The following is a 115,343-nucleotide window of genomic DNA, read 5'->3' as shown; positions in this document are numbered from 1 at the left end:
AGTGAATCCGCAGGCCTTCCTTGTAAGGAAGATCAAGGGCGATTGGCGCACCGTGCCCGTCGAGGACGCGACCACGGGCGATTCGGTCCAGCCATTGCTCGCGACCGATGGCACTGAAGTGCTCGCACAGGCATTCAAGTACGGTCTGCCACGGGCCAGGCGGCAAGTAGAGCGTACTGGCCTGGCTGTGCGCGGCAGAAAAAGATGAAGTGGACATACGGAAGTTCTGACCCTCAATGCAGGGCGGCATTATCCAACAGAGGCCGGACCGAACCTAGCAGAGAATCCTCAGGCCGGAATCGACTGCGTGCGCGCCGCCGCTTCGGTGAACTCCTTGAGCCAGCGCAACACATCGACTGCCTCCCAGCGACCCGGATCGTAAAGTGCGTACAACAAGCCCTGATAGCCCACGACGTCCAACTGTCGGTGATAACCCGCGCGCTGGAACAGTGCTTCGATTTCAGCGAAACAGGTATTGAAATGCAGCTTGTTGAACGGCGTTTTTCCTTCCGTGACCAGGCCATCCAGACGCAACTCGAGGACGGCCTCACGCACTACGTCCACCGACATCCGGTTCACGCTGTTCTTCAACTGTTCGACATTGACCAAGATTCATCCCTCTGACTTCCGGGATCGCCTGCCTGAATCCGCAATAAAGCGAACACGACAGGTGATCGGCATAACTGTATGCACATACAGTAACCGAATAACCTCAATTTCGCCAATGACCGAAACAGGAACAGCGACGGATGGGAATCGCGAAAAATGTCGAGGTCAGCGCAGGAACGCCACGACCTGCTCGGCACCGAATGGCCAGCCCAGTTCAGCGCCGGTATCGACTCGCCGTAACACCGGAATACGCAGGCTGTAGGCTTCGAACCATGATTCATCGTCAGCGATATCCACCAGTTCGACCAGCAGACCGCGCTCGACAAATTCCATCAGCATGGCTTCGGCCACTTCGCAGAGATGGCACCCCAGGGTGCCGAAAAGCTGACATTCAGGAGGCATGAGCACAGAACCCGGTAAAGTGAGCGTTTATTCTAGGCCCGCGATCAGAAGCAGTCGAGCCAATGGCTCGGGCGCCTGAGCAACGGCGCATTTCAAAAGTTTTCGGCAACTCACTGACTCAAATCATTCAAGCACAATGTCACTTGCGCGATGCTCGCGGCTTTTTTGCCTCTACGCTTGAGTAGTCCGCGCCCCTGACCGGAGTTTTTTGTGTTCGCTAACCTGTTGATCATCCTCGCCTCCTCTCTGGTGGTGATTGCACTGTTCCAGCGCCTGCGCCTGCCACCGGTGCTGGGCTATCTGTGCGTGGGGTTGATGATCGGGCCGACCGCGTTCAACTGGGTCAATGAAAGCGAGGAGTTGCCCGACCTCGCCGAGCTGGGCGTGGTGTTCCTGCTGTTCTCCCTCGGGCTGGAGTTTTCACTGTCGAAAATGCTCGCGTTGCGCCACGTGGTGTTCCGGCTGGGCGGCCTGCAAGTACTGGTCACCGCGATACTGCTTGGGGGGGTGCTGATGTTGCTCGGCATGTCGATAACCCCTGCACTGCTGCTCGGCGCCGGTCTGTCGCTGTCGTCCACCGCCATTGTCAGCAAGGAACTGGGCAGTCTCGGCGAGATTTTCAGCAGCCACGGCCAGAACGCCATTGCGGTGTTGCTGTTCCAGGACGTCGTGGCGGTGTTGCTGCTGACCCTGGTGCCGGTGTTCGCCGGGAACAGCGATCAGGCCTGGTACTGGGCGTTACCTGTGACGCTCGGCAAGACCGTTGTGCTCTTCGTCGGCCTGCTGATGGCCAGTCGCTGGTTGCTGCCGCGGCTGTTCCATGAAGTGGCGGCCGCCCGCTCCGCCGAACTGTTTGTGCTACTGGCGCTGGTCATTGTGTTGCTGACCGCCTGGCTCACTCACCTGCTCGGTCTCTCCCCTGCCCTGGGGGCTTTTCTCGCCGGCATGCTGCTGGGGGAAAGTCATTACCGCCATCAAATCGAGGCCGATATCCGTCCGTTCCGCGACATTCTGCTCGGGGTGTTTTTCGTCAGCATCGGCATGTTGATCGACCTGCAGTTGTTCGCCAGCCACAGCCTGCTGATCCTCGCTCTGACCCTCGGTTTGCTGCTGATCAAAGGTTGCGTGGTCGCGCTGCTGGTCAAATGGCGCGGCAGCGATGTCGAAACCGCCTGGCGCAGTGGCCTGGCTTTGGCCCAGGGTGGCGAGTTCTGTTTTGCGCTGATGGCCCTGATGCAACAAAACAAAATGATGCCCGCCGACCTCGGCGGGCTGCTGCTGGCCGCGACCTTCTGCTCGATGCTGCTGACACCACTGTTGCTGCGTTCGGCGCCCCGCATCGCAACGCGTCTGCACCGCAAGCCCAACGAAGAAGCCAAACTCGACGAAATAAGCGCGCTTAACGCCGGATTGCACAGCCATGTGGTGATCTGTGGCTATGGTCGCGTCGGTCAGTCGATCGGGCGAGCGCTGCGCAATGCGCTGCAGCCCTATATTGCGCTGGACACCGATCCGGTGCGTGTCCAGGAAGCCGCCGTGGGTGAAACCTGTGTGCACTATGGCGACTCACGACGCGGTGAACTGCTGCAGGCGGTAGGACTGGCGCGCGCCAGGCTGCTGGTGATTGCCGTGGACCAGACCGATATCGCGTTACTGATTCTCCAGGAGGCGCGCCGATTAAACTCGACCGTTCCAATCCTGGTACGCACTCGGGACGACAGCCAACTGGCCGAGTTGAAAGCAGCCGGCGCCAGCGAAGTCGTGCCCGAATTACTGGAGTCGAGCCTGATGCTCGCCTCCCACGCGTTGATCATGCTGGGGATACCCGCGCATCAGGTCCAAGAGCGGGCAGACCAGATACGGCATGACCGCTATCGCCTGCTGCACGGTTTTTATCCCGGTGCCGACGATGAAGAAACCTGACTCAGTCCTGGCTCACGGCGCCGATCTTGTGCACCGACAGGTCCGCGCCGTAATACTCTTCTTCCTGACTCAGGCGCAGGCCATGGAACGCCTTGATCACGCCATACACGGTGAAGCCGCCGGCCAGCGCCACGGCCACCCCGAGGGAGGTTCCGATCAACTGACTGATCAGGCTCACCCCACCCAGACCACCCAAGGAGCTCTGACCGAAAATACCGCAGGCGATCCCGCCCCAGACACCGCACAGACCGTGCAACGGCCAGACACCCAATACGTCATCGATGTGCCATTTGCCTTGCGCAGCAGTAAAGCACCAGACAAACAGCGCCCCGGCGATGGCACCGGTCACCAGCGCGCCGACCGGGTGCATCAGATCGGAACCGGCGCAGATCGCCACCAGCCCGGCCAGTGGGCCGTTATGCAGAAAGCCCGGGTCATTGCGCCCGACGATCAGCGCCGCCACGGTGCCGCCCACCATGGCCATCAGCGAGTTCACCGCGACCAACCCGCTGACGCCCTGCAAGGTTTGCGCGCTCATCACGTTAAAACCGAACCAGCCCACGATGAGAATCCACGATCCCAGGGCCAGGAAGGGGATGCTCGACGGTGCGAACGCCACCAGGCGTCCCTCGCGATAGCGACCTTGCCTCGGCCCGAGCAACAACACCGCCGCCAGCGCCAGCCAGCCGCCCATGGCATGGACCACCACCGAGCCGGCGAAATCATGGAAGCTGGCACCAAAGCGTGCGAGCAACCAGGCCTGCAAGCCAAAGTTGCCGTTCCAGATCATGCCTTCGAAAAAGGGATAGACGAACGCCACGATCAACGCTGTCGCACACAACTGCGGAACGAACCGGGCGCGCTCGGCGATGCCGCCGGAAATGATTGCCGGTATGGCTGCGGCGAACGTCAGCAGAAAGAAAAATTTCACCAGGCCATAGCCATGATCGGCATTGATCACCGCCGCCGGTTGCATGAAGGTGACCCCGTAGGAAATCCAGTAGCCTATAAAGAAGTAGGCAAGGGTCGAAATGGCGAAGTCGCTGAGGATCTTCGACAAGGCGTTGACCTGGTTCTTCTGTCGAACCGTGCCGACTTCGAGAAAGGCAAAACCGGCGTGCATGGCCAAGACCATGACTGCACCGATCAGAATGAACAACGTGTTGGAGCTATGGACCAGACTGTCCACAGCGCTTTGCAGATTTTCCATGGAGTTGGCAGACCTGAAGGCTAAAAAAGCACCAAAGCAGTTCGCGCAGACAATTCATGCACCAAGTTGCAACTTCGCTGGATCAGTCCATTGATCCCGATGAGTCACTTTGGCGCACAAGGTTGGAACCTTTGCGCGAGGTTTCATTATTTGAGATAAGGTTTTGCTCGATTCTTGCCCAGCAACAGCGCAAACACGCGGGCTGACGCACCACGACATAGCAAAAGTTGTACCAGTCATTTGTACTGAACCTTCGCGCAAGGCTCATACTCGAACGCAACAGAAGCCACTTACGGAGATCACCAATGGCCAGCATCAAGGCAAAGACTGCTCAAGAAATCCTGATGAACGACTTTCAGACCCTGGTCAGCGACACCGAGCGGTTGCTGGAACACACCGCCACATTGGCCGGCGATCAGGCGGATGAATTGCGCGAGCAGATCCACGACAGCCTGCTGCGTGCACGCGAAACCTTGAAACTGACTGAAGACTCCCTGCGCGAACGCGGCAAGGCCGCCGTCACCGCCACTGAAGACTATGTTCAGGCCAACCCATGGCAATCGGTCGGGATCGCGGCCGGCGTGGGTTTCCTGATCGGTCTGCTGGCAACACGGCGCTGATTATGGCGATCGGTGAATCCGGCTCGTCCGCGACGGGCCCAAGCTCCTCATCGCGGCGCCTGGGTGCCGCTTTCCTTGGACTGCTGCACAGCCATGTCGAACTGTTCGGCATCGAATTGCAGGAACAAAAAGCCCGCACCGTCAGCCTGTTGCTGTTCGCAGGCCTGGCGCTGGTGTTTGCCTTGCTGTTGCTGGTGGGGTTGTCGACGCTGGTATTGATCCTGTTTTGGGACACCTATCGCCTGCCCGCCATCATCGGGCTCTGCGTGTTCTATACCCTCGCGGCCATCTTCTGCGCGATGCGCTTGAGAGCAGCGGTTTTCGATGAGTCCTCGCCTTTCAATGGCACCCTGGAAGAACTGGCCAACGATCGGGAGCGCCTGCTGCCATGAGCCTGCCTGAACTGCCTCACAACAGCTCGCGCACGGAAATGCGCAAGGCGCTGATCCGTTTGCGCATGGAGATGCATCGCCAGGAAATCCGTCACGAATCCGCGCAGCTGCTGCAACCCTTGCAACGTGTGCGCGGGATGACGCAAAACCTGCAAGACGGCTTCGGCATCAAGCACGCCCCGCTCTGGGGCGTAGCGGCCGTGACCCTGCTGGGCTTTTTGACCGGCAAGGGTGCCAAGAGCGGTGGCGTCAGCAGCCTGACTCGACTGGTTCGGCTAGGCACCACGCTGGGGCCGCTGATCAAGCTGATCCTGCAAGGCAACTCGCCCAAACACTGAAGCCAATAGCTGGCTGCATTCTTGCAGCATCACCGGGATGAACCTCTTTATCGAGGGGTTCAAACCTGCGCGCCTACCCGGCATCAGGTTTAATCCAAAAACAAGACCTTACTAAGGAGGCCTCGTGATCGACGGGCAACCGCTCGCCTGCTTTCAGCCGTTCATCGATACCGCCACCGGCCGTATCGCCGGCGTCGAAGCACTGGGCCGACTGCGTCAGGCCGACGGTCAATTGGCCTCGGTGGGGCCACTGTTCGCCGACCCGAGAACACCCGCCATCGCCCTGCGTCGCCTGGACCGCCAGATCCGCGATAACGCCCTGAGCCGTTTGCATGAAGCGCCCCCGGAGTGGTTTCTCAGCCTGAACATGTCACCGCGCTGGATCAGTCGCTTGCGTGCGGACCAGGCACTGCCGAGCCTCAAGCAATTGAGCCGGCACGGCGTCGACCCGCAGCGAATCGTGTTCGAGATCACCGAACTGGGCGGCGACATCCAGCGTCTGGCCGACGTGGTAGCGCGATACCGACAAGCCGGTGCGCGAATCGCCATCGATGATTTCGGTGCCGGTTACTCACAGCTTGATCGCGTGCTGGCCCTGCAACCGGACATTCTCAAGCTCGACATGCGACTGTTCCAGGCCGCGGCGTTGGGCGGTCCCAGCAGCGACGTGGTCAAGGCCCTGGCGCAAATGGCGGAAAAAACCGGCTGCTGGATCATTGCCGAAGGGGTGGAAACCGAGGCTCAACTGAATTTTGCCCTGGAGTGCGGATCGCGCTATGTGCAGGGTTTTCTGTTCGCCCGCGCGCAAGCAGACTTCTTCGCCACCGACGCCTTCGTCGAGCGCTTCGCCCAGCTGCGTCAGCGCTATGTACAGCAAAAACTGGCTGAGCGCGGTCGCCTGATGATCATGCGCCAGCAACTTTGCGAGCTGATGGCGATTCTGCAAGCCTGGGCCCAGGCCAGTGCGCCGCTCAGCGCATTGCCACAATTGGACGCCTTTCCCTGGCTCTTGCGTTTCTATCAATGCGACCGCCACGGCACCCAACTGACACCCAACCTCGAATGGCGCAACAGCGGCTGGGAAGCCGACGATCGCTACCTGGGCCATAACTGGTCATGGCGTCCGTACTTTTATCATCTGCTGGCGGAGGGTTGGGATGAGCGCCGACTGACGCTTTCCAACACTTACCGCGACGCCACCAGCAACCAGTACTGCCTCACCGCCGGGCAATTTTTCGCCAACGGCGAGCGACTGCTGCTCATCGACATCGACGCTGCGGGGCTGTAGTTCCGCTTGCAGGTCCTGACGCGAACCGGGAAGCTTAAGGCATCAGTCACCTGACGGAGAGAATCAGCCTTGGATTGGCAAACCCTGCTTACCCGCGAACGCCTCGGAAAGCCGCTGCACAGCCCGGAAGAACTCGGCCGCAGCCCTTTCCACAAAGACCACGACCGCATCATTTTCTCGGGAGCGTTTCGCCGTCTCGGACGCAAGACCCAGGTCCATCCGGTCACCAGCAACGATCACATCCACACGCGCCTGACCCACTCGCTGGAAGTCAGTTGCGTCGGCCGCTCGCTGGGCATGCGTGTCGGCGAAACCATCCGCAGCGCCCTGCCCGACTGGTGCGAACCCAGCGACCTGGGCATGGTGGTGCAATCCGCTTGCCTGGCCCACGACATCGGCAACCCGCCCTTCGGCCACTCCGGCGAAGACGCGATCCGTCACTGGTTCCAACAGGCTGCCGGCCGCGGCTGGCTGGATGCAATGAGCGAAGCCGAACGCAATGACTTCCTCAACTTCGAAGGCAACGCCCAAGGTTTTCGGGTGCTCACGCAGCTTGAGTACCATCAGTTCGATGGCGGTACCCGGCTGACTTACGCCACGCTGGGCACTTACCTGAAATACCCATGGACGGCCATGCACGCCGATTCGCTGGGTTACAAGAAGCACAAATTCGGCTGCTATCAGAGTGAACTGCCGCTGCTGGAGCAGATCGCTCATAAACTTGGCCTTCCGCAACTCGAAGAGCAGCGCTGGGCCCGCCATCCGCTGGTTTATCTGATGGAGGCCGCCGATGACATCTGCTACGCACTGATCGATCTGGAAGACGGTCTGGAAATGGAGTTGCTGGAGTACGCTGAAGTCGAGTCCCTGTTGCTGGACCTGGTCGGCGACGATCTGCCGGAAACCTATCGCCTGCTCGGCCCGCGTGATTCGCGGCGACGCAAACTGGCGATCCTGCGCGGCAAAGCCATCGAACACCTGACCAACGCCGCCGCCCGCGCTTTTGTCGAGCAACAGGATGCATTGCTGGCCGGTACACTGCCTGGTGATCTGGTGGAGCACATGCACGGTCCAGCCAAGCGTTGCGTACTGAATGCCAAGGACATGGCGCGCAAGAAAATCTTTCAGGACAAGCGCAAGACCCTGCACGAAATCGGTGCCTATACCACGCTGGAAATCCTGCTCAACGCCTTCTGCGGCGCAGCCCTGGAACAGCACAACGGGCGGGCGCCTTCGTTCAAGAGCCGTCGCATCCTCGATTTGCTGGGTAACAACGCGCCAGACCCTCACGGGCCATTGCACACGTCGTTCCTGCGCATGATTGACTTCATCGCCGGCATGACCGACAGCTATGCCAGCGAAATGGCCCTGGAGATGACCGGACGTTCGAGCCAATGACGAGAGCAGGTTGATCAGCCATTACGCCGCCTGAAATGGCTGATCAGCCTCCCAATGTCCGAGTGCACTCAACGTCCGCTGAATTGCCCTACACCTCACGTCGAGCAAGCTGATCGATTACTCGGAATACTCGCGAAATAATCACGCGCCCCAGAGACGAAGCGTGAGTAACTCCATGTTCAAAGACGACCTGCGCATCCTGCTGGTGGAAGATCATCCCTTTCAACTCAGGGCAACTCAGTACCTGCTTGAAAGTTACGGCTTCACTCAACTGACCACCACCGACAGTGCCAAAGGCGCGTTGCAGCAAATGTTCAGGTCTGTGCAACCGTTCGATATTCTATTGTGCGATCAATGTTTGCCCGACCTTCCCGGACTTGATCTTGTCCAGTTCGCCAGTCAGCGAGGAATGATCAGGTGGGCCATACTGCTAAGCAGCCTGAGTTGTACAGAACTTGATGAACTTGAGAAAACAGCCAACAAACGCGGACTGCCCTTACTTGGCTATTTGATCAAACCATTGAAACAATCCGAATTCAGAAATCTATTGACCTTGGCCTCATTATAAAAACAGCACAACAGCAATAACTGTTTATCGACACACAACTTGAAAACAACAAACAAAAACTTCCAACAGGCTGACTGATCACACGCAACTTCCAGCCATCTTCATTAAAAACCTAGTTGATTCGTAGCCCCTTTCCTATTCGCTTGTAGGATTATTCCTATATTGCTGCTTGAGGTCCGTCAGTTCATGCGTCCCCTCAACTATCTGAGCTAAGGTGCGCGCTTTATTAGAGCTCGTATGGGATTTGATTATGAACTCCGTTTTTATTGTCGACGATCACCCCGTCATCCGTCTCGCCGTCCGAATGTTGCTGGAGCACGAAGGCTACAAAGTCGTCGGCGAAACCGACAATGGGGTCGATGCCATGCAGATGGTTCGCGAATGCATGCCCGATCTGGTCATTCTCGACATCAGCATTCCGAAACTGGATGGCCTCGAAGTTCTCGCCCGCTTCAACGCGATGAGCACCCCCCTGAAAACACTGGTATTAACTGCACAGTGCCCGACACTTTTCGGTATTCGCTGCATGCAGTCCGGTGCTTCAGGTTATGTATGCAAACAGGAAGACCTGAGTGAACTGGTGAGTGCAATCAAAGCCGTATTGTCCGGCTACAACTACTTCCCGAGCCAGGCCCTGAACCCTGTTCGCGGCGATGAGGTGCGCTGCGCAGAACTGGAACTGTTCAAGTCAGTCAACGACCGAGAGCTGATGGTATTGCAACTTTTTGCCCAGGGCCGCACCAACAAGGAAATTGCCAAAGGTATGTTTCTCAGCAACAAGACTGTGAGCACCTACAAAAAAAGACTCATGCAAAAACTTAGAGCCAAATCCCTGGTTGAACTCATCGAGATGGCAAAACGTAACGCATTAGTGTGAGACACAGGATGCCCAGTCGCATAAAGGATTATCTGCTACTCATGGCCGCCGTATGCCTGACCTCTTCGGTGCTTGCCGCACAGCCTGCCAGCGAGCACTACGACCTGCTCAGTCGCTCAACGGCCGGACACCTGGACGTCCAGCTGGATCAAGCACAACGACAATGGATCACTGGTAAACGGCAACTGATTCTCGGCACGTCAGCGCCGGACTACCCACCTTTCGATCTGACCGTCAGCGGCCAGGATTACGAAGGTTTCACCGCCGATTATGCGGGCCTTCTCGGCAAGGCCATCGGTTTACCGATCAAGGTGCAACGCTTCGCGTCCCGGGGGGCTGCGATCAAGGCGCTCGAAAAAGGTGAGGTCGACCTGCTCGGCACCGCCAATGGCTTCGAGGCTCATAACGCCGATATTGTGCTTTCAACCCCCTACGCCGTGGACCAGCCGGTTCTGGTGACACGGGAAGGAGAAACCCGCTCCCTGACCGACGGCCTCGCCGGTCTGCAGTTGAGCATGGTGTATCACTATTTGCCGCTGGAGGAAGTCCGGGCCCTGTACCCCAAAGCCATCATCACGTCTTATCCGTCCTACCAGAATGCAATCAATGCCGTGGCTTTCGACCAGGCTGACGTCTTCCTCGGCGACACCATCTCGACCCACTACATGATCAACAAGGGTTACCTGAACAATATCCGCATGGCCAACTTCGGCAAACACGAGGCCCACGGATTCAGTTTTGCCGTGCACAAAGACAACCCGGAACTGCTCACAATCATCAACGCGATGCTCATGGCCATCCCCGCCAGCGAGCGGGAAAACATTGCCGAACGCTGGAGTGCCGGCAGCGACATTTTGCTCACCGACCAGAAACTGCAGCTCACCCACCTCGAAGAACGCTGGCTCGCGCAACATCCGGTGGTGCGCGTGGTGGTCAATGAAGCCTATGCGCCGCTGACGTTTTTCGACAGCGATGGCAACTTTCGCGGCGTTACCGCAGACCTGCTCGAACTGATCAGATTGCGCACCGGTCTGCGCTTCGACATCCGACGCAGCCGAAGCGATGACGAGATGATCAAACAGATCAAAGACCATCAGGCCGACGTGATCGCTGCCCTGCTCCCCAGCGATGAACGTGAAACGATCCTGAACTTCACCCGTCCCTATCTGCAAAACTCCTTTGTGTTGCTGACGCGCAAAGCCGCCGACAGCCCGACCAACCTTGAGCAACTGCAGGGCAAGCGCCTGACCATCGCCCAAGGCAACCCACTGGTGGATTACCTGCGCCGCGAGTTCCCGCGGATCAAGCTCATTGAGACGCCAGACACGTTCAGCGCAGTCGAGTTGCTCGCCGAAGGCAAAGCCGAAGGTGCAGTGAACTCACTGGTGATCGCCAACTACTTCATGTCATCGCGGCTCTTCGAGCACACACTTCAGATCAGTACCACCATTGGTACCCGGCAGGCCGCGTTCGCCCTGGCGACCGGGCAAGACGCCAAAGAACTCAACGCCATTCTCAACAAGGCGCTGCTGAGCATCGCGCCGGAAGAACTTGGCATCATCAACAGCCGCTGGCGTGGCTATTCGGCGTCGTCGCAAAGTACCTGGCGCAACTACCAGCGATTGTTCTATCAGATCGTTATCGGTGCCGGCGTACTGCTGCTGATTTCCGCTGTGTGGAACGCTTACATGCGTCGTCAGATCAAACAACGTCAGGCGGCTGAGCGCGCGTTGAACGATCAATTGCTTGAACGGCGACAGCTGTTCGACGAACTGCGTTGTGCGAAAGATCGCGCCGATGAAGCCAACCGGGCTAAAAGCGCGTTCCTGGCGACCATGAGCCATGAGATCCGCACCCCGATGAATGCCGTCATCGGCATGCTCGAACTGACGTTGAAGCGGATCGATCGCAACCACCCGGACCGTCCGGCCATCGACGTGGCGTACAACTCGGCGAAGGATCTGCTGGCACTGATCGGGGACATCCTCGACATCGCCCGCATCGAATCCGGGCGCCTGAGCCTGAGCCCGGAACGCGTCAATCCGCTTGAAATCATCGGCTCGGTGGCAAGGATCTTCGATGGGCTGGCCCGCCAGAAAAACCTCGATCTGCGGCTGGAGTTCAACCCGGCCAACCCGCCAGTCGGTGTCCTGCTGGACCCGATGCGCTTCAAGCAGGTGCTGTCGAATCTGGTCAGCAACGCCATTAAATTCACCGAACAAGGCGAGGTCAGAATCACCGTTGAGTTGCTCCCGGGCACCGAGCCCGGGCACATCCGGATGCTGTTGCTGGTTGAGGACAGCGGCATCGGTATCAGCGAACAGGATCAGCAACGGCTGTTCGAACCTTTCGCCCAGGCCAATGACCACGGGCAGGCCGGCAGAGGCGGCGCCGGGTTGGGTCTGGTGATCAGCCGAAGCCTGTGCGAAATGATGGGCGGCAGCCTGCATTTGAGCAGCCAGCCGGGGGTAGGCACGCAGGTTCAGGTTTCGCTGCACCTGGCCACAGTGCCCGTCGAACAGGTACCGAAAGCTGCCGAAGTGCCCATCCACACGACGATGCCCTTGAACGTTCTGGTGGTCGACGATCACCCGGCCAATCGCTTGCTGATGTGTCAGCAACTGGAGTTTCTGGGGCACCGATTCAGCGTCGCAGAAGATGGCGAAGCAGGACTGGAAGCGTGGAATAACGGGCTGTTCGATCTGGTGATTGTCGATTGCAACATGCCGGTCATGAACGGATACGAGCTGACCCGCGCCCTTCGCCGCCATGAACAGCATTCGAAACGACCGCCCTGCACCGTGCTCGGCTTCACCGCCAACGCACAGCCCGAAGAACTACTGCGCTGCAAACAGGCAGGGATGGACGACTGCCTGTTCAAGCCGCTGACGCTGACCGCGTTGAGCGAATGGGTGGCCGGCATCAAACCACCCGTTCGCGATCCCGCCTTCAGCCTGCAAGGGCTGCACCTGTTGACCGGTGGCAATCCCGTGATGGACAGGCGATTGTTGACCGAGCTGCAGAGCAGTAACCGCCAGGACCTGCAAGCGCTGCGGGCATTGTCCCGGTCAAAAGACCCGCAGGCTTTTCTCGACGTCGCCCACAAAATCAAGGGCGCCGCGCGCATTGTCCAGGCCACCCGCTTGATGGCCAGCTGCGAGGCGCTAGAGCAGGTCTGCCATGGTGTCTTCCATCACGACGAAGTGGCGCAATGCTGCAAAGCCATGGAGCGCGCCATGCTTGAACTGGAGCAGGCATTGCAGCAACAAATTGGACAAAACGACAAAAGCAGAATGACGGAGCCTTAACTATGCTTGGTCGCTGAGCAGTGTGTTAAACATCATGGAGAGACCCCGCAATGACCAGCCCACTGCGCCCGGATCAACGACGGTTTCCCCTGCATGTCCATATCAGCGTGATGTTCACCTTCCTGTTGCTGCTGACTGGCGTGGTGCTGGGCATTTTCAACTATCGGCAAACCACGCAAATCATTCTGTCCAGCAGCGAGAAGCTTTTCGAGCGCATCGAGCAAGATGTCCGCCTGGACCTGCACGCCACCTATCAGCCCATTCGCCATCTGTTGAGCCTGTTGGTGTTCAACCCCGCGGCGCTGGCGCCTGACCTGGAGCAGCGCCTGGCATTGCTCAAACCCTTCAGCCAGTCGCTCAAGGACAATCCTGACCTGGCCTCGCTTTATCTGGGTTACGACAACGGTGATTTCTTCATGGTTCGCCCCCTGCGAACCGCCGCCCTGAAAGCGCTGCTCAAGGCCCCGGACAAGGCTGCTTATCAAGTCTGGAGCATCGAGCAAAACCGCGGCCCGGTGCATTCCCAGTCATTGTTTTTCGATCAGGACCTGAACCTCCTCAGCCGTCACGACAACCCCGACGACACCTACGATCCGCGCACCCGCGCCTGGTTTTCCAGCGCTCGCGGCGACAGCGATCAGATCACCACCGAGCCCTACCTCTTTTTCTCCACCCGCAATGTCGGCACCACCCTCGCCCGCCGCAGCGGCGAGCACGCCATCATGGGCGCCGACCTGACCCTGGCGGAACTGTCCGCGACGCTGGCCAAGCACGTTGTAACCCCCAATACCGAAATCGTGCTGTTCGATGCCCAGGGCAATACCATCGCATACCCCGACAGCAGCAAACTGATCGTCGACGATCAGACCGCACGCTTGAGCAAGGCCGCCGACCTGAGTCCCGGCCTCGGCGCATTGCTGAACAACCCGCCAACAGGCAATCGGCTGAAGGCCGCCGGTCGTCAGTGGATCGTTGCCCGCAGCAGCATGCAGGAAGGTGGTCCGCAGGGGCTGCAACTGGCGCTGCTGGTGCCGGAAGTCGAATTGCTCGCCGATGCCTATCGTATGCGTTGGCAGGGCGCGCTGATTACGCTGGCCACGTTGCTTTTGTGCCTGCCCTTGGGCTGGTTGACCTCCAGAATCCTGGTCAAACCCCTGCATGCACTGGTGCAGGAAGCCGATGCGATTCGCAGTTTCAATTTCAAATTTCCGGCCTCCCGTCGCTCTCCGGTACTCGAAGTTGACCAACTGAGCGTGTCGATGGCGCGCATGAAAGACACCCTGGCGAGTTTTTTCCAGATCACCGACAGCCTGAGCGCCGAGACCCGGTTTGCCCCCTTGCTGGAAAGGGTGTTGTTCGAAACCGTGAAAATCGGACAGGCCCAGGCGGGCCTGATCTATCTGCGGGAAAATGACGGCGATCGCATGACACCTCATGGCCTGGTCATCAACGACATTTCACAGGCATTGCCCGCGTTCGACATTCGCGGTCACGAACTCCAGGACCCACAGAGCCCTGCCTGGCTACAGCAGCTGTCGCACGCCAACAACGTGGTCACCAGTCTCGGTTTCGAGCAAGTGGGGGATTTGCAGAAAGTATTGCTGGCGATGGAATGCCCGCGAGTGCATCTGATCGGTATCCGCCTGCACAATCGCTATAACGAAACCGTGGGCCTGCTGGTCCTGTTGCTGGCGGACAGCGGCGATCAAAGTGACCTGGAGAAGCTTCGTCCGGACCGTATCGCATTCCTTCAGGCTGTGTCCGGCGCCGCTGCGGTGAGTATTGAGAGTCAGCGCCTGCAAGCCAAACAGAAGCAACTGCTGGACGCGTTCATTCAACTGCTGGCCGGAGCCATTGACGCGAAAAGCCCCTACACCGGCGGCCATTGCCAGCGAGTGCCGGCGCTGACGTTGATGCTCGCCCAGGCTGCCGCGGCGAGTCAGGACCCGGCCTTCAGCAGTTATCAACCGACCGAGGACGAGTGGGAGGCGCTGCACATCGCCGCCTGGCTACATGACTGCGGCAAGGTCACCACGCCGGAGTACGTGGTCGATAAAGCCACCAAGCTAGAAACCCTGAACGACCGCATCCACGAAATCCGCACCCGCTTCGAAGTGCTCAAGCGCGACGCCTGGATCAGCTACTGGCAAGCCATTGCCCTGGGCGGTGACGAGCAGCACCTGGCAGAGCTGCGCGATGCCACTCTGGCGGCGCTGGACGATGATTTCGCGTTTGTTGCCCGCTGCAATCTGGGCGGCGAGGCGATGGCCGAGTCCGATTTGCAACGCTTGCGCAGCCTGGCCCAGCGCACCTGGACCCGAACCCTTGATGACCGGCTGGGCGTTTCCTGGGAAGAGAACCGGCGTCAGACGAGAACATCGGCGCCGACCCTGCCGGTCAGCGAGCCGCTGCTGGCGGACAAACCGGAGCACCTGTTCGAACGCGCCGAAGGCGAGCTGATGCCGGAAGACAATCCCTGGGGGTTCAAGCTCGATGTGCCCCGCTACAAGTACAACCGAGGCGAGCTCTACAACCTGAGCATTACCCGAGGCACATTAACGCGCGAGGAGCGTTACATCATCAATCACCACATGGTGCAGACGATCCTGATGCTCAGCCATCTGCCCTTCCCCGGCCACCTCAACAACGTCGCGGAAATCGCCGGCGGCCACCACGAAAAAATGGACGGCACCGGTTATCCAAAACAGTTGAAGCGCGAGGAAATGAGCCTGCCGGCGCGGATGATGGCGATTGCCGATATTTTCGAAGCGCTGACCGCCGCCGATCGTCCCTACAAGAAAGCCAAGCCGTTGAGCGAAGCACTGGGCATCATGGCCACCATGTGCCGTGACGCCCACATCGACCCGGAGCTGTTCAGGCTGTTCATCAACGCCGAAATCTACCGGCAATACGCCGAGCGATTTCTCGATCCGCAACAGATCGATGCCGTAGACCCGCCAGGCCTGCTGGCCAAGGCAGGCTTGAAGGGGTGATCAGCAGTCGGTCAGGCGCAGGAAGATGGCCGCCAGTTTTTCAATCCCGGCCTGATCCTGTTCGGTGAAGCGCGCCAGTTTCGGGCTGTCGAGGTCCAGCACGCCGATCAGGCGGCCGTCCTTGACCAGCGGCACGACCAGCTCGCTGTTCGATGCGCTGTCGCAGGCGATGTGCCCGGGAAACGCGTGCACGTCTTCGACCAACTGAGTCTGCAACGTCGCCGCCGCCGTCCCGCACACGCCACGACCGAACGGGATGCGCACGCAGGCGATCTGCCCCTGGAACGGACCCAGCACCAGCTCTTCATTGCGATTGAGGTAGAAACCAGCCCAGTTCAAGTCGTCGAGCTGGTTGTACAGGAACGCGGAAAACTGTGCGGCATTGGCGATGAAATCACGCTCGTCCGCCAGCAAGGATTCCAGTTGCGCGTGCAGCATGCCGTAGCCTTCGAGGCCTTGGCCGCTTTGTTGTAAATCGATCATGCCTTGTGCTCCAACAGCTTGAGCCCGACCCAATAGCGGGCAAATTGATAGGCGCAACGTCCGTTGCGGTTGCCTCGGCCGGTGGCCCAGCGCACCGCGAGGATGTCCAGTTCTTCGTCACGCTGCCACTTCAGGCCGGACTTGTCGGCCAGTTGACCGATCCAGTGCTCGACCACATTAAGGAAGTGTTCCTGCGTAAACGGATAGAACGACAGCCACAAGCCGAAACGGTCCGACAGCGCGATTTTGTCTTCCACGGCCTCGCTGGGGTGCAATTCGCCGTCGACCCTTTTCCAGTTTTCGTTATCGCTTTCCTTTTCCGGCACCAGGTGGCGACGGTTGGAAGTGGCGTACAGCAAAACGTTGTCCGGCGCCTGTTCGAGAGAGCCGTCGAGCACGCTCTTGAGCACGCGATAGTCGCCCTCGCCCGCCTCGAACGACAGGTCATCGCAGAACAGCACGAAACGCTGAGGCAGTTTGGCGATTTGCTCCACCACACGTGGCAAGTCGGCCAGGTGATCGCGTTCAATCTCGATGAGTCGCAGACCGGTCTTTGCGTGTTCGGACAGCAACGCGCGCACCAGCGACGATTTGCCGGTGCCACGCGAGCCCCAGAGCAACGCGTGGTTGGCCGGCATGCCGTCGAGGAATTGTTGAGTGTTTCGCCCCAGTTGCTCTACTTGACGGTCAACACCGATCAGGTCGGACAACCGCGTATCGAGGCTGACCTGCAGCGGCAACAGAAAACCGCTGCGCCCTTCCCGCTGCCAGCGTGCGGCCAGGCAATGCGTCCAGTCGATGGCTTGCCGAGGTGCGGGCAAGAGCGGTTCGATACGGGCCAGAACGGCATCGGCGCGTTCAAGAAAAGCATTCAATCGGGAATCCACGTCTTCTCCTCGGGCACGTTCACAGTAATGATGGCGCTACAGCGACGAAACACAGCATTCAGTGACCTGTTCATCCCGTGCACAAGGGCTCGCGAGAACATCGGTATCCATGCATGATCGACTATGCTTGAGCAGCGAAGGGAAACGGAAGTGGTTCGACACCCCATGGATATCAAGTTCACCAACCGGCTGTCCTACAAACAAGCCCGGCTTACCGTGCTGGTCGGTTTCATTCTGGGCACGCTGCTCAGCCTGCTGCAAATAGGCATCGATTATGCCAGTGAAGACGCCTCCATCAACCGTGAAATACTGTCTTTGCTGGAAATCAGCCATAACCCCGCTTCGCGCATTGCCTACAACATCGACGCCGAACTCGCCCAGGAACTGACCCTGGGCCTGCTGCGTTCACCGGCGATCATCGCTGCGCAACTGACCGACAACAACGGCTCGGTGCTGGCCAGTGTCAAGCGCCCACCATCGCAGAGCGGCTATCGGGTGATCAGCGACTTCCTGTTCGGTGCAGACCGAGCGTTCGAAGACCGGTTGTATCTGGATCACCTGCCCAACGAATCCCTCGGCACCTTGCGCCTCGACGTCGACACCTACTCTTTCGGCAACCGCTTCCTGCGTCGGGCCGAAGTGACCCTGCTCAATGGCTTTGCCCGCAGCCTGATCCTGACCGGCATCTTGCTGGCGCTGTTCTACGTGATGCTCACCAAACCTCTGGTGCGGGTTATCCGCGAACTCAGCAGCCGCGATCCGCGCGGCGTCGAACCGTCCTGGCTGGAGTACCCGAGCGGGCATAAGAACGATGAGATCGGCGTGCTGGTCAAGGTTGCCAACCAGCAATTCGAGAACATTGCCACTGAAATCCAGCAGCGGCGCAACGCTGAAAACCGTCTGACCGATTACCTCGGGCAACTGGAAAACATCGTGTCGGCGCGCACCGCCGAACTCAAGGCGATCAACAGCCGGCTCAGCCAGTCCAACCAGGAACTGGAAGTTGCGCGCAGCACCGCCCTGGACATGGCCGAGGCACGCTCGGTATTTCTCGCCAACATGAGCCACGAGATCCGAACGCCCCTCAATGGCTTGCTGGGGATGATCGCGCTTTCCCTCGACGGCCCGCTCAATCCCGAGCAACAGCAACAACTGTCTATTGCCCATGACTCGGGCAAAGTGCTGGTGGAGTTGCTCAACGATATTCTCGACCTGTCGAAATTCGACGCCGGTCAGCTTGAACTCGAACACATTCCGTTCGACCTCGGTTCGCTGATCGAGGACACCGCCAACCTGCTGTCGCAGAACGCGGCGCCAAGCGTCGAACTGACGTGCCTGATCGAACCGTCATTCCCGGCGCTGGTGCTCGGTGACCCGACCCGGGTCCGGCAGATCGTCAGCAACCTGTTGTCCAACGCCCTCAAATTTACCCGTTTCGGTCGGGTCGATGTCCGCCTGTCGACGTACGAAGACGGCGTCAGAATCGAAGTCTGCGACACCGGCATCGGTATCGCACAGGACGCTCAGGTCAAGATTTTCCAGCCATTCACCCAGGCCGGCGCCGGCATTACCCGACAGTTTGGCGGCACCGGGCTGGGGCTGGCGCTGACTTACAACCTCTGCGAAGCCATGCAGGGGCGCCTCACCATCAGCTCGGAAGCGGGTTTCGGCAGCCAGTTCTGCGCCGACCTGCCGCTGCCGAGCCACACCCGCGCCTTCGCCCCGGCCACGCTGCGCGGCAAGGTGATCGCGATCACCACCGCCAGCAGCGGCCTGGCGGAACTGTTGAAGAGTCTGTTGCCGGGTTGGGGGCTCGACTATCAGCAGCGTTCGATCGATGACGCGATGATCGGTCTGAAGCCCGACGTGGTCATCACCGATTGCCCGGAATGCCTGTTTCGCCTGCGCCCCACCTGTTCCGCACCAATTCTGCTGGTGACCGCTTACGGCAGTTTCATGCCCAGCGAACAGGCCAGCGCCCTGGCACCGTTACAACAACAGGCCCGGCCTCTGGCGCGCAATGCCCTGTACCAGACACTGCGGCGAGTGTTGCAGCCGGAAACCAACACCATCAACGATGCGCGACTGGAGGCGCTCACTCCCCAGCGACGCGGACGGGTGCTGCTGGTGGAGGACAATCCGGTCAATCAATTGGTGGCCAAGGGCATGCTCGGAAAACTCGGCTGCGAGGTGATTGTCGCCGCCCACGGCGGCGAGGCCCTGGATCAGCTGGAGCAAAGCGAATTCGATCTGGTGCTGATGGACTGCAACATGCCGGTGATGGACGGCTACGAAGCCAGTCGGCAAATCCGTCGCAGCGGTCGCTGGCCGCAATTGCCCATCGTCGCCCTGACCGCCAACGCCATGTCCGAGGAACGCGAGCGCTGCCGTGCGGCGGGCATGAGCGATTACCTGGCCAAACCTTTCCGCCGGGAAGAACTGGCCGCCCTGCTGGACCAGTGGATGCCCGCTACGACAGTGCTTTGATTTGTCCCAACAAGTGATCAAGACCTTCGCGTAGATCATTCAAGCGATCCAGATCGACACCACTGTCACACAACAGCCGGGCTTTGAGCGGCCCGACCTGATCGCGCAACGCCTTGCCCGTGGGCGACAGGCTCAGGTGCACTTCACGCTCATCCCGCGCTGAACGCTGACGCTGCACCAGTTGCAGTTGTTCAAGTCGCTTGAGCAGCGGCGTCAACGTGCCGGAATCCAGCGCCAGACGCTCGCCCAACGCCTTGACCGTCGGCTGCTCCGGCGCCGCCTCCTGCCATTCCCACAAAACCAGCATCGCCAGGTATTGCGGGTATGTCAGGCCGAGCTGATCGAGCATCGGCTTGTAAGCGCGGATCACCGCCCGGGAAGCAGCGTACAGCTTGAAGCAGAGCTGGCTGTCGAGCTTCAGGGAATCGACGGACAAGGTATTCATTTGAGCAGGGCTTCGATCTCGCGGCTGAGGTCTTGCGGCTTGGTCGCGGGAGCGAAGCGCTTGACCAGTTGGCCGTCCTTGCCGATCAGGAATTTGGTGAAGTTCCACTTGATGCCCTGAGAACCCAGAACACCCGGTGCGCGTTTTTTCAGTTGCACGAACAGCGGGTGGGCGTCGGCACCGTTAACGTCGATCTTTTTGAACAACGGAAAGCTGACACCGAAGTTCAGTTCACAGAACTCGGAAATCGCACCTTCATTGCCCGGCTCCTGCTTGCCGAACTGGTTGCACGGGAAACCGAGCACCACCAGCCCTTGATCCTTGTAGGTCTGCCACAGTTCTTCCAACCCTTTGTATTGCGGCGTGAAGCCACATTTGCTCGCGGTGTTGACCACCAGCACCGCTTTGCCGGCGTAATCCGCCAGGGTCTTTTTCTCACCCTTGATAGTGGTGCAAGGGATGCTCAGCAGGTTGTCGCTCATGATTCGGACTCTCGAATGAAAGAAGATGAGGTAAACATAGCGAGCAATTGAATTGTGTGCAATTTAATTAATCGATCTTCCGCCACACCACACAAACTGTAGGAGCCGACTTGCTGGCGATGGTGTGTCAGCCCACATCAACGTAGCTGACACACCATCGCCAGCAAGCCGGCTCCTACAGGAATTGAGATAGAACCTGATTAATCGCGCGGAACGAGATCCAGGCACACCGAATTGATGCAATACCGCAGGCCAGTCGGCGGTGGACCATCCGGGAACACATGCCCCAGGTGTGCATCGCATTTGGCGCAGACCACTTCGGTACGGATCATGCCGTGACTGACATCACGGATTTCAGTCATGGCGCTGTCGCCGATCGGCGCATAGAAACTTGGCCAGCCGCAGCCGGAGTCAAATTTGGTTTTTGAGTCGAACAGCGGCTCATTGCAGCAGATGCAGTGGTAAACACCGTCGGTTTTGGTGCCGTTGTACTTGCCGGAAAACGGCCGTTCGGTGCCCTTGAGGCGGCAAACGTTGTACTGCTCCGGATCGAGCATGGCCCGCCATTCTTCCAGGGTTTTTTCCAACTTTTCCATCATCACACCTCAGCAGCTGAAAAAGCCCGATCTGTACCTTTTCCACGGATCGGGCGGCACGTATGATTGCGCCTCGTCAAACGCCAGTCTGGCAGCCAGACCACGCGCATTCAAACGGATTTATGGGTGCTGCCTCTCAAGGCGCCAGGCCTGTGTGAATACGCAGGATTCCCAGTACGGTAGTTCATACACCGCCTGGATCGTTCATTTTCGGGAACACATCGCCATGCAGGTCAGCAAATCGAACAAGCTCGCCAACGTCTGCTACGACATTCGCGGCCCAGTGCTCAAGCACGCCAAACGCCTGGAAGAGGAAGGCCATCGCATCCTCAAGCTGAACATCGGCAACCCGGCGCCTTTTGGTTTCGAAGCGCCGGATGAAATCCTCCAGGACGTGATCCGCAACCTGCCGACCGCTCAGGGCTACAGCGATTCCAAAGGCCTGTTCAGCGCGCGTAAAGCCGTCATGCAGTACTACCAGCAGAAGCAGGTAGAAGGCGTCGGCATTGAAGACATTTACCTGGGCAACGGCGTTTCCGAGCTGATCGTGATGTCGATGCAAGCGTTGCTCAACAACGGCGACGAAGTGTTGGTGCCGGCTCCGGACTACCCGCTGTGGACCGCTGCCGTGAGCCTGTCGGGCGGCAACCCGGTGCATTACCTGTGCGACGAGCAAGCCAACTGGTGGCCCGACCTGGCCGACATCAAGGCCAAGATCACCCCGAACACCAAAGCGCTGGTGATCATCAACCCGAACAACCCGACCGGCGCGGTGTATTCGAAGGAAGTCCTGCTGGGCATGCTGGAACTGGCCCGCCAGCACAACCTGGTGGTGTTTTCCGACGAGATCTACGACAAGATCCTGTACGACGATGCCGTGCACATCTGCACCGCGTCCCTGGCCCCGGACCTGCTGTGCCTGACCTTCAACGGTCTGTCCAAGTCCTACCGCGTGGCCGGTTTCCGTTCCGGCTGGATTGCTATCTCCGGTCCGAAACACCACGCGCAAAGCTACATCGAAGGCATCGACATGCTGGCGAACATGCGCCTGTGTGCCAACGTGCCGAGCCAGCACGCGATCCAGACCGCCCTCGGGGGTTATCAGAGCATCAACGATCTGGTCCTGCCGCAAGGTCGCCTGCTGGAACAACGCAACCGTACCTGGGAATTGCTTAACGACATTCCCGGTGTGAGCTGCGTCAAGCCGATGGGCGCACTGTATGCGTTCCCGCGCATCGACCCGAAAGTCTGCCCGATCCACAACGACGAAAAATTCGTGCTCGACCTGCTGCTGTCGGAAAAGCTGCTGGTGGTTCAAGGCACCGCTTTCAACTGGCCATGGCCGGACCACTTCCGCGTCGTGACCCTGCCGCGCGTCGACGACCTGGACATGGCCATCGGACGAATCGGCAACTTCCTCAAATCCTATCGCCAGTAATCGGTCTGGCCGCGTGCGACTTTTCCACGAAAGTCGCACGAGGATTAATTCAGCAACATATCTTTAAGCCTCGCCGAGCATCCCCACTGCAATCGCTGCCCGGTTGCGAGCTTCGTGACCGTGTCCAACAATCACGGGGCCCGCAACGCGAATCGGCTGACAAACACTTCCCCTGCCCACGTCGGAAATGCCCTGCAAGCGGCTAGACTGTTGCTGTAGGACACAGTTTGAAATAGTCACCCGGTTGAATAGCCCGTTGCAGCACCTTATATACCCCGCAGTACGCTACATCTTTAGCAAAAGGAGATTTCTACAACCATGATGCGCATCCTGCTGTTTTTGGCCACTAACCTGGCGGTCGTGCTGATTGCCAGCATCACCCTGAGCCTTTTCGGCTTCAACGGGTTCATGGCGGCCAATGGGGTTGATCTCAACCTCAATCAGCTGCTGATTTTCTGTGCGGTCTTTGGTTTTGCCGGTTCCCTGTTCTCGCTGTTCATCTCCAAGTGGATGGCGAAGATGAGCACCAGCACCCAAATCATCACCCAGCCGCGCACACGTCACGAGCAATGGCTGCTGCAAACGGTCGAGCAACTGTCTCGCGAAGCCGGGATCAAGATGCCGGAAGTCGGGATTTTCCCGGCCTACGAGGCGAACGCGTTCGCCACTGGCTGGAACAAGAACGATGCACTGGTCGCGGTCAGCCAGGGCTTGCTCGAGCGATTCTCGCCGGATGAAGTGAAAGCCGTTCTGGCCCACGAAATCGGTCACGTGGCCAATGGTGACATGGTCACACTGGCGCTGATCCAGGGCGTGGTGAACACCTTCGTCATGTTCTTCGCGCGGATCATCGGCAACTTTGTCGACAAGGTGATCTTCAAGAACGAAGAAGGCCAGGGCATCGCCTACTACATCGCGACCATCTTCGCCGAACTGGTGCTGGGCATTCTGGCCAGCTCCATCGTCATGTGGTTCTCGCGCAAACGCGAGTTCCGTGCCGACGAAGCCGGTGCGCGCCTGGCGGGCACCAACGCGATGATTGGCGCACTGCAACGCCTGCGTGCGGAACAAGGGCTGCCGGTGCACATGCCGGACACCCTGAACGCTTTCGGCATCAACGGTGGCATCAAACAGGGGTTCGCCCGCATGTTCATGAGCCACCCGCCGCTGGAAGAGCGCATCGACGCATTGCGTCGTCGGGGCTGACAGGCTCGGCACTAAAAGAAAAGGCCCGCAGTGATGCGGGCCTTTTTTTGTCTGCTTGATTAATGCGGTGTTCATCAGGACCTCTTCGCGGGCAAGCCTCGCTCCTACAGGAGATTGCGGTCAACTGTGGGAGTGAGCCTGCTCGCGATGAGGCCAGCACAATCAACACAACTTACCGGCTGGAAACCCGATAAACCCGCTCCTCAAGCCGTGTCACGCCGCTCTCGATGAACTTCGGGCTTTCATCAAGTACGTCCTGATCCTCAAGAATCTTCAACGACCACACAGCCCCGAACAACCGCTGCACTTCATCATCAAGCACGGCAAACGGCGGTCCGTCCTTTTGCGTCTGGTCGTAATCCAGCGTGATCAAAAGCCCCAACGCATCCTTTGGCAGAATCCGGTTCAAATGAGCCGCGTATTGCTCACGCATGGCCGGCGGCAGAGCGATCAGTGCCGCCCGGTCGTACAGGCCCGCGCAATCGGCAACATCGCCGGCAGTCAACTCGAAGAAATCACCACACCACAACTCGATCGAGCCTGCGCGATAGACCTTGAAGGGCCCCTGCTCAGTGACGTTCGGGTCAAAGTGATGTTCGCTGAAGAAATCTTCGACAGCCTTTTCCGACAGCTCAATTCCCAGGACTTCATGACCCTGGTGCGCCAGCCACAACAAATCCAGACTTTTCCCACACAACGGCACCAGTACGCGCGCCCCCTCCTCCAGCCCCAATTGCGGCCAGAAACGTTGCAGATAAGGGTTCACCTGCGGCAGATGGAAGCCGATCTGATTCGACTGCCACCGCTTGTGCCAAAACTCCGGCTGCATAAATATCTCCGAAAATTCGATCAAAACACCCTAAAACTTATATTAGATTTAGATCAATGATCTGACTGAAGATGGGCCCATCTTACTCTCAGGAGCTCCTTCATGTTCCCCAGCCTTTACATCTCTCATGGCTCACCCATGCTGGCACTGGAACCCGGTGCCAGTGGGCCGGCCCTCGCGCGCCTGGCTGCCGAATTGCCGAAACCCCGGGCCATCGTGATTGTTTCCGCGCATTGGGAAAGTAATGAATTGCTGGTCAGCGGCAATCCACAGCCTGAAACCTGGCATGACTTCGGCGGCTTTCCCAAGGCGTTGTTCGAGGTGCAATACCCGGCACCCGGCGATCCACAACTGGCCGCTGAGGTTGTCGAGTTGCTGAAGCGCAGTGACCTGCCAGCTCGCATCGACAGCAAACGGCCCTTCGACCATGGCGTCTGGGTGCCGTTGTCGTTGATGTATCCGCAGGCGGATATCCCGGTGGTGCAAGTCTCGCTGCCCACACGCGGCGGTCCTGCGCTGCAAACCCGCGTCGGCCATGCCCTGAGCAGCTTGCGCGAACACGGCGTGCTGTTGATCGGTTCGGGCAGCATCACCCACAACCTGCGCGAACTGGACTGGCACGCTGGCCCGGAAAGTGTCGAACCGTGGGCGAAGGTGTTTCGCGACTGGATGATCGAGAAACTTGAGGCCAACGACGAAGCCGCGTTACACGACTATCGCCAGCAAGCACCTAACGCCGTGCGCAACCACCCGAGCGATGAACATTTGTTGCCGTTGTACTTTGCCCGCAGTGCCGGCGGGGCATTCAGCGTCAGCCACCAGGGTTTCACCATGGGCGCGCTGGGCATGGACATTTACCGCTTCGGGTAATGAAAAACCGAGGCCTGCGGCGGCCAGGCTCAGACCACATCAACACCGACATGGATCGCATCGTGCCGCCAGAACTCCAGGTCACAATCGATCAACCGTTCGTGTTGGTCGTAATTGACCCGAGCGATGCGCAATCCCGGGCTGCCGACCGACACCCGTAACGCCGCCGCCGCATCCACCGACAACGCCGTCGGCACGATCTCGAAGCGCACCCGCCCGTAATGCAAATCGTAATGCCGCGCGTACAGCTCGGTGATCGACTGATTCAGGTCAAACTCCAGAATCCCCGGGAAATACTGCGGATTGAGGTAGTGCTCCACGTACAACACCAGCCGTTCATCAATTCGCCGTGCTCGGCAGATCTGAATCACGCTCGACAACGCCGGCAACTGCAACCAGGCACAGACCGCTGCCGACGCAGGCTGCAAGCGTGCCGAAATCACCTCGGTAGACGGCACCCGCCCTTGAGCGCTGACCATCGCGTGAAAGTGGCTGCGCTGCATCAGGTTGTAAGCCAGGCGCGGTGGCGACACGAACCAGCCCCGGCGCTCTTCGCGATAAATCTGCCCTTGGGCCTCCAGCTGCAACAACGCTTCGCGCACGGTAATGCGTGTCGTGCCGAACAACTCACTGAGCTTGCGCTCCGCCGGTAGCTTGCTGCCAGGCGCCAACAGGCCGTGGTCGAGCTGTTCCTGAAGAACCTGCCCGATGGCTGTCACCGCTTTGGTTGTCTCGATGCGCATCAACGTTACCTATCTGGACTAGACCAGCACTGTTTCGGAGCAGAACCGTCATTTGAAACGACTCCGTCAACTTTCAGCAAGCCTAGGCACTGCACATGACTGACAGATGACAAAGACGCTGAACGGTGCAGTCAAACGTGTGCAATTTAACGGCCAAGTCCTTTCATATCAGTTCTTTAGCCATGGTCTACGCTTACTCGCAAGCCTGAGCGTTGATCTGAAGAAAATGCAGACGGACCGCTGGTCGACATCAAAATGTCATCAGGGGCGCCTAGATTGGCTCAGGTATTGCTGACCTAGACCAACACAACCGCAATCGCAGCGTTGAAAACGCCCAAAGGAGCTTCGGATGAAAAAGCTTTTCCTGGCATCACTGTTAGGTTCGACCATTGCCATGTGCACCGCCGCCATGGCGGCTGATGATTTGAAAACCCTCGAAGCCGCTGCGAAAGCGGAAGGTGCGGTCAACAGCGTCGGCATGCCCGATGACTGGGCCAACTGGAAAGGCACCTGGGAAGACCTGGCCAAGAACTACGGCCTGAAACACATCGACACCGACATGAGCTCGGCGCAGGAAATCGCCAAGTTCGCCGCTGAAAAAGACAACGCCACGGCCGACATCGGCGACGTCGGTGCAGCGTTCGGCCCTATCGCGGTCAAGCAAGGCGTGGTGCAACCGTACAAGCCAAGCACCTGGGATCAGGTGCCTGCCTGGGCGAAGGATAAGGACGGCAACTGGGCACTGGCCTACACCGGCACCATCGCGTTCATCGTCAACAAAAAGCTGCTGCACGGTTCGGAAGCCCCGACCAAATGGGCCGACCTTAAAACCGGTAAATACAAAGTATCCATCGGTGACGTGAGCACCGCTGCTCAGGCCGCCAACGGCGTTCTGGCGGCTGCCCTTGCCAACGGCGGCGACGAGAAAAACCTTCAGCCTGCCCTGGCGCTGTTCGCTGACATTGCCAAGCAAGGCCGCCTGTCCATGGCCAACCCGACGATTGCCACCATGGAAAAGGGTGAAATCGAGGTCGGTGTGGTCTGGGACTTCAACGGTCTGAGCTACAAGGCCAAGATGGCCAATCCGGATGACTACGTGGTGTTGATCCCCTCCGATGGTTCGGTGATTTCCGGTTACACCACCATCATCAACAAATACGCCAAGAACCCGAACGCCGCCAAACTGGCTCGTGAATACATCTTCAGCGATGCCGGTCAGATCAACCTGGCCAAGGGTAACGCCCGTCCGATCCGTGCCGAGCACCTGACCCTGCCAGCCGAAGTCCAGGCCAAGCTGCTGCCGAACGAGCAGTACAAAAAGGTCACGCCGATCAAAGACGCGGATGCGTGGGAAAAAACTTCCAAGGCTCTGCCGCAGAAGTGGAACGAAGAAGTCATCGTCGAGATGAAGTAACCCCCCTGTAGGAGCCGGCTTGCTGGCGATGACATCACTGCGGTGCTCAGACAGACCGCGGCGCATGGATCGCCAGCAAGCCGACTCCTACAAACCATCTGTTTCGCGGAGTCCCGCCCCTATGAAGCACAACGTCATCCTTGTCGTGCTCGACGGCCTCAATTACGAGGTTGCGCGCCACGCCATGGGGCACCTGCAGGCTTACGTCGGCGCAGGACGCGCGGCACTCTACAAACTGGAGTGCGAACTGCCGGCCCTGTCCCGTCCGCTGTATGAATGCATCCTGACCGGCGTCACGCCGATCGATAGCGGCATCGTTCACAACAACGTTTCGCGCCTGTCCAACCAACGCAGCATTTATCACTACGCCAGCGAAGCGGGCCTGAAAACCGCTGCGGCGGCTTATCACTGGGTCAGTGAGCTGTACAACCGTTCGCCGTTCGTGGCCGCCCGGGACCGTCACACCGACGCCCCCGAATTGCCGATCCAGCACGGTCATTTCTATTGGAACGATCACTATCCGGACTCGCACCTGTTCTCCGACGCAGAACACCTGCGCCTGCGCCACGCACCGAATTTTCTCCTGGTGCACCCCATGAATATCGACGACGCCGGGCACAAGCACGGCCTCGACACCGCGCAATACCGCAACAGCGCCCGCTCGGCGGACATTATCCTCGCCGACTACCTGCAAGGCTGGCTCGACGCCGGTTACCAAGTGCTGGTGACCGCCGACCACGGCATGAACAACGACCGCTCCCACAACGGCCTGTTGCCGGAAGAACGCGAAGTGCCACTGTTCGTGCTCGGCGACGCCTTCAGCCTCAACGCCAGCGCTAAACCGAAACAGACAGACATCTGCGGCACCGTCTGCGAACTGCTGGGCGTGGCCCACGACAAACCAGTGTGCCGGGAGCTGCTCAAGTGAATGCCATGACTCGCGGCAAATGGCTGGCGGCCTTGTGCCTCGTGCCCTTTGCACTGTTCTTTATCGTGTTCGAGATCGCCCCGCTCGTCTGGGTGATGATCAACAGCCTGCAATCGGAAGAGTTCGGTTGGGGCCTGGCCAACTTCACCAAGATCTTCAATTCGAAGTTCTATTTGCAGGCGATCCAGTACAGCCTGGAGATCAGTTTCTGGTCCAGCGTGTTCGGGATCATCATCGCGGTGCTCGGCGCTTATTCCCTGCGTCGTGTCGACTCGAAGCTGCGTAACTTCGTCAACGCCTTCGCCAACATGACCAGCAACTTTGCCGGCGTGCCTTTGGCCTTCGCGTTCATCATCCTGCTGGGTTTCAACGGCAGCATCACCATCATGCTCAAGCAGGCCGGGATCATTCAGGATTTCAACCTGTACTCGAAAACCGGGCTGATTATTCTCTACACGTATTTCCAGATCCCCCTCGGTGTGCTGCTGCTCTACCCGGCCTTCGACGCCCTGCGCGAGGACTGGCGTGAATCTGCCGCGCTGCTGGGCGCCAACGGCTGGCAGTTCTGGCGACACATCGGTTTGCCGGTGCTGACGCCGGCACTGCTCGGCACCTTCGTGATCCTGCTGGCCAACGCCCTCGGCGCCTACGCCACGGTTTACGCACTGACCACCGGCAACTTCAACGTGCTGCCGATCCGTATTGCGGCCATGGTCTCCGGTGACATTTCCCTGGACCCGAACCTCGCCAGTGCGCTGGCCGTTGTGCTGGTGGCGTTGATGACCCTGGTCACCATCGTGCATCAGCTGCTGTTGAAGAGGAGCTACCATGTCTCGCGCTGAATTGGGCCCCGTCGGTATCTATCACCGCGTCGTGGTTTACCTGCTGTTTGCCATTCTGTTGCTGCCACTGGTTGGCACGCTGGTCTACTCGATTGCCAGCAGTTGGTCGGCGACCATTCTGCCCAGCGGCTTCACCGTCAAATGGTATGTGCAGCTGTGGAGCGATCCGCGATTCCTGAGTGCTTTTGGCCAATCGCTGCTGGTCTGCATCGGTGCGCTGATCCTGTCGGTGGTGCTGATCCTGCCGCTGCTGTTCGTGGTGCATTACCACTTCCCGAAACTCGATGCGCTGATGAACATCCTGATCCTGCTGCCCTTCGCGGTGCCGCCGGTGGTGTCGTCGGTGGGGCTGTTGCAGCTTTACGGTTCGGGGCCGTTCGCGATGGTCGGCACGCCATGGATTCTGATTGGCTGCTACTTCACCGTGGCGCTGCCGTTCATGTACCGGGCGATCACCAACAACCTGCAAGCGATCAACCTGCGCGACCTGATGGACGCCGCCCAACTGCTCGGTGCCAGCACTTTTCAGGCGGCATTCCTGGTGGTGCTGCCGAACCTGCGCAAGGGTCTGATGGTCGCGTTGCTGCTGTCGTTCTCGTTCCTGTTCGGTGAGTTCGTGTTCGCCAACATCCTCGTCGGCACCCGCTACGAAACCCTGCAGGTCTACCTCAACAACATGCGTAACAGCAGCGGCCACTTCACCAGTGCGCTGGTGATTTCCTACTTCTTCTTCGTACTGGTTCTGACCTGGGCGGCCAATATCTTGAACAAGGACAAAAGCGAATGAGCTATGTCAGCGTCCAACATCTGCAGAAAAACTATGCAGGCACCACCGTATTCAGCGACATCAACTGCGAAATCCAGAAGGGCGAATTCGTCACCCTGCTCGGCCCGTCCGGTTGCGGCAAATCCACGCTGCTGCGCTGCATCGCCGGGCTGACCTCGGTAGATGGCGGCAAGATCTTGCTCGATGGTGTCGACATCGTGCCGCTGAGCCCGCAGAAACGCGGGATCGGCATGGTGTTCCAAAGCTATGCGCTGTTCCCGAACATGACCGTGGAGCAAAACGTCGCCTTTGGTCTGCGCATGCAGAAGGTCAACAGCGACGACAGCCAAAAGCGCGTTGCCGAAGTGCTGAAACTGGTGGAGCTCAACGATTTCGCCGCCCGTTATCCGCACCAACTGTCCGGCGGTCAATGCCAGCGCGTCGCCCTCGCCCGCTCATTGGTGACCCGTCCACGCCTGTTGCTGCTGGACGAACCGCTGTCGGCCCTTGATGCGCGGATTCGCAAGCATTTGCGCGAACAGATCCGTCAGATCCAGCGCGAGCTCGGCCTGACCACGATCTTCGTCACACACGATCAGGAAGAAGCGCTGACCATGTCTGACCGGATTTTCCTGATGAATCAGGGAAAGATCGTACAGAGCGGCGACGCCGAAACCCTCTACACCGCGCCGGTGGATGTGTTCGCTGCCGGCTTTATCGGCAACTACAACCTGCTCGACGCCGACAACGCCTCGAAATTGCTGCAACGACCGATTACGCATCGCATCGCAATTCGCCCGGAAGCCATCGAACTGAGCCTGAACGGCGAACTTGACGCACAAGTGCGCAGCCACAGCCTGCTGGGCAACGTGATTCGCTACCGGATCGAGGCCCGGGGCGTGGAATTGGTGGTGGATGTGCTCAACCGCTCGGCGGCCGATCTGCACCCCGATGGTCAGCGTCTGGCGCTTTCCATCGATCCGACGGCCCTGTGTGAGGTAGCCTGATGACTTTGCTGATGTTGAAGAGAGAACTGCACTGATGGCCCTGGCAATTTTTGATCTGGACGAAACCCTGATCCACGGCGACTGCGCCACCCTCTGGAGCGAACAGATGGGCCGGCTGGGCTGGGTCGACCCCGAGTCGTTCATGCGTCAGAACAACGAACTGATGGACGCTTACAGCCACGGCAAGTTGCGCATGGAGGAGTACATGGCCTTCAGCCTCGAACCGATGATCGGGCGCACCCCCGAAGAGGTCGACCACTTGGTCGGACCGTGGGTGGAAGACTTCATCGAGCCGATCATCTTCAGCGACGCCACCAAAGCCATCGCAGCCCATCGCAAGGCCGGTGACCGGATTCTGGTGATTTCGGCGTCGGGAACGCACCTGGTCAGGCCGATTGCTGACCGCCTGGGCATCGACGAGATTCTGGGCATCGAGCTGGAAGTGCTGCATGGGGTCTATAGCGGCAACACCGTCGGCACACTGACCTACCGCGAAGGCAAGATCACCCGTTTACTGGAATGGCTGGATGCGGAAGAGGAAAACCTGGAGGGCGCGAGTTTCTATTCCGACTCACGTAACGATTTGCCGCTGTTGCTGAAGGTAGATTTCCCACACGTGGTGAACCCTGATCCGGTATTGCTCGAGCACGCCGAAAAAGCCGGCTGGCCGATCCACCTCTGGAAATAACGCAGACCCCTGTAGGAGCTGGCTTGCCAGCGATGAACGATAACGCGGAGACCCTGTAGACCGCATCGTCTGAATCGCCGGCAAGCCAGCTCCTACAAGGATGACGCCGTACCAGACCTCAGGTCAGGCTTTCGTCGATCACCAACACCAACTTCCCCGCCACCTTGTTCGTCGCCAACTCGGCAAATGCCGCTTCGGCATCCTTGATTGGGAAGGTCTTCGCCAACTGCGGGCTCAATCGCCCTTCGGCAAACAACGGCCAGACATGCTGGCGTAAGTCACTGAACAAATCCGCCTTGAACTGATTGTCACGGCTGCGCAAGGTCGAACCCAGCAACTGCACGCGTTTGGCCAGCACCTGCGCCAGATCCAGTTTTGCCTCACGGCCGCCCATCAGGCCAATCAGCACCCAACGACCATCGCGCGCCAGCAGCTTCAGGTTCAGCGCGGCGTAGTTGCCGCCGACCGGGTCGAGAATCACATCGAACGGCCCCAGGTCGCTCAAGCTGTCCAGATCATCGGTGCGCACCACACCACCCTGTGCACCCAATGCTTCGCAATAAGCCAGACGCTCGGCAGAACCGACACTGACCCAGCATGGGTTGCCAAACGCCTTGCACAGCTGAATGGCAGCTGAACCGATTCCACTTGCTCCGGCGTGAAGAAGAACTTTCTCACCCGGTTTGAGCGCAGCCAATTGAAACAAATTCAGCCAGACGGTCGCATAGACTTCGGGTAGCGCTGCCGCCTCGGCCAGGGACAATCCTTCGGGGACCGGCAGCACATGCCGTCCGTCGACAACCACCTCTTCGGCCATCCCGCCCCCGGCCAGCAAGGCGCAGACCCGATCACCGACCTGCCAGGACGAGCCCGGGCCGACCTCACTGATCACCCCGGAACACTCAAGACCCAGTACCTGACTGGCCCCCGGCGGTGGCGGATAAAGGCCCGCCTTCTGTAACAAATCGGCGCGATTGAGGCCCGCTGCCGCCACGCGAATGCGAACTTGCCCTACATCGCATGTAGGACCGGGCTCTTCAACCCACTCCACTTGACCGTCAACGCCTTGCAATGCTTTCACAGTGCCTCCATAGTGAGTCTGGACTGAGCCCGAAGCTGTAGCGCCGGGCTTTTTGCATTATGCGACCGGCCCTTGTGGTACCGGCGACTTCAAAGACGGCCTAATATGCGTTATCAATTGTCCCCGCGTCGAATCAGCATGAAGCATCTGTTCCCCAGCACCGCCCTCGCCCTATTTATTGGTATCGGCCTGATGCCGATGTCGAGCAATACGTTCGCAGCCAATAGCTGGGACAAGCTTCAGCCAGATCGTGACGAAGTGATCGCCAGTCTGAATGTCGTCGAGTTGCTCAAGCGTCACCATTACAGCAAGCCGCCGCTCGATGACGCGCGCTCCGTGATCATCTATGACAGCTACCTCAAGCTGCTGGATCCGTCGCGCAGCTACTTCATGGCCAGCGACATTGCCGAATTCGACAAGTGGAAAACCCAGTTCGACGACTTCCTCAAAAGCGGCGACCTCAACGCCGGGTTCACCATCTACAAGCGCTACCTGGACCGCGTAAAAGCGCGTCTGGACTTTGCCCTTGCGGAGCTGAACAAGGGCGTCGACAAGATCGACTTCACCACCAAGGAAACCTTGCTGATCGATCGCAAGGACGCGCCTTGGCTCAAGTCCACCGCAGAGCTCGACGACCTGTGGCGCAAACGCGTCAAGGACGAAGTGCTGCGGATGAAGATTGCTGGCAAAGAGCCCAAGCAGATTCAGGAAACGCTGACCAAGCGTTACAAGAATCAGCTCTCGCGCCTGGACCAGACCCGTCCGGAAGACATCTTCCAGGCGTACATCAACACCTTCGCCATGTCCTACGACCCGCACACCAACTATCTGTCGCCGGATAACGCGGAAAACTTCGACATCAACATGAGCCTGTCCCTCGAAGGCATCGGCGCTGTGTTGCAGAGCGACAACGACCAGGTGAAAGTCGTGCGTCTGGTGCCAGCTGGCCCTGCCGACAAGACCAAGCAGGTCGCACCGGCCGACAAGATCATCGGCGTTGCCCAGGGCAACAAAGAGATGGTCGATGTGGTCGGCTGGCGCCTCGATGAAGTGGTCAAGCTGATCCGTGGTCCGAAAGGCACCGTGGTGCGACTGGAAGTTATCCCGGCCAGCAATGCGCCGAACGACCAGACCTCCAAGATCGTGCCGATCACCCGCGAAGCGGTGAAGCTTGAAGACCAGGCGGTGAAAAAGTCGGTCCTCAACCTGAAACAGGATGGCAAGGACTACAAACTCGGCGTCATCGAGATTCCAGCCTTCTACCTCGACTTCAAGGCCTTCCGTGCCGGCGATCCGGACTACAAGAGCACCACGCGCGACGTCAAGAAACTGCTGACCGAATTGCAGAAAGACAAGGTCGACGGCGTGGTCATCGACCTGCGCAACAACGGCGGCGGCTCCTTGCAGGAAGCCACCGAGCTGACCAGTCTGTTCATCGACAAAGGTCCGACCGTGCTCGTGCGTAACGCCGATGGCCGCGTTGATGTGCTGGAAGATGAAAACCCGGGCGCGTTCTACAAAGGCCCGATGGCGTTGCTGGTCAACCGCCTGTCCGCCTCGGCTTCGGAGATTTTCGCCGGCGCCATGCAGGACTACCATCGCGCACTGATCATTGGCGGCCAGACCTTCGGCAAAGGCACCGTGCAGACCATTCAGCCGCTGAACCATGGCGAACTGAAACTGACCCTGGCCAAGTTCTACCGGGTTTCCGGCCAGAGCACCCAGCATCAGGGCGTACTGCCTGACATCGATTACCCGTCGATCATCGACACCAAGGAAATCGGCGAGAGCGCCCTGCCGGAAGCCATGCCGTGGGACACCATCCGCGCGGCCATCAAGCCTGCGGTCGACCCGTTCAAGCCATACATTTCGCAGCTCAAATCCGAGCATGACTTACGTTCGGCCAAAGACGCGGAGTTCGTGTTCATCCGCGACAAACTGGCCTTGGCGCAGAAACTGATGGCAGAAAAAACCGTCAGCCTCAATGAAGCCGAGCGTCGCGCCCAACACGCGGATATCGAAGCCAAGCAGCTTGCGATGGAAAACATCCGTCGCAAGGCCAAGGGCGAAGAGCCGCTCAAAGAGCTGAAGAAAGAAGACGAAGACGTTGCTGCGGCCGAGCCGGACAAGGTCAAACCAGAAGACGATGCCTACCTGAGCGAGACCGGTCGGATTCTGCTGGACTACCTGAAACTCAACACCGCGGTTGCCAAACACTAAGTTGTTACAAGCACGATGATGGCAATTTAATGCTGACGCCCCCTTAGCGTCATCAAACAGTCATCATTCTGTCGTGAAATACGGGACTGAGAGCTTTGGCTCTCAGTCCTTTTTTTTTCGCCAGAGACCGCCATGACCACTACCGAACAGCTGAGTGCGTTGAGTTCAATATTGACTCAAAGCGGTTTGCACAGCCTGTTCCAGCCAATCATTTCGCTCTCTGAACGACAGATCATCGGTTACGAAGCTCTCAGCCGTGGCCCCTCCAATAGCCCGCTGCACTCGCCCATCGCCTTGTTTGCCGTCGCCCGCCAGGCCGGTCGTTTGAACGAGCTGGAAATTGCCTGCCGCGAGAGCGCTTGCCGGCGCTTCAATGAGCAACAACTGCCGGGAAAGCTCTTTCTCAACGTGTCGCCGGAATCGCTGCTCGAAGCGGCTCACCAACCGGGTCGGACCCTGCAACTGCTGCAGGATTTCGGCATACCGCCCAGCCAGGTAGTCATCGAACTGACGGAACAGACGCCGACCGACGATTTCCAGCTGCTGCAAAACGCGCTGCATCACTATCGGGCGATGGGCTTTTCCATTGCGCTGGATGATTTGGGCGCCGGTTATTCGAGCCTGCGCCTGTGGTCCGAGCTGCGGCCGGACTACGTGAAGATCGATCGGCACTTCATCGACGGCATCCATCAGGATGCGCTCAAGCGTGAATTTGTCGGCTCCATCATGCAAATCGCCAAAGCCTCTCGGGCACAAGTGATTGCTGAAGGTATCGAGCTGCCGGAGGAGCTCGCGGTGTTGACCGATATGGGCGTCGATCTGGTCCAGGGTTACTTGCTTTGCCGCCCTCAAGAACACCCGCCAAGGGAAGCGCGAAACCTGATGCCCAAACAGGACAGCTCTGCGGTGGCGCTGAACGATGAAGGCAGTGACCTCAGTGCTCTTTTGATCGATCAGCCAGCGGTCGCGCGGGATACGCCGACTGCCACGGTGCTGGAAGCCTTCCGTCGCCAGGCCAACCTGAACTCACTGGCAGTGCTAGATGAGCAAGGCCACCCCTGCGGCATCGTTCATCGGCATTCGCTGTCGGACGCCCTGCTCAAACCCTTTGCCACCGACCTCTTTGCCCGCAAGCCCATCAGCCGATTGATGAACGACGACTTTCTCGCCGTCGAGATGAGCCAGTCGCTGCAACAAGTCAGCCGCCTGATCACTAGCCGCGCCCGGCAGCGCATCGAGGAAGACTTCATCATCACTCTCAACGGCGGCTATCTGGGACTGGGTCGGGTCATCGACGTACTGAAGCTGATTACTGAACTGAAGATCCAGCAAGCCCGTTACGCCAACCCGCTGACCCTGCTGCCGGGCAACGTGCCAATCCAGCAATGCCTGACGCGCCTGTTGCAACAGCAAAGGGAATCGGTGATCTGCTACGTAGACATCGACAGCTTCAAACCCTTCAACGACATCTACGGCTACGGCCGCGGGGACGAAGTCCTGCTGTGCCTGGCGCAATGTCTGAATGATCGCGTCGACCCGTCCCGCGACTTTGTCGGCCATATCGGCGGTGATGATTTCCTGCTGGTGCTCGGGCCGGAAGACTGGCGCAAACGTTTGAACCAGTTGCTCGACGACTTCCAGAGCCAATGCCGACGCTTCTACCGCAGCGAACACCTGGAAGCCGGCTGCTTCATCGCCCCGAATCGCCAGGGCGTGCGCCAGGAATTTCCGTTGTTATCGCTGTCGATCGGCGTAGTGCATTTGCATCCACAGGCCTGTGGACAACTCGATGCCAGCCAGTTGGCGGAGATGGCGTCACAGGCTAAACACCACGCGAAGAATGTGCCGGGGTACAGCGTGCATGTGATTGATAGTCTGACGGTGCCGAAGCGAGAGGATGAATTGCTGGTTGGGCAGCGGTGATGGGGCTGACGCCTTCGCGGGCAAGCCTCGCTCCTACAGAAATCTATGCGCACTGAAGATTCCCTGTAGGAGCGAGCGGTGCGGCGGTCCGACTTGCCCGCGAAGGCGTCGGATCAGCCACTAACTATCCAAAGGACCGCGAGCAGCCAACTCTTTCAGTTTGATCTCAGCCAACGGATGCCCAGCCTTGGCAGCCATCGCCCAAAACCGGGCAGCCTCATCCGGATCCGGAGCCTTGCTCGCCGTCCCGGCCAGACTGATCACCCCCACCTGATACGCCGCCTTGCCATCCCCCGCCAACGCCGCCAGGCGCAGCAAGCGGACACCTTCCCCACGAGCCCCAAGGCCCACGCCGCGAAAGGCCAGAATGTGGCCATAGAAGCTTTGAGCGTCGACATCGCCCAGATTCGCCATGCGTGCAAGCTGGCCTTCAAGCCAACTCCAGCAGCGTGGCTGACGCACAAACCACGACCAGTGAAACAACCGGCGAGCCAGCCAGTAACCGGCCCGCGCCTTGAGCTTTAAAAACACTCAGGCTTCCGCCGATTCGGGGTACTCGTATTCGAACACTCGCACCACTTCCGAGGCATGCCACGAGGCGGCGGCGACACCATCGGACGGCCCGGAGAAACGCCCCAGGCGCTCGACACATTCGAAAAAACCGGTGCGCGGCAGGCGACTGGCGCCCTGGCTGATGACCAGCGAGCTGCGCAGTGGCTGCTCGGCCTTGGCGTCCAATGCGGCCAGGTGTTCAAGAGCTGCGGTCAGGGTTTGCATGGCCGGCGTCGGCAATTGCAGGCGCTCAAGCAACGCGCGGTAGGTCAGTAAATGACGCTGGCGGCGCGCCTGATCCAGCTCGCCAAGCAACCCGTCCCAATGTTGACGACTGATGCGTACGCTCACGATTCTTCCCTCCACCCTGGCACCGTCAATTCCCAGGCCAGACTGCGGCGAATCGCTGCGTCGGGTTGACGCTCGCCGCTTTCGATCAAGGCCAGATAAGACGGGCTGATGCCTACCGTGCGGGCCAGCGCCTCAATGGCGATGCCCTTCCCTTCGCGCAAACTGCGTAGTTGATCCAGACCCGGAAGAATCTGGTCTGGTGTGGCCGCGCGATGCACCGGAGCCTCGCGCCGCGGTTGCTGATCGATGCCTGCTGCTTTGAGTAGAGCCTGATATTGAGCCCACGGAACAACCGCATACTCGGGCTCGCCTTCGCGTGTGATTATCTGAATATCCATGACTTCCCCGTAGGACAACGACACTTAGCGAGTCGGCGCTTTTCCTTAGAAGTGTAATCCTAACAGCGGCCAAGGTCGCGGGGGTATGAATATAGGGATGATCCTGAATCGACTCAGGTTTTTTTCGGGCCCTGCAGCTGAAGTTGTTCCGGGGTATCGGGCAAACGCTCGACCACCGCGAGCTTCTCCGGCAACTGGCGATTGCGCCAGGCGCGGAAGGCGTTGAGCTCGTCGTCGAGAACCTTCATCAGCCAGGCGAGCACGGCGATGTCATCGAGCATGCCGAACACCGGAATGAAATCCGGAATCGCATCCACCGGGCTCAGGAAATACATCAGGCCTGCCACCACCGAGATCAGCGCTTTAGGGCTGATGGCCCGGTATTCACCGCGCCAGTAAGCCAGGCACAACGCCTGCAACAAACGCAGGTCGTCTTTGAGCTTACCCAAACGGTTGCCCTGGCTGGCACCTTTGCTGGCTACCGCGAACAGTAACGTCGGCAAACGCCCACGAGCGAGCAGACGTCCGGCCAGTGGCAGGAAACGAGCGAAATTCCAGGGTGCTTTCATCATTCCTCCCGCTGAAATGTTATCCACACAAATTGTGGATAACCTTGTGAACAGAGCTGCATTTCACGGCTGAAAGCCCCGTTTCATAAGGGCTCAACTCAGATCGGGCGTTTTTTACTCACATAAAAAAACCCAAGATTTCATTGACTTGGCGCTTCGGCGCGGCTAGCGCAGGCGCTCTCAATGGCTATGACTCCAGCCTGAAACATCCGTTCGCTTTGTTTACCCTTGCCGGACGCCAGATGCAACAACGCCCCGCATAAGCGAGGCGTTGTTGTCAGGACAAACGCTAATTACTTGGCAGCGTCGTCTTGTTTTGCCGGATCCTTGATCGCCAGCAGTTCCAGGTCGAATACCAGCACCGAGTTGGCTGGAATCGCCGGGCTTGGGCTTTGGGCACCGTAAGCCAGCTCGCTAGGGATGAACAGCTTGTACTTCTCGCCAACGTGCATCAGTTGCAGGCCTTCGACCCAACCCGGAATCACGCCGCTGACCGGCAGATCGATCGGGCTGCCACGCTCGACGGAGCTGTCGAACACGGTGCCGTTGGTCAGGGTGCCGGTGTAGTGAACAGTCACCACGTCGGTCGGCTTAGGCTGTGCGCCATCAGCTTTCTTGACCACTTCGTACTGCAGGCCCGAAGCAGTGGTGGTGACACCGGCTTTCTTGGCGTTGTCTTCGAGGAATTTCTTGCCGGCGGCTGCCGACTCTTCACTCATTTTGGCCATACGTTCTTCAGCACGCTTCTGCAGTGCTGCGAAGGCTTCGACCAACTCGTCGTCCTTCAGTTTCTGTTCTTTCTTGCCGACGGCATCTTCAATGCCCTGGGCAACGGCTTTGGAGTCCAGATCATCCATGCCTTCCTGAGCCAGGCTCTTGCCCATGTTCAGGCCAATCCCGTAGGAAGCTTTTTGCGCCGGGGTTTTCAGCTCTACGCTGGTCTGCGAGTCGCAACCCGCAAGTACCAGGCTAACCAGGGCCACCGCCGCCGCCAACCGATGCTGTTTCATGCTATTTCCTTGTTCATGCGCCTAAAGGGCAATCGAGTAAAGCCGCGAGCTTATCAGGCGGCCACGACCAATGGCTACCGGCATGAGAGCAGGAAACTTCTGATAAGTTCAGGTGTTTTAACGCATTTCCGGAATCGGATGATGAAGCTTCTGTCATCTTCGCCCCACAGGGACGACTGCTTCGTCCCACAACAACTGAAGTAATGGCCACTTGCCCCACGATTGCAGCTGAGGCATAAGAGAGCGACAACTCGACAAGGATGTTTAACTTGCGCCTCTTTTATCGCTTTCTGATTCTGATTGTTGCGCTGCTGGGCCTCGCCCTCGCCGTGATTCTGTATTACGTCGCCAACCCGAAACTGCCGAACTGGTCGCCAGCACAACAAGTGCATTACCTGGAGCAGTGGAGCGCGGCCGACCGCCAGACCTACTACTTCACGCCCCAGGGCACTCAGGTCAAAGGCTTGCGCTACGAGTGGTTCAACGCGCTCGAGCTGCCCTTTTCGCAACAGCGATTCGCCAGCCCGGAGTACCTTGCGCGCTTCGGTTTCCTGGTCGATCCCAGCCAGAAAGCCACGCCAACCAACCCCGGCAACCTGCCCGTGGGTTTCGCCCGCCATCAAAACCCCGGCAGCCAGGAACAGTTTCTGGACATCACCTGCGCCGCCTGCCACACCGGCGAATTGCGCTTCAACGGTCAGGCCATCCGCATCGATGGGGGTTCGGCGCAACACGTCTTGCCGTCCAGCGTTCCGACACTGCGCGGTGGCAGTTTCGGACAAGCTCTGGTCGCCAGTCTGACGTCGACTTACTACAACCCGTGGAAATTCGAACGTTTCGCCCGCAACGTGCTGGGCCAGGATTACGACGCCCGGCATCAACAGCTGCGCAAAGACTTCAAAACCTCTCTCGATACGTTCCTGAAAGTAGCCTGGAACGACACCCATCGAGGGCTCTACCCGACCGAGGAAGGCCCTGGCCGCACCGACGCGTTCGGGCGTATTGCCAACGCCAGTTTCGGCGACGCGATCTCACCGGCCAACTACCGGGTGGCCAATGCGCCGGTCGACTACCCGCAACTGTGGGACATGTGGACATTCGACTGGGTGCAGTGGAACGGTTCGGCGCAGCAGCCGATGGCCCGCAACATCGGTGAGGCGTTGGGCGTAGGCGCCACGCTGAATTTCTTCGACAGCAACGGGCAGCCACTCAAGGGCGACTACCGATATCCGTCCAGCGTGCGGGTGCGCGATCTGCACCTGATCGAAGAAACCCTGCAACGACTCAAACCGCCTGCCTGGCCGGAAGAGCTGCTGGGCGCGGTCGACAAGCCTTTGGCCGCCAAAGGTCGCGCACTGTTCACCGAGAACTGCGCCGGTTGCCACGTTCCGCGGACGATCCAGGAAGGCGAGCGCTGGGTGCAGCAGTTGCACATGTTGCCCGTCGACGTCATCGGCACTGATCCGACGGCGGCGAGCAACATCGCCAACCACCGTTTCGACCTGACAGCGCTGCAATGGGACCCGACGGAGCTGGCACAGATGGACGTGAAGCTGCACCCGACACCCGAGGAGCCGCTGGACCTGAGCCAGCTTTCGGTGGCCAAGGGGCTGGCCTACGTCACGGCGTTCGTCGAGGACCGGGCTTACCGGGAGGCCAAGGTCACAGCCGCAGAAAAGCCTCGGCTCGATGGCTTCGGCCTGCCGATCGGCGTTCGTGAAAAAGTGGCTTACAAGGCTCGGCCGCTTTCAGGCGTCTGGGCGACCGCTCCGTTCCTGCACAACGGCTCGGTACCAAGCATTTATCAATTGCTCTCGCCTCAGGACGAACGCGCGGCCACCTTCTATAAAGGCACGTTCGAGTACGACCCGAAACACTTGGGCTATCGCACCGAAACCTTTACCAACGCATTCCTGTTCGATACGCGCATTACCGGCAACCACAACAGCGGCCATGAATTCCGTGCTGGTAAACGCGGCAACGGGGTGATTGGCCGACTGCTGCAACCCGAGGAACGCTTTGCGTTGCTGGAGTACCTGAAAGTGCTGGGCGGCCCGCTGGAGGCACAACTACCATGATCATGACCACCTTCAAGAAGGATTTGCCGATGTTTGCCCGGTTCTGGTTGTGGCTGGGCCGCCTGCTCGGCAAAACCCTGCTGGTTTTGCTGTGCATCGGCTTACTTGGCTGGGCGCTGGCCACCGCCTGGTTTGCCTGGCAGCACCGCGGACCGGTCTCGGCACTGGAGCAGATTCCGGATGGCGAAGCCGCCATGACCCAGGACGTGATCCAGACCGCCGTGCGGATTGTCGATCAACACCGTGAAAGCACCCGCTATCTGCGTGATGCCCATGCCAAGGCCCATGGCTGCGTAAAGGCCGAGGTGCAGGTGTTGCCGGATCTGGCGACAGAGTTGCGTCAAGGTGTGTTCAGTGAGCCGGGCAAGACCTGGCAAGCGACGATGCGCCTGTCCAACGGCAATGCCTACCCGCAATTCGACAGCATCCGCGATGCGCGGGGCATGGCGATCAAACTGCTCGATGTGCCGGGCAAGCAACTGCTCAGCGATCAACAGCGTCGCGGCGAACAGGACTTCGTGATGTTCAGCCATCCGAACTTCTTTGTCAGCGATGTCGCCGAGTATCGTCAGAATGTCGCTGCCCAGGCGGACGGCAAGAAGGTGATGGCGTTCTTTCCGGGCTGGGACCCACGCACTTGGCAGGTCCGTCATCTGTTTATTGCCTTGGCGACGCTTTCTCCGCCACCACCGAGCCCGACCCAGACGACGTATTTTTCGGTTTCGCCCTACAAATTCGGTGAGGCCAATGCCAAGTTTCGGGTCATGCCCGACCCAACGAACTGCCCGACCTATGCCCTGCCCGCACAAAACCAGAAGTTGCCGAACTTTCTGCGCAATGCGCTGAACCAGCAACTGTCAACCGATCGGGTGCCCGCCTGTTTTGTCCTGCAGATCCAGCGACAGGATGCAGGCAAGTACATGCCGATCGAAGACACCAGCGTTGAATGGAAGGAAAGCGACGCGCCTTTCCAGACGGTGGCGCGGATCAACGTACCCGCCCAGGACTTCGACACACCGGCGTTGAACCTGCAATGCGACAACCAGTCGTTCAATCCATGGTTTGGCGTTGAGGCCCATCGCCCGATTGGCGGCATCAACCGCTTGCGCAAAGCTGTTTACGAGGCGGTCAGCGATTACCGACACAGCCGAAACGCCGAACAGTAAGCAGGCACAAACGAAAAAAGCGACCCGAAGGTCGCTTTTTTAATGGAAGTCGGCATAAAGCCAAACTCCAGACAGCAAAAAGCCCGCTTAAAGCGGGCTTTTTCCGTGGTGACCTGGCGTTCAGTGTTCCAGGTTACCGAATATGGCGCAGCGGACGGGACTCGAACCCGCGACCCCCGGCGTGACAGGCCGGTATTCTAACCGACTGAACTACCGCTGCGCGTAGCGTTGAAAGTAAATGGTGGGTGATGACGGGATCGAACCGCCGACATTCTGCTTGTAAGGCAGACGCTCTCCCAGCTGAGCTAATCACCCTTTACCTTCGTTGCGGGGCGCATTGTGCCACAGATTTTCATAACATGTTGATTTAATTGAAAAATAATTCAAATAAATCTGAAAACCGGTGAAACGACGCATCCAGCAGGAACTTCAGGCAGAAAAAAACCCGCGTTAGCGGGCTTTTCCGTGGTGACCTGGCGTTCAGCGTTCCAGGTTACCGAATATGGCGCAGCGGACGGGACTCGAACCCGCGACCCCCGGCGTGACAGGCCGGTATTCTAACCGACTGAACTACCGCTGCGCGTAACACTTGAAGCGAATGGTGGGTGATGACGGGATCGAACCGCCGACATTCTGCTTGTAAGGCAGACGCTCTCCCAGCTGAGCTAATCACCCTTCACTTTCGGTGTGGCGCGCATTCTACGGAGCGACCTCACCTCTGGCAAGCACTTTTTTAAATAATTTTTTCAGGCCTTCCAAAGGCTTAGAGAAGGGTTGGCCTATGGCGCCACGAAGAGAATAATGCCCCACTTTGTATAAAGGAGAGACTCGCCCCATGTGGTTCAAAAACCTGCTTATCTATCGCCTGACCCAAGATCTGCCTTTTGATGCCGAGGCGTTGGAAACTGCACTGGCCACCAAACTGGCGCGTTCATGTGCAAGCCAGGAGTTGACCACCTACGGTTTCGTCGCGCCTTTCGGCAAGGGCGAAGATGCACCACTGGTGCACGTCAGCGGCGACTTCCTGCTGATCTCCGCCCGTAAGGAAGAACGCATCCTTCCGGGCAGCGTCGTGCGTGACGCCGTTAAGGAAAAGGTCGAAGAGATCGAAGCCGAACAAATGCGCAAGGTCTACAAAAAGGAACGCGATCAGATCAAGGATGAAATCATCCAGGCCTTCCTGCCGCGCGCCTTTATCCGTCGTTCGTCGACCTTCGCGGCCATTGCACCGAAGCAAGGGCTGATTCTGGTCAACTCGGCGAGCCCGAAACGTGCCGAAGACCTGCTGTCGACCCTGCGTGAAGTGATCGGCACCCTGCCGGTACGTCCGCTGACCGTGAAAATGTCCCCGACCGCCACCATGACGGAATGGGTCACCACCCAGAAAGCCGCCGATGACTTCTTTGTGCTGGACGAGTGCGAGCTGCGCGACACCCACGAAGACGGCGGCATCGTGCGCTGCAAGCGTCAGGACCTGACCAGCGAAGAAATCCAGTTGCACCTGAGCACCGGCAAAGTGGTCACTCAGCTGTCGCTGGCCTGGCAAGACAAACTGTCCTTCGTCCTCGACGACAAGATGGTGGTCAAGCGCCTGAAGTTCGAAGACCTGCTGCAGGATCAGGCGGAACAGGACGGCGGCGAAGAAGCCCTCGGCCAGCTGGATGCCAGTTTCACCCTGATGATGCTGACGTTCGGCGACTTCCTCCCGGCGCTGGTTGAAGCGTTGGGCGGTGAAGAGACGCCGCAGGGGATCTAAAGCCTTGTGATTATTAATGTGGGAGCGAGCCTGCTCGCGAAAGCGGTTTGTCAGTCGACATCAATGTTGACTGTTCTGACGCTATCGCGAGCAGGCCCGCTCCCACATTTGTTTTGTGGTGTTACTTAAAAATAAGGATCAGGCCATGCGTGCACTGGCTGCATTGAGTCGCTTTGTCGGCAACACCTTCGCTTACTGGGTTCTGATTTTCGCCGTCGTGGCTTTCCTGCAACCGGCATGGTTCCTCGGCCTGAAAGGCGCGATCGTGCCGCTCCTGGGCCTGGTGATGTTCGGCATGGGCCTGACCCTCAAGCTCGAAGACTTCGCCGAAGTCGCTCGCCATCCGTGGCGCGTGGCGCTGGGCGTGGTTGCACATTTCGTGATCATGCCCGGTGTGGCGTGGTTGCTCTGCCAGGCGTTCCATCTGCCGCCGGAAATCGCCGTGGGTGTCATCCTGGTCGGTTGCTGCCCAAGCGGCACCTCATCGAACGTGATGACCTGGCTGGCCCGTGGCGACCTGGCGCTGTCGGTGGCCATCGCCGCCGTCACCACCCTCCTCGCTCCACTGCTGACGCCCGCGCTGATCTGGCTGCTCGCCTCAGCCTGGTTGCCGGTGTCCTTCATGGAGTTGTTCTGGTCGATCCTGCAAGTGGTGCTGCTGCCGATCGTGCTCGGCGTGGTCGCTCAGCGCGTGCTCGGGGATCGGGTTCGCCACGCAGTGGACGTCTTGCCGCTGGTTTCCGTTGTCAGCATCGTGATCATCGTCACGGCTGTCGTCGCAGCCAGCCAGGCGAAGATTGCCGAGTCCGGTCTGCTGATCATGGCCGTGGTGATGCTGCACAACAGCTTCGGCTATCTGCTGGGGTACTTCACCGGACGGCTGTTCAAATTGCCACTGGCCCAACGTAAATCCCTGGCGCTGGAGGTCGGCATGCAAAACTCCGGTTTGGGCGCCGCGCTGGCCAGCGCACACTTCTCGCCGCTGGCGGCGGTGCCGAGCGCGTTGTTCAGTGTGTGGCACAACATTTCCGGGGCGCTGCTCTCGACGTATTTCCGCCGGATGAGCGAGAAAGAAGATCGGGAAACCGCGGCTCGGCAAGTGACTGAATAAGCGGCAAACTTGATCCCCGGGTTAATGATGGGCACCATACGGCGCAACGCGAGGACGACCTCGCGGCTCGATCGAGTCATTAATCTGGGGACGACCCCATCAATCGATGGAGGTCTCTCATGTCCTGGATCATTCTGTTTTTCGCCGGCCTGTTCGAAGTGGGCTGGGCTGTCGGCCTGAAATACACCGATGGTTTCAGCCGCCCTCTCCCTACTGCGTTGACGGTTGCCGCGATGGCCATCAGCCTTGGCCTGCTTGGGCTGGCGATGAAGGAATTGCCCCTGGGCACGGCCTATGCGATCTGGACCGGCGTGGGTGCCGTCGGCACGGTCATCGCCGGGATCATTCTGTTTGGTGAGTCGATGGCGCTGTTCCGACTGGCCAGCGTGGCATTGATCATTGCCGGGCTGATCGGACTGAAAGTCAGCGCCTGACGGCTTGCGGCCAATACGACAAAGCCCGCCCCTCTATCGATAGAGGGCGCGGGCTTTTTCAATGGTGAGTCCAACCGATCAGCTTTCGGCCAATGCCATGCGCCCACGCGCGACCGGAGCCTTTTCCGCATGCTCGAGCTGGATGCACCGTTCCAGGAACAGGTACATGTAGTCGTAGCTTTTGCACACGGCCTCGCGCAATTGGGCCTGCAGTGACTTGCTCGGGTTCAGCCCCGCCAGCGTGCAGATGATTTCCAGCGCTTCCCACGGATGGGCGTCATCGTACTGGGCATGCATCTTCAGCCACTTCATGGCTCGCTTGCGATCCTCTTCGGGGAACGATGCCGCGTAGACGCCATTGGAACAGACCAGCGCCGACCACTCGCCGGTCGCGCCTTCAATGGCGTAGTTGGTGGCGGCAATGGCGACGATCAGCGAATCCGCCGAACTGGTGTGCCAGCACCAATGACTCAAAGCGTGAAGTTCAGGGGCCACCTTTTGCGCCTGCAGATCTTCCAGGCTGACGCCGTGAGCACGGCTCCAGTGCACCCAGTAATCGGCATGGTTCAATTCCACACGAATGTTGCGCATCAACCATCGTCGCGCCATGTCCTCGCCGGGATGGCGGGCAAAACGGGTCTTGGTGAGGTTCTGTGCCATATATAACGCGAATTGCTCAACCACGGGCCAACCACCAATAAGGTAGTTGCGCATGGTCTTTGCGCTGAGTTTGTTATCTCGCATGCGCCTGTACAATTCGTGTTCGACAACCCGGCGTTTACTCTCGCTGCAGTCCTGGATCAGTTGCTGAGCCCAGGCGGGATAACTTGCAGCTTCCATGAGGGGTCCGGTTCGGTTGAATGTGTCGATCACTGTCGGGTTCCTTCTGATTGTGATTGTAAAGATCAACAAGAGATTTCAACGGAACGTGCCAGGCGCCTTGAACAACAACGGCTGAGGCCTGGCAGGACGACTTTGTAAACTATCGCAGGTAAACAGATGCGGGCGCTCAATCACATACCCTTGAGCGTAATCCACCCCGATCTCCAGCAATGCCTGCTCAATCTGGGGTGTTTCAACAAACTCGGCAATCGTACGCTTACCCATTACATGGCCGATGTGATTGATCACTTCGACCATGGCGCGGTTAATCGGGTCGTCCAGCATATCCTTTACGAAACTCCCGTCGATCTTCAGGAAGTCTACAGGCAAATGTTTCAAGTAGGCGAATGAGGACATACCGGCGCAAAAGTCGTCCAACGAAAAGTGGCAACCTAACCCTTTGAGTTCATTAATAAATCTAATTGCACTTCCAAGATTGGAAATAGCACTGGTTTCAGTGATTTCAAAACAAATCATTTCAGGCGGTATGGAAAATGTAATGAACTGTTGACGCAGGAAGTCCAGGAACGCCTCATCTCCGATAGTTGTGCCTGACAGATTAATCGCACACATCGCCAACGGCCCTTTGTGTTTCTCCGATATACATTGAGCAATGATCTTGAAAACATTCTGCACAACCCAACGATCAAGCGAAGTCATCAGCCCATAACGTTCCGCCGCCGGAATAAAACTGTCGGGCAATATCATGCGTCCGGCTTCGTCATGCAGGCGCAACAGGATTTCGATATGCCCGCCGCCTGTTTCGACATGACCCAAGGCTGCGATTTCCTGGGCATACAGACAAAAGCGGTCTTCTTCCAGCGCCATGTGCAAACGCTGCACCCAAGCCATTTCGCCAAAGCGCAGGGACAGTTCCGAGTCATCGGCGTGATAGACCTGAACGCGGTTGCGGCCCTTTTCCTTGGCCATGTAACAGGCCATATCGGCGGCGCGTAGCGATGTTTCGAGGGTGGTCGGGTGCTGATTGATGTGTACCAGGCCGATGCTCACGGTGGTCACGAACGGCCGGCCTTTCCAGACAAAGTGCAGGTTCTGCACGGTCTGGCGCAGGCCCTCGGCGATTTTCTCCGCAGCTTCCGGCGCACAATTCTCCAGCAGGATGCCAAACTCGTCGCCGCCCAGCCGGGCCAGGGTATCGCTTTCGCGCAAGCCTGATTGCAGCAACGCGCAGATGTGCCGCAACAACTCGTCCCCCGCCGCGTGGCCGCAGGTGTCGTTGACTAGCTTGAACTGGTCCAGATCGAGAAACATCAAGGCATGACGCCCCGGATATCGCGTCAGGTTGTGCAGCACCTGTTCCAGGCGATATTCGAATTCGCGGCGATTGGCCAGCCCGGTCAAGGCGTCATGGGTCGCCTGCCAGGACAAATTGGCAATGTATTGCCGCTCCTGAGTCATGTCGTGCAACACCAGCACGGTACCGCTGACCTTGCCGGCATTGCGGATCGGCGCACCGACCAGCGTGACCGAAACCGTGCTGCCATCCAGCCGTTGAATCAATTTGGAATGCTCGCTGCCACCGCTGAGCTGACCGCTCAGGATGTGCTCGATCAGCGTAAAACCGTCGGCCTGGGCATTCTCGTCCAGCAGATTGAACAGCGCGGCCAGGGGCAAACCTGTCGCCTGCTCGGCCTTCCAGTGCGTCAACGCCTCGGCAGCCGGGTTCATATAGGCAATCGCGCCGTCGACATTGGTGGTGATCACGGCATCGCCAATCGATTGCAGGGTGATCTGCGCGCGCTCCTTCTCCAACTGCAAGGCGTCGGCGAACGCATGACGCTGCTTGAGCAATTTGTGCGTGCGCATCAGGGCCAGGACAATCAAGCCCAGGGCGGTGGCGAGGTTCGTCAACAGCAGCAGACGCAGAATCACCCGCGAGCCTTCACCCAGGGCATCGCTGAAGGCTTTCGCTGGCGGCGTCACTTCATCGTTGATTGCAAAAATCTGATCTTTCCAGCGCTGGATATCGCCATTGGTGGCCTGACGGGCGGTGATGCGCTGATGCATTTCCCGAGCAACATCATCAAGGCGCACCAGATACGCATCCCCTACCGTCCAGAGGTCAATGGCTTTTTCGAGGTAAGTGAAGTGGCGGAAATTGAGGTACAGCCAGATCAGGCTGGAGACGTCATCCGGATGGTTGCCCCCCTTGAGAATCGCCTGGCGTGCCGCTTCGATGTTCGGCGGCTGATGGTCCAGCGCCACACGTAACTCGTGGCCCCCCTGAGGCACGGCGATGGCGTTCTGGTATTTGAGGAATATCGTCTCGTCGCGACTGTCCGCGTAGAGATTCAGGTAATAGATGGCGTCTTTCTGGCCCTTGGACCAGAGACTTTCGCCGGCAACATAGCCGCGCACCGCCGACAGAACATACAGGCTGAAACCGCCCAACAGCGCCTGAAATAGCACGACAGCGATAAATGGCCAGACGATGCCCAGCAACCGTGGCGTTCCGAGAGTCCGCGTTTGATTCATGAGGTCCCTTGTTTTAGCACTGCCAGATCATCATCCAACGTGATCGCTACAGCTAGACTAGGGTGCGTTCTCGATCCCGGCAAGCGGGAAGCCCTTTCTATGGGCAAGCGCAGGTAAATAACGGTTTTCAGTGAGAGGTGGACACACCGAGCGACACAGTTCCTGGAGCAAAACTGCCATCACATAACTATGTACCGCTCTCTCCTGTTTGTTTTCGCTTGAAATCGGACCACGGCTTCATCGCGTTGCGCGATGCGCCGATCCACTAACACTCAAGAGAAGCTCCCAAATGGAAACAACAGAACATTCCGAAACCATGAAATACGAAGGCACTCTATCGGACTACAACGCCCTTCTCGCTTATCTGAAAAAACCAGAAAGTTCGACAGCCGATTTTGAAAAAACATTAATAGTCCCTGGTGCTCACTCCCCACTTTTACAATTTAGCGCTCAGGGGCGCGCATTATTGCACCCCCTCCTGACGGCTCCAGGGTACCGCACACATTGCCTGAAATCAGGCAATGACCCGGACACACTGGAATTGACGGTAAAAGATGATGAAGTGATTTATGAGATCTTCACGACGGACAAAAAACAAAAGTCGATTCTGCCCCCCCCCACCCAACAAAAACTCGAAAAAGACAACAATGGCAATACGGTGCCTGTCTTAATTGCTCCGAAATGGGTCAGCCTGATGACTGCGATTAGCCAAGAGGCAAAGAAAATCGGGGGGATTATTCGTGCCGATGGCGCCGTCAATCTGGTGCAGATGACTACTTACTACGGAATTCTCCCCTGGCACGCGGGAAACGCAGACGAACATCGCATTACGATCAACGCACTGGAGGAGAAACGCGCTCGACATACGTTGCGACTGGACAGTGGCCTCGATATCGACCTGTTGAATCGCGCGCCCACCAATGAAGACCGGAAAATCCTCAAAGCCCTGCGCCAAAACAATCCGGCCCAACTAATGACCCTGGACACTCTGCTCACCCAACTTACAAACAGAGACATCAACGACATCGTCAAACAATTCCTTCCTACTACGGAAACTTCGCTGCTCACTCACCTGGAAAAAAATACACTTCCCAGAACCACTACCGAACAAGCCCAAGCGACACCCACGGTGTTTCTTGAAAAAATCTTGCGCTCTGCCGAGTCCGTGCGTCTGGGTAACGCATTACTGAAAGGTCTGAAATGGTACGGCGGCAATCCCGACGAGGACACTTCGCCCGAAATCCGGATAAAACTTGTCAGCAGAGCCGTTCGTTTATGGACAGGCGTGTCGCGCGATAACAAGCCTGAGGATATCGCCGGCTACCCCTGGCATCAGCGTTCAAACTGGGGAAAAAGTTACCAGGCTATCTGGGCAGAATTCGAACAGCATCTAAGGGATTCCAAACGAGCATCATCAGTGACGGAGTCGATCTTGCTCGCTCGGCTGTTCCAACCCGAATTTCCGAGGGAATTCCAGGTTCCCGATATCCCGCCCGACTTGCCCTATAGAAGCTCAGCGGTATGGGTCAACTTCGTTCATGGTGTAACGCTTGCAGATGCCATGGAACCTGATTTGATCCAGCGCCTGTCCTTCCAGCAACTCGTGGAACTCCCGCTTCACCAGTCGATGCAAGCGACTTCGCAAGAGCTGGGGCTTATCGCGCTGGCTCGAATGCCCCCGACCGTGGAATGGGCAATCACCAACGGCGTGATTCTCGAGAGGAGCGATTCAGATTACTCGTCTGAGGAAAAAGCCCAATCCATAAAGGCACTCGACGAGCAAATAGCCGCCCTGAAAAAGGCCATTGTTCAACTGGACGTCAGTTGTCCCGAAAGAAAGGTCATCGCCGAGCGAGAGATTAAAAACTACTTCAAGGACGCGTTACAGGAAAACCGTGAAGGAAAATTGGTAAGCCCCTTTGGTTCGTCGTCCCCCGCGTTCATCTCCGACGGGCGAAAATTGATCGAGGACTTTGGAGACATCGATGGGGGCGGCGTCCTTCAAACACCGCCTCTAAAGGACAAGGTCTACTCCTTCCTGGATGTTTACATTTCGGGGGCACTGACGCCAGAAAGAAACTGGTTCATAACAATGAGTGACGGGAGACAAAAATCCCCCTACCGAATCAGCATCAACAATGATCGCACGGTAAAAACCACAGCCCCGTGGCTTCCCGTAACAGTGACGCAAAAACCCTTGCCTGATGCTGGACAATTGTTTGAGTCAGCCTTCGACAACTACATCAAGCTGAGTAAAAACGCTTATCAAACACTGCTGAAAAGTCAGTTTTCCTCACTCCCCCACGATGATCGGCAAGGCATCGAACGGGGAGAAGTAAAAATCTACACCTTGAGAAAATCCACCGATGAAGTCGAGTATGACGAGGAGACGCCGGACATCACGCTCCCCCTGCGGCTTCGCATGGGCTTCATTCTAAAAATCACTTATGAGTCCAATGTTGCCTACTACGAATGTTTACCGCGAGCGGGGATCATTCGAAAGCGCACGGATTTTTCATCGGCCATGCTCAATGGAGTTCATCAGGCTCTACAGGTCGAAGGGCCGATCTATGGGGAGGCCAATATCATCGAAGTGATACGCGGCAAACGTGTTCCATTTGATTGGGAAGCTCATGAGAGGGGCAGCCCCCCAAGAGAAAAAGCGACGTGCACCGCCATCATTGACCAGTTTGGCAAAACGTTTACGACCCCGTCCCTCAGCCCTGACCCCGAACAAACTTCGCATCCCGCCGCAGCTTTTTCCCGTGCATCCGAACTTGCCCACTACATCGCCAACAATTTTTTCTTTTTTGACGAAGCATTGCTCAAGAAAGCGGCGAAAGGCGAAACCAGGATTGAACATGCCGCTGCCCGCCCTCATTGGCTGGATTCGGCCAAGAGATTCATACCGTTCTGGGGTGGTATCAGCGACCTGCTGTCAGGCGATCCAAAAAAAAGGGTATGGGCCATTTTTGGCTTGATTGTCGATGTCGTCTCGTTCGCCTATCCGCTGGGAAAATTTGTCTCCGGATCAATGAAACTGGTTTCCACGGCAGTCCGGTCCGGCATACGCGTTGCACTTCCCGAGTTCGGTTCGCTTTTTCAGAAGCTGACCGTTTCACTCGTACAAAACGCAATTCCGTTCTACGGCCTCCCGACACTGGGTTTTCGACTCATACGGGGTTCAATAAAAGTTTTGTATGCCGCCCTGAAAAGCGCACTCAGACCTGCGTACAAAAGCATTCGGACGACGGTGGGCAGAGCCGGCAGCCACAGCTTTACCGATGGCTTTGCGCACATGGACAATCCGACCCAATGGCGTCCTTTGGTAGAGGGTGATCAGTTAGCAAGCTTCAGGGGGACGCACGACGTACCGGTGCGTAACGTTGCGCCCGCAGGCACGTCCGACTACCGCTTTGTCGACCCATTATCGGCACAGCCTTATGGCCCGGCATTACGGCCCCACCCAAGCGAACTTTCGCTGGGAAAATCCCGCTATGGCACGCTGGAAAGAACCCACCAGCATGTCACCGTCGAACTACCCGAAAACACGCATATACGCCAAGTGCTTGAAGTGGACGGCCGAACCACGCTGTTCATCGATGACGTACCGTACCGGCTGAAGGGCGACACGCTGCACCGTGCTGACTTGATCGAGTCGAGTGATTCACTGAAGTCGATACCTTGCCGACCACGACGCGCCCCCGGAGCAGACGTGTGCGCGACCCGTTATGTATTGCGAGACCCGGCCCCGGCCCCCGCAGCCGGCACGTTCGATGAAACCAAGGGATGGGCCACCTGGTTCGGGGACAGCATTTACACACCAGGTGCTGCAGGCGCCCCCCTGACCAAGGTTTCATTGGCGACTCACACAACACTCGACGCGACGATGGAGTTCCGCAAAGGCATTTACGGGCGGGTCAAAATCAGCATCACGGAAAAGGGTGTGACCGATACTTTCCACTCCGGAGCCGTCATCGCGGACTCGGTCGACGGATCGAAACGGTATGTTTTCACACGTCTTGATGCGGGGGATTTTTACGTTGCCGAACTGACGAAAGAACAAAACCTGCGTGACGCTCTGGTCTTCAAGCAAGCGTCAACCTTGCCCGCCGAACTGCGGCGCGAGTTGATGGTGGTGTACACCGGCTCGGTGAATGCCAACAACATGGCGAGGATTTATGGTGTGGGTCGCGTTGAGCGCGCTCTGAAAGCGATGGAAGAAATTGCCATACCCATCGGTGGCCATACCAATCCGCCCGATACGCTCAGGTTGATCAAGGTCGACACCAGCCCCGGCGAGGCCGTGCTGTTCGATCATTCAACAAGGATGATCGTCAGGCACTCCACCGATGGCGCAGTGACCTGGTCGCTGTCCAGGACGGCACCGCAAAGTGTTCGTCAAACGACCGCCAAGCAATTTAACACTCTGTTTCAGAAACCCGCTTTCAGCTATCAATCGACTTCAGCGGGGCCCAAGGCATTGCATATCGATGACACGATGAAAGAACTGCAAAAGCTCATCAGCAAAAAAACAGGCCGGCGCCCGCACGCCCCCAGAAACATTGCTTTTGCAGAGATCAAAACCAAGGCAGGACAGCATGAGGTGTATGTCAGCGTTTCCGGCACGCACAACGACACCCGATATCTACCGCTGTTCGCCAGGCACCCTAGAGCGAAGGAGGTAAAAATCGGTGAAATGAGTTACTTCAATATCGATGAAGGAACCCGCGTCGCGGAGTCGTCACTGAGCGTCTCGGATTCCGGCAAGTTGCGAGCGATTCCGCACACGATCGACAACATCGAGACGTACACTCCCGCACTCACCCAGCGCCCGACCTCGCTGGACACCGAGAGCAAACTCATCGGCGTCATACGCGAGAAATATCCGGATCCCAAAGCGCTTGAGTCCATCACGATAGCCACCACCATGGCCCCCTGCGACTCGTGCTCAGTCGTCATGAAGCAATTCGGTTATGACGGCAATCCCGAGGCGTTGAACGTAATCTGGAAGTAGCCGCGCGGCACTAATCAGTGCTGCTGCAAATGCCCGTATAGCTTGGCGTACAAACCACCCTCGGCAATCAGTTGCTGATGGTCGCCATCCTCGGCAATTTGCCCGCCGTCGAATACCAGCACCCGGTCGGCCTGCTTCACGGCGGACAATCGGTGCGCAATGATCAGCGTGGTGCGGTGGCTCAGGAACCGCGCCAACGCCTGGTGCAGGTTGTATTCGGTGGCGGCATCCAGCGCTGAAGTGGCCTCGTCGAGGATCACCACTTTCGGTTCGGCCAGTACCATCCGTGCAATCGCCAGGCGTTGGCGCTGGCCACCAGACAAGCGCACGCCGGAACGCCCGACGATACTGTCCAGGCCGTTGGGCAATTCCCGAACCGTGTTGTGCAGTTGCGCAATTTCCAGCGCCTGCCAGCAGGATTCGTCACTGCGCTCACGGCCCATGGTCAGGTTGGCGCGGATGGTGTCGTTGAACAGCGCCGGGTGTTGCAGGACCACCGCTACGTTTTCACGCACCGTTTCCAGGCCGATGTCCTGCTGGGTCGAGCCGCCGAAGCGAATGGTTCCGGCCAGGGGCGTGTACAGGCCCAGCAGCAACTGCACCAACGTACTTTTGCCGCCGCCGCTGGCGCCGACAATCGCGACTTTTTCTCCGGGAGCGATGGACAGGTTCATCTGGTTCAACACCAGTTCGTCGCCGTAACCGAAACTCAATCCCTGGACTTCGATACCCACGGTTTCGCGACCGTTGAACGGGTCGACACCGCCTGGGTATTCAGGCTCGTCAGCCCTGGCCAGCAGCTCGTTGATCCGCGATAGCGCACCACCAGCGGCGTAATAGGCGTATTGCAGATTCAGCAGCTGTTCCACCGGACCGATCATGAACCACAGGTAACTGAACACCGCGAGCATCTGGCCGATGGACAGGTCGGAAAACAACACCGTGAGCATCGCCGCAGCGCGGAAAATATCGATGCCGAACTGGAACAGCAAACCGCTGGCACGGTTCGAGGCATCGGTTTTCCACTGGGAGTTCACCGCGTAATCGCGCACCTCCCGCGCACGTTGGCCGAGGCGCCCGAGGAAAAAGCCCTGACGGTTGCCGGCGCGCACTTCCTGGATGGCATCGAGGGTTTCGGTCAACGCTTGAGTGAAGCGCGAGGTGCTGTCGTTCTCGAGTTTTTTCAGGTGTTTGACCCGCTTGCCCAGCAACACCGTGGCATAGATCACCAGCGGGTTGAACAGCATGATCAGCAGCGCCAGTTTCCAGTGCATCCAGATCAGGATGCTCGCGGTGCCGATCAGGGTCAGCATGGCCACGAGGAACCGGCTGAGGGTTTCGCCGACGAATTTGTCCACCGTGTCCAGGTCGGTGACCAGGTGCGTGGTCACCGTGCCGCTGCCCAGGCTTTCGTATTCGCCCAGCGAGATGCGCTTGAGGCGCTCGATCAGCCGTAGGCGGATGCGGTACACGATGTCTTTGGCCAGTGCTGCGAACAACTTCGCCTGCACCACGTTGAACAGCAAGGCGCCACAGCGCAGCAACAAGGTCACCAGCAGCATCAGGCCGATGTACCCCGCCGCTTTCTGCCAGCCTTCGGGCAGTGCGTGGTTCATGACTTTCAGCGCAGCGTCGCCATGGCCCAGCAGCACTTCGTCCACCAGCAAGGGCAAGAGCAAGGGAATCGGCACGCTGCACAACGTCGCCAACACGGCCACGCCGTTGGCGATCCACAGGGATTTCTTGTGATGCAAAGCCAGGCGGCGGATTTCCGCCCAGCTCAGACGGTCGACACGTGCAGCGGTTGGGGCGTCGTCGGGCAGATCATGCACAGGCAGCGCGCTCCAGCCAGCGGCCGAGCAGCGGTGACAGTACGCTGAGAGGCTGGTAGCCATTGGTCAACAACGCCAATTGACCATCACGCTCTGCCAGCAAGGTGGGGAACCCGGCGATGCCGAGGTCCTGCACCCAGGTGAAATCGGCCGCAGTCGCGGCATGTTGATCGGCGCGGTCGAATGCGGCTGCGAATTCGATGCGCGGCAAACCGGCCTGTTCCGCCAGGTCCACCAGCACACTGGCGTGGGTGACATCGCGCCCTTCTGCGTAAAACGCATGCTGGATCAGGCCAAGCAGTTTCCACGCGCAATCCGGCGCCAGGCTGCGCGCCGTCACCAACGCCCGACAGGCGGGCTCGGTGTCGTACACAAAGCCATCGGGCAGTGCGCCTTCGATTTTGAACGGTTGACCGGTGGCCTCGGTGACCGCCTGCCAATGTTCAAGAATGTAGCGTCGAGTGGTCGGCTCCAGCGCCGAACCACTGCCGGTGCGCAAGCCGCCCACCACCAGATGCACGTCCACACCCGCCGCCTGCGCCTGCTCGACCAGCGCATTGGCCACCGGCGCAAAGCCCCAGCACCAGGAACACATCGGGTCCATCACATAGAGCAGGCGGCGTGCAGACATGGTTCAAGCCTCGGAAGGGGTTTGCTTGTAGTTGTAGCCGATCGGGTGAGGCATGTTGCGAGCCTTGGCCAGTTCGATCTGCTTCTGCCGATCGATGGCACTGCGACGGGTCTTCTCGCTCAGCTTATCCCAGCAATGCGGGCAGCTGATGCCGGCCACATAGTGCTCGGACGCGCGGTCTTCAACACTAACCGGTGTACGACAGGCGTGACATTGATCGTAGTCACCTTCACTGAGGTCATGACGAACGGTCACGCGGTTATCGAACACGAAGCAGTCGCCCTGCCACTTGGTTTCTTCCTGCGGCACCTCTTCGAGGTACTTCAGAATCCCGCCCTTGAGGTGGTAGACCTCATCGAAACCCTGGCTGAGCATGTAGCTCGAAGCCTTTTCACAACGAATGCCGCCAGTGCAGAACATCGCGACTTTCTTGTGCACGGCCGGGTCGAAGTTGGCTTTGATGTAGTCGGGGAATTCGCGAAAACTGGTGGTTTTCGGATCGATGGCGCCTTCGAAGGTGCCGATCGAGACTTCGTAGTCGTTGCGGGTGTCGATCAACAGCACTTCCGGATCGCTGATCAGGGCGTTCCAGTTCTCTGGATCAACGTAGGTGCCGACCTTTTTGTTCGGGTCCACGCCGTCGACGCCGAGGGTGACGATTTCTTTCTTGAGTTTGACTTTGGTGCGATAGAACGGTTGATCGTCGCAGTACGACTCTTTGTGGTCGATGTCGTCCATGCGCGGGTCGTTCTTGAGCCAGGCCATCAGCCCGTCGATGCCTTCACGGCTGCCGGAGACAGTGCCGTTGATGCCTTCTTCGGCGATCAGCAGCGTACCTTTGATGCCGTTGTCGACCATCGCCTGCAGCAGGGGCTCGCGCAGGTCGACGTAGTTTTCCAGGGTGACGAACTTATACAGTGCCGCCACGACAATCTGTTGTGTCATGGGTGATTCTCCAGGTGGCTACCCTCGTAAGGGGTGAACCGGATGCGAAAAAAAACGCGCCGGGTTAGCGGCGCGTTGCGGATTCTAGCAAAAATAAACGCTCCTCTGTAGGAGCCGGCTTGCCGGCGATGGCAATCTCGAGGACGCCATCGCCGGCGAGCCGGCTCCTACAGAGGACGGGACATCAATGCGAGCTGCCGCCAGCACAGGTCGGCGAGGCCGGAGCCGCGTCGATCTGTGCCCATTCCTCAGGCGTGTAGGTATGCAGCGCCAACGCATGAAACTCGCCCATCAGCTCGCCTAGCGTGCCGTAGACTTTCTGGTGACGCTTGACGCGGTTGAGCCCTTCGAATTGCTGGCTGACCACCACGGCCTTGTAATGGGTCTGCAACCCACGACTGTGCATATGGCTTTCATCCAGCACTTGCAGGTGCTCGGGCTGTAACAGGCCCAGCGTCGATTCGATGCGTTGTTGCATGGTCATACCGAACTCCGCTTAAGGCTTTTTCTTGGCAGCAGGTGCAGCGGCGTTAGCCTTAGGGTCCAGCTCGTTGGTCATGTCAGCCAACAGCTTGTTGACCACTGGCACGGCGCTTTCGAGCTTGGCCTGGGTCATCTGGGCCGATTGCTGGGTCAGCTGCGGCATTTTTTCCAGGACTTTCTTGCCCAGTGGCGACTGGTAGAACGCGACCAGGTCTTTCAGCTCGGATTCGCTGAAGTTGGAGGTGTACAGCTTGACCATGTCCGGCTTCAGCTTGTTCCAGCCAATGGCTTGGTCCAGAGCGGCGTTGGCTTTGGCCTGGTAAGTTTCCAGCAAGGCTTTTTTCGATTCAGGGGCTTTGGTCTGTTCAAAGCGCTGAGCGAACATTTGCTGCACTTGCATGTACACCGGAGTGCCCAATTTGTCAGCGTGCGCCAGGGTCAGGAAAGCTTCGGCACTGGCGTTGTGGCTGGCGGTATCGGCAAAAACAGGGCCGCTGGCGCAAACCAGTGCAACCGCGGTACAGATGGCACGAAGACGAGTCATCGAGTTTCCTTTTCTAGCAGGCGAGGTAAAACCCCAAGGGCGTCCATTCTGCGCCTAAAAAAGTGTGTCGCTCAACCCCAAGCCTTGTCGTGCCTGAATTAGAGGGGTTGAATGGTCAAAATACTGACCGATGGAACCACGGCCGGCGATCACGGCCTAAACTGCGCTATCAGACTGACAGGAGTGTGCATGATGAGCCGTATCGAAACCGACAGCCTTGGCCAGGTGGAAGTGCCGGATGAGGCCTACTGGGGCGCTCAGACGCAACGCTCGCTGATTAACTTCGCCATCGGCAACGAGCGCATGCCGCTGGCGGTGCTGCATGGGCTGGCGCTGATCAAGAAAGCCGCGGCGCGGGTCAATGACCGCAACGGCGATCTGCCCGCCGACATCGCCCGGCTGATCGAACAGGCCGCCGACGAAGTGCTCGACGGCAAACACGACGACCAGTTCCCGCTGGTGGTCTGGCAGACCGGCAGCGGCACCCAGAGCAACATGAACGTCAACGAAGTGATCGCCGGCCGCGCCAACGAACTGGCCGGCAACCCGCGCGGCGGCAAGTCGCCGGTGCACCCCAACGATCACGTCAACCGCTCGCAGAGCTCCAACGACTGCTTCCCCACCGCGATGCACATCGCCGCCGTGCAGGCGGTGCAGAACCATTTGCTGCCGGCGATCAGCGAACTGTCGGGCGGTCTGGCCGAGCTGTCCGCGCGACACATGAAGCTGGTGAAGACCGGCCGCACCCACATGATGGATGCGACACCGATCACCTTCGGCCAGGAACTCTCGGCGTTCATCGCGCAACTGGATTACGCCGAACGGGCGATCCGCAGCGCCCTGCCCGATGTGTGTGAACTGGCCCAGGGCGGCACCGCGGTCGGCACCGGACTGAATTCGCCGCACGGCTTTGGCGAAGCGATTGCCTCCGAGCTGGCTGCGCTCTCCGGCCTGCCGTTTGTCACCGCACCGAACAAATTCGCCGCATTGGCGGGCCATGAGCCGCTGACCACGCTGTCCGGTGCGCTGAAAACCCTCGCCGTGACCCTGATGAAAATCGCCAACGACCTGCGCTTGCTGGGTTCCGGGCCACGTGCCGGTTTCGCCGAAGTGAAATTGCCGGCCAACGAACCCGGCAGTTCGATCATGCCCGGCAAGGTCAACCCGACTCAGTGCGAAGCCCTGTCGATGCTCGCGTGCCAGGTGCTGGGCAACGACGTGGCCATCGGTTTCGCCGCGAGTCAGGGGCATCTGCAACTGAACGTATTCAAACCGGTGATCATCCACAACCTGCTGCAATCGATCCGTTTACTGGGCGATGGCTGCAGCAACTTCCAGCAGCATTGCATCGCCGGCCTGGAGCCGGATGCCGAGAAAATGGCTGAGCATCTGGAGCGTGGGTTGATGCTGGTAACGGCGCTGAACCCGCATATCGGTTACGACAAGTCGGCGGAGATTGCCAAGAAGGCCTATGCCGAAGGGCTGACGTTGCGGGAGGCGGCGTTGCAGTTGGGGTATCTGACCGATGAACAGTTTGATGCGTGGGTGCGGCCGGAGAATATGCTGGAGGCTGGGGCCAAGGGTTAAATTTTTCAGCGCCTGACAGTCCGTCATCGCGAGCAAGCTTGCTCCTACAAGTTATGTGTCGGTCGCAGATTTTGTGATCGACACAACCCCTGTAGGAGCAAGCTTGCTCGCGAAGAACGATAACGCGGTCTAACTGGCCGCCATCCGAACCTTCCGCGCCTTGAGCCCCGCAATCAACGAAGGCCCCAACGCCACCAGCGCCGACCCCAGCACCACCAGCACCGCCCCGCCATACCCAAGGCCATTGATCGTTTCGGCATGCACATACTCCGGCCACAACCAGGCCGCCATGGCCACCGCCGCGAACGTCACCAATGGCGTGATCGCCAGCGTCGCACTCACCCGCGAGGCTTCCCAGTGCGCCAGCGCTTCGGCAAACGCGCCATACGCAATCAGGGTGTTCATGCAGCAGGCCAGCAACAGCCAGCCTTGCAGCGGATTCAGTTGCAGCGCTTCCAGCGGATGCACCCACGGTGTCAGCAACAACCCGCAGAACAGGTAAATCACCATCATCACCTGCAACGAATTCCACACCGTCAGTAACTGCTTCTGCCCCAGGGCATAGAACGTCCAGACCGTGGACGCCAACAACACCAGCAGCACACCCGCCGTGTAGTCGGTCAGCGAGGTGAACAGCTCGGCCAGACGCTGGTTGAAAAACAACCCGAAACCGATCAGCAATACCAGCAGGCCAATCCCCTGCCCCACGCTGAAGCGTTCCTTGAACACAAACAGGCTGGCGATCAGCAACATGATCGGGCCCATCTGCACCACCAATTGCGCCGTGCCAGGGCTGAGCAGGTTCAAGCCCATCAAGTACAGGACGTAGTTGCCCACCAGACCGAGCACCGCCATCACCACCAGCCAGCCACCGCGCGGGCCGAGCACTTTGCGGCTTGGCAGGCGTCGGGTCGCTGCCAGGTAAATGAACAGGCAGCCGCCGGACACCATCAGGCGAAACCAGGTCACCGTGACCGGGTCCATCACCAGCAGCACTTGCTTGAGTTTGATCGGCAGGATTCCCCACAACAACGCAGTCAACAAGGCCAGGAACAGACCATAAACCCAGCGCCCCGATGAAATGTGCATGCGTACCTCAAAGCCAGATGGCAAGAACCGTCATTCTAGGCTCAGCGGTGCCTGGTACACAGGGACAGTTGGCTGCCGGACGCAAATGAAACTGTGCGGGTCGCAGCAATAAATTGGCGATGTGCCGCTGATCGGCTGGCCAGGCGTTGCAAGTGGTTCATGCATAAGCTCATTGGATCCGCCAACCGCAACACCCTTCAGGAGACCGCCATGTACAGCATGCGCGCCCAGGACAACGCCCCCGCCATGCACTTTCGCAGTGACCGGATGTGTCGGGTGAATGGAGAGTTGTATTTCAGCACCCGGGAAAACACCCTGGAGGGGCCGTTTGAAAACCCGGAGGCGGCTGCGCGGGAGATTGCGGCTTATATCGTGCGGATGCAGCTTTTGAGCGCCTGTCGTTAGACCGAGGCGCTGCCTTCGCCGGCAAGCCGGTCTCGCTCCCACATTCAACCGCATTCCAATGTGGGAACGCGGTCAATTGTGGGAGCGAGCCTGCTCGCGAAAGCTATCTGAAAATCAATACATATCTTAAGGCTTAACGCACCGCTTCAAACAACCCGGTCGCGCCCATCCCGCCACCCACGCACATGGTGACGATGCCGTACCGCAAATTACGTCGCTGCAATTCCCGCACAAGATGCCCGACCTGCCGCGAACCGGTCATGCCGAACGGGTGACCGATGGAAATCGAGCCGCCATTGACGTTGTACTTCTCGTTATCGATCCCCAGCCGGTTGCGGCTGTACAGGCATTGCGAGGCGAACGCTTCGTTGAGTTCCCACAGGTCAATGTCGGCCACCTGCAAACCCTTGGCCTTGAGCAGCTTCGGCACCGAAAACACCGGGCCGATGCCCATTTCATCCGGTTCGCAGCCCGCCACGGTAAAACCACGGAAGAACGCCTTCGGCTTCAACCCCAGTTCCAGCGCTTTTTCCAGGCTCATCACCAGGGTCATGGACGCACCGTCGGACAGCTGCGACGAGTTGCCCGCCGTCACTGAACCGTCTTCGGCAAACACCGGCTTCAAACCGGCCAGACTTTCCAGGGTCGTGTCCGGACGGTTGCAGTCGTCGCGATCAACGACGCCATCAAGGATCTGCACCTGCCCGGTGGCCTTGTCTTCAACGCGATATTTCACCGCCATCGGCACGATTTCGTCGTCGAACAACCCGGCGGCCTGCGCCTGAGCAGTGCGTTGCTGACTTTGCAGGGCGTACAGATCCTGTTCTTCGCGGCTGACGTTGTAACGACGCGCAACGATTTCGGCAGTCTGGCCCATGGGGAAGTAGATGCCCGGCACCTGTTCTTTCAGCAGTGGGTTGATCAGGTTGTCGGTGTTGACGCTTTTCATGGTCAGGCTGATGGATTCGACACCACCGGCGACGATGATGTCGCTGCAGCCCGAAGCGATCTGGTTCGCAGCGATGGCAATCGCCTGCAAGCCCGATGAGCAGAAACGGTTGAGGGTCATGCCGGCGGTGCCAGTGCCCAGGCGCGACAGCACCGCGACGTTGCGACCGATGTTGTAGCCCTGGGCGCCTTCGTTGGAGCCGGCACCGACGATGCAATCCTCGACGCTGGCCGGGTCGATGCCCGAGCGTGCCAGCAGTGCATTGACGCAGTGGGCCGCCATGTCGTCCGGACGGGTCTGGTTGAACTTGCCGCGAAAGGACTTGGCCAGGCCGGTCCGCACGCTGTCGACGATCACCACTTCACGCATGGCATACCTCATTATTGTTGTCGGTTGAGAGTGGATCGAGCATAAGTCCAGCCGTGACCGGTCGCGACAATCATTCACCCCGCGTATGCGTCACCATCGGTTCAAGTCTTGAGCTTTTTCAGTTTCTTCTCATGCTTGTCGGACTTTTCGAATGCTGCTTCCAGCGCCTGGTTGAGCGTGCGCAAAACCTTGACCCGCGCCCAGCGCTTGTCGTTGGCTTCCACCAGCGTCCAGGGTGAAACTTCGGTGCTGGTACGGTCAACCATGTCGCCGACTGCGGACCGGTAAGCGTCCCACTTTTCCCGATTGCGCCAGTCGTCTTCGGTGATTTTGAAGCGCTTGAAAGGGATCTGTTCGCGCTCTTCGAAGCGCTCCAGTTGCGTCTGTTTGTCGATGGCCAGCCAGAACTTGACCACGATCACTCCGGCATCGGCGATCTGCTCTTCGAAGTCGTTGATTTCACCATAGGCGCGCAGCCAGTCGGCCGGGCTGCAAAAGCCTTCGATACGCTCCACCAGCACCCGGCCATACCAGGAACGGTCGAACACGGTGAATTTGGTCCGTGCCGGAATATGCCGCCAGAAACGCCACAGGTACGGATGCGCCCGCTCTTCTTCGGTGGGCGCAGCAATCGGCACGATGCTGTATTGCCGAGGATCGAGCGCGGCGGCCACCCGGCGGATAGCCCCGCCCTTGCCGGCCGCATCGTTGCCTTCGAACACGGCGATCAAGGCGTGCCGGCGCATGCGTTTGTCGCGCATCAACCCGGAAAAACGCGCCTGCTCGGTGATCAGTTGTTCTTCGTAATCTTCCTTTTCCAGGCGTTGATTCAGGTCGAGGCTGTCGAGCAGGTTCACCAGATCGACACTGCTGGCCAATGGCGCGGCGCTGACTTTATCCGGGTGAATCTTCGGTCTTTTCAAGGCGCCTTGCAGGCCTTCAAGCAGAATCTTGCCGACCGCCAGGCTCCGATAGCGCGGGTCCATCCCGGCAATCACATGCCACGGCGCATAGTCGCGGCTGGTGCGGCGCAGAATGCGTTCGCCATACTTGACGAACTTGTCGTAAGTCTCCGATTGCTGCCAGTCCAGCGGGCTGATGCGCCAACTGTGCAGCGGGTCGTCGGCCAGGGCCTTGAGGCGGTCCTTCATTTGCTTCTTGGAAAGGTGGAACCAGAACTTGAAGATCAGCGCGCCTTCGTCGCACAACATCTTTTCCAGGCGTTCGGCACCGTTGATGCTCTGATCGAACCGGGGTTCCTTGATCACGCCATGAACCCGGGCCTGCAACATCTGGCTGTACCAGTTACCAAAGAAGATGCCCATGCGGCCCTTGGCCGGAAGCATCCGCCAGTAGCGCCAGGCCGGTGGTCGTGCCAGTTCTTCGTCGGTCTGCTGATCGAACGTTCGGACCTCGATCAGGCGCGGGTCCATCCACTCGTTGAGCAGCTTCACGGTCTCGCCCTTGCCGGCGCCTTCGATGCCGTTGATCAAAATGATCACCGGAAAGCGTTTTTGCTGCTGAAGTTCGAACTGCGCCTCGAGCAACGCCTCACGCAGCGCCGGCACTTCGGCTTCATAGGTTTCTTTGTCGATGACGTGACCGATTTCAGCAGATTCGAACATGGGACGGCTCCTTCCAGGATTGAACAAGACTAGCGGATTGACCTCTCCTGCGTGGGAGAAATCCCATTTTCACTGCCTGACCCGATCCGGACGTTGCCATGGATCAAGCAGCGACTCGACGATCGGCTAGAATGGTCGCCTTGCCGTTGCCGAGCCTGCCATGAAACCTGTATTGCCCCACGCCCAGCTCGACTGGGACGACCAAGGTCTCCCGCGCTCGCGGGTGTTCGATGATGTGTATTTTTCCGACCTGTCCGGGCTGGACGAAACACGTTACGTCTTCCTCGAACAGAATGCGCTGCGTGAACGTTTTGCGGCGTTGCCGGTGGGCGGGAAGCTGGTGATTGGCGAGACCGGTTTTGGTACCGGGTTGAATTTCCTGTGCGCCTGGCAGTTGTTCGAGCAGCACGCGGTGGCCGGTGCGCGGTTGCATTTTGTCAGTGTCGAAAAGTACCCGCTGAGCCTGCCCGATCTGCAGCGGGCGCTGGCCTTGTGGCCGGAACTCAAGCCGTTTGCCGATCAACTGTTGGCGCAATACGTGGCGATTCATCAAGGTTTTCAGCGTCTGATTCTGGACCATGGACGCATCACCCTGACGCTGCTGATCGGCGATGCGCTGGAACAGTTGCCACAGCTGGACGCGCAGATCGATGCCTGGTTTCTCGACGGTTTCGCCCCGGCGAAAAACCCCGACATGTGGACCGCCGAACTGTTTGTCGAGCTGGCCCGACTCGCGGCGCCCGGCTCGACGATCAGCACCTTCACCAGCACCGGTTGGGTGCGCCGTCTGTTGAATGCCGCTGGCTTCAAGATGAAACGCACGCCCGGCATCGGCCACAAATGGGAAATCCTGCGCGGGGTGTTTCTCGGTTGGCCTGAGGAGGTCGCGAAGCCCGTCATGGCAAAACCGTGGTTTGCGCGTCCGGCCCCCCTGACCGGCGAACGTCGGGCCCTGGTGATTGGCGCCGGCCTCGCCGGTTGCGCGACAGCCGCCAGCCTCGCGGCGCGGGGTTGGCAGGTCAGTCTGCTGGAGCGTCACGGGGCACTGGCGCAGGAAGCCTCGGGCAATCCTCAAGGGGTTTTGTACCTCAAGCTTTCCGCCCATGGCACCGCGTTGTCGCAATTGATCGTCAGCGGTTTCGGCCACACTCGCCGCTTGCTTGAGCAGTTGCATCGAGGTCTCGACTGGGACGATTGCGGCGTGCTGCAACTGGCCTTCAATGCCAAGGAAGCGGAGCGTCAGGCGCAATTGGCCGCAGCGTTTCCCGAGGACTTGCTGCACACGCTCGATCAAGCGCAGGCCGAAATCCGCGCCGGCATCGCGCTGCAATCGGGTGGCCTGTTCTACCCTGAAGGCGGCTGGGTACACCCGCCCGCCCTGTGCCAATGGCAAGCGGCGCACCCGAACATACAGATCCTGACCCATCACGATGTGCTGGAGTTGCGCCGAGCGCACGGACACTGGCAAGCCCTGGAGGGTGAAACCGTACTGGCCGATGCCCCGGTGGTGGTACTGGCCGGGGCTGCCGAGATCAAGCGCTTCGCCTACAGCAGCGAGCTGCCGCTCAAACGTATTCGTGGACAAATCACTCGCCTGCCACAGACGCCTGAAAGCCAGGTGCTGGGCACCGTCGTCTGCGCCGAAGGTTATGTCGCGCCAGCTCGCTTGGGTGAACACACCCTGGGCGCCAGTTTCGATTTCAACTCCGATGACCTGACCCCGACCGCTGCCGAACATGCAGGCAATCTGCAAATGCTCGAAGAAATCTCGGTTGACCTGGTCACTCGGCTCGGCGCAAATGCATTGCAGCCTGATGCACTTGAAGGCCGGGCGGCATTTCGCTGCACCAGCCCGGACTACTTGCCGATTGTCGGCCCACTGGCCGACGGCCAGGCATTCGCCGACGCCTACAGCGCCTTGAGCAAGGATGCCCGGCAAACACCGGACATCCCTTGCCCATGGCTGGACGGCTTGTATGTCAACAGCGGCCACGGTTCCCGAGGTTTGATCACCGCACCGTTGTCAGGCGAGTTGCTCGCCGCGTGGCTGGATAACGAACCGTTGCCATTGCCCAGAGCCGTGGCCGAGGCGTGTCATCCGAACCGCTTCGCCTTGCGCCGATTGATTCGAGGCAAGGCCTGAGGCGATCAATCCAGCGCAAAGCAAGTCCTTGACTCGTCAGCCTTCATGGCCGCCTCGGTCAAACGCTTCAACAACGCGGCCTCGCCTTTCTTCAACTCATCGGCGATGCCGTCGACCGTGGTGCGATAGCTCGCGCCAAGCGTTGCCTCGTTTTCAAAGGCCGTCTCCATCCGCACGTGAAAGGGGGCCGTCAGGTCAGCGAATTGCTTGCCATGGTGCTGTCGCAAAAAGTCGCTCCAGAACGTGCGGCCAGTGATGTAGGTCGATAGTTCAGGTGAGACTTCTGCGGCAAGGACCTTGTTGTAGGCAACGTCCAGATCGTTTGCCTTCACGCCACTGAGCGATGCGTAACGCATGTGCCGGGGCTGACCGACCAGTTCGAGCCTGTCGGCCAGACCGGTGCGATAAGCCAGCTCCACTTCCACCGCATCGAGCGCCGGATTGGCTTCGGCCTTTTCCCGGGCAATTCTGGCCAGGTAATCCAGACGGAACAGGCTTCGCCCAAGTTTCAATAGCCGAGCGGCCTGATCATGGGCATTAGCAGACTGCCGAACCACCGTGTCGATCTCAACGGCGACCTCAAGATTACTGAAGATCGTCGCCGCGTCATCAGCGCAATTGGCTTTCACTGCCATGGACAGCAATTGCGTGCGTAATGCCGGGTCAGTCTGGGTCGCCTCAATGACACTCCAGACTCGCCGCGTCATGTCTTCCTTCACATAACGGCTGTCCGCCGAGCTTCCAACTTCTGCCAGCAATTCAAAGAATTCTTTCGAGCCGGGTTCGTTCTTCAGCGCCAGCCATGCACGATTGCGACTGGCGTAAGTCTCTTCAACCAGGTTTGGCATCCACAGGTCTCGAGCCCTTTGATCATTGAGCACCGCAGTGTCATTGGGCAGCAGCCCCATCCCGATGCCCGTACGGCTACGGTAGGCCGCAAGCCTCGTTCGGCTAAGCGTGGATACGGGGTTATGGCGCAAGTTGATCGCCAGAGCGAATCGCTGAGGGAGTCGAAACAACGACTCCGGCAACTCCACTATTTCGTTTCCTCGCAGGTCCACGAAGTCCAGATACGGCAAGCGGGAAAGCCCGACAGGCAGTTCCGTTGCGTGAGTATCCCGTAGGTGCAGCACTCGTAGATCCAGCATTTTGCTGACGTTGATCGTGGCTCCCAAGCGATTGCCGCTCAGCCCCAACGTGCGCAATTTGCGCATGTCCGTCAGTTTGCCCAAGGTGTGTTCGGTCAGCTGTATCTGATTACCGTCGAGACTCAAGTGTTCAAGATTGGGCATGTGCGACAGCACTTCAGGCAATCGCGTGAGTTTGTTCCGGTCCAGTTCCAGCCTGAAAAGCCCTTTGAACGGAGCGAGAAAATACGCCAGCTCATCGCCAGCCTGCATGTCCTTGATAGAAAGGCTGCGCACATGGGCGACATCCTGCTCGGTCAGCGTTGGCAATGGGCCTACAGGGTTGCGCTCCAGCGTGAGCGTTGTAGAAGGCTGATTTGGCCGCGCTGCTATCCGGCGCCAGCATTTCTCGATGGTATTGGCCACCTGACGACGGCTGACACGGATATCGTTGAGCTGCCCCGGCAGCTTCTTCATTGCCACTTCATCGCCGCGCCAAGTGTGCAGCACACCCAGCAGTTTTTTCAGTTGCTGCTCCAACGCCTTGATGTGATTGACCCGCTGCATCTGGGTGCTGCCGGCGTTGTCGAGAAACGATGAAACCTGGGCATCCGTGAACAGTGGATAGAGCTTTTTGACTTTGCGAATCAAGCCCCTTGCATAAGAGCCCGCGGCGGGGGGATCCGCCAGGACACAGGCCGAAAGGTGTTTGGGGGTATCACTGCGCTCCCCTCGTAATACTTGCCCGGTACGCGCCGGATCGCCAGCGGCGGCCCTCGACAGTCGCGATCGTAACGTCGGGGCGTCCAGCGTATCGTCGCCAGTGAGACTCATGCGGGTGCGTTGGGTGGCTGGCAATGCGTCAAGTATCGACTCAAGCAGCGTGTCGCTCGTCAGCGTCGAAGTCACATTGCCACTGGTTCGGGTGACCTGGTAGCCGGTGGGCGTCTTGACAATGATCCGCAGCGATTGCGCATCCGCTTCGCCCACGCTGTCCAGCAAGGTGCCGGTCGCGCGCGCCTCTCGCACTTCGATTCGACAGCTGCCATCCCAGCCTTGCACCCTGTCCATCAGCCCGAGTGTCAGTCTGTCGGTGTCGGCATTGGCCAGTGGCGGGAGATGCAACCCGGTGATCGCACGGTCCTGCCTGATCGCCGCCTGTGCCTCGCTGACCTGCCCGGCGAGATCCATGCCAAGGATCTTGTGCTCACGCAGAAAGTTGCGATCCCGGCCAGAGGCGTTATCCAGCAATTCCTGACGCACGCGAACGGGAAGGTCTGCGGCGTGTTCGCCCAACGGCGCAGCATCACCGGTGGCAGTGCCGTCCCAGGTTTTATAAAGCCACTCAAACAGCGGCTGGCGATTACTCTTGAGGCTTGTCGCGATCTTCTTTGCCAACAGCTGCGATTTCGATTCAGTGGTTGTACTTCCGATGATGCCTTCCACTTCTGCCGGATAGAGGCCACTGATGACGGTATCGAGCAGCTTCCCCGAATCCAGATCCGACTGATCGACGTGCACGCTGTTGACGTCATCATCGTGTGGTGCTGTCTCGGGGAAGCGGGACACGACCAAATCCTCCTCGTCGCGCACTTCAATGAAGCGATCCGCCGGCCAGCCGGGCAGCCTCGGCAGCGTATGCAGTTGCTCCTGAATGAAGTCCTTGTTTGCCGTCTCTCCCCGATCCATTGCCGCCACCATCGCAGTGATGCGACGGTCAATCCTGAAGCGCTCGACACAATCGTTCAGCCGCTGCGGCAACTTGAGGCTGCTTTCATGAAGCTGGTGCAACGTGTCAGGCGTCATGTCGGTGATATCGGCAATCGCTTCCAGATCGCTGCCGAGATCGCTCAGGCGCGGATCGGTGCGCCCCAATGCATAAGCACCATCGCGCCACTCGTGCGCGTGTTCATAAACATGCCGCCAACCCCCTTCCACATTTCGCTCGACGGCAGGCGCGAATGCGTCAGTGCGCACAGGGTGATTGAGGGTCCATGCCGATCCCGCTGCGTTGCGGCTGACTCGATACGGAGCACCCTCGATGACGATCGAGGTCTGTCCGGCATGCCGGTAAAGCCCTTGGGCATCAGGTTGCGCGTCGATTGGCAGCGTCGTGGTCTGTTTATAGGGATCCAGGTCAGGCTTCCAAAATCTTGCTTTGCCATCAGTGCGAGTGACGGCCTCGAAACCGTCGAAGAATGCCGTCTGCTCCTTTGCGCCCTTACCGATAGCCGTCGCGATGATTTTTCCGCCGACGGCAAACGCTGCCAGCTGCGCGACGTTTTCCACAACACTCAGCAAATGGGACAACGCCTCGGCCCGCTCGCCGTGCGTCCAGTCAACCACGCCTTCATACACCTCGACGAGGATGTCGACGGCGGCCGCCATCAGCATCAAATGGCCAACCACGGGTACGAAAAAAGCGGCTGCGTTTAGTAGAAGAGGTCCACCATCGAGCAATGTCTGAAGCGTTTTTTCCCGCTGCTGCTCATCGACGTCTTCAGTCGGCACGGCAAGCACTCGTGCGTCTTTTTGAGTCGTGCTGACAAAATCACTGAAGAAAAAATCGCCAAGGCAGGTGTCGGCGGGAGCGGCAGCGAGCGTGCCCAAGGTCTTGCCCTTGTCAAACTCGGTAAAAAACCCGGTTTTTTCGTGGCCATGCAGATACTGCTCGGCGAAAGACTTTCTGTAGCTTTTGCTTTGCAAATGGAGGGTCAGGTAGACCTTGAATTCATCCAGCGAGGCGTATTCATACAACGGTCGTCGGGGTTCGTTCGGCATGTAAACCACGCACCGGGCTTTCGGCTCGGTATCGATGGAGACTTTGCTGAATATCAGTACCCCACAGATGCAGGTGTCATGAATCATCAAGCCCTGCCAATGCACCGGTCCGCCATCAAACAATGCGTCTTTGGTTTGAGCTGCCGAGAGATCCTGATCGATCACACTCTGCAGCATCGTGTGAACAGCCGGTGTGATGTCGTTCTTCAGAGAGGCGATGTGCAGGGCGACTCGCATGTCCAGCACCTTCAGCCGCCGGATGTCCGCGACGCTGGCCCGATCATCGACAGGTGCACCGTTTGCGGGTTTGGCCGGCAATGCCAAGGCCTCGTCGATATGGCGCTGATAGCGGGCCCCCAGGTCGAGCTCACGACACAGAGCGGCGAATTTTACAGGGATGATTTCAACGCCTGATTGGGCCTGTTCATTGATCCGTATAACCGAGTCCGCTGGAAAACCGCCGTTCCTCGTTTCCCCGGAGGTGAAGTTTTCCATGGCCGCCTGGAGCAGGCTGCGTGAGGTGGTCGTTTCATTTTCCGTGGAGCCGATAACCGGGAGCACACCGGTTGACGTGTAGGTTTTTTGGGTGATGTCCAGCGTGTCCCGCTCGACGTCGAAATCGACCGTCCATTTACCCTTGAGGAACCCGGTCAGTTGCTCTTTGCAGAACTCGTCCAACGGCTTGAGCTTCTTGAGCGCCTCTGTGACCTTGCCATGGGTAACAAAAGACTGCTCGAACGCAGCCTTCAGAGCCTGCACCACGCTCAGATCTGCAGTCGCCAACCATGGCGGTATAGACGCTTGCAGCACTTGCGCCTTGTCCAGGTCGCCTGTGTGTTCCAACAACGCTTCGAGGCGTTGTGCTGAAGTCATGGGCACCGCCACGGGGGCGGTTTTTGCAGTCGTAACCTGCATGAGCAATATCCTTATTGCATTGAGAGACGCCCAGTTTAGGAAGCCCGGCAGGCAATGAATAATTCGAATACCGGGTCGAATTGCCCCCCATCCAAGCAGCTACTTCTATGCATCCCATCAATAATTACCGCCACGGCCAACGGCATTTCTGCAGTGCCTGCCATTCGTCCGGCGATTCCTGCTTATAACTGATCGATCTAAAACTCCCACAACCGAGGTGGGTCAGTTTCTGAGTACCTGCCCTTTTGGCGCGGTATCGATTGACCCTCCCCAACGGAAAAACCGGTAAGGACTTTATGTGCGGATTAGCTGGCGAGTTACGCTTCGATCATCAACCTGCGGACCTTGCAGCCGTTGAACGAATCACCCATCACCTGGCGCCTCGCGGCCCTGACGCGTGGGGCTTTCACAGCCAGGGGCCAATTGCCCTTGGTCATCGTCGCCTGAAAATCATGGACCTGTCGGACGGCTCGGCGCAGCCGATGGTCGACCATCAACTGGGTCTGTCCCTGGCCTTCAACGGCGCGATCTACAACTTTCCCGAACTGCGCACTGAACTTGAATCCCTCGGTTACGCCTTCTATTCCGGCGGCGACACCGAAGTGCTGCTCAAGGGCTACCACGCCTGGGGCGAAGCGCTGTTGCCCAAGCTCAACGGCATGTTTGCCTTCGCTATCTGGGAGCGTGACGCCAAGCGCCTGTTCATCGCCCGCGACCGTCTCGGCGTGAAGCCGCTGTACCTGTCGCGCACCGGCCAGCGCCTGCGCTTTGCTTCGGCATTGCCAGCGTTGCTCAAGGGCGGCGATATCAACCCGATCCTCGATCCGGTGGCGCTCAATCATTATCTGAACTTCCACGCGGTGGTCCCGGCGCCGCGCACCTTGCTGGCCGGCATCGAAAAGCTGCCGCCCGCCACCTGGATGCGCATCGAAGCAGACGGCACCACCGAGCAGAAAACCTGGTGGACCCTGCCCTACGGCCCACACGAGGATGAGAAGAATCTGACCCTCGAAGACTGGCGCGACCGCGTACTCGACAGCACCCGCGATGCGGTGGCGATTCGTCAACGGGCGGCGGTGGACGTCGGCGTGCTGCTGTCGGGCGGTGTCGATTCGAGCATGCTCGTCGGTCTGTTGCGGGAAGTCGGCGTGGAAAACCTGTCGACCTTCTCCATCGGTTTCCAGGATGCCGGTGGCGAGCGCGGTGACGAGTTCCAGTATTCGGACCTGATCGCCAGGCATTACGGCACGCAGCACCATCAATTGCGCATCGACGAAAAAGAGATCATCGAGCAACTGCCCGCCGCCTTCCGCGCGATGAGCGAGCCGATGGTCAGTCATGACTGCATCGCTTTCTATCTGTTGTCCCGCGAAGTGGCCAAGCATTGCAAAGTGGTGCAAAGCGGCCAGGGTGCGGACGAATTGTTCGCCGGGTATCACTGGTATCCGCAGGTCGCTGGCGCGGCCGATCCGTACGCGGCGTATCGCGATGCGTTCTTCGATCGCAGCTACGAGGATTACGCCGCCACCGTACAGCCGAAATGGCTGACCGCGAATGACGCCGCCGGCGACTTCGTGAAGGAACATTTCGCACAGCCGGGTGCCGATGCGGCGGTGGACAAAGCCTTGCGTCTGGACAGCACGGTGATGCTGGTGGACGACCCGGTCAAACGCGTCGACAACATGACCATGGCCTGGGGCCTGGAGGCACGCACGCCGTTTCTCGACTATCGCCTGGTGGAATTGTCAGCCCGGGTGCCGGGCAAATTCAAACTGCCGGACGGCGGCAAGCAAGTGCTGAAAGAAGCGGCGCGATTGGTGATTCCGAGCGAAGTCATCGACCGTAAAAAGGGTTACTTCCCGGTGCCGGGTCTCAAGCATTTGCAGGGCGACACGCTGAACTGGGTGCGCGAATTGCTGCTGGACCCGAGCCAGGATCGTGGCCTGTTCAACCCGGCGATGCTCGACCGTTTGCTGACCGATCCACAAGGCCAGTTGACCCCGTTGCGCGGCTCAAAGCTGTGGCAATTGGCGGCGCTGAACCTGTGGCTCAGTGAACAAGGAATCTGATCGATGAAACCTCATGCCACGGCGTACAGCCAACGCTTATTGCGCGGTCAGGCGCCCTCCTACGAACGCTTGCAGGCGCGTCTGGCTGAAGACGGCAGTGAACTCGGTACCGCGCCAATTGCCGTGCATTGCGGCTGGGGCCGGTTGTTGATCGGCCATACGTTCCCCGACCCGGCGAGCCTCGCCCAAGAGTTGCTCAATGAGCAACCGGGCGAACGGGACATCGCCCTGTATGTCGCCGCGCCCCAGCAAGTGCTGGGGCTGGAGCCCGCACAGTTGTTTCTCGATCCATCGGACACCTTGCGCTTGTGGTTCAGCGATTACCGGCAGGCGACCCGTGTGTTTCGCGGCTTTCGCATTCGTCGTGCGCAAGGTGATGCCGACTGGCAGGCGATCAATCAGTTGTATCAGGCGCGTGGCATGTTGCCGATCGACGCCCGTCTGCTGACCCCGCGTCATCTGGGCGGCCCGGTGTACTGGCTGGCCGAGGACGAGGACAGCGGCGCGATCATCGGCAGTGTCATGGGCCTCAATCATCACAAGGCGTTCAACGATCCGGAAAACGGCAGCAGCCTCTGGTGCCTGGCAGTCGATCCGCACTGTTCGCGGCCCGGCGTCGGTGAAGTGCTGGTGCGGCACTTGATCGAACACTTCATGAGTCGTGGCCTGAGTTACCTGGACCTGTCCGTGCTGCACGACAATCGCCAGGCGAAAAATCTTTACGCCAAGCTCGGTTTTCGCAACCTGTCGACCTTTGCGATCAAGCGCAAGAACGGCATTAACCAACCGTTGTTTCTCGGCCCCGGTCCTGAAGCCGAGTTCAACCCCTACGCGCGGATCATCGTCGAGGAAGCCCATCGTCGCGGCATCGATGTGCAGGTCGATGATGCCGAGGCCGGGATGTTTACCCTCAGCCACGGCGGACGGAGGGTACGTTGCCGCGAGTCGCTGAGTGACCTGACCAGCGCCATCAGCATGAGCCTGTGCCAGGACAAAAGCCTGACGCACAAAGTGTTGAAGGCGGCCGGTCTGAATCTGCCGAGCCAGCAACTGGCCGGCAACGCCGATGACAACCTGGCGTTTCTCGACGAACACGAGCGAGTGGTGGTCAAGCCGCTGGATGGCGAACAGGGTCAAGGGGTGGCGGTGGATTTGCGGACCATCGAGGACGTCCAGCAAGCCATCGAATCAGCCCGTCAGTTCGACAGCCGTGTGCTGCTGGAAAGCTTTCACGAAGGCCTCGACCTGCGGATTCTGGTGATCGGGTTTGAGGTGGTGGCGGCGGCGATTCGCCGACCGGCCGAAGTGGTGGGCGACGGGCAGCATTCCATCGGTGCGCTGATTGATGCCCAGAGTCGGCGTCGGCAGGCGGCCACCAGCGGTGAAAGCAAAATCCCGCTGGACCACGAGACCGAACGCACGTTGCAGGCAGCGGGTTACGACTACAGCAGCATTCTGCCGGCGGGCGAACACTTGTTCGTACGGCGTACGGCGAATCTTCATACCGGCGGTGTGCTTGAAGATGTCACGGCGATCCTGCATCCCACGCTGGTGGATGCCGCCGTGCGCGCGGCGCGGGCGCTGGACATTCCTATGGTCGGGCTCGACCTGATGGTGCCGGCGGCGGATCAGGCGCACTACGTGTTTATCGAAGCCAATGAACGCGCCGGCCTGGCCAACCATGAGCCGCAGCCGACGGCCGAGCGGTTTGTGGATCTGTTGTTTCCGCATAGTCAGCCGGCGGTCTCTTAGTGATGTGGCGCCTGGGTTGGCGCCTTCGCGGGCAAGCCTCGCTCCTACAGGTTTTGCGTCGTTTGGAATATCGCGCACGACGCTATTCCCTGTAGGAGCGAGGCTTGCCCGCGAAGGCGGCCCCACAGACACCGCAAATTACCATCATCGAAACCATCGATGTTCTTTACTCATCAGGAGTTTCCATGACCCATAAAATCCCGGAACCCGACCTCAACTACCTGCAAAAAGTCCTCCTGGAAATGCTCGCCATTCCGAGCCCGACCGGTTTCACCGACACCATCGTGCGTTACGTCGCCGAGCGGCTTGAAGAGCTGGGCATTCCTTTCGAGATGACTCGCCGCGGCACCCTCCGCGCCACGCTCAAAGGCAAGAAAAACAGCCCCGACCGCGCCGTTTCCGCCCACCTCGACACCATCGGCGCCGCCGTTCGCGCGGTGAAAGACAACGGTCGCCTGACTCTGGCGCCCGTCGGCTGCTGGTCCAGCCGTTTCGCCGAAGGCAGCCGCGTCAGCCTGTTTACCGACAATGGAGTGATCCGTGGCAGCGTGTTGCCGTTGATGGCGTCCGGGCATGCGTTCAACACCGCGGTGGACGAGATGCCGATCAGCTGGGATCACATCGAACTGCGCCTCGACGCGTACTGCGCGACCCGCGCCGATTGCGATTCACTGGGGATCAGCGTCGGCGATTTCGTCGCGTTCGACCCGTTGCCGGAGTTCACCGAAAGCGGCCACATCAGCGCCCGTCACCTCGACGACAAGGCCGGCGTTGCCGCGCTGCTGGCGGCGCTCAAAGCGATCGTCGACAGTGGCGAAGAGCTGATGATCGACTGCCATCCGCTGTTCACCATCACCGAGGAAACCGGCAGCGGTGCAGCGGCGGCGTTACCGTGGGACGTCAGCGAATTCGTCGGCATCGACATCGCACCGGTCGCGCCCGGCCAGCACTCCAGCGAACATGCGGTCAGCGTGGCGATGCAAGATTCCGGCGGGCCTTACGACTATCACTTGTCGCGGCACCTGCTGCGACTGGCCAGCGACAACGAGTTGCCGGTGCGCCGCGACCTGTTTCGCTACTACTTCAGCGATGCGCATTCAGCGGTCACCGCCGGCCATGACATTCGCACCGCCCTGCTCGCCTTCGGATGCGACGCGACTCACGGCTACGAACGCACCCACATCGACAGCCTCGCGGCGCTCAGTCGCCTGCTCGGCGCCTACATCCTCAGCCCGCCGGTGTTTGCCACCGATGCGCAACCGGCCAAAGGTTCGCTGGACCGGTTCAGTCATCAGTTAGAACATGACACGCAGATGGAAAGCGATACTCGGGTGCCTTCGGTGGATAGTCTGGTGGGGCAGCGGTCGGATAGCTGATCCGGAATTTTCATTGCCTGGGCTGACGCTTTCGCGGGCAAGCCTCGCTCCTACAGACTTTGCGTCGATCCGAAGTAATGTGATCAACGCGAAACCTGTAGGAGCGAGGCTTGCCCGCGAAGGCGTCAGCCCAGGCAACACATCGGGTCCAGACTAGCCGCAACCCATCATTCGCCGTAGCATCGCGCCATTGTTTAGCCGAGGTGCCTATGCTGATTCCCCACGACCAACTTGAAGTCGACACCCTGACCCGCCTGATCGAGGATTTCGTGACCCGCGACGGCACCGACAACGGCGATGACACGCCGCTGGAAACCCGCGTTTTGCGTGTTCGCCAGGCCCTGACCAAAGGTCAGGCGCTGATTGTCTTCGACCCGGAAAGCGAGCAATGCCAGTTGATGCTCAAGCACGACGTGCCCAAGCATCTGTTCGACTGACGCCTTCATCGCCCTTTGGCTTTTGCCAGTTTGACCTGGATGCGCTTGTAGACTTCGGCACGGTGCACATTGACGCTTTGCGGCGCTTCGACGCCGAAGCGCACCGTGTTGCCGTTGACGGCGACAATACGCACCGAAATGTCGTCACCGATGGAAATCATTTCGCCCACAACGCGGCTGAGTACAAGCATGGCATTCGTCCTTCAGGGTTATCGAACCCTGAAGATGCCCGGCACGCGGCGGGCCTTCAATGCGACGAGGGCAAAACAGTCCCGCCCTACAGCGCAAGACGAACACCTCTTAAGGAAACGTCTTACAAACTGTGGTTTTGCTTCAGGCAGCAGAGAAACGCGGGCCAAACAGGATGACGCTCGCGCCGATCACACACAGCGCCACGCCGATCCAGTCAGAGCCGAGCGGGCGAATCCGTTCGACCACTGCCAGCCAGCCAATCGACGCAATGATGTAGATGCCACCGTAGGCGGCATAAGCCCGCCCCGCGTAGCTCGCCTCGACACGGGTCAGCAGCAGCGCGAACAAGGTCAGGCTGAGCAGCGCCGGCACCACCCACCAGGCACTTTTGCCCTGACGCAGCCACATCCAGAAGGCAAAGCAGCCGGCGATTTCAAACAGCGCAGCAAGAAAAAACCACAGGTAATTGAGCATGCGAACGTCCCGCGAGGATGACCGATGGCGGCCACCCTAACGGCGACGTTGTGCGCGGGCAAGTTCAGCCTGCGGTTTGTTTGGCCTTGGCGCGCATTTTATCGGCCATGAGGGTCATTTCGTCGTATAGCAGTTGCGGGTTCTTCTGCTTCAGCGCCCAAGCCATACGGCCTTGTTCGTGGGGCAGGATCATGAATTCGCCGGCGGCGACGTGCTGATAGATGTAGTCGGCAATGTCGGCCGCACTAATCGGCGAACTTTCCAGCAACTTGCCAACCTGCGCTTTCATGGCGGGTGTCGGACCACGGAAAGAGTCCAGCAGGTTGGTCTGGAAGAACGACGGGCACACCACATGCACGCCAACTTCCTGATGCGCCAGTTCGATCAGCAGGCTTTCGGACAAAGCAACTACACCGGCCTTGGCCACGTTGTAGTTACTCATCGCCGGGCCTTGCATCAGGGCGGCCATCGACGCGATGTTGATGATCTTGCCTTTGCTTTTTTCCAGCAGCGGCAAGAACGCCTTGCATCCCTTGACCACGCCCATCAGGTTGATCGCGATCTGCCAGTCCCAGTCTTCCAGGGACAGTTCACTGAAGAACCCGCCCGAGGCGACACCGGCGTTGTTGACGATGACATCGATGCCGCCGAGCTTGACTTCACAGGCTTGGGCGAACGCAGTCAGCTGACTGTAATCGCGCACATCGCAACGCTGGATAAAGCCATCGCCGCCGGCTTCGCGAACCAGTTTCAGGGTTTCCTGCAGACCGGGTTCGCTGACATCCGACAAAGCCAGTTGCCAGCCTTCACGTGCCCAGCGCAGCGCGATTTCGCGACCCAGGCCCGAGCCCGCGCCAGTGATCATCATGCGATTTTGCATAGCAAACAGCCTTGTTGTTCCGGGGAAGATGCGTCGAGTGTAGCGAAGGACCTTGCCCGACCCACGCTCCATCAGATTGCTGAATGGCGCGAGCAAACCGCGAGCGCGCCTGTATCAACCAGGCCCCTGAAAACGAAATAAGCCTTTCTTCGAAAAACATTAAAAAAACTTGGAATTTTCTTTCAAGTGCACCAGTCGGAATTTACAAGCAGCTCGGGTTTATTGCAGTCCAGCTGACAATTAACACCAGGCAATTTCAGAACACTTCCGACAAGGAAATAGACATGGGCACAATACTAATCATTATTCTGATCCTCCTGCTGGTAGGTGGTCTGCCGGTCTTCCCTCATTCCAGAAGTTGGGGTTATGGCCCGTCGGGTATCATCGGCGTGGTGTTGGTGGTGCTGTTGATTTTGCTGTTACTCGGCAAGATATAAAGATCTGACAGGCAAAAAAAAGAGGCCCTTGAAGGGCCTCTTTTTTATTGCATCAACGCTTAGTCCGGCTTGCCGTCAACGACACCGGCGGTGTTGTCGATCAGGCTCTTGGTCGCCGTTTGCAGGAACGCTTCGAGCTTGAGTTTCAGCTCGGCAGTGCGAGGTGCATTCGGAACGATCTCGGCGTGAGGTGTCGCGCCCAGTTCGTACTGATACATCTTCGGCTCCATTTCCTTTTCTTTCGGCAAGACCAGAATCTGATCCGCCGTGACAATGGCCGTGGTCTGTTCGCTGCCCGACGGTTTGATCACGCCAAAACCGGTGTCGCCTTCCGGCAGGTTGAGCAGGTCACGTCCCCAGCACTGATGACGCACTTCGCCACCGATGCGACCCATGATGGTCGGTACGATGTCGATCTGAGTGCCCACGGTGTGGTCAAGTTTGCCGAATTTTTCCTGGATGCCCGGTGCGATCATCAGCATCGGCACGTTGAAGCGGCCCAGGTCCATTTCGGTGATCTGGCGCTCATTGCCGAAACCGTGGTCACCGACGATGACAAACAGGGTTTCCTTGAAGTAAGGCTCCTTGCGGGCCTTTTCAAAGAACTGACCGAGCGCCCAGTCCGCGTAACGCATGGCAGTCAAATGCTCGTTCAGGCTGCCACGATCGGTCACGCGCTCGACCGGCAATGGCGTCGGCAAGGCGTATGGCGTGTGGTTGGACAGGGTCTGCAGCAAGGCATAGAACGGCTTGCCGTTTTCCCGTGCCTTGAGCTCGACCAGACCACGGTCGAACATGTCCTGGTCGGACACACCCCAGGTCGGATCGGAGAACACCGGGTTGACGAAGTCGTTACGACCAATGAAGTTGGTCATGCCCTGGCTGCTGAAGAAACCCGACTGGTTATCCCAAGCGAAGTCGCCGTTGTAGACGTAGACGTCGCCATAGTTGCGGGCGCTGAGCAATTGCGGCAGGCCGGACAGTTTGTGGCTGCCTTCCGGGGTCTGCATCAGGTATTCGAAACCCGGCAGGTTCGGGAAGCAGGCCATGGTGGCGAACATACCCTGGTGGGTGTGGGTGCCGTTGGAGAAGAAGCGGTCGAACAAGAGGCCTTCCTTCGACAGCTTGTCGAGGTACGGCGTGATGTTGCCCGAGGCACCGAGGGCGCCGACCGAGTGACCGGCCATGCTTTCCATCAGGATCACGACGACGTTCTTGATCGGCAGGGTCTTGTCGGCCGGCGGCGTGTAATCGCGGCGCACCGCTGCGGTCTCGGCATCCACCAGCTTGTCGTCCGGCATCACCAGCATGTCACGCACGATTTGCTGAGCTTGCGGCTGTGGCAGCGTGGCTTTCCAGATGTTGTCGCGATCTTCGGACATCCGGCTCTTGGCCGCCGCGACCAGCGACAATGTGCCGTTGAGGCCCAACTGGTTGGCGAAGTTGGAGTCGGTGGTGTAGACGTCACCCCAACGCAGTGGCGGGCCTTGGCGCAGAGTGCCGCGAGCCGCGACCACGCAGATCAGCAGGCACACCACGAACACGGCAATGCGCGCATACCACGGGGCGATCTGGCGCGTGCCGATGCTGCCGCCGCTGAAGGGGCCGCGAGGACGGGTGGCACGGTCGGCGCCCTTGAACGCCAGGGTCAGGATCAACGTGCCCACGGCCCAGGCCAGCAGGTAGCGAACCACCGGGAATCCGTACCAGAGCATGCTCATTACGGTTTTCGGGTCTTCCTTCACGTACTGGAAGACCAGGCCGTTGAGGCGCTGGTGGAACTCGCGGTAGAAGTCCATTTCCATCAGGCCGAGGAACAGCGCGATGCTCGATGCGATGGTCAGCCAGAAACGGAAGAACCCGCGGGCCGCCATGGCCCGGGCGCTGAACAGCGCCAGCAACAGCGGAATGCTGAGGTAGACCACCAGGCGCAGGTCGAAGCGCAGACCGTTGGCGAACGCTTCGAAGAAGGTCGAGGCCGGGGTGTCGAGGATCATCTCGCGGTTATAGACCAGCAGCGCGACGCGCAGCAGGCTGAACATGACCATCATGACCAGGGCACACAGCAGCGTGTAGGCCAGATGCGATTTGACGGTCGGTTGCAGCAGGCGACTAGAAGCTCGCTGCTGACTCAGGGCGTCCGGGATTGCCATGTCGTTTTAGGACCCATTGGAAGTTGAAGTTTCAAAATTACAGCTGCGCCCTGCCCTCTGTTGGCCAGTTCTCGGCCCCGGGGTTTGCGCGGTGCGCAAATGTTGCACGATCAACCGCGGCATTGCTATTGATTACTGATCTGCACGGCTGGCGCGGGCGAATTGTCTTGGAGGCTTTGTGAAAATTTTGTGTAGCGCATATTCGGAAACACAATAAAGTCTTTCAGAGTCCATAAGTTGGGTGTGGTCATATCCGTTTCTGCGGTAATGGCGGCTATTGGTTTCGCCCTTACGGCGAGTCACTTGGAAAAGCCCCAAGTAACCAAGGGCTCTTGCCCCTTTCGTTCGGTGGCTCGCTAATGCTCGCCATGCCCTCGCTCCGGTCCTGCTCCGTGGGCCCGCCGCCATCGGCCATCCATGGCCGGGGGCGGCTAACCCGGCATCCATGCCGGGTTGCCCACTACGCAGAACCTCCACTCGGCCTCTCGAGGGGGCGACTACCGCCACAGCCGCCGAGGCGGCCTGAAAGCCGACCTGGCTCTCAGCTGTCCGCGTTGTCCTTCTCTGATGCGTTCACTCATTCCCGACATGTACACCTCCCCCCTGTAGGAGCCGGCTTGCTGCGGGCGGCGTTCCGACGATGGCGTCCGTTCAGTCACGTACTCATTGCCTGACCCACCGCTATCGCCGGCAAGCTGGCTCCTACAGTTAATCGTATTCATCCAAACAAATATGCATTTCCCCTGTAGGAGCCAGCTTGCTGGCGATAGCGTCCTTTCAGGCGATATTTGTGTCGACTGACCCACCGCCATCGCCAGCAAGCCGGCTCCTACAGGGAATCGCGTACGCTTTTGATTTTCACCACTCATCAGGCCGAGCGTTAGCTCGCCTTGGCTTTTGATCTGGCTTTTGAGGTGCACGCCCCCTCGAGAGGCCGAGTGAAGGTTCTGCGCAGTGGGCAACCCGGCATGGATGCCGGGTTAGCCGCCCCCGGCCATGGATGGCCGATGGCGGCGGGCCCACGGAGCAGGACCGGAGCGAGGGCATGCCGAGCATTAGCGAGGCACCGAACGAAAGGGGCAAGAGCGCTTGGTTACTTGGCGCTTCTCCAAGTGACTCGCTGTAAGAGCGAAACCAATAGCCGCCGTGACCGCAGCAACGGATATGCACACCAATCAAACAAACCCGCAAAAAAAAGCCCCGATCAAATCAGGGCTTTTTATAGAAAGAAACGAAGCGATTACTTCTCGGCGCGCTCTTTCAGGGCTTTCAAGGTATTGAACGGCGCATCAACCACAAACTTGTTGGCAATCATCGAAGGCACGCTACCACCCGGCTCGGTGTGAACCTGATAGGTCACTTCAATCTGGTCACCCTTGGGCACGAACTTCCAGAACCCCTCAACCTTGGCAACCCGCACAAAACCCTTTTCTTCAGGAATGTACTTCGGCACGCCCTCAAGCTTACGGGTCAGACTGCCATCGGCGCCTGCGGTAGTCGTGATATGCAGCACCGAATCACGCGCAGTCACCGGCCATGGGGTATTGAACTGGGTGTAGGTCCAGCTCTGATCGCCTTCATGCTTGAGCAGCTTCTGCTGTTTGCATTCGTGAATCCAAGAGCAGGCGCCCGCCACGTCTTCCTGGAGTGCGCGCAATTTGGCCATGGTGGTTTTCATCAGGGTAACGCCCTGATAAGCCTTGTAGTCAGAACCGGCCACTTCACTCAAGGACACCTTGATGCCGTCTTCATTCTTGGCCACCTTCCAGTCTTCGGCCTGTGCGGTGGCAGTCGCCAGCAAAACCGTCAAACCACACAGCACAGCCATACGATGCAGCGAACCCATAGTCTTATTCCTTATTGTTGAAGTTCCGTTCGTTGACACATCACGCCGCCGTCATCTGCTCCCACCAGCCCAGCAATCTGATCGCTTCGTCACTGCTGTTTCCGCAGACTTCGACGTCGGCTTCAAACGCCGAACACACGGCAGGACGTTCCGGTTGGCCGAAAATATTGCACAGGTTTTCGGCAGAAAGTTGAACGCAACGTTCTCCGGCGGCTTTGCCATTGGGCATACCGGGAATCGGAGAACTGATGGAAGGGGCAATGCAACAGGCGCCACAGCCTTCACGGCATTTCATGACGACGAGCTCCTCGCGACGGGTGATGTGTTAAAGGACGGGGCACAGAGTAACCGCTAAAACAGTTGTTTTAAATTACCTGCCGCCGGGTTTTTACGCTCAAACCAGCGTGACTGACCAGTCTCCGACAAAGCGTCTGGCCTGCGGGTCACGCGAAGGGGGGATTTACTGCTTGAACTCCAATTCCAGCGCCGCGCCGTCGACGTCCCGACGCTCTTCGTTACGCAGTTGCAACTTCATTTCGTTGTTGATCAGTCGTCCGTTGAGCTGGAACGGAGAGCTGCCGCCCTTCTCACCAAACATTTTTGGCAACACGGCATCGTGCCGGGGCAACGGAACGGTACCGACCGGCTTGAACTCTTCGGCCATTTCCTCAGGCAAGCTCAAATCCAGGTCAGCCGAAGGCAGTTTGGTTTTCACTACTTCACTGGCCGGTTTCGATTTGGAGGCAATGGGCGGACGTTTTTTCTGCGTAGCCGCTTTCTTTTTGACCGGTGTGGCTTTCTTCGCCGATGCCGGTTTTTTCGATGTCGCGCTGGTGGCCGGTTTTTCCTGAGCGGAAGCCGCCAGGACGCCTTCCGAATTGAAGGTTATCAACAGGCAGATCGACAACCAGGCGGCAGGAAAAATCGGTTTCATGGATCCAACGGGGAACGGCGCTATCGGCAGAGGGCCATATGCTCGCTTGTTGGACGCGACATGACAAGCTCGGGCAGGAATTACCCGCCCGCCCATCACATTCCGCCGGCCATCTCCTGGCAAAGCTGGGTAGCCAGCATGCCCAGGGTCATCAACGCACGCTCGGCTTCGCGATTCCAGGGAATGCCGCAGTTGAGCCGAATGCAGTGATTGAACTGCTCGGTGTTACTGAAAATCAGCCCCGGTGCGATGCTGATGCCTTGCTGCAACGCGCGCACATGAAGCTCTTGTGTATTGACCCGCCCCGGCAGACTCACCCACAGAATGAAGCCGCCGGTCGGCCGGGTCATCTGTGTGCCTTCCGGGAAATACTGCTGCACCGCGAGCTGAAAAGCGCTGAGATTTTTGCGGTACTCCTGACGGATGTAGCGCAAATGCCGGTCGTAACCGCCATTTTCCAGATATGCCGCGATCCCCATCTGCGTAACGCTGCAAGCCGAATGTGTGCTGAAGGTCTGCAAGCGCTGGATTTCCTGTTGGTACTTGCCGGCAATCATCCAGCCAATCCGCACACCCGGAGACAGGGTCTTGGAGAAGCTTGAGCAGTAGATCACCCGATCCAGCCGGTCGTAGGCCTTGAGTGCCTTGGTGCGGCCCTGCTCGAACATCAGTTCGCCGTAGATATCGTCTTCGACCACCTGAATATCGAAATCCGAGGCCAGGCGCAGCAGTTGTTTCTGCCGCTCTTCGGGCATGGTGCCGCCCAGCGGATTGCTCAGGCGCGTGGTCAGCACCAGCGCTTTGATCGACCACTGATTCGCTGCCAGTTGCAAGGCTTCCAGGCTCATGCCGGTGGCCGGATCGCTGGGGATCTCGATGACTTTCAGGCCCAACAGATCGGCCAGTTGCAGCAACCCGTAGTAGGTCGGCGACTCGGCGGCGATCAAGTCGCCCGGCCGGGTCAACACACGCAGGGACATCTGCAAGGCATCGACGCAGCCGTGGGTGATCACTACTTCCGACGGATCGACCACCACGCCGGCATCGCGCATGCGAATCGCCACTTGCCGCCGCAACGGTTCAAAACCGGGGCTGAACATGTAACTGAATGCCCGCGGGCTATGGAATCGGGTGACTTTGGCCAACTGCTGATGCAGCGCTCGCACCGGCAGGTAATCGACGCTCGGCACCGCCGCGCCCAAGGGAAACACGCCCTCACGACGGGATTCGACCAACACTTGTTGAATGATGCTGCTGCGGGTGACCAGGCCGGGACGTTCGACCCTGGCGATGTCCGGTGTCGGCGCAGTCAGGGCCGGCGTCTGGTGCACGTAGTAACCCGACTGCGGCCGGGCACGGATCAGCCCCTGATCTTCGAGATTGGCATACGCCTGCAACACCGTCGCGTGGCTGACATTGAGCTGCGAGCTCATCTTGCGTACCGAAGGCACGCGCTCCCCCGGCTGATAGACCCCACGACGGATGTCTTCGGCCAGTTGTTGAGCAATACGTTGGTAGAGCAAGAGATTGGTCATGACGCAGCACTCGATTTCACGGGCATTTTATTCTTGTGTGAAACAATACCGGAACAGTTTAGAAGTGTACGGGGACAGTTGCCACAATAGTCGACGGTACAGTGCAGTGTCAGCAAAATCTGTACTGCTTTGCGAGGCAATTCGCAGACACAAAAAAACCCGGCGCTGACGGGCAGCCCGGGTTTGTAGGAGCCGGCTTGCTGGCGATGGCATCACTGCGGTTCATCTGAGACACCGCGGTGATGCTATCGCCAGCAAGCCGGCTCCTACGGATTGCATGGTTTCACAAGGAAGCGTCCATTACCGGGCGGCGCCGAGCTGGCCTTTTTCATCGGAGAACACAATTTCCACCCGACGGTTCTGCGCCCGGCCCCGTTCCGAGGCGTTCGCGTCTACCGGGTATTCGTCGCCATAACCTTCGACCTGAATGCGTTTTTCGTCGATGCCCAGGTCCGTCAACACGTCCGCCACCGATTGCGCACGGTCACGGGACAGTTTGAGGTTTTCCTGCTTGCCGCCAGTGCTGTCGGCGTAGCCTTCGATGCGCACGACGCGCTTGGGATTGAGCTGCAGGAATTGCACGATCTTCAACACCACGCGGTTCGCCGAGTTTTTCAGCTCCGCTTCGCCGGTGTCGAACAGCACATCACCGAGGGTCATCACCAGGCCACGGTCAGTCTGGGTCGTGGCCAGCGCAACAATCTGTTCTTCAAGCCACTTGCCCTGCTGCTGCACGCTCAGCAATTTGGATTCGCGCAGGGCCAGTTGCAGGCGCTGACGCTCCAATTCGAGCTTCGCCGCGCGCTCTTCATTGAGTACCTGATTGGTGTGCTCCCGAGCGATTTCGCTGTAGCGCTGGCTCAGGTAGGCGTAATGCACCACGTCGGAGCCGCTGCCCCAGTAGCTGGACAGTCGATCGGCACGGGCCAGGGATTCACCGGCACGGATCACGTCTTTCGGCGCGATTCGCAGCACGTTGGAATCTTCTTTCACCTTCTGAAAGTCGGCACCCGCTTCTTGCAACGCGGCTTCACTGTGCTGACCGGCGCAACCATAGAGGCTGGCGCAACCCGCGAGGATCAAGCCGCCGATAACTTTGGACGTGAGGTTCATTGGGCATCCCCCACTTGCTTGCGCAATCGAGTGATGCGGGTGTTGAGAAGATCCAGCTTCTCTTCACTTTTGAGCGTCAGCACCTTGGCTTCGGCCAGGCGTGCGTCAAGTTCGGCCTGTTCGGCGCGCATGCGTGCATGTTTGTAAGACTGATCGGCCATATCGCCTTGGGCACGGGCGAATTTATCTTCGGCCAGTTTCATTTCCGGCACATCGTCCGCGGTGGCCCCCACGGCTTTGGCTTGCACGAGCACCTGTTCGGTCAGGCGTATTTGTTCATTCGGCGCCGGATCGGCTGCACAACCCGCCAGAGCCAGAACGGCCAGGGCAGCGAAAAGAGGTCGAATACTCACTAAAAATCCCTACTGTTTTGGGGTACTGGCGGGTGGTTGCTGTGGCTGCTGTTGCTGCGCTTTCCAGCGCTCGATATTGCGTTGCAGCACGGCTTCCGTCAGTCCGGACGCGGGCAATTCTGTCATCTTTTTGGCCAGCTGTCCGCGCAACCACGGATCGTTGCAGGCCGAGTTATGGGAAACCGCGAGGAACAGGCCGGGTTTGTCGACCGGCTGTGGGCGCGCGACGAGGTCATTGGCCATGCTCAAGGCCTGTGCGGCTGCCATGCCCGAATAGCGTCCGGCGAGGACAAATTCCACTTCCCCCAACAGCAATTTCTGAAAGGCCTGGGTCAGGTTGGGAGTGCGTACGAGAGTCAATTGCTGCTCGGCGAACGTACCGAATTCCGGGGTCATTCGAGATTTTTCCGACAACGCGCCGGGATGACCGTGAAGGTCCTGCGCCTGGTTGTAGATCAGTGGCGAGTCTTTTCGGGTCCAGACCAGGTAATCGTTTTCCAGCAACGGCGGATGGATGTAATCCAGGGTTTCCAGCTCACTGACTGTCAACGGCGCGTCGGCCAGCATGTCCATGCGCCCACTGCGCACTTCCTCCAGCGCCTGGGCGCGTTTGCCGGCATAGAGCATCTCGACCTTAATGCCCAACTGCCCTGCTACTTGTTGCAACAGGTCGGCACTGGCACCGATCAGATGTTTGGGGTTTTGCGGGTCTTGCCACAGATACGGCGGCGCATCCGGGCTGCCGGTGACCACCAGTCGCTCACACTTGCCCGCTGCGATGGACAGCGTCGGCAACAGCGTCAGCCCCAGCAGCAATGACCAACCGAACACTCGATGCAGATCCATGGCAATACACTCCACTCAAACCCGGTTATATCCCCCCTGTAGGAGCCGCCCGCAGCCAGCCGGCTCCTACAGGAAGAGCAAAAAAAAAGCCCGACCAAAAGGTCGGGCTCTTTATAGGTCAAGCGGCTGGATTAGACCAGCTTCTCGAACTCAGGGATGGCTTCGAACAGGTCCGCCACCAGGCCGTAATCGGCCACCTGGAAGATCGGCGCTTCTTCGTCCTTGTTGATCGCGACGATCACTTTGGAGTCTTTCATGCCGGCCAGGTGCTGGATCGCGCCGGAGATACCGACCGCGATGTACAGCTGTGGAGCAACGATCTTGCCGGTCTGACCGACCTGCATGTCGTTCGGTACAAAACCTGCGTCGACCGCGGCGCGGGAAGCACCCACGGCAGCGCCCAGCTTGTCGGCCAGGGCGTACAGGTGTTTGAAGTTGTCGCCGTTCTGCATGCCGCGACCGCCGGAAACGACGATTTTGGCAGCGGTCAGTTCCGGACGATCGGACTTGGCCAGTTCTTCGCCAACGAAGCTCGAAGTGCCAGCGTTGTGCGCAGCAGCAACCGCTTCAACGGCAGCCGAACCACCTTCAGCAGCGACCGGGTCGAAACCGGTGGCACGCACGGTGATCACTTTGACCGCAGCGTTCGACTGAACGGTAGCGATGGCGTTACCGGCGTAGATCGGGCGCTTGAAAGTGTCAGCGCTTTCAACCGAGATGATCTCGGAGATCTGGTCGACGTCCAGCTGAGCGGCAACGCGCGGCAGGATGTTTTTGCCATTGGAAGTGGCGGCAGCCAGGATGTGGCTGTAGCCCTTGCCCAGCTCGGCAACCAGTGGCGCGACGTTTTCCGGCAGTTGGTGAGCGTAGGCGGCGTTGTCGGCCACCAGCACTTTAGCCACGCCAGCCACTTTCGCAGCGGCTTCAGCCACGGCGCCAGCGCCCTGACCTGCAACCAGCACGTGGATGTCGCCGCCGATTTTGGCAGCAGCAGCCACAGTGTTCAGAGTGGCCGGGGCCAGCACTTTGTTGTCGTGTTCAGCAATAACCAAGATAGTCATTTAGATTACCTTCGCTTCGTTTTTCAGTTTCTCGACCAGTTCAGCCACCGACTTGACCTTGATACCCGCGCTGCGTGCAGCAGGCGCTTCGACTTTCACGGTCTTGTTGGTGGAGGCGGTGGAAACGCCCAAAGCGTCCGGAGTCAGCACTTCGAGAGGCTTCTTCTTGGCTTTCATGATGTTTGGCAGGGACGCGTAGCGCGGCTCGTTCAAACGCAGGTCGGTGGTGACGATGGCCGGCAGCTTCAGGGAAACTGTTTGCGCGCCGCCGTCGATTTCGCGGGTCACGGCAACGCTGTCGCCGGACACTTCGACTTTGGACGCGAAGGTGCCCTGACCGTAGCCGCTCAATGCAGCGAGCATCTGGCCAGTCTGGTTGTTGTCGCTGTCGATGGCCTGTTTGCCGAGGATCACCAGCTGAGGCTGCTCCTTGTCGACAACGGCTTTGAGCAGCTTGGCAACGGCCAGGGAAGTCAGATCTTCAGCGGATTCGACGAGGATGGCGCGGTCGGCACCCAGAGCCAGCGCTGTGCGCAGTTGCTCTTGAGCGGTGGACGGGCCAACGGAAACCACGACGATTTCAGTCGCAACGCCTTTCTCTTTCAGGCGTACGGCTTCTTCCACGGCGATTTCGCAGAATGGGTTCATCGACATCTTCACGTTAGCGAGGTCGACGCCGGAATTGTCCGCCTTGACGCGAACCTTGACGTTGTAATCCACAACGCGTTTGACAGCTACAAGAACCTTCATGGATTCCTCGTTACTCTCCGGTGAAAAGAAAGTCGCCTAGGCGAACCTGGCGGTTGATGCTCATCGGGCGCAAGGGCACCTCTAAAAACGCCGGCATACGTGTCAAGGGACCATCGCTCATGACATTGATGACCGTTCGTCAGTGGTGACCAACAAGTCATTAAATATCGTGGCGTGTAAACTGCGCGCCAACACTGCGCTGCGCATCACCTTGTACTGCCATCGCCCTGTCTTTAGAGGTGCTCTTGAAACCAACAGTCAGCCTACGGCGAGCGCAAAACCGACCGTATCTTGACCGGAACGCCTATTCCGGTCAATACGGCAAAATGGCCAGTCATAAGCCGCGTGACTTTGATTTCTCTGGCTTTGAGCCGATTCAAACAAACGTTTGTATTGGACGCTAAGAGTGGTGTAGATATAATGCGCCACCCAAAGAGAAAGGTGGTTCATCGATTGTCCTCTTCCCGCCTCGTGCAGGAATTCATGGATGCGACACCAAACCTCCAATTAGAAAAAAAACTGTTGAGCCTTGAGTAGGAGATAACCTGTGGAACGCGAATACATGGAATTCGACGTGGTCATCGTCGGTGCCGGCCCCGCTGGTCTTTCCGCCGCCTGCCGCTTGAAGCAGAAGGCTGCTGAAGCCGGTAAGGAAATCAGCGTCTGCGTGGTCGAAAAAGGCTCCGAAGTGGGTGCTCACATCCTGTCCGGTGCCGTGTTCGAACCACGCGCCCTGAACGAACTGTTCCCGGACTGGAAAGAACTTGGCGCGCCGCTGAACACGCCGGTCACCCGCGACGATATCTTCGTTCTCAAGAACGCCGACAGCGCGCAGAAGATTCCCGACCTCTTTGTGCCCAAGACCATGCACAACGAAGGCAACTACATCATCTCCCTGGGCAACCTGTGCCGCTGGCTGGCTCAGCAGGCCGAAAACCTGGGCGTGGAAATCTACCCGGGCTTCGCCGCTCAGGAAGCATTGTTCGACGAGAACGGCGTGGTGCGCGGGATCATCACCGGTGATCTGGGCGTTGACCGCGAAGGCAACCCGAAGGAAGGCCTGTACACCCCGGGCATGGAACTGCGTGGCAAATACACGTTGTTCGCCGAAGGTTGCCGTGGCCACATCGGCAAGCAGCTGATCAAGCGCTTCAACCTCGACAGCGAAGCCGATGCCCAGCATTACGGCATCGGCCTGAAAGAAATCTGGGAAATCGACCCGGCCAAACATCAACCAGGCCTGGTGGTGCACACCGCTGGCTGGCCGCTGGACATCATGGGCACCGAGAACACCGGCGGCTCGTTCCTCTATCACCTGGAAAACAACCAGGTGGTGGTCGGCCTGATCGTTGATCTGTCCTACAGCAACACCTACCTGTCGCCGTTCGACGAGTTCCAGCGCCTCAAGCATCACCCGGTGCTCAAGCAATACCTGGAAGGCGGCAAGCGCATCAGCTACGGCGCGCGCGCCATCTGCAAGGGCGGCCTGAACTCGCTGCCGAAAATGGTCTTCAAGGGCGGCGCGCTGATCGGTTGCGACCTCGGCACCCTGAACTTCGCCAAGATCAAAGGCAGCCACACCGCGATGAAGTCCGGCATGCTCGCCGCTGAATCCGTGGCCGAGGCGCTGTTCGCTGAAAAGGACGGCACCGAAGAACTGACCACTTACGTCGACGCGTTCAAGAAGAGCTGGCTCTACGACGAGCTGTTCGCCAGCCGCAACTTCGGCCCGGCGATCCACAAGTTCGGCGCCATCGTCGGCGGTGGTTTCAACTGGCTGGACCAGAACATCTTCGGCGGCAAACTGCCGTTCACCCTGCACGACACCAAGCCGGATTACGCTTGCCTGAAACTCGCGGCCGACTGCAAGAAGATCGACTACCCGAAACCGGATGGCAAAATCAGTTTCGACAAACTCAGCTCGGTGTTCATCTCCGGTACCAACCACGAAGAAGAACAGCCTTGCCACCTGAAGCTGGCCGACCTGAGCATCCCGATCGGCAAAAACCTGCCGATGTACGATGAACCTGCCCAGCGTTACTGCCCGGCCGGCGTGTACGAAGTGGTCACCAAGGAAGACGGCGAGAAGCGCTTCCAGATCAACGCCCAGAACTGCGTTCACTGCAAGACCTGCGACATCAAGGACCCTGCACAGAACATCACCTGGGTGGCGCCGGAAGGTGCTGGCGGCCCGACTTACCCGAACATGTAAGCCGCACGCCTGAACAACGAGGCTCCCTAAATGGGGGCCTTTTTGTTGCCCGCAATTCATGCCCCCCACACAGTTCTTGTAGGAGCCGGCTTGCTGGCGATAGCGTCCGCCCAGTCAACAAACAGATTGGCTGACACACCGCTATCGCCAGCAAGCCGGCTCCTACAGGGGTTCGCAACGGTTCAGGCAGCGCGCTCATCACCGGGATTACGCTCAAAGTAGCGCTTGTACTCCCGACTGAACTGCGACGTGCTCTGGTACCCGACCCGATGCGCCACCTGCGCCACGCCCAAGCCCTCCGCCACCAGCAACGTCTGCGCCTTGAGCAAGCGCAAACGCTTCAAATACTGCACCGGCGACAACAACGTGCTGCGCTTGAAATGCTCATGAAAGGTCGACGCACTCATGTTCGCGCAACTGGCCAGGGTCTCGACGTTCAAGGGTTCGGCGTAGTGCGCATGCAAATGGCTGATCGACGCCGCGACACGGGCGAACTGCCCCTGCTGCTCCACCAGCGCGCGCAACACATCCGCCTGAGGCCCGCGCAACGCGACGAACAACAACTCGCGCAGGTGTGACGGCCCCATGATCCGCGCCTCCAGAGGATCGTGCAGACAACGCAACAACCGCTCCACACAGCCGCGCATGCCATCGTCGAGCACCACCGAGGTCATCGACTCCGGTGTCTGCGCCGCAATGTGCCGTCCCGGCGCCAGCCCCATCGCCAGCACCAATTCACCCAGCAGCACCCGGTCAATCGCCACGGAAACCCCGAGCAGCGGCGCATTTGGCAAGGCAAAGGTTTCGCACTCGAACGGCACCGGCAACGCTTGAATAAGATAATGCCCGGCGCCGTATTCCAGGGTTCGCGGCCCCAGGTACGCCAGTTTGCTGCCCTGGGCGATGATCATAAGGCTCGGTTCATAAATATGCGGGCCACGGGCGACGTCACAACTCGCGCGCAAGACTTGCACACCGGGCAACCCGGTCTGGGTGAAACCGTCGCGGGTCGCCAGTGGCTCAATCAGCGAAACCAGCGTGGCATTGGCATCGAGATGACGGGTCAACAACATGGGAGCTCTTCACAAAAAAAATCACGGAAAAAGGGATGCAAGCATCATCGCAGGTCTGATTGCCCATTTGACCCAACGAACGCGGATGCCGGAGGAATAGGCATGACACCCGGAGGAATCGCCATGGCCGCGTAATGGTACGGCGCCCAGAATGCGCCGCCTCACCTGTCATGCTTTTTGCGAGGTCCACCATGTACACCGCCATCGGATACGCCGCCCAGTCGGCCACCACTCCCCTTGCCCCCGTGAAATTCGAACGCCGCAGCCCACGTGCCGACGACGTGGCGATCGAGATTCTTTACTGCGGCGTCTGCCATTCCGACATCCATCAGGCGCGCAATGAGTGGGGCATTGCCGTTTACCCGCTGATGCCCGGCCACGAGATCGTAGGCAAAGTGACCGCCATCGGTGCGAATGTCACCCAGCATAAAGTCGGCGACCTGGTCGGCGTCGGCTGCATGGTCGATTCCTGCCGCAGCTGCGAAGCCTGCCAGGCCAACCTCGAACAATATTGCCTCGAAGGTCCGACCATGACTTACGCCACACCCGACCGGGTCGATGGCAGCAACACCATGGGCGGTTACTCCGACAGCATCGTGGTCAGCGAGCACTTCGTGGTGCGCATCCCGGAAAAACTTGACCTGGCCAGCGCCGCGCCAATCCTCTGCGCCGGCATCACCACCTACTCGCCGCTCAAGCACTACGGCGTGAAAGCGGGCGACAAGGTCGGGATTCTCGGCATGGGCGGCCTCGGCCACATGGGCATCAAGTTCGCCAAGGCAATGGGCGCGGAAGTGACGCTGTTCACCCGCTCGGCAAGCAAGGCTGAAGAAGGTCGTCGTCAGGGCGCGGACCATGTGATCGTGTCCACCGATGCCGAGCAGATGAAAGCCGCTGCCGGCCATTTCGACTTCCTGCTGGACACCATTCCGGTGCAGCACGACCTCAACCCCTACCTCGACACGCTGCGTTTCGACGGCGTGCACATTCTGGTGGGGTTGATTGAACCGATTGATCCACCGGTCCACGCGGCCAAATTGGTGCTGGGCCGCCGTGTACTCGCCGGCTCGCTGATCGGCGGCATCGCAGAAACCCAGGAAGTGCTGGATTTCTGCGCCGAGCACAACATCACCTGCGACATCGAAATGCTCGACATCCGCCAGATCAACGAGGCTTACGCCCGCATGATCGCCGGTGACGTGAAGTACCGCTTCGTCATCGACATGGCGACGCTGAAAGTCTGATCAGACCTTAGCGCCAAGCTCAGCCGAGAGCCGGGCTGTGACCCCTTTGATCAGGGGAATCAGCTCGGCCATTTTTTCCAGCGGCATGTACGGCACGGTGCTGGCAATGCTGATGCCGGCGACGATGCGCTTGCTGGCATCACGGATCGGCGCCGCCACGCAGCGGATCGACGGCTCGTTGTCTTCCAGGTCGAAGGCGTAACCGCCCGCCACGTACTCAATCATGCGCTGCTGAAACTGCTCCCAGGATTGCTCCGGGTGCTGCGGCCAGAACTGATTTTTCCCACCCGCCGGCAGACTGACTTCATACAGCCGCTGCCATTCTTCCTGCGTGTCATCGAGCATCAGCGCCTTGCCGATCCCGGTGCGCGCCAACGGCATGCGGTGGCCAACCCGCGAACGCATTTCCGGGCCATTGCGCCCCGGATTCTTGTGCAGGTACAGCACCTCGTCGCCTTCACGAATCGCCAGGTGAATGGTGTCGCCGGTCAATGCCGACAACTCATCCAGATACGGACCGGCCAACGTGACCAGGGGCAATTCTTCACGCGCCTGAAAGCCCAGCTCGATCAGCTTCGGCCCCAACAGATAACCGACTTGCGGCACCACGCGAAGATAGCGCTCGTCCACCAGGCAACTGGCCAGACGATGGGTGGTGCTGCGCGTCGTGCCGATCAGCCGGGCGATTTCCTTGAGATCGCGGGCGCCACTGGCCACGGCCTGAACCACACCCAGACCGCGAAGCAGGGTCTGAGTGCCGGTCGGCGCGGCGTCCTTGGCGATTTTTGGGGCGTCTTCCTGCATATCCAGCCTTTACCGTTGAGCGAGTGAACGGGCGGCATTATGGTCGCCCGACGGCTACGACTACAACTTGATACGCTCGACCTTCCCGACCAGCAGAATGTAGGAAAGCGCCCCCAGCAACGCCAGAACCGAGATGTAGGTGATCGCTGGAGCGAACGAATCACCGCTGGCGAGGAAACCGATGACAATCGGCGTGGCAATCGCCGACAGGTTGCCGATGAAGTTAAACACGCCGCCGGTCAGCCCCAACAAGCGTGCCGGTGCCAGCGTTGAAACCAGCGACCAGGTGATCGAAGCCAGACCGTTGCCGAAGAACGCCAAGGCGAGGAAGGCAATCACCAGCGGCGTCGACTCGACGAAATTGGCGCCGATGATCGAGGTGGAAATCAGCAAGCCGCCAATGATCGGCAGCTTGCGGGCGAAACCCACCGTGTAGCCGCGACGGATCAGGAAGTCGGAGAAGAACCCGGAACAGAGTACACCGACGAAAGCGGCGAGAAACGGCAACGACGCCAGCAGACCGGACTTGATGAAGTCCATGCCGCGATACTTCACCAGGTAGGTAGGGAACCACGTCAGGAAAAACCACAACGTCGAGTTGAGGCAGAACTGGCCAAGGTAAATGCCCCACAACTTGCGCTTGGTCAGGACGATGCCGAGGTCGGTCCAGCTGAATTTCGCCTTGACCTTCGCTTGCTCGGCCTGAATATCCACCAGCCCGCCGCCTTCGCGGATCAGGTCGATTTCAGCGTCGTTGGCGCCTTTGAAATCCCGCGGTTCGCGATACACCGCGTACCAGATCACCGCCCAGAGAATGCCCACCGCACCGGTGCTGACGAACACCATGTGCCAGCCAAATTCATGCTGCAACCAGGCGAGTACCGGCGTCAGGAACGCCAACCCGACGAACTGGCCGGAGGTGTAGAAACCAATGGCCGTGGCGCGCTCACGCTCCGGGAACCATGTGGTAACCACGCGGCTGTTGATCGGATACGCCGGGGCTTCCAGCGCACCGACCGCCATGCGCAAGACGAACAGCGCAATGAAACTGGCGGCGAAACCGAGCATCACCGTGGCGATCGACCACAGCAGCAAGGCGAGGCTATAAAGGATGCGCGGCGGAACGCGATCCACCAGCCAGCCGCCGGGGATCTGCATGGCGGCGTAGGTCCAGCCGAACGCGGAGAAGATCAGTCCGACGTGGATCGGGTCGATGCCCAGGTCACTGGTCAGCGCCGGGGCGGCGATGGACAGGTTGCTGCGGTCCAGATAGTTGATCACCACGGTGATGAACAGCAGGACCATGATGAAAAAACGCTTGCGGCTGGGCGCCACCAACGACGCCTGCCCGGTGAGGGTTTGCGGTTGCATGGGGAATGCCTCTTCTTATGTTTATTGAGGTCGTTCTAAAGACTTGCACTGCCCCCTGTAGGAGCTGGCTTGCCAGCGATAGCGGTGTGTCAGTCGACATCCATGTTGGATGAAAAGACGCCATCGCCGGCAAGCCAGCTCCTACAGGGGATTGGGGGGTGTCAGGCACTCACCACTCCGCAAAACTGCCATCGGCATGGCGCCAGATCGGGTTGCGCCAGCGATGCCCGACCGCCGCGCGTTCGATCACGTATTCCTCGTTGATCTCGATCCCCAGGCCCGGGCCGTTCGGAATCTTCACGAAGCCTTTGTCGTAATCGAACACTCGCGGATCCTTGACGTAATCCAGCAGGTCGTTGCTCTCGTTGTAATGGATGCCCAGGCTCTGTTCCTGGATGAACGCGTTGTAGCAAACCGCATCCAGTTGCAGACACGCCGCCAGTGCAATCGGCCCCAACGGGCAATGCAGCGCCAGCGCTACGTCGTAGGCTTCGGCCATGTTGGCGATCTTGCGAGTCTCGGTGATGCCACCGGCATGAGAAGCATCCGGCTGGATGATGTCGACGTAACCTTCGCTGAGCACGCGCTTGAAATCCCAGCGCGAGAACAGACGCTCACCGAGGGCAATCGGTGTGCTGGTCAGCGGTGCCAGTTCCTTCAGCGCTTCGTAGTTTTCGCTGAGCACCGGCTCTTCGATGAACATCAGTTTGTACGGATCGAGTTCCTTCATCAGCACCTTGGCCATGGGTTTGTGCACCCGGCCATGGAAGTCGACACCGATGCCGACATTCGGGCCGACCGCATCACGCACGGCAGCTACGTTGGCCAGGGCCAGGTCGACTTTCTCGAAGGAGTCGAGGAATTGCAGCTCTTCGGTGCCGTTCATTTTCACTGCGGTGAAACCACGGCTGACCGCCTCTTTCGCGGCGCGCGCGGTGTCTGCCGGACGGTCACCGCCAATCCACGAATAGACACGAATCTTGTCGCGCACCTGACCACCGAGCAGGTCGCTGACCGACACACCCAGGGCCTTACCCTTGATGTCCCACAACGCCTGGTCGATACCGGCCAGCGCACTCATGTGGATCGCACCACCCCGGTAGAAGCCGCCGCGATACAGCACGGTCCATATGTCTTCGATGTTGCGTGGGTCTTTGCCGATCAGGTAGTCGGACAATTCTTCAACGGCAGCCGCCACCGTGTGGGCACGGCCTTCGACCACGGGTTCGCCCCAACCGGTCACGCCCTCGTCGGTCTCGACCTTGAGGAAGCACCAGCGCGGCGGAACGATGAAGGTGGTCAGTTTGGTGATTTTCATCTCTTCTCTCTCTTATTAGATGCAGCGCGCTCGGCGCCAAAAAAGTCTTAACGCAGAGCGTTCCATGCAGCGACGTAGGCCTTGGCGTTGGACGCCACTTGCACCGCCGTCATGCCCGGTTTGAACAACCCGGACCCGAGGCCGAAGCCCTTCACGCCCGCGTCGATAAATACCTGCATGTTCTCCGGGGTGATCCCGCCCACCGGCGCCAGAATCGTCCCGGCGGGCAGCACCGCCAGCCAGGCTTTTACAACCGCCGGGCCCATTTGTTCGGCGGGGAACATCTTCAGCACGTCCGCGCCTTCAGCCAGTGCAGCGAACGCTTCGGTCGGCGTCGCCACGCCAGGCGACAGGAACAACCCGGCGGCCTTCGCGGCACGCAGCACTTTGGGATCGCTGTGGGGCATGACGATGACCTGCCCGCCGGCGGCTTTCACTTGCTCGACCTGCTCCGGCGTCAACACCGTGCCGGCACCGATCAGGCAATCGGCAGGCAAGGTACTGCGCAGGATGCGGATACTTTCGTACGGCTCGGGGGAATTGAGCGGCACTTCGATGACGCGAAATCCGGCTGCGTAAAGGACTTCTCCGATAGCCGCCGCTTCCTGCGGGCGCAGGCCACGCAGGATTGCGATCAGACCGTTTTGCGCCAATGCTTGTTTGAGCATGTCAGACCTCCAGTCAGGTTTAACGGGATGGGTTTGGAGTGATCAGCCCGGCGGCGAGCGCCAGTTGCCACAACCCGCGTTCGGTGGCCTGTTCGGCCAGCGTCACTCGGGCAAAACCGCAGGCGTCGAGCGCCCGGCTGTAACGGGCACAGAGTTGGGAATTGCCGATGAGAATGATCGATGGCAGATGAACGCTGTTGCGCCGACGCCGCTGAACCGTGGCCAGCGCCGACAGCTCATGGCCGATCAACAGGCCGGACAAATAATCCGGTTGCGCACTGCCGCTCAGTTCGCCGGTCAGCCCGAGGCTGCGGGCACTGAACAGCGTCGACAGCGGGCCGATTTCGCCGTCCGCCGACAGGGCCACTTGCACGCCACGATCAAACGCGTCGCCATCGAAAGACCCACCACGTTGCTGGGTGCGCCCCAGAATGCTGTGTTCGCTGAGCACCGCGAAGACTTCGCCGGTCATGAAGGTGTCGAAATGCACGATGCAGCCGTCGGCCACTTCCACCCATTTCGAATGGCTGCCCGGCAGGCCGATCAACAGATCGCTGCCCGCCCCGCCCGCCAGGTTTTGCAGCACGCCGAGGACCTGGGTTTCTTCACCGCGCATCACGTTCGGCAGGCGCGAACGCTGAATAACGCCCGGCACGATGTGCACATCGACACCGCGAAGACTGCGAATGGTTTGTAGGGAAGTTCCGAGATTGGCAACGTTTGCCGGCGTGTCGCGGTAGGCCGCTTCGCGCCAGCCTTGCGCACTGCCGACCATGCCGCAGGCAATCACCGGCAAACCGGGTTGCTCGTCGAGCCAGTCACCGCAGGCCTCGTCAAAGGCCAGTTCGAAACCGTCGGTGCATGCCAGACCTTTAATGATTCGCGGCGTCCGGGGCAGCTGCATGATTCCCGATGACAGCGAACGCTGTTCGAGCACCTGGCCACCCGCGGCGAGTTTGTAAGCACGTAATGAGGTTGTCCCCCAATCGAGCGCGATCAATTGCGCCAGCATCGCTTCACCTGTTTTGTTTATTGGCAGTGAGTGAGCTGGACTATAACCCCTGACGCGGCGATATCTCAATATATAAATACATCTCCCATATAGTGGGATTTAATTGCTACAGGCAAAAAAAATCGCAGCTTCAATTTCTGCGATGCATCAAACATCGAATTCAACCCTGTAGGAGCCGGCTTGCTGGCGATCCACTCTCAAAGTAGTGGGTTGCTCTTGAGTTTGCCATCGCCAGCAAGCCGGCTCCTACAGGTTGGGTTGACAACCATTTTCAGTGTGGAGCCAGCGAAGCTGCGATCTTTTAAGGGGGTCAATTGCCCGCGGCAAAATCCCTTAGCACCGCGCCATCCATCCGATACCGCACCCACTCCTCCTGTGGCTGCGCACCCAAGGATTTATAGAACTCGATTGCCGGCTTGTTCCAGTCCAGCACGCTCCACTCAAAACGCCCGCAATCATTGGCGCAGGCGATTTTCGCCAAGTGGCGCAGCAGGGTTTTACCGGCACCGCCACCGCGCTGCTCGGGAGTGATGTAGAGGTCTTCGAGGTACAGGCAGTTGCTGCCGAGCCAGGTGGAATAGCTGAAGAAGAACACCGCGAAGCCGATGGGCAATCCGTCGCGCAGGCAGATCAGGCCGTGGGCGGTGGCGCCTTCGCTGAACAGGCTGCGCTCGATGTCGGCGACGCTGGCGATGACTTCGTGGCGGGCACGTTCGTAATCGGCCAGTTCAGTGATGAACGCGAGGATTTGCGGTGCATCGCTGGGGGTCGCCGGGCGGATTTCGATCGTCATGGACGTGCCTTCGTCAAAAGTGGAAAACGCCATACTAAGTCGGCGCGCAACGCTCGTCACACTGGAAATTCAAAGCTGATCTATGGAGGATGTGGAGCCGCTGCCCCAACCGTTTTCACTTAACAGGACGTTTATGACGACTGATGCTTTCGCGCCACTGCAAATCCTCGCCGCCAGGTTGCTGCCCCACGCACTGGAACCCTCGGAAGACGGCGCCCACGATATGTCGCACCTGCAGCGAGTCTGGCACAACGTGCGCACTCTTCATGCTGAGGAAGGTGGCGATGTTGAAGTGCTGCTGGCAGCGGTGCTTTTGCATGATTGCGTGTCGGTGGAGAAGAACTCGCCGTTGCGTTCGCAAGCATCGCGGCTGGCCGCCGAGAAAGCCTCTGCAGTGTTGACCGACATGCACTGGCCCGGCGCAAAAATCAGCGCCGTTGTACACGCCATCGAGGCCCACAGCTTTTCTGCCAACATCACCCCAAGTTCCCTGGAAGCGAAAATCATGCAGGACGCCGACCGTCTCGATTCCCTTGGCATGCTCGGCGTTGCGCGCACTTTTTACATTGCCGGTCGCATGGGCAGCGCGCTGTATGACCCACAAGACCCGGAAGCGAATGCGCGGGAATACGATGACAAGCGCTTTTGCCTCGATCATTTCCAGACCAAGCTGCTGCACTTGGCAGACGGTTTCCAGACCCTCACCGGTCAACGCCTGGCCCGCATCCGGCATGAACGTTTGAAAAATTTCATGGAGCTGTTCAAAGAAGAAATCGGCATCGGCTGAGTGCATTACTCCGCCCACCACTAACCCTGGAATCGATAACCTCAGACCTAACATCGGCGCCTTGCATGATAGATAGATGACACTCTCCGTTATCGGGTCAAGGAAGCGCGTCATGTCCACTGCTCCACCTCAGGTCTCCAGCAAACTGTTCGGCCTGTTTTGCCTCGCCAGTTATTTGCTGTCGCTGTCCTACGGCTCGACGTTTTTGCTGTCGCTGTTGATCGGCTCGCGCGGCGGCAATGAACACGATGCCGGGAGCGTGATTTCGGCGGCGATGCTCAGTACGTTTGCGGCGGTGATCGTTTCCGGGCACTTGTCCGACTGGCTTGGCGCGGCGCGTTCGATTGCGCTGTTCGGCGTGCTGCTGGTGGCGGCCAGCCTGGGTTTTGCACTGACGCCGGGCTTCGGCCATCTGCTGCTGTTTTTCGGCTTGCTGCTGGGTTTGGGCTGGGGCGTTTTCTATACGCTCGGGCCGATCATCGTTGCGAGCCTTGTGACGCCTGCCCAACGGGCCAGATATTTTGCGCTGCTGTCGGGCAGCATGATGACCGGGATCGGCAGCGCACCGTTGCTGGGCCGCGCGGCCAATGCGCTTGGCTATCCCGTAACGGCGGCGTTTTACCTCGCGGCGCTGGCCAGCCTGATCGGCGTGTTGCTGTTCTGGCGCCTGGACGCGCAGCTGAAAAAAGCGCCCTCGCCTACCGCTGCGGTCGCACGCATTTCCTGGCGCGCAACCCGGCAGATTTTGTCGTCCCGCGCAGTGTTCCCGATCCTCATGGTCGGCCTCGGCGGCTGCGTGTTCGGCGGTCTGTCGAGTTTCCAAACCAGCTACGCAGCGTCTCGTTCGCTGGATTACTCGCTGTTCTTTTTCGGCTTCATGGGCGCGGCGATCAGCAGCCGGATGGTGATTGCCGGGTTCGTGGTCAAGCGCGATCCGTTCCGCGCGTCTTGCCTGTTGTCCGGGCTGATGATGGTTTCGATTGTGATGTTCGGTTTCGTGGTCGACAGCGGCTTCAGTTATGTACTGGCGGCCATGATGCTCGGGGTCGGTTACGGGCTGACGTATTCGGTGATCAACGGCCTGGCCGCGAATGAAGCGCCGCACGGCACCACCGCGCAAGCGTTGCTGCTGTTCAGCCTGTCGTACTTCATTGGTGTGTTTGGCTTTCCGTTGCTGGCCGGGAAGATCATCGTCGAACACGGGATGGCGACACTGTTGCTCACCGTTCTTGCCGTGGCGCTGTTGAACTGGCTGATCACCGTGGGCCGCCTGATCTGGCGGCGCTACACGGTCAAAACGTTGCAACAGGCCTGAACCGTTCGTCGTTCATCAGTATCCATGAGCGTCGATAAAAACCGGTCAAGCTTGATGCGGCTGGGGTGAGGCGGCGCGCAAGCTGGAGGTGTAAACGTTTGAGGGCCCCTTCGCGGGCAAGCCTCGCTCCTACAGGAACTACGCGATCCCTTGTAGGAGCGAGGCTTGCCCGCGAAGGGGCGTATCAGGCGCCGAAACTCTTCCTGATCAACGCATCCACCTCATCCGCCCCAGGCGAAGTCGCCGGCCCCCACCGAGTCACCGCCAGCGCCGCAGCCGCATTCGCCCGCCGCGCCGCTTCACCCGCCGACAACCCTCGCGCCAACCCGGCCACAAACACCCCGGCATGGGCATCCCCGGCGCCGTTGCTGTCCACCGCCTCAACCTTGAAACCCGGCACGTGCTGACGCTCGCCATGCTGATGAATCCAGCACCCTTGCGGACCGTCGCGAACCACCATCAACACCTTCGACGGCAGATGATCGGCCAGTCGATCCAGCGCCTCGGCAATGTCCGACGCCCCGGTAAACCGCAGCGCCTCGACGCTGTTGCTGGTCCACACATCGATGCGCGGCAACAGCGCCTGCATCAACGGCGCATCGGGTGACTCCACCAGCGGGCCCGGGTCAAATACGACATTGATCCCGGCGGGTAAATCCAGCACCCAATCCACCAGCGCCTGAGCCTTGCCGACATGCAACAGGCTGTAGCCGCTGACGTAGACATAGTCGCCCGCCTGCGCCGCTACGCTGTTCAAATCCTCTGCGGACACTTCACCTTCGGCGCCGATGTAGGAAACAAAACTACGCTCGGCCGAGGCATCCGTGATCGCCACGCACAACCCCGTGTCTCGTTCAGCACTGTGAGCAATGCCGATGCGAATGCCTTCCGCCTTCATCGCCTCACGCGCCAGATCGCCGAAACGACCAGTGCCATGACGGCCCAGGTAAACCACCGGCAAGCCATTACGCTGAGCGGCGGCCATCACATTGAACCCGCCACCGGCTTCGAAACTGGCGGATTGCGCCAGTACGTCGCCGCCGGGTTGAGGCAGTTTATCCACGGCCATGACCAGGTCGATGATGACCTGGCCGGTGTGCAACATTTTAGGCATGAGCATTCTCGAGCGACGCGGCGCGGCGATCCTTGGCCCCGCCGAGTACAAAATAAATCCCGCCGGCGACCAGGAACGTCACGATCCAGCCGAGGCCGTTATGCCCCAGCCACGAGTCGGACAGGAACCCACGGAACCAGACGGTTTGTTCGGTGGTGCCGATGGTGGTGAAGCTGAAACCCAGCACGATCGCCAAGGCCCACGCACCGAATGCACGCCACTCGACGCCGCCGCGATACCAGTAGGCACTGCTCGGGCTGACGTCCAGCAGGTCTTTGGGGCTGTAGTAATGGCGATGAATCAGGTCAACGACGAAGATCCCGACCCACGCCGTGATCGGCACGGCCAGCAGCGAAATGAAGGTGATGAACGGGCCGTAGAAACTGTCGGCGATCAGCATGAAGTAAATCGAACCGGCGAAAATCGCCACGATGTCGACCACCACGGCGTAGACGCGCTTGACCTTCAAGCCGAGGGTCAGCGTGGTCAAACCGGCGGAATACACCGACAGGTTGTTCGACAGCAGCAAGCCGCCGAACGCGGTGATCAGGTACGGCACGGCCATCCAGGTCGGCAGCATGTCGCGGATCGCGATGATCGGGTCAGTGGCCGACGCCAGGTCGTTGTTGCCCACCGACAGCAGGCCGCCGAGGGTGATCAGCAACACCAGCGGGATCCCTGCACCAAACGCTGCGGAAGCCACCAGACGTGCCGCTTTGACGCTGCGATGCTGATAGCGCGACATGTCCGCGCCGGCGTTGGCCCAACCGATCCCGGTGCCGGCGGCCATGGTGCCGACGCCGATGATCATTGCGCTAAGCGGTGCAGGCGTGGCGTTGAACACGGCGCTCCAGTCGATGGTGGCGCAGAGGAAACCGCCGACCAGAATGTTCAGCGCGCCGAACACATAAGTCGCCCACTTCTGAATCACCAGCAACGTCGCGTGACCGAGGCCGGACACCGACAAGGTCAGCAGCACGAAAATCGCGATGAAAACCAGGGTCAGCACCGGCGCGCTTTTGGCTTCCACCGGCGAGCCGAACAGGATCGAGCACAGCGACAGCAACACGAACGCGGCGGTGGTGGTGTTGACGGTTTCCCAACCCAGCCGCGACATCAGCGAAACCAGGGTCGGGCCGATGTTGCCGCGTACGCCGAAGATCGCCCGCGACAGCGTCAGGCTCGGTGCGCGGCCACGGCGACCGGCGATGGAAATGATCCCGACCACCGCAAAGGAACCGGCAGCGCCGAGGATCGCGACGATGATCGCCTGCCAGATCGCCAACCCGCGAAACGCCACCAGCGTAGCGCCGAGCGGCAGGCCGAGGATGGAAATGTTAGCGGCGAACCAGACCCAGAACAGCTGCAGCGGATGCCCGTTGCATTCGGCTTCCGGCACCGGCTCGATGCCACGGGTTTCCAGTTGCCCGGCACTTTGCCCGGCGTTCGATGAACTCATGTGAAATGCTCCTGTTGCCTTTGTTGTGGTTATGGGCAATGACGGAAGACGAAAACAACATCCCGGCTGTCCTGGCCAAGTCAGTGCGATCCATTGCTGTGAAAATATTCAAATAGGTGGTGCGGCCATCGCGAGCAGGCTCGCTCCCACAGGTATTGGGAACACCGCAGATCACTGTGGGAGCGAGCCTGCTCGCGATGGCGTCAGCCCAGTCAACGCAAAGCCAAAAGCCCCTGCACCAATGGCTCTAAATCCAATTCATTGACGATTTTGACCTTATCGATCATCGCCACCGGCCAACTCTCAAGCCCCAGACAGGCCCCAAGCATGGCCCCCAGAATCGCCGCGATGGTGTCGGTGTCACCACCCAGACCTGCGGCCATGCACAGCGCGTCGAAGGCATTTATTTCACCGATGGCCACTTGTTGCGCCAGGGCAAACGAAACCACCACCGACTCCTGCGAAGCCACCGACGTGCCGATCACGTCGTACATCAAATCCGCCAGCATCGCCTTGTCGCTGTCGACGCTGATCGTCCGCGCCCAACTGATGCGCGAGGCAATACGTCCGCCCGCGACCCAGTGACCGTGGCTTTCCGCTTGCTGGGCGATTTGCTGGCCGAGGTTCAATGCCTCGCCAAGGTCCATGCCGTTGATGCCGGCCGAGACCACCGCCGCCACCGCCGCCGCGCTGGAAATGCCCAGCGTGGTGTTGTGGGTGACCTGGCAGGCCTGCACCACGGCGTTGATGAACCGCTCGGGATCGCGGACATCCGCCGAAATGCCGACCGGCGTGATGCGCATCGCCGCGCCGTTGGTGGTGCCGTAGCGCCCCGCTTCTTCCGGCGAATGACCGGCGAGGATCATCTCGATCGCCCGTTTGGTCGACGGCCCGAGCAAATCCTGCGAGCCCTTGGCCTGCATCGCGGCTTCCCATTCGATCAGCCGTTGCGCCAGTACCGACGGTTCGATCCTGCCCTTGCCGTCGATCAACAACTGACCGACCAGAATCGCCTGTTCGGTGTCGTCGGTAATCGAGCCTTTAGGCATGTTGGCCGCAATCGGCTGATTGGGGCCGGCGTCTTGCAGATCGGTGATTTCACCGAAACGCGCCTTGATGACGGCGCGGCTCAGCGATTGCGTCGGCATGCCCAGCGCATCGCCCAGGGCCAGTCCGTAAAACGCGCCCAGTGCACGATTGAGCGCGGTCATTGTGGGTTTCCAAACTGCAGGTGCAGACGAAAGTGCACGGGATCGAGCAGGCTTTCGACCTGCTCCATGAAGCGGTTCTGCCGGTCGTAGGTGGTGCGCAAGGCTTTGAGGAACACCGTGCCGACCGGACGACCGAGCAGCTCGGCGTCTTCGGCGCTCAAGGGTTCGGCGCCGATCCATTGATCGCCGCGCTCGCCGATGTAGCCGTACGCGGCCAGGGTGATGGTCAGGGAATTGTCGATCAGGCCGACACGCGGCAGGCTTTCCAGGCCTCCGGTGGCGGGCATCAATGAACGTTCGAGGGAAACCAGCTTGCCGTCGGTGGAACGACGGCGGCGGTCGAGGGTGATGAATTGGTCAGTGCCGAAACGCGGCAGCAGGTCGGGGCGAGTCACCGCCTCGAGCCGCAGCACTTCGGTATTGATCAGCGCCCCGCTGTCGGCCAGCGCCTGCGCCCAACCGCTGCGCTGATCGAGCACCACCCCGTCGAACGTGACGATGGAACCGACACCGCTTTGTGTCGCGATGTAGTTGCGCCGTTTCAATTCGGCCAGGGCTTCACGCAGCGTACCTCGGCTGACTTTGAATTCTTGAGCCAACTGATGCTCGCCCGGCAACTGAAAACCGTCCTCCATGAGGCCGCTTTCGATGCGCCGGATGAGTTCGTCGACCACCCGTTGTTTCTTGTCAAATCGTACCTGTCTAATCATGTACAAATTGATACCCGAAACGACTTGTAACAGGCAAGACATATTTAGGGGGAGTGACGGAAGGATGCGGTCGGGAGGTGAATCAGGTACATCGCCTTCGCGGGCAAGCCTCGCTCCTACAGGTTATATGTCAGTCGCGTAATCCGTGCACGACACATAATCTGTAGGAGCGAGGCTTGCCCGCGAAGGGGCCAGCACAGACAACAAAAATCTCAGCGTTGTTTCAGACGGTCGATGACCACCGCCAGCAGCAAAATCGAACCACGAATCACGTACTGATAAAACGTATCGATGTTCTTCAGGTTCATCGCATTCTCGATGATCGCCAGAATCAACACCCCGGCGATCACATGCCGGATCATGCCGATCCCGCCACTGAGCGAAACCCCGCCAAGCACACACGCCGAGATCACCGTCAGCTCGAAACCCTGGCCGATCATCGGCTGGCCGGAAGTCATCCGCGACGCCAGAATCACCCCGGCCAACGCCCCGATCACACCGTGCACGGCGAAGATGATGATCTTGGTCCGGTCAACGTTGACCCCGGCCAGCAGCGCCGCTTCCTGGTTGCCGCCGATGGCCATGGTGTTGCGCCCGTAGGTGGTGTAATTCAGCAGCCAGCCGAAAAACAGGAAGCAGGCAATGGTGATCAGGATCGGCACCGGCACGCCAAACAACTGGCCGTTACCGAAGACAAAGAAAGACTCCTGCGACACGCCCACCGCTTTGCCATTGGCAAAAATGTAGGCCAGACCGCGAACGATCTGCATGGTCGCCAACGTAGTGATCAATGCATTGACCCGCAGCTTGGCGATCACGATCCCGTTGATCAGCCCGACAATCAACCCCATGAACAGCGCCGCCACCACACCGAGAAACACGCTGTCGGTGTCGCGCATCACCACCGCCGCGACCACGCCGGCACAGGCAATCACCGAGCCCACCGACAAGTCGAAATGCCCCGACGCCAGGCAATACAACATGGTGCACGCGGCAATCCCGGTGGTGGAAATCGCCAGGCCCAGGCCGCGCATGTTCAGCGGCGAAAGGAAGTTGTCGATCAGCAAGGTGCAGAGCACAAAGATCCCGACGGCCGCGAGCAGCATCACCCAGTCATCGAGAAAACGCCGCAGGTCCAGAGGTTTGCGCTGGGTGGGCAGAGCGTTGTTTTGGCTTGTCATCATAGTCACCTCTCAGTTCGCCACGCCGTCAGCGCGTTGGCGCGGCAAAGCCAGTTGCAGCAGGTTGGATTCGTTGGCGTCGTCACGGGACAGTTCGCCGCGCATCGCCCCTTCGCAGAGCACCAGGATTCGGTCGGAAATACCCATCACTTCCATCAGGTCGCTGGACACCACAATCACCGCGATGCCGCTTTCAGCCAGGTTATGGATGATCTGGTAAATCTCGGCCTTGGCGCCGATGTCGATGCCGCGAGTCGGTTCATCCAGAAGCAGCACTTTCATCGGCATCGACAGCCAGCGGCCGAGAATCGCCTTCTGCTGATTGCCGCCGGACAGGTACATGATTTTCTGCGCCGCGTTGGGCGTCTTCACTTTCAGCGCCTTGATCTGCTTGTCGGCGTTATCCCTCTCCCAGAGGCCGCGCAACAGGCAACCGAAGGTGGAATGGGCACCGCGCGCGCTGATGTTGATGTTCTCGGCGACGCTGGAGAGCGGCATGATGCCCTCCTTCTTGCGGTCCTCGGGACACAGCAGAATGCCGGCCGCAATCGCATCGCGAGGTGAACGCAGTTTCAGTTCATGCCCACGCAATTCCAGGCGCCCGGCGGTGTTGCGCTCAAGGCCGCTGAGCATGCGGAACAGCTCGGTTCGCCCTGCCCCCACCAGACCGAACAGCCCGAGAATTTCGCCTTTGTGCGCATCGAAACTCACCGGCTCACGCAAGCCCGGCCCGAGCAGACCGTCGACCCTCAACGCCACCGCGCCACGCTTGCGCGGGCGGTAATCGTAGATGTCCTGAATGTCGCGCCCGACCATGCACGTGACCAGTTGATCGTGGGTCAGCTCGCTCATGTCCTCGAAGGTGCGCACGTAGCGGCCGTCCTTGAACACCGTCACCGCGTCGCAGATGCGGAACACTTCTTCCATGCGATGGGAGACGTAGAGCACCACTTTGCCTTCGTCGCGCAGGCGCCCGATGATCGCCATCAAGCGATCGATCTCCCGCGCCGAGAGGCTACTGGTCGGTTCGTCGAACGCGATCACATGCGCGCCACGGGACAACGCCTTGGCGATTTCCACCAGTTGCCGTTGACCGAGGGACAGGCGCCCGACTTTCTCCTGCGGATCGATTTCATCGGCCAGGCCCTTGAGGCAGGCCAGCGCTTGTTGTCGCAGTGCGCCGCGATTGATCAGGCCGAAACTGGCGGGCAGATGACCGAGGAACAGGTTCTCCGCCACGGTCATTTCCGGGACCAGATGCAGTTCCTGATGGATCACCGCCACTTTGTTGCCGATGCTGTCGGCGGTGGATTTGAAGACCATCGTTCGCTCGCCGATCTGCAGGTCGCCGCTGCTCGGCGTGTAGGCGCCGCCGAGGATTTTCAGCAGGGTCGATTTGCCGGCACCGTTCTCGCCCATCAAGGCGTGAACCTGACCCGGATGGGCGACGAAGCTGATGCTGTCCAGTGCCTTCACCCCGGGAAAGGTTTTGCCGATCCCGTTGAAACGCAGGCTGCCGCCGACGCTGTCGTGTTGTGTCTGTACTTGCGCGTGCATAAAACACCTCATCACACAGATCAGGCAGCCCCGTCGCCAGGGCCGCCGATGAAATCAACCGCGCCTCAGTTCCACAGGCCGATCTTTTCCAGTTCCTGCTTGAAGTTGTCGCGCGTGATCAGGGTCACGTCGTCCATGGCGGTGTACTTTTCTGGTTCTTTGCCGGTAGTGACCCACTCGTACATCATGCTGGCGGTGTTGTAGCCCTCGATGTGCGGGCTCGGCAGCATCGAGCCGAAGAAGCCGCTGTCGGGTTTTTTCAGCTCGCCGATGGCGTCGGTGCCGTTGATGCCGATGCCGATCACATTGGCGGCGGCAAAACCGGCGCTCTCGGTGGCGCGCACGCCGCCCAGTACGGTGTTGTCGTTCATGCCGCCGATGATCAGGTTTTTCGCCGCACTCGGCAGTTTCACCAGCGCCGAGTTGGTGGCGTCCATGCTGCCCGGCACGTCGAGGGTTTTCAGGGCCGAGAACAGGATGTGGTCTTTTGGCATGCCGGCGTCTTCCAGCGCTTTGACCGAACCGTCGGTGCGCTTCTTGCCGGTGTCGAGTTCGTTGTAGGTGTTGATTACCGCGTAGGTGTCTTTCCAGTCCCAGTTGCGTTTTTTCGCTTCGGCGGCCATCGCCGCGCCCTGCTTCTGCCCGACTTCGAACGCCGCCATGCCGAGGTAGGGAACGTCTTCCATGAACTTGCCGCTGGCATCGACAAAGCGGTCATCCACGGCAATCACTTTCAAACCGTTGAGTTTGGCTTTGGCCATGATCGCCGGGCCGAGGGACACGTCCGGCGGGCAAATCACGAAGCCCTTGGCGCCATTGGCAGCCAGGCTGTCGATGGCGGACAGGGTTTTCTCGCCGTCCGGCACGGCGATCTTGATGACTTTGAAGCCTTTCTCTTTACCGGCCTTTTCGGCGAAGGCCCATTCGGTCTGGAACCAGGGCTCTTCCGCCTGCTTGACCAGAAAACCGATCTTCACTTCCTCGGCCGCCAGCAAGCTGCTGCTGAGGCTGACCGCGGTGACCGCCAAAGCGGCACAGCACAGGGAACGGATCCCACGACGACGATTCATAAGCTGACTCCTTGTTATTTTTTTTGAGCGTTATTTTTCAAAGCCGGTGCAAACGTTGGAGCAAATAGTCATATCGTATGATGATTGGATTTCAGGCGTAATTCCGCGCCTGGAACACCACTTGATCAGTCGTGGTACATCACCGAACGCCCACCATCGATGGTGATGCACGAGGCGTTGATGAACGGCGCTTCATCGCTGGCCAGGAAGACTGCCGTCATCGCCACTTCAATCGGCTGGCCAATACGCCGCGGCGGATGCAGATCGAAAGCGCGCTGACGTTCGGCCTGTGGGTCGGCAAAACCGTTCCAGTAATCGACGTTCAATTGGGTTTCGATGTAGCCCGGCGCAATGGCGTTAACACGAATGCCCTTCGGCGCGTATTCGATGCCCAGCGCGCGGGTCAGGCCGAGCAGACCGTGCTTGGCCACCGGGTACGGGAAGCAGCCGGGAATGATGTGCGTGGAATGGGTAGAGGCGATGTTGATGATGCTGCCGATGCCCTGCTCGATCATCTGCGGCAGCACCGCCTTGCAGCCGAACCAGGCGCCATCGAGGTCGATGGCGAAGCAGCGGCGCCAGTCTTCTTCGGTCATTTCCAGTGGATCGCGGAACACGTTGACGCCGGCGCAGTTGACCAGCACGTCGATGCGACCGTGCAACTCGACGGCCCTTTTTGCCATCGCGTGCAAGTCTTGTTGATTGGATACGTCAACCTTGATCGCCTGAACATCGAAGCCTTGGGCGCGCCAATTCGCTGCGACGCTTTCGACTTTCTCGCCCTGGATGTCGCTGATGATCAGCCTGGCTTGCTGGCAGGCAAAGGCCGCAACAATCGCCTCGCCGATGCCCTGAGCGGCGCCGGTCAGCAGCACGACCTTGTTTTTCAGGCGCTCGCCCTTCGGCGGTTCGGGCACCGGAGGCAGGGAGAGCGCTTCAGCCATGGATCAGCACTCCCTTTCGCGGGCACGACAAAAACCGGGCATCTGTCGATGTCCGGCCAAAAAACGTGTTGGAAAATCGCTGCATCACTTCACCTGTTTTGTTTTTTTAAGTGTGAGTGCGTGTAACTGATTGGAGCCGACTATAAACCCGACCGCCAAATAATCTCAATATATAATTTTACATCCCATATTTTGGGATTTAACCGGTAAATCTCGTACAGGGCTTTCCTGGTATATCGACTCGGATCGACAACACCGCGCCATCCAGCGGATGGTTGAGCGGGCTCGCAGCGCTGGTGATGTAGAGGGTTTTCAGGTCCGCGCCGCCGAAGACACAACTGGTCGGGCGACTGACTGGCAATTCGATGATGCGATCGACATACCCATCCGGTGTCAGCCGGATCAGGCAGCTGCCGTCCCAGCGCGCGTTCCAGATATAACCTCTGGCATCCATCGCCGAGCCGTCGGGGCCGCCACGTTGATGCGGGCCGAACCAGACTTGCGCGGGATCGAGGCCGCCGTCGGTGCGGATGAAATGCTGGTAGAGCGTCCCATCCAGGCTGTCGGCGAAATAAAGCGTGGTGGCGTCATCGCTCCACAACAACGTGTTGGGAATGCCCAATCCGCGCAGCAACGGAGTGACCCGGGCATCGCGGTCGATACGAAACAAGCCGCCGGAACGCCGCACAATGGGCAGGTCTTCGCCATTTTCGCCGATGTTGTTTTGCATGGTGCCGAGCCAGAGTCGCCCCTGGCCATCGCAACGGGCTTCGTTGCCGCGATTGCCCGGCTGCGGGTCGGCGACGCAGAACAAGGTCAGCCGTGGCTCAAGGCCTGGTGAATCCAGATCGAGCCGATACACGCCACTGCTCAACGTCACCAGCGCATCGCCGCTTTCGCAGGGAATGAAAGCCGACACGTGCTCCGGCATCTGCCAGATCTGCACGTTGGCACCGATCAGGCGCAGCGCCTGTTTGCCGGCGATATCCACCCAATAGAGTGCCTGCGTCGGCGCGTCCCAGAACGGGCCTTCGCCGAGGCGTGCCCGGTGTCCGGTGACTGCGGTCCATTCCATGAAACCTCCTGCGTTGTTCTTGTTTTATGTGGGAGCGAGCCTGCTCGCGATGGACGTCAACGGTAACGCGTGTCCGCTGCATAAACGCGTTGCCTTGAAGTTTTTCGCGAGCAGGCTCGCTCCTACAGGGGTTATTCGTTGTCAGCCGGTTTTTTTGTCGGCCATGACTTTTGGGTAGAAGCGTTTGATGGCCAGGTCGGCGTTGTCGATCAGGGTCATGCACGCCCACACACCGCGTGCCGCGTCGCGGGCGGCGATGGCGTCGGCCATGTCTTTGTGAATCGGCAGCGTGCGGCGCAGTTCGTCCGGATCGGCGGCGGAAACCTCGAAAGAGACTGCCAGAAGTGCGCCGAGGGCCGGGACCATTTGTTCGATGAATTGATTGTGGCTGGCCGCGAGGATGCACTCGTGGAAGAACTGGTCGGCACGGTTGTAATCGATGCCGCTGTGCACCGCGCGCTCCAGCGCGTTATAGGCCTGAAGCACCGCCTGCACCTGCTCGACGGTTGCACGCTCGCAGGCCCAGCGCACGGCCATCGGCTCGATGGTGCGGCGTAAATCGAGGAGGTCGTCGACGAAGTTTTCCGGCAGGCCGCTGCGGGACAGCCAGCCGACGACTTGTGGATCGAAGAGGTTCCAGCGCCGCACCGGCAATACCCGCGTGCCAACCTTCGGCCCGACTTCGAGCATGCCTTTGGCGACCAGGGTTTTGATGGCTTCGCGGATGACGGTGCGACTGACGCCGAGCTGCTCGCCCAAGTCGGCTTCAACCTTGAGGGTTTCGCCGGGTTTTACCTGGCCCGCCGCAATCCAGCAACCCAGCCAATCGACCGTCGATGCGTGAAAACTGCTGGACATGGGCACCTCGAGGCAGGGACGGCACAAAGCCGTTCGCGATGGTTGTCCACGCTAATCATCATACGATTGGGTGTCAATTTGATTTTGAAGCTGAGTAGCGAGATCGCGTTATCGTTCTTCGCGGGCAAGCCTCGCTCCTACAGGTGCCGGCGAACTCTGTAGGAGCGAGGCTTGCCCGCGAAGGCGTCAGCACTGACGACTCAAGGCTCGAGGCCGATGGGGAAGAAGATGCCGCCACTCCATACGCCCAGCCAACGCTGCCCATCTATTTCACGAGTCACCGCCAGCTCCACCAATTGGTAAAACACATTGCGATGAATCAGCGCTTCGAGATTGGTGCGTACATGCACGTAAGGCGCAGGCTCTTGTGTCACCGGATCAATCACCACGCGGATAGCATGGTCGGCACCGGCCTCGGCGGTTTCATCCACATTGGTGGTGAAGCGCAAGACCTGGGCTTCGCCCTCGCCTTCAACATCCACGGCAATTGCCACGAACGGAGCGTCGTCAACCTTGATGCCGACTTTCTCGACCGGGGTGATGAGGAAATAATCATCGCCGTCGCGGCGAATGATGGTGGAGAACAGTTTGACCATCGGCTTGCGTCCGATCGGCGTGCCCAGGTAATACCAGGTGCCGTCGCGGGCGATGCGCATGTCGATGTCGCCGCAGAAGTCGGGGTTCCACAAGTGGACCGGTGGCAAGCCTTGGGTCTTGGGGATTTGCCCCAACAGGTCATTGGCTTTTTGCGGGCCACTCATGGCGTTCTCCTTGGAATTACTGGTCGCTGAGCCCCAGCAGGCTGCGCGCGTATTGCCGCAGCGGCGGGCCCATCAGGTCTTCTGGCTTTTTGTCGTAGAACGTCAGTAAACCGCCACGACTCTTGATACGTGCAGTATCAATCAAATACTGG

The 115,343-nt window shown here is 59.3% G+C and carries 100 protein-coding genes and 4 tRNA genes (2 of these 104 running past the window's edge); 40 read left to right on the top strand and 64 right to left on the bottom strand.

Annotation, left to right across the window (positions count from 1 at the left end; all coding sequences use genetic code 11):
* The 3 genes from ACYZUC_RS28705 to ACYZUC_RS28695 form a co-directional block, all read right to left on the bottom strand.
* Nucleotides 1-217, bottom strand: partial view of a pseudouridine synthase gene (locus ACYZUC_RS28705; protein WP_032828803.1) — the beginning only. The gene continues 674 nt to the left of window position 1, outside the view; the window shows 217 of its 891 coding nt (coding positions 1-217); it begins with the start codon at nt 215-217; its stop codon lies beyond the left edge, outside the window.
* 71 nt (nt 218-288) lie between these two features.
* Nucleotides 289-609, bottom strand: a complete 321-nt coding sequence (locus tag ACYZUC_RS28700) for a transcriptional regulator (protein WP_192227859.1) — start codon at nt 607-609, stop codon at nt 289-291.
* A gap of 165 nt (nt 610-774) precedes the next feature.
* On the bottom strand, nt 775-1,011 hold the full coding sequence (locus ACYZUC_RS28695; RefSeq protein WP_192227860.1) for a glutaredoxin family protein: 237 nt from the start codon (nt 1,009-1,011) through the stop codon (nt 775-777).
* Between the two features lie 210 nt (nt 1,012-1,221).
* Here ACYZUC_RS28695 and ACYZUC_RS28690 point away from each other — a divergent pair, with 210 nt between their 5' ends.
* A complete protein-coding gene (locus tag ACYZUC_RS28690) occupies nt 1,222-2,934 on the top strand; it encodes a cation:proton antiporter (RefSeq protein WP_461991956.1) in 1,713 nt (570 codons plus the stop codon).
* 1 nt (nt 2,935) lies between these two features.
* On the opposite strand, the gene ACYZUC_RS28685 is transcribed toward ACYZUC_RS28690, so the two are convergent.
* Nucleotides 2,936-4,144, bottom strand: a complete 1,209-nt coding sequence (locus tag ACYZUC_RS28685; RefSeq protein WP_461991955.1) for an ammonium transporter — start codon at nt 4,142-4,144, stop codon at nt 2,936-2,938.
* A 305-nt stretch (nt 4,145-4,449) separates the two neighbouring features.
* Here ACYZUC_RS28685 and ACYZUC_RS28680 point away from each other — a divergent pair, with 305 nt between their 5' ends.
* The 9 genes from ACYZUC_RS28680 (at nt 4,450) to ACYZUC_RS28640 (ending at nt 15,926) form a co-directional block, all read left to right on the top strand.
* Nucleotides 4,450-4,764, top strand: coding sequence for an ElaB/YgaM/YqjD family protein (locus tag ACYZUC_RS28680; protein ID WP_008030332.1), 315 nt, complete (start codon nt 4,450-4,452; stop codon nt 4,762-4,764).
* 2 nt (nt 4,765-4,766) lie between these two features.
* Nucleotides 4,767-5,156 (top strand): phage holin family protein, encoded by a 390-nt coding sequence (locus ACYZUC_RS28675; protein ID WP_461991952.1) that lies wholly within the window; start codon nt 4,767-4,769, stop codon nt 5,154-5,156.
* Complete coding sequence (locus tag ACYZUC_RS28670) at nt 5,153-5,494, top strand: hypothetical protein (RefSeq protein ID WP_008044376.1); 342 nt, start codon at nt 5,153-5,155, stop codon at nt 5,492-5,494. The genes ACYZUC_RS28675 and ACYZUC_RS28670 overlap by 4 nt, the downstream gene beginning before the upstream one ends.
* Nucleotides 5,495-5,618: 124 nt before the next feature.
* Nucleotides 5,619-6,782 (top strand): EAL domain-containing protein, encoded by a 1,164-nt coding sequence (locus ACYZUC_RS28665; protein WP_461991950.1) that lies wholly within the window; start codon nt 5,619-5,621, stop codon nt 6,780-6,782.
* Nucleotides 6,783-6,851: 69 nt separating this feature from the next.
* Nucleotides 6,852-8,180: a deoxyguanosinetriphosphate triphosphohydrolase gene (locus ACYZUC_RS28660; protein WP_461991948.1), complete on the top strand. Its 1,329-nt coding sequence runs from the start codon at nt 6,852-6,854 to the stop codon at nt 8,178-8,180.
* Between the two features lie 175 nt (nt 8,181-8,355).
* On the top strand, nt 8,356-8,748 hold the full coding sequence (locus ACYZUC_RS28655; RefSeq protein WP_461991946.1) for a response regulator: 393 nt from the start codon (nt 8,356-8,358) through the stop codon (nt 8,746-8,748).
* A gap of 250 nt (nt 8,749-8,998) precedes the next feature.
* On the top strand, nt 8,999-9,625 hold the full coding sequence (locus ACYZUC_RS28650; protein ID WP_008030344.1) for a response regulator transcription factor: 627 nt from the start codon (nt 8,999-9,001) through the stop codon (nt 9,623-9,625).
* A gap of 8 nt (nt 9,626-9,633) precedes the next feature.
* Entirely contained in the window at nt 9,634-12,933 is a 3,300-nt protein-coding gene (locus ACYZUC_RS28645; protein ID WP_461991944.1) for a transporter substrate-binding domain-containing protein, read from the top strand.
* A gap of 50 nt (nt 12,934-12,983) precedes the next feature.
* Nucleotides 12,984-15,926 (top strand): HD domain-containing phosphohydrolase, encoded by a 2,943-nt coding sequence (locus ACYZUC_RS28640; protein ID WP_461991942.1) that lies wholly within the window; start codon nt 12,984-12,986, stop codon nt 15,924-15,926.
* Here ACYZUC_RS28640 and ACYZUC_RS28635 read toward each other — a convergent pair whose 3' ends face one another.
* Complete coding sequence (locus ACYZUC_RS28635; protein ID WP_461991940.1) at nt 15,927-16,409, bottom strand: GAF domain-containing protein; 483 nt, start codon at nt 16,407-16,409, stop codon at nt 15,927-15,929.
* Nucleotides 16,406-17,296, bottom strand: coding sequence for an ATP-binding protein (locus ACYZUC_RS28630; protein ID WP_461991939.1), 891 nt, complete (start codon nt 17,294-17,296; stop codon nt 16,406-16,408). The genes ACYZUC_RS28635 and ACYZUC_RS28630 overlap by 4 nt, the downstream gene beginning before the upstream one ends.
* A gap of 165 nt (nt 17,297-17,461) precedes the next feature.
* Here ACYZUC_RS28630 and ACYZUC_RS28625 point away from each other — a divergent pair, with 165 nt between their 5' ends.
* The gene (locus tag ACYZUC_RS28625; protein ID WP_461991937.1) at nt 17,462-19,783 is read left to right on the top strand and encodes a hybrid sensor histidine kinase/response regulator; all 2,322 of its coding nucleotides are present in this window, start codon (nt 17,462-17,464) and stop codon (nt 19,781-19,783) included.
* Here the strand turns inward: ACYZUC_RS28625 and ACYZUC_RS28620 are convergent.
* The 3 genes from ACYZUC_RS28620 to msrB form a co-directional block, all read right to left on the bottom strand.
* Complete coding sequence (locus ACYZUC_RS28620) at nt 19,767-20,228, bottom strand: MarR family winged helix-turn-helix transcriptional regulator (RefSeq protein ID WP_008030355.1); 462 nt, start codon at nt 20,226-20,228, stop codon at nt 19,767-19,769. The two genes, ACYZUC_RS28625 and ACYZUC_RS28620, sit on opposite strands and share 17 nt — an antisense overlap.
* On the bottom strand, nt 20,225-20,710 hold the full coding sequence (locus ACYZUC_RS28615) for a glutathione peroxidase (RefSeq protein WP_008030357.1): 486 nt from the start codon (nt 20,708-20,710) through the stop codon (nt 20,225-20,227). The genes ACYZUC_RS28620 and ACYZUC_RS28615 overlap by 4 nt, the downstream gene beginning before the upstream one ends.
* Before the next feature lie 200 nt (nt 20,711-20,910).
* Nucleotides 20,911-21,306, bottom strand: coding sequence for a peptide-methionine (R)-S-oxide reductase MsrB (msrB, locus tag ACYZUC_RS28610; RefSeq protein ID WP_461996778.1), 396 nt, complete (start codon nt 21,304-21,306; stop codon nt 20,911-20,913).
* Nucleotides 21,307-21,532: 226 nt separating this feature from the next.
* On the opposite strand from msrB, the gene ACYZUC_RS28605 reads away from it, so the two are divergent.
* Nucleotides 21,533-22,744, top strand: coding sequence for a pyridoxal phosphate-dependent aminotransferase (locus ACYZUC_RS28605; protein WP_008030363.1), 1,212 nt, complete (start codon nt 21,533-21,535; stop codon nt 22,742-22,744).
* Nucleotides 22,745-23,062: 318 nt separating this feature from the next.
* Entirely contained in the window at nt 23,063-23,950 is an 888-nt protein-coding gene (gene htpX / locus ACYZUC_RS28600) for a protease HtpX (RefSeq protein ID WP_008030365.1), read from the top strand.
* A 172-nt stretch (nt 23,951-24,122) separates the two neighbouring features.
* On the opposite strand, the gene ACYZUC_RS28595 is transcribed toward htpX, so the two are convergent.
* The gene (locus ACYZUC_RS28595; protein ID WP_461991934.1) at nt 24,123-24,779 is read right to left on the bottom strand and encodes a thiopurine S-methyltransferase; all 657 of its coding nucleotides are present in this window, start codon (nt 24,777-24,779) and stop codon (nt 24,123-24,125) included.
* Nucleotides 24,780-24,881: 102 nt separating this feature from the next.
* Here ACYZUC_RS28595 and ACYZUC_RS28590 point away from each other — a divergent pair, with 102 nt between their 5' ends.
* The gene (locus tag ACYZUC_RS28590; protein ID WP_192419337.1) at nt 24,882-25,649 is read left to right on the top strand and encodes a DODA-type extradiol aromatic ring-opening family dioxygenase; all 768 of its coding nucleotides are present in this window, start codon (nt 24,882-24,884) and stop codon (nt 25,647-25,649) included.
* 29 nt (nt 25,650-25,678) lie between these two features.
* Here ACYZUC_RS28590 and ACYZUC_RS28585 read toward each other — a convergent pair whose 3' ends face one another.
* Nucleotides 25,679-26,392 carry a UTRA domain-containing protein gene (locus tag ACYZUC_RS28585; RefSeq protein WP_008030372.1) on the bottom strand — a complete coding sequence of 238 codons (714 nt, stop codon included), beginning with the start codon at nt 26,390-26,392 and terminating at the stop codon, nt 25,679-25,681.
* A gap of 349 nt (nt 26,393-26,741) precedes the next feature.
* On the opposite strand from ACYZUC_RS28585, the gene ACYZUC_RS28580 reads away from it, so the two are divergent.
* From ACYZUC_RS28580 to ACYZUC_RS28555, 6 genes are all read left to right on the top strand, one after another.
* Nucleotides 26,742-27,806, top strand: coding sequence for an ABC transporter substrate-binding protein (locus tag ACYZUC_RS28580; protein ID WP_461991932.1), 1,065 nt, complete (start codon nt 26,742-26,744; stop codon nt 27,804-27,806).
* A 121-nt stretch (nt 27,807-27,927) separates the two neighbouring features.
* The gene (locus ACYZUC_RS28575) at nt 27,928-28,734 is read left to right on the top strand and encodes an alkaline phosphatase family protein (protein WP_461991930.1); all 807 of its coding nucleotides are present in this window, start codon (nt 27,928-27,930) and stop codon (nt 28,732-28,734) included.
* Between the two features lie 5 nt (nt 28,735-28,739).
* Entirely contained in the window at nt 28,740-29,576 is an 837-nt protein-coding gene (locus ACYZUC_RS28570) for an ABC transporter permease (protein ID WP_280164038.1), read from the top strand.
* Nucleotides 29,563-30,363, top strand: coding sequence for an ABC transporter permease (locus tag ACYZUC_RS28565; RefSeq protein ID WP_461991928.1), 801 nt, complete (start codon nt 29,563-29,565; stop codon nt 30,361-30,363). Before ACYZUC_RS28570 ends, ACYZUC_RS28565 begins: the two co-directional genes overlap by 14 nt.
* Nucleotides 30,360-31,349 carry an ABC transporter ATP-binding protein gene (locus ACYZUC_RS28560; RefSeq protein WP_008030381.1) on the top strand — a complete coding sequence of 330 codons (990 nt, stop codon included), beginning with the start codon at nt 30,360-30,362 and terminating at the stop codon, nt 31,347-31,349. Before ACYZUC_RS28565 ends, ACYZUC_RS28560 begins: the two co-directional genes overlap by 4 nt.
* 34 nt (nt 31,350-31,383) lie before the next feature.
* On the top strand, nt 31,384-32,037 hold the full coding sequence (locus ACYZUC_RS28555; RefSeq protein ID WP_008040903.1) for an HAD family hydrolase: 654 nt from the start codon (nt 31,384-31,386) through the stop codon (nt 32,035-32,037).
* Between the two features lie 118 nt (nt 32,038-32,155).
* On the opposite strand, the gene ACYZUC_RS28550 is transcribed toward ACYZUC_RS28555, so the two are convergent.
* Nucleotides 32,156-33,118, bottom strand: a complete 963-nt coding sequence (locus tag ACYZUC_RS28550) for a zinc-binding dehydrogenase (protein WP_461991925.1) — start codon at nt 33,116-33,118, stop codon at nt 32,156-32,158.
* A 138-nt stretch (nt 33,119-33,256) separates the two neighbouring features.
* Here ACYZUC_RS28550 and ACYZUC_RS28545 point away from each other — a divergent pair, with 138 nt between their 5' ends.
* Together ACYZUC_RS28545 and ACYZUC_RS28540 are read left to right on the top strand one after the other, a co-directional pair.
* Complete coding sequence (locus ACYZUC_RS28545; RefSeq protein WP_461996777.1) at nt 33,257-35,338, top strand: carboxy terminal-processing peptidase; 2,082 nt, start codon at nt 33,257-33,259, stop codon at nt 35,336-35,338.
* 132 nt (nt 35,339-35,470) lie between these two features.
* Nucleotides 35,471-37,261 carry a bifunctional diguanylate cyclase/phosphodiesterase gene (locus tag ACYZUC_RS28540; protein ID WP_461991923.1) on the top strand — a complete coding sequence of 597 codons (1,791 nt, stop codon included), beginning with the start codon at nt 35,471-35,473 and terminating at the stop codon, nt 37,259-37,261.
* Nucleotides 37,262-37,381: 120 nt separating this feature from the next.
* Here ACYZUC_RS28540 and ACYZUC_RS28535 read toward each other — a convergent pair whose 3' ends face one another.
* The 5 genes from ACYZUC_RS28535 to ACYZUC_RS28515 all read right to left on the bottom strand — a co-directional run bounded on the left by ACYZUC_RS28535 (nt 37,382) and on the right by ACYZUC_RS28515 (nt 40,081).
* Complete coding sequence (locus ACYZUC_RS28535; RefSeq protein ID WP_461991921.1) at nt 37,382-37,792, bottom strand: SEL1-like repeat protein; 411 nt, start codon at nt 37,790-37,792, stop codon at nt 37,382-37,384.
* Nucleotides 37,793-38,164, bottom strand: a complete 372-nt coding sequence (locus ACYZUC_RS28530) for a hypothetical protein (RefSeq protein WP_003223109.1) — start codon at nt 38,162-38,164, stop codon at nt 37,793-37,795.
* Nucleotides 38,161-38,502 (bottom strand): helix-turn-helix domain-containing protein, encoded by a 342-nt coding sequence (locus ACYZUC_RS28525; protein ID WP_461991919.1) that lies wholly within the window; start codon nt 38,500-38,502, stop codon nt 38,161-38,163. The genes ACYZUC_RS28530 and ACYZUC_RS28525 overlap by 4 nt, the downstream gene beginning before the upstream one ends.
* Before the next feature lie 113 nt (nt 38,503-38,615).
* On the bottom strand, nt 38,616-39,071 hold the full coding sequence (locus ACYZUC_RS28520) for a YkvA family protein (RefSeq protein ID WP_461991917.1): 456 nt from the start codon (nt 39,069-39,071) through the stop codon (nt 38,616-38,618).
* Nucleotides 39,072-39,364: 293 nt separating this feature from the next.
* Entirely contained in the window at nt 39,365-40,081 is a 717-nt protein-coding gene (locus ACYZUC_RS28515) for an FKBP-type peptidyl-prolyl cis-trans isomerase (protein ID WP_461991915.1), read from the bottom strand.
* A 269-nt stretch (nt 40,082-40,350) separates the two neighbouring features.
* Between ACYZUC_RS28515 and ACYZUC_RS28510 the strand changes: the two genes are divergently transcribed.
* Nucleotides 40,351-42,159, top strand: a complete 1,809-nt coding sequence (locus ACYZUC_RS28510) for a di-heme-cytochrome C peroxidase (RefSeq protein ID WP_461991913.1) — start codon at nt 40,351-40,353, stop codon at nt 42,157-42,159.
* Entirely contained in the window at nt 42,156-43,325 is a 1,170-nt protein-coding gene (locus ACYZUC_RS28505; protein WP_461991911.1) for a catalase family protein, read from the top strand. Before ACYZUC_RS28510 ends, ACYZUC_RS28505 begins: the two co-directional genes overlap by 4 nt.
* 143 nt (nt 43,326-43,468) lie before the next feature.
* On the opposite strand, the gene ACYZUC_RS28500 is transcribed toward ACYZUC_RS28505, so the two are convergent.
* The 4 genes from ACYZUC_RS28500 to ACYZUC_RS28485 form a co-directional block, all read right to left on the bottom strand.
* A tRNA-Asp gene (locus ACYZUC_RS28500) sits at nt 43,469-43,545 on the bottom strand.
* A 19-nt stretch (nt 43,546-43,564) separates the two neighbouring features.
* A tRNA-Val gene (locus tag ACYZUC_RS28495) sits at nt 43,565-43,640 on the bottom strand.
* Nucleotides 43,641-43,828: 188 nt separating this feature from the next.
* Nucleotides 43,829-43,905 (bottom strand) — tRNA-Asp (locus tag ACYZUC_RS28490).
* Between the two features lie 19 nt (nt 43,906-43,924).
* Nucleotides 43,925-44,000 (bottom strand) — tRNA-Val (locus tag ACYZUC_RS28485).
* Between the two features lie 160 nt (nt 44,001-44,160).
* Here ACYZUC_RS28485 and rdgC point away from each other — a divergent pair.
* The 3 genes from rdgC (at nt 44,161) to sugE (ending at nt 46,626) form a co-directional block, all read left to right on the top strand.
* Entirely contained in the window at nt 44,161-45,081 is a 921-nt protein-coding gene (rdgC, locus tag ACYZUC_RS28480; protein WP_008035659.1) for a recombination-associated protein RdgC, read from the top strand.
* Nucleotides 45,082-45,226: 145 nt separating this feature from the next.
* Entirely contained in the window at nt 45,227-46,192 is a 966-nt protein-coding gene (locus tag ACYZUC_RS28475; protein ID WP_461991909.1) for a bile acid:sodium symporter family protein, read from the top strand.
* Nucleotides 46,193-46,311: 119 nt separating this feature from the next.
* Complete coding sequence (sugE, locus tag ACYZUC_RS28470) at nt 46,312-46,626, top strand: quaternary ammonium compound efflux SMR transporter SugE (RefSeq protein WP_010456757.1); 315 nt, start codon at nt 46,312-46,314, stop codon at nt 46,624-46,626.
* 78 nt (nt 46,627-46,704) lie between these two features.
* On the opposite strand, the gene ACYZUC_RS28465 is transcribed toward sugE, so the two are convergent.
* Entirely contained in the window at nt 46,705-47,466 is a 762-nt protein-coding gene (locus ACYZUC_RS28465) for a TenA family transcriptional regulator (RefSeq protein ID WP_461991907.1), read from the bottom strand.
* 78 nt (nt 47,467-47,544) lie between these two features.
* Nucleotides 47,545-50,004, bottom strand: a complete 2,460-nt coding sequence (locus ACYZUC_RS28460; protein WP_461991905.1) for an EAL domain-containing protein — start codon at nt 50,002-50,004, stop codon at nt 47,545-47,547.
* 289 nt (nt 50,005-50,293) lie between these two features.
* Here ACYZUC_RS28460 and ACYZUC_RS28455 point away from each other — a divergent pair, with 289 nt between their 5' ends.
* Nucleotides 50,294-55,021 (top strand): deaminase domain-containing protein, encoded by a 4,728-nt coding sequence (locus tag ACYZUC_RS28455; RefSeq protein ID WP_461991904.1) that lies wholly within the window; start codon nt 50,294-50,296, stop codon nt 55,019-55,021.
* A 14-nt stretch (nt 55,022-55,035) separates the two neighbouring features.
* Here the strand turns inward: ACYZUC_RS28455 and ACYZUC_RS28450 are convergent, their stop codons facing one another.
* The 5 genes from ACYZUC_RS28450 to ACYZUC_RS28430 all read right to left on the bottom strand — a co-directional run bounded on the left by ACYZUC_RS28450 (nt 55,036) and on the right by ACYZUC_RS28430 (nt 59,456).
* Nucleotides 55,036-56,853: an ABC transporter ATP-binding protein gene (locus ACYZUC_RS28450; RefSeq protein WP_461991902.1), complete on the bottom strand. Its 1,818-nt coding sequence runs from the start codon at nt 56,851-56,853 to the stop codon at nt 55,036-55,038.
* Nucleotides 56,846-57,448: a DsbA family protein gene (locus ACYZUC_RS28445; RefSeq protein WP_461996776.1), complete on the bottom strand. Its 603-nt coding sequence runs from the start codon at nt 57,446-57,448 to the stop codon at nt 56,846-56,848. The genes ACYZUC_RS28450 and ACYZUC_RS28445 overlap by 8 nt, the downstream gene beginning before the upstream one ends.
* 39 nt (nt 57,449-57,487) lie before the next feature.
* The gene (gene trhO / locus ACYZUC_RS28440) at nt 57,488-58,429 is read right to left on the bottom strand and encodes an oxygen-dependent tRNA uridine(34) hydroxylase TrhO (protein WP_461991900.1); all 942 of its coding nucleotides are present in this window, start codon (nt 58,427-58,429) and stop codon (nt 57,488-57,490) included.
* A 184-nt stretch (nt 58,430-58,613) separates the two neighbouring features.
* Nucleotides 58,614-58,913, bottom strand: a complete 300-nt coding sequence (locus ACYZUC_RS28435; protein WP_461991898.1) for a BolA family protein — start codon at nt 58,911-58,913, stop codon at nt 58,614-58,616.
* A gap of 12 nt (nt 58,914-58,925) precedes the next feature.
* The gene (locus tag ACYZUC_RS28430) at nt 58,926-59,456 is read right to left on the bottom strand and encodes a DUF2059 domain-containing protein (protein ID WP_008035681.1); all 531 of its coding nucleotides are present in this window, start codon (nt 59,454-59,456) and stop codon (nt 58,926-58,928) included.
* 192 nt (nt 59,457-59,648) lie between these two features.
* On the opposite strand from ACYZUC_RS28430, the gene ACYZUC_RS28425 reads away from it, so the two are divergent.
* Complete coding sequence (locus ACYZUC_RS28425; protein ID WP_461996775.1) at nt 59,649-61,043, top strand: class II fumarate hydratase; 1,395 nt, start codon at nt 59,649-59,651, stop codon at nt 61,041-61,043.
* Nucleotides 61,044-61,172: 129 nt separating this feature from the next.
* On the opposite strand, the gene ACYZUC_RS28420 is transcribed toward ACYZUC_RS28425, so the two are convergent.
* Entirely contained in the window at nt 61,173-62,132 is a 960-nt protein-coding gene (locus ACYZUC_RS28420) for a DMT family transporter (RefSeq protein WP_461991896.1), read from the bottom strand.
* Between the two features lie 210 nt (nt 62,133-62,342).
* Here ACYZUC_RS28420 and ACYZUC_RS28415 point away from each other — a divergent pair, with 210 nt between their 5' ends.
* The gene (locus tag ACYZUC_RS28415) at nt 62,343-62,537 is read left to right on the top strand and encodes a DUF6316 family protein (RefSeq protein WP_461991894.1); all 195 of its coding nucleotides are present in this window, start codon (nt 62,343-62,345) and stop codon (nt 62,535-62,537) included.
* Nucleotides 62,538-62,670: 133 nt separating this feature from the next.
* Here ACYZUC_RS28415 and ACYZUC_RS28410 read toward each other — a convergent pair whose 3' ends face one another.
* Nucleotides 62,671-63,855 (bottom strand): thiolase family protein, encoded by a 1,185-nt coding sequence (locus ACYZUC_RS28410; RefSeq protein WP_192227884.1) that lies wholly within the window; start codon nt 63,853-63,855, stop codon nt 62,671-62,673.
* Between the two features lie 101 nt (nt 63,856-63,956).
* Entirely contained in the window at nt 63,957-65,480 is a 1,524-nt protein-coding gene (gene pap / locus ACYZUC_RS28405) for a polyphosphate:AMP phosphotransferase (protein ID WP_461991892.1), read from the bottom strand.
* 160 nt (nt 65,481-65,640) lie between these two features.
* Here pap and mnmC point away from each other — a divergent pair, with 160 nt between their 5' ends.
* The gene (gene mnmC / locus ACYZUC_RS28400) at nt 65,641-67,623 is read left to right on the top strand and encodes a bifunctional tRNA (5-methylaminomethyl-2-thiouridine)(34)-methyltransferase MnmC2/FAD-dependent 5-carboxymethylaminomethyl-2-thiouridine(34) oxidoreductase MnmC1 (protein WP_461991890.1); all 1,983 of its coding nucleotides are present in this window, start codon (nt 65,641-65,643) and stop codon (nt 67,621-67,623) included.
* Between the two features lie 5 nt (nt 67,624-67,628).
* Here mnmC and ACYZUC_RS28395 read toward each other — a convergent pair whose 3' ends face one another.
* Nucleotides 67,629-72,446: an NEL-type E3 ubiquitin ligase domain-containing protein gene (locus ACYZUC_RS28395; RefSeq protein ID WP_461991888.1), complete on the bottom strand. Its 4,818-nt coding sequence runs from the start codon at nt 72,444-72,446 to the stop codon at nt 67,629-67,631.
* Between the two features lie 296 nt (nt 72,447-72,742).
* On the opposite strand from ACYZUC_RS28395, the gene ACYZUC_RS28390 reads away from it, so the two are divergent.
* The 4 genes from ACYZUC_RS28390 (at nt 72,743) to ACYZUC_RS28375 (ending at nt 78,080) form a co-directional block, all read left to right on the top strand.
* Entirely contained in the window at nt 72,743-74,515 is a 1,773-nt protein-coding gene (locus tag ACYZUC_RS28390) for an N-acetylglutaminylglutamine amidotransferase (protein WP_461991886.1), read from the top strand.
* Between the two features lie 3 nt (nt 74,516-74,518).
* Nucleotides 74,519-76,267 (top strand): N-acetylglutaminylglutamine synthetase, encoded by a 1,749-nt coding sequence (gene ngg / locus ACYZUC_RS28385; RefSeq protein ID WP_461991884.1) that lies wholly within the window; start codon nt 74,519-74,521, stop codon nt 76,265-76,267.
* A gap of 185 nt (nt 76,268-76,452) precedes the next feature.
* Nucleotides 76,453-77,643 carry an osmoprotectant NAGGN system M42 family peptidase gene (locus ACYZUC_RS28380; protein ID WP_461991882.1) on the top strand — a complete coding sequence of 397 codons (1,191 nt, stop codon included), beginning with the start codon at nt 76,453-76,455 and terminating at the stop codon, nt 77,641-77,643.
* A gap of 209 nt (nt 77,644-77,852) precedes the next feature.
* Nucleotides 77,853-78,080 (top strand): YheU family protein, encoded by a 228-nt coding sequence (locus ACYZUC_RS28375; RefSeq protein ID WP_003199186.1) that lies wholly within the window; start codon nt 77,853-77,855, stop codon nt 78,078-78,080.
* A gap of 5 nt (nt 78,081-78,085) precedes the next feature.
* Here ACYZUC_RS28375 and csrA read toward each other — a convergent pair whose 3' ends face one another.
* From csrA to ACYZUC_RS28360, 3 genes are all read right to left on the bottom strand, one after another.
* Nucleotides 78,086-78,271, bottom strand: coding sequence for a carbon storage regulator CsrA (csrA, locus tag ACYZUC_RS28370; protein ID WP_461991879.1), 186 nt, complete (start codon nt 78,269-78,271; stop codon nt 78,086-78,088).
* Nucleotides 78,272-78,413: 142 nt separating this feature from the next.
* The gene (locus tag ACYZUC_RS28365; RefSeq protein ID WP_280161898.1) at nt 78,414-78,746 is read right to left on the bottom strand and encodes a YnfA family protein; all 333 of its coding nucleotides are present in this window, start codon (nt 78,744-78,746) and stop codon (nt 78,414-78,416) included.
* 64 nt (nt 78,747-78,810) lie between these two features.
* Nucleotides 78,811-79,626 carry an SDR family oxidoreductase gene (locus ACYZUC_RS28360; RefSeq protein WP_008034550.1) on the bottom strand — a complete coding sequence of 272 codons (816 nt, stop codon included), beginning with the start codon at nt 79,624-79,626 and terminating at the stop codon, nt 78,811-78,813.
* Nucleotides 79,627-79,904: 278 nt separating this feature from the next.
* Here ACYZUC_RS28360 and ACYZUC_RS28355 point away from each other — a divergent pair, with 278 nt between their 5' ends.
* Nucleotides 79,905-80,063, top strand: coding sequence for a DUF3309 family protein (locus ACYZUC_RS28355; RefSeq protein WP_174602692.1), 159 nt, complete (start codon nt 79,905-79,907; stop codon nt 80,061-80,063).
* Nucleotides 80,064-80,122: 59 nt separating this feature from the next.
* Here ACYZUC_RS28355 and ACYZUC_RS28350 read toward each other — a convergent pair whose 3' ends face one another.
* The 10 genes from ACYZUC_RS28350 to ACYZUC_RS28305 all read right to left on the bottom strand — a co-directional run bounded on the left by ACYZUC_RS28350 (nt 80,123) and on the right by ACYZUC_RS28305 (nt 90,654).
* Nucleotides 80,123-82,216, bottom strand: coding sequence for an LTA synthase family protein (locus tag ACYZUC_RS28350; protein WP_461991877.1), 2,094 nt, complete (start codon nt 82,214-82,216; stop codon nt 80,123-80,125).
* 1,240 nt (nt 82,217-83,456) lie between these two features.
* On the bottom strand, nt 83,457-84,062 hold the full coding sequence (locus ACYZUC_RS28345; protein ID WP_461991875.1) for an START domain-containing protein: 606 nt from the start codon (nt 84,060-84,062) through the stop codon (nt 83,457-83,459).
* Between the two features lie 40 nt (nt 84,063-84,102).
* Entirely contained in the window at nt 84,103-84,357 is a 255-nt protein-coding gene (locus ACYZUC_RS28340; protein ID WP_461991873.1) for a YkgJ family cysteine cluster protein, read from the bottom strand.
* 165 nt (nt 84,358-84,522) lie between these two features.
* A complete protein-coding gene (locus tag ACYZUC_RS28335) occupies nt 84,523-84,996 on the bottom strand; it encodes a translation initiation factor 2 (protein ID WP_461991871.1) in 474 nt (157 codons plus the stop codon).
* 95 nt (nt 84,997-85,091) lie between these two features.
* Nucleotides 85,092-86,531, bottom strand: coding sequence for an aminotransferase-like domain-containing protein (locus ACYZUC_RS28330; protein WP_008040862.1), 1,440 nt, complete (start codon nt 86,529-86,531; stop codon nt 85,092-85,094).
* 300 nt (nt 86,532-86,831) lie between these two features.
* Nucleotides 86,832-87,644: an OmpA family protein gene (locus ACYZUC_RS28325; RefSeq protein WP_461991869.1), complete on the bottom strand. Its 813-nt coding sequence runs from the start codon at nt 87,642-87,644 to the stop codon at nt 86,832-86,834.
* The gene (locus ACYZUC_RS28320) at nt 87,641-87,997 is read right to left on the bottom strand and encodes a DUF4398 domain-containing protein (RefSeq protein ID WP_008040864.1); all 357 of its coding nucleotides are present in this window, start codon (nt 87,995-87,997) and stop codon (nt 87,641-87,643) included. The genes ACYZUC_RS28325 and ACYZUC_RS28320 overlap by 4 nt, the downstream gene beginning before the upstream one ends.
* A gap of 9 nt (nt 87,998-88,006) precedes the next feature.
* Nucleotides 88,007-88,843, bottom strand: coding sequence for a substrate-binding periplasmic protein (locus ACYZUC_RS28315; RefSeq protein WP_461991867.1), 837 nt, complete (start codon nt 88,841-88,843; stop codon nt 88,007-88,009).
* Between the two features lie 131 nt (nt 88,844-88,974).
* A complete protein-coding gene (locus tag ACYZUC_RS28310; RefSeq protein WP_008040866.1) occupies nt 88,975-89,904 on the bottom strand; it encodes an electron transfer flavoprotein subunit alpha/FixB family protein in 930 nt (309 codons plus the stop codon).
* Nucleotides 89,905-90,654, bottom strand: a complete 750-nt coding sequence (locus ACYZUC_RS28305; RefSeq protein WP_017340080.1) for an electron transfer flavoprotein subunit beta/FixA family protein — start codon at nt 90,652-90,654, stop codon at nt 89,905-89,907. It lies immediately after the preceding gene.
* A 547-nt stretch (nt 90,655-91,201) separates the two neighbouring features.
* On the opposite strand from ACYZUC_RS28305, the gene ACYZUC_RS28300 reads away from it, so the two are divergent.
* Nucleotides 91,202-92,866 carry an electron transfer flavoprotein-ubiquinone oxidoreductase gene (locus ACYZUC_RS28300; RefSeq protein ID WP_461991866.1) on the top strand — a complete coding sequence of 555 codons (1,665 nt, stop codon included), beginning with the start codon at nt 91,202-91,204 and terminating at the stop codon, nt 92,864-92,866.
* A gap of 182 nt (nt 92,867-93,048) precedes the next feature.
* Here ACYZUC_RS28300 and ACYZUC_RS28295 read toward each other — a convergent pair whose 3' ends face one another.
* Complete coding sequence (locus ACYZUC_RS28295) at nt 93,049-93,939, bottom strand: AraC family transcriptional regulator (RefSeq protein ID WP_207286294.1); 891 nt, start codon at nt 93,937-93,939, stop codon at nt 93,049-93,051.
* Between the two features lie 191 nt (nt 93,940-94,130).
* On the opposite strand from ACYZUC_RS28295, the gene ACYZUC_RS28290 reads away from it, so the two are divergent.
* Nucleotides 94,131-95,183 carry an NAD(P)-dependent alcohol dehydrogenase gene (locus ACYZUC_RS28290; RefSeq protein WP_008032874.1) on the top strand — a complete coding sequence of 351 codons (1,053 nt, stop codon included), beginning with the start codon at nt 94,131-94,133 and terminating at the stop codon, nt 95,181-95,183.
* Here the strand turns inward: ACYZUC_RS28290 and ACYZUC_RS28285 are convergent, their stop codons facing one another.
* From ACYZUC_RS28285 to ACYZUC_RS28260, 6 genes are all read right to left on the bottom strand, one after another.
* On the bottom strand, nt 95,184-95,987 hold the full coding sequence (locus tag ACYZUC_RS28285) for an IclR family transcriptional regulator (protein WP_223480819.1): 804 nt from the start codon (nt 95,985-95,987) through the stop codon (nt 95,184-95,186).
* A gap of 60 nt (nt 95,988-96,047) precedes the next feature.
* A complete protein-coding gene (locus ACYZUC_RS28280) occupies nt 96,048-97,358 on the bottom strand; it encodes an MFS transporter (RefSeq protein WP_008032871.1) in 1,311 nt (436 codons plus the stop codon).
* Between the two features lie 169 nt (nt 97,359-97,527).
* Nucleotides 97,528-98,676: a galactonate dehydratase gene (dgoD, locus tag ACYZUC_RS28275; RefSeq protein WP_007903915.1), complete on the bottom strand. Its 1,149-nt coding sequence runs from the start codon at nt 98,674-98,676 to the stop codon at nt 97,528-97,530.
* A 47-nt stretch (nt 98,677-98,723) separates the two neighbouring features.
* Nucleotides 98,724-99,344 (bottom strand): 2-dehydro-3-deoxy-6-phosphogalactonate aldolase, encoded by a 621-nt coding sequence (locus ACYZUC_RS28270; protein WP_461991863.1) that lies wholly within the window; start codon nt 99,342-99,344, stop codon nt 98,724-98,726.
* Between the two features lie 19 nt (nt 99,345-99,363).
* Nucleotides 99,364-100,356, bottom strand: a complete 993-nt coding sequence (locus tag ACYZUC_RS28265) for a 2-dehydro-3-deoxygalactonokinase (protein ID WP_461991861.1) — start codon at nt 100,354-100,356, stop codon at nt 99,364-99,366.
* 310 nt (nt 100,357-100,666) lie between these two features.
* Nucleotides 100,667-101,149, bottom strand: a complete 483-nt coding sequence (locus tag ACYZUC_RS28260) for a GNAT family N-acetyltransferase (RefSeq protein ID WP_008034765.1) — start codon at nt 101,147-101,149, stop codon at nt 100,667-100,669.
* Nucleotides 101,150-101,282: 133 nt separating this feature from the next.
* On the opposite strand from ACYZUC_RS28260, the gene ACYZUC_RS28255 reads away from it, so the two are divergent.
* Entirely contained in the window at nt 101,283-101,936 is a 654-nt protein-coding gene (locus tag ACYZUC_RS28255; RefSeq protein ID WP_461991859.1) for an HD domain-containing protein, read from the top strand.
* A gap of 112 nt (nt 101,937-102,048) precedes the next feature.
* On the top strand, nt 102,049-103,251 hold the full coding sequence (locus ACYZUC_RS28250; protein WP_461991857.1) for an MFS transporter: 1,203 nt from the start codon (nt 102,049-102,051) through the stop codon (nt 103,249-103,251).
* Nucleotides 103,252-103,435: 184 nt separating this feature from the next.
* Here ACYZUC_RS28250 and ACYZUC_RS28245 read toward each other — a convergent pair whose 3' ends face one another.
* The 12 genes from ACYZUC_RS28245 to ACYZUC_RS28190 all read right to left on the bottom strand — a co-directional run.
* Nucleotides 103,436-104,365, bottom strand: a complete 930-nt coding sequence (locus ACYZUC_RS28245; RefSeq protein WP_461991856.1) for a PfkB family carbohydrate kinase — start codon at nt 104,363-104,365, stop codon at nt 103,436-103,438.
* Nucleotides 104,358-105,824: a purine-cytosine permease family protein gene (locus tag ACYZUC_RS28240; protein ID WP_461991854.1), complete on the bottom strand. Its 1,467-nt coding sequence runs from the start codon at nt 105,822-105,824 to the stop codon at nt 104,358-104,360. Before ACYZUC_RS28240 ends, ACYZUC_RS28245 begins: the two co-directional genes overlap by 8 nt.
* A 212-nt stretch (nt 105,825-106,036) precedes the next feature.
* Complete coding sequence (locus tag ACYZUC_RS28235; protein WP_008040873.1) at nt 106,037-107,035, bottom strand: ADP-ribosylglycohydrolase family protein; 999 nt, start codon at nt 107,033-107,035, stop codon at nt 106,037-106,039.
* Nucleotides 107,032-107,745, bottom strand: coding sequence for a GntR family transcriptional regulator (locus tag ACYZUC_RS28230; RefSeq protein ID WP_032832566.1), 714 nt, complete (start codon nt 107,743-107,745; stop codon nt 107,032-107,034). Before ACYZUC_RS28230 ends, ACYZUC_RS28235 begins: the two co-directional genes overlap by 4 nt.
* Nucleotides 107,746-107,957: 212 nt before the next feature.
* Nucleotides 107,958-108,926 (bottom strand): L-arabinose ABC transporter permease AraH, encoded by a 969-nt coding sequence (gene araH / locus ACYZUC_RS28225; RefSeq protein ID WP_461996774.1) that lies wholly within the window; start codon nt 108,924-108,926, stop codon nt 107,958-107,960.
* A 12-nt stretch (nt 108,927-108,938) separates the two neighbouring features.
* Entirely contained in the window at nt 108,939-110,483 is a 1,545-nt protein-coding gene (gene araG, locus ACYZUC_RS28220; protein WP_461991852.1) for an L-arabinose ABC transporter ATP-binding protein AraG, read from the bottom strand.
* 65 nt (nt 110,484-110,548) lie between these two features.
* Complete coding sequence (locus ACYZUC_RS28215; RefSeq protein WP_461991850.1) at nt 110,549-111,553, bottom strand: substrate-binding domain-containing protein; 1,005 nt, start codon at nt 111,551-111,553, stop codon at nt 110,549-110,551.
* A gap of 125 nt (nt 111,554-111,678) precedes the next feature.
* Nucleotides 111,679-112,497, bottom strand: coding sequence for an SDR family oxidoreductase (locus ACYZUC_RS28210; protein WP_461991848.1), 819 nt, complete (start codon nt 112,495-112,497; stop codon nt 111,679-111,681).
* A gap of 199 nt (nt 112,498-112,696) precedes the next feature.
* Nucleotides 112,697-113,572 (bottom strand): SMP-30/gluconolactonase/LRE family protein, encoded by an 876-nt coding sequence (locus ACYZUC_RS28205; RefSeq protein ID WP_461991846.1) that lies wholly within the window; start codon nt 113,570-113,572, stop codon nt 112,697-112,699.
* Between the two features lie 141 nt (nt 113,573-113,713).
* Nucleotides 113,714-114,430, bottom strand: coding sequence for a FadR/GntR family transcriptional regulator (locus tag ACYZUC_RS28200; RefSeq protein ID WP_223555028.1), 717 nt, complete (start codon nt 114,428-114,430; stop codon nt 113,714-113,716).
* A gap of 200 nt (nt 114,431-114,630) precedes the next feature.
* A complete protein-coding gene (locus ACYZUC_RS28195; RefSeq protein WP_223415226.1) occupies nt 114,631-115,191 on the bottom strand; it encodes a DUF1285 domain-containing protein in 561 nt (186 codons plus the stop codon).
* A gap of 16 nt (nt 115,192-115,207) precedes the next feature.
* On the bottom strand, nt 115,208-115,343 hold the 3' portion of the coding sequence (locus ACYZUC_RS28190; RefSeq protein WP_461991843.1) for a DUF4823 domain-containing protein. Its footprint extends 473 nt past the window's final position; the window shows 136 of its 609 coding nt (coding positions 474-609); its start codon lies beyond the right edge, outside the window — the gene reads right to left on this strand; it ends in the stop codon at nt 115,208-115,210.

The sequence above is a fragment of the Pseudomonas sp. GT1P32 genome (genome assembly GCF_054897805.1).
This window is presented reverse-complemented; position numbering and strand designations above follow the sequence as displayed.

What these genes read in the sequence shown, in the direction of transcription:
- ACYZUC_RS28695 (WP_192227860.1), bottom strand. Translation starts at nt 1,011, where the DNA reads ATGCCTCCTGAATGTCAGCTTTTCGGCACCCTGGGGTGCCATCTCTGC.
- ACYZUC_RS28395 (WP_461991888.1), bottom strand. Translation starts at nt 72,446, where the DNA reads ATGCAGGTTACGACTGCAAAAACCGCCCCCGTGGCGGTGCCCATGACT.
- ACYZUC_RS28235 (WP_008040873.1), bottom strand. Translation starts at nt 107,035, where the DNA reads ATGACCGCGCTCAATCGTGCACTGGGCGCGTTTTACGGACTGGCCCTG.
- ACYZUC_RS28325 (WP_461991869.1), bottom strand. Translation starts at nt 87,644, where the DNA reads ATGAACCTCACGTCCAAAGTTATCGGCGGCTTGATCCTCGCGGGTTGC.
- mnmC (WP_461991890.1), top strand. Translation starts at nt 65,641, where the DNA reads ATGAAACCTGTATTGCCCCACGCCCAGCTCGACTGGGACGACCAAGGT.
- ACYZUC_RS28410 (WP_192227884.1), bottom strand. Translation starts at nt 63,855, where the DNA reads ATGCGTGAAGTGGTGATCGTCGACAGCGTGCGGACCGGCCTGGCCAAG.
- ACYZUC_RS28310 (WP_008040866.1), bottom strand. Translation starts at nt 89,904, where the DNA reads ATGACTATCTTGGTTATTGCTGAACACGACAACAAAGTGCTGGCCCCG.
- ACYZUC_RS28465 (WP_461991907.1), bottom strand. Translation starts at nt 47,466, where the DNA reads ATGGAAGCTGCAAGTTATCCCGCCTGGGCTCAGCAACTGATCCAGGAC.
- ACYZUC_RS28645 (WP_461991944.1), top strand. Translation starts at nt 9,634, where the DNA reads ATGCCCAGTCGCATAAAGGATTATCTGCTACTCATGGCCGCCGTATGC.
- sugE (WP_010456757.1), top strand. Translation starts at nt 46,312, where the DNA reads ATGTCCTGGATCATTCTGTTTTTCGCCGGCCTGTTCGAAGTGGGCTGG.
- ACYZUC_RS28560 (WP_008030381.1), top strand. Translation starts at nt 30,360, where the DNA reads ATGAGCTATGTCAGCGTCCAACATCTGCAGAAAAACTATGCAGGCACC.
- ACYZUC_RS28620 (WP_008030355.1), bottom strand. Translation starts at nt 20,228, where the DNA reads ATGAATACCTTGTCCGTCGATTCCCTGAAGCTCGACAGCCAGCTCTGC.
- ACYZUC_RS28505 (WP_461991911.1), top strand. Translation starts at nt 42,156, where the DNA reads ATGATCATGACCACCTTCAAGAAGGATTTGCCGATGTTTGCCCGGTTC.
- ACYZUC_RS28435 (WP_461991898.1), bottom strand. Translation starts at nt 58,913, where the DNA reads ATGACCATGCAACAACGCATCGAATCGACGCTGGGCCTGTTACAGCCC.
- araH (WP_461996774.1), bottom strand. Translation starts at nt 108,926, where the DNA reads ATGACAAGCCAAAACAACGCTCTGCCCACCCAGCGCAAACCTCTGGAC.
- ACYZUC_RS28540 (WP_461991923.1), top strand. Translation starts at nt 35,471, where the DNA reads ATGACCACTACCGAACAGCTGAGTGCGTTGAGTTCAATATTGACTCAA.
- ACYZUC_RS28240 (WP_461991854.1), bottom strand. Translation starts at nt 105,824, where the DNA reads ATGAGTTCATCGAACGCCGGGCAAAGTGCCGGGCAACTGGAAACCCGT.
- ngg (WP_461991884.1), top strand. Translation starts at nt 74,519, where the DNA reads ATGAAACCTCATGCCACGGCGTACAGCCAACGCTTATTGCGCGGTCAG.
- ACYZUC_RS28675 (WP_461991952.1), top strand. Translation starts at nt 4,767, where the DNA reads ATGGCGATCGGTGAATCCGGCTCGTCCGCGACGGGCCCAAGCTCCTCA.
- ACYZUC_RS28460 (WP_461991905.1), bottom strand. Translation starts at nt 50,004, where the DNA reads ATGAATCAAACGCGGACTCTCGGAACGCCACGGTTGCTGGGCATCGTC.
- ACYZUC_RS28365 (WP_280161898.1), bottom strand. Translation starts at nt 78,746, where the DNA reads ATGCTCAATTACCTGTGGTTTTTTCTTGCTGCGCTGTTTGAAATCGCC.
- araG (WP_461991852.1), bottom strand. Translation starts at nt 110,483, where the DNA reads ATGCACGCGCAAGTACAGACACAACACGACAGCGTCGGCGGCAGCCTG.
- ACYZUC_RS28380 (WP_461991882.1), top strand. Translation starts at nt 76,453, where the DNA reads ATGACCCATAAAATCCCGGAACCCGACCTCAACTACCTGCAAAAAGTC.
- ACYZUC_RS28585 (WP_008030372.1), bottom strand. Translation starts at nt 26,392, where the DNA reads ATGCGCATCGAGACAACCAAAGCGGTGACAGCCATCGGGCAGGTTCTT.
- ACYZUC_RS28305 (WP_017340080.1), bottom strand. Translation starts at nt 90,654, where the DNA reads ATGAAGGTTCTTGTAGCTGTCAAACGCGTTGTGGATTACAACGTCAAG.
- ACYZUC_RS28250 (WP_461991857.1), top strand. Translation starts at nt 102,049, where the DNA reads ATGTCCACTGCTCCACCTCAGGTCTCCAGCAAACTGTTCGGCCTGTTT.
- trhO (WP_461991900.1), bottom strand. Translation starts at nt 58,429, where the DNA reads ATGACACAACAGATTGTCGTGGCGGCACTGTATAAGTTCGTCACCCTG.
- ACYZUC_RS28635 (WP_461991940.1), bottom strand. Translation starts at nt 16,409, where the DNA reads ATGATCGATTTACAACAAAGCGGCCAAGGCCTCGAAGGCTACGGCATG.
- ACYZUC_RS28330 (WP_008040862.1), bottom strand. Translation starts at nt 86,531, where the DNA reads ATGACCAATCTCTTGCTCTACCAACGTATTGCTCAACAACTGGCCGAA.
- ACYZUC_RS28590 (WP_192419337.1), top strand. Translation starts at nt 24,882, where the DNA reads ATGTTCCCCAGCCTTTACATCTCTCATGGCTCACCCATGCTGGCACTG.
- ACYZUC_RS28360 (WP_008034550.1), bottom strand. Translation starts at nt 79,626, where the DNA reads ATGCAAAATCGCATGATGATCACTGGCGCGGGCTCGGGCCTGGGTCGC.
- ACYZUC_RS28420 (WP_461991896.1), bottom strand. Translation starts at nt 62,132, where the DNA reads ATGCACATTTCATCGGGGCGCTGGGTTTATGGTCTGTTCCTGGCCTTG.
- ACYZUC_RS28680 (WP_008030332.1), top strand. Translation starts at nt 4,450, where the DNA reads ATGGCCAGCATCAAGGCAAAGACTGCTCAAGAAATCCTGATGAACGAC.
- ACYZUC_RS28280 (WP_008032871.1), bottom strand. Translation starts at nt 97,358, where the DNA reads ATGCAACCGCAAACCCTCACCGGGCAGGCGTCGTTGGTGGCGCCCAGC.
- ACYZUC_RS28205 (WP_461991846.1), bottom strand. Translation starts at nt 113,572, where the DNA reads ATGGAATGGACCGCAGTCACCGGACACCGGGCACGCCTCGGCGAAGGC.
- ACYZUC_RS28230 (WP_032832566.1), bottom strand. Translation starts at nt 107,745, where the DNA reads ATGATTAGACAGGTACGATTTGACAAGAAACAACGGGTGGTCGACGAA.
- ACYZUC_RS28340 (WP_461991873.1), bottom strand. Translation starts at nt 84,357, where the DNA reads ATGAAATGCCGTGAAGGCTGTGGCGCCTGTTGCATTGCCCCTTCCATC.
- htpX (WP_008030365.1), top strand. Translation starts at nt 23,063, where the DNA reads ATGATGCGCATCCTGCTGTTTTTGGCCACTAACCTGGCGGTCGTGCTG.
- ACYZUC_RS28640 (WP_461991942.1), top strand. Translation starts at nt 12,984, where the DNA reads ATGACCAGCCCACTGCGCCCGGATCAACGACGGTTTCCCCTGCATGTC.
- ACYZUC_RS28390 (WP_461991886.1), top strand. Translation starts at nt 72,743, where the DNA reads ATGTGCGGATTAGCTGGCGAGTTACGCTTCGATCATCAACCTGCGGAC.
- ACYZUC_RS28605 (WP_008030363.1), top strand. Translation starts at nt 21,533, where the DNA reads ATGCAGGTCAGCAAATCGAACAAGCTCGCCAACGTCTGCTACGACATT.
- ACYZUC_RS28200 (WP_223555028.1), bottom strand. Translation starts at nt 114,430, where the DNA reads ATGTCCAGCAGTTTTCACGCATCGACGGTCGATTGGCTGGGTTGCTGG.
- ACYZUC_RS28285 (WP_223480819.1), bottom strand. Translation starts at nt 95,987, where the DNA reads ATGCAGGAAGACGCCCCAAAAATCGCCAAGGACGCCGCGCCGACCGGC.
- ACYZUC_RS28350 (WP_461991877.1), bottom strand. Translation starts at nt 82,216, where the DNA reads ATGGCAATCCCGGACGCCCTGAGTCAGCAGCGAGCTTCTAGTCGCCTG.
- ACYZUC_RS28595 (WP_461991934.1), bottom strand. Translation starts at nt 24,779, where the DNA reads ATGCAGCCGGAGTTTTGGCACAAGCGGTGGCAGTCGAATCAGATCGGC.
- rdgC (WP_008035659.1), top strand. Translation starts at nt 44,161, where the DNA reads ATGTGGTTCAAAAACCTGCTTATCTATCGCCTGACCCAAGATCTGCCT.
- ACYZUC_RS28295 (WP_207286294.1), bottom strand. Translation starts at nt 93,939, where the DNA reads ATGTTGTTGACCCGTCATCTCGATGCCAATGCCACGCTGGTTTCGCTG.
- ACYZUC_RS28545 (WP_461996777.1), top strand. Translation starts at nt 33,257, where the DNA reads ATGAAGCATCTGTTCCCCAGCACCGCCCTCGCCCTATTTATTGGTATC.
- ACYZUC_RS28685 (WP_461991955.1), bottom strand. Translation starts at nt 4,144, where the DNA reads ATGGAAAATCTGCAAAGCGCTGTGGACAGTCTGGTCCATAGCTCCAAC.
- ACYZUC_RS28315 (WP_461991867.1), bottom strand. Translation starts at nt 88,843, where the DNA reads ATGGATCTGCATCGAGTGTTCGGTTGGTCATTGCTGCTGGGGCTGACG.
- ACYZUC_RS28255 (WP_461991859.1), top strand. Translation starts at nt 101,283, where the DNA reads ATGACGACTGATGCTTTCGCGCCACTGCAAATCCTCGCCGCCAGGTTG.
- ACYZUC_RS28265 (WP_461991861.1), bottom strand. Translation starts at nt 100,356, where the DNA reads ATGCTGGCGCAATTGATCGCGCTCGATTGGGGGACAACCTCATTACGT.
- pap (WP_461991892.1), bottom strand. Translation starts at nt 65,480, where the DNA reads ATGTTCGAATCTGCTGAAATCGGTCACGTCATCGACAAAGAAACCTAT.
- ACYZUC_RS28455 (WP_461991904.1), top strand. Translation starts at nt 50,294, where the DNA reads ATGGAAACAACAGAACATTCCGAAACCATGAAATACGAAGGCACTCTA.
- ACYZUC_RS28555 (WP_008040903.1), top strand. Translation starts at nt 31,384, where the DNA reads ATGGCCCTGGCAATTTTTGATCTGGACGAAACCCTGATCCACGGCGAC.
- ACYZUC_RS28655 (WP_461991946.1), top strand. Translation starts at nt 8,356, where the DNA reads ATGTTCAAAGACGACCTGCGCATCCTGCTGGTGGAAGATCATCCCTTT.
- ACYZUC_RS28260 (WP_008034765.1), bottom strand. Translation starts at nt 101,149, where the DNA reads ATGACGATCGAAATCCGCCCGGCGACCCCCAGCGATGCACCGCAAATC.
- ACYZUC_RS28670 (WP_008044376.1), top strand. Translation starts at nt 5,153, where the DNA reads ATGAGCCTGCCTGAACTGCCTCACAACAGCTCGCGCACGGAAATGCGC.
- ACYZUC_RS28575 (WP_461991930.1), top strand. Translation starts at nt 27,928, where the DNA reads ATGAAGCACAACGTCATCCTTGTCGTGCTCGACGGCCTCAATTACGAG.
- ACYZUC_RS28525 (WP_461991919.1), bottom strand. Translation starts at nt 38,502, where the DNA reads ATGGATATTCAGATAATCACACGCGAAGGCGAGCCCGAGTATGCGGTT.
- ACYZUC_RS28515 (WP_461991915.1), bottom strand. Translation starts at nt 40,081, where the DNA reads ATGAAACAGCATCGGTTGGCGGCGGCGGTGGCCCTGGTTAGCCTGGTA.
- dgoD (WP_007903915.1), bottom strand. Translation starts at nt 98,676, where the DNA reads ATGAAAATCACCAAACTGACCACCTTCATCGTTCCGCCGCGCTGGTGC.
- ACYZUC_RS28445 (WP_461996776.1), bottom strand. Translation starts at nt 57,448, where the DNA reads ATGTGTTCCTGGTGCTGGGGCTTTGCGCCGGTGGCCAATGCGCTGGTC.
- ACYZUC_RS28625 (WP_461991937.1), top strand. Translation starts at nt 17,462, where the DNA reads ATGGATATCAAGTTCACCAACCGGCTGTCCTACAAACAAGCCCGGCTT.
- ACYZUC_RS28650 (WP_008030344.1), top strand. Translation starts at nt 8,999, where the DNA reads ATGAACTCCGTTTTTATTGTCGACGATCACCCCGTCATCCGTCTCGCC.
- ACYZUC_RS28245 (WP_461991856.1), bottom strand. Translation starts at nt 104,365, where the DNA reads ATGCCTAAAATGTTGCACACCGGCCAGGTCATCATCGACCTGGTCATG.
- ACYZUC_RS28210 (WP_461991848.1), bottom strand. Translation starts at nt 112,497, where the DNA reads ATGGCTGAAGCGCTCTCCCTGCCTCCGGTGCCCGAACCGCCGAAGGGC.
- msrB (WP_461996778.1), bottom strand. Translation starts at nt 21,306, where the DNA reads ATGGAAAAGTTGGAAAAAACCCTGGAAGAATGGCGGGCCATGCTCGAT.
- ACYZUC_RS28215 (WP_461991850.1), bottom strand. Translation starts at nt 111,553, where the DNA reads ATGAATCGTCGTCGTGGGATCCGTTCCCTGTGCTGTGCCGCTTTGGCG.
- ACYZUC_RS28290 (WP_008032874.1), top strand. Translation starts at nt 94,131, where the DNA reads ATGTACACCGCCATCGGATACGCCGCCCAGTCGGCCACCACTCCCCTT.
- ACYZUC_RS28375 (WP_003199186.1), top strand. Translation starts at nt 77,853, where the DNA reads ATGCTGATTCCCCACGACCAACTTGAAGTCGACACCCTGACCCGCCTG.
- ACYZUC_RS28345 (WP_461991875.1), bottom strand. Translation starts at nt 84,062, where the DNA reads ATGGGTTCGCTGCATCGTATGGCTGTGCTGTGTGGTTTGACGGTTTTG.
- ACYZUC_RS28615 (WP_008030357.1), bottom strand. Translation starts at nt 20,710, where the DNA reads ATGAGCGACAACCTGCTGAGCATCCCTTGCACCACTATCAAGGGTGAG.
- ACYZUC_RS28580 (WP_461991932.1), top strand. Translation starts at nt 26,742, where the DNA reads ATGAAAAAGCTTTTCCTGGCATCACTGTTAGGTTCGACCATTGCCATG.
- ACYZUC_RS28520 (WP_461991917.1), bottom strand. Translation starts at nt 39,071, where the DNA reads ATGAAAGCACCCTGGAATTTCGCTCGTTTCCTGCCACTGGCCGGACGT.
- ACYZUC_RS28195 (WP_223415226.1), bottom strand. Translation starts at nt 115,191, where the DNA reads ATGAGTGGCCCGCAAAAAGCCAATGACCTGTTGGGGCAAATCCCCAAG.
- ACYZUC_RS28430 (WP_008035681.1), bottom strand. Translation starts at nt 59,456, where the DNA reads ATGACTCGTCTTCGTGCCATCTGTACCGCGGTTGCACTGGTTTGCGCC.
- ACYZUC_RS28570 (WP_280164038.1), top strand. Translation starts at nt 28,740, where the DNA reads ATGACTCGCGGCAAATGGCTGGCGGCCTTGTGCCTCGTGCCCTTTGCA.
- ACYZUC_RS28425 (WP_461996775.1), top strand. Translation starts at nt 59,649, where the DNA reads ATGAGCCGTATCGAAACCGACAGCCTTGGCCAGGTGGAAGTGCCGGAT.
- ACYZUC_RS28270 (WP_461991863.1), bottom strand. Translation starts at nt 99,344, where the DNA reads ATGCTCAAACAAGCATTGGCGCAAAACGGTCTGATCGCAATCCTGCGT.
- ACYZUC_RS28415 (WP_461991894.1), top strand. Translation starts at nt 62,343, where the DNA reads ATGTACAGCATGCGCGCCCAGGACAACGCCCCCGCCATGCACTTTCGC.
- ACYZUC_RS28565 (WP_461991928.1), top strand. Translation starts at nt 29,563, where the DNA reads ATGTCTCGCGCTGAATTGGGCCCCGTCGGTATCTATCACCGCGTCGTG.
- ACYZUC_RS28475 (WP_461991909.1), top strand. Translation starts at nt 45,227, where the DNA reads ATGCGTGCACTGGCTGCATTGAGTCGCTTTGTCGGCAACACCTTCGCT.
- ACYZUC_RS28335 (WP_461991871.1), bottom strand. Translation starts at nt 84,996, where the DNA reads ATGAAACCGATTTTTCCTGCCGCCTGGTTGTCGATCTGCCTGTTGATA.
- csrA (WP_461991879.1), bottom strand. Translation starts at nt 78,271, where the DNA reads ATGCTTGTACTCAGCCGCGTTGTGGGCGAAATGATTTCCATCGGTGAC.